The 115,343-nt window shown below is 43.3% G+C and carries 94 protein-coding genes and 1 pseudogene (1 of these 95 running past the window's edge); 44 read left to right on the top strand and 51 right to left on the bottom strand.

The window, feature by feature from the left end:
• Both EXT47_RS09560 and EXT47_RS09555 read left to right on the top strand, forming a co-directional pair.
• Positions 1 to 146 carry the final stretch of a DUF294 nucleotidyltransferase-like domain-containing protein gene (locus EXT47_RS09560; protein WP_130126482.1) on the top strand. Its footprint begins 1,750 nt before the window's first position, so the window shows 146 of its 1,896 coding nt (coding positions 1,751–1,896); its start codon lies off the left edge, out of view; it ends in the stop codon at positions 144 to 146.
• Between the two features lie 9 nt (positions 147 to 155).
• On the top strand, positions 156 to 857 hold the full coding sequence (locus EXT47_RS09555; protein ID WP_039497646.1) for a 3'-5' exonuclease: 702 nt from the start codon (positions 156 to 158) through the stop codon (positions 855 to 857).
• A gap of 61 nt (positions 858 to 918) precedes the next feature.
• Here EXT47_RS09555 and EXT47_RS09550 read toward each other — a convergent pair whose 3' ends face one another.
• The 9 genes from EXT47_RS09550 to EXT47_RS09510 all read right to left on the bottom strand — a co-directional run bounded on the left by EXT47_RS09550 (position 919) and on the right by EXT47_RS09510 (position 11,453).
• Positions 919 to 2,493: a BCCT family transporter gene (locus tag EXT47_RS09550; RefSeq protein WP_130126480.1), complete on the bottom strand. Its 1,575-nt coding sequence runs from the start codon at positions 2,491 to 2,493 to the stop codon at positions 919 to 921.
• 697 nt (positions 2,494 to 3,190) lie between these two features.
• Positions 3,191 to 3,856, bottom strand: a complete 666-nt coding sequence (locus EXT47_RS09545; RefSeq protein ID WP_010604942.1) for a CoA transferase subunit B — start codon at positions 3,854 to 3,856, stop codon at positions 3,191 to 3,193.
• Positions 3,857 to 3,865: 9 nt separating this feature from the next.
• The gene (locus tag EXT47_RS09540; RefSeq protein WP_045988113.1) at positions 3,866 to 4,564 is read right to left on the bottom strand and encodes a CoA transferase subunit A; all 699 of its coding nucleotides are present in this window, start codon (positions 4,562 to 4,564) and stop codon (positions 3,866 to 3,868) included.
• 27 nt (positions 4,565 to 4,591) lie between these two features.
• Entirely contained in the window at positions 4,592 to 5,500 is a 909-nt protein-coding gene (locus EXT47_RS09535) for a hydroxymethylglutaryl-CoA lyase (RefSeq protein WP_130126478.1), read from the bottom strand.
• The gene (locus EXT47_RS09530) at positions 5,500 to 7,443 is read right to left on the bottom strand and encodes an acetyl/propionyl/methylcrotonyl-CoA carboxylase subunit alpha (protein WP_130126476.1); all 1,944 of its coding nucleotides are present in this window, start codon (positions 7,441 to 7,443) and stop codon (positions 5,500 to 5,502) included. The genes EXT47_RS09535 and EXT47_RS09530 overlap by 1 nt, the downstream gene beginning before the upstream one ends.
• A gap of 8 nt (positions 7,444 to 7,451) precedes the next feature.
• The gene (locus tag EXT47_RS09525; protein WP_039497656.1) at positions 7,452 to 8,234 is read right to left on the bottom strand and encodes an enoyl-CoA hydratase-related protein; all 783 of its coding nucleotides are present in this window, start codon (positions 8,232 to 8,234) and stop codon (positions 7,452 to 7,454) included.
• Positions 8,235 to 8,243: 9 nt separating this feature from the next.
• A complete protein-coding gene (locus tag EXT47_RS09520) occupies positions 8,244 to 9,851 on the bottom strand; it encodes a carboxyl transferase domain-containing protein (protein ID WP_039497658.1) in 1,608 nt (535 codons plus the stop codon).
• Between the two features lie 9 nt (positions 9,852 to 9,860).
• Positions 9,861 to 11,036 (bottom strand): isovaleryl-CoA dehydrogenase, encoded by a 1,176-nt coding sequence (locus EXT47_RS09515; RefSeq protein WP_039497659.1) that lies wholly within the window; start codon positions 11,034 to 11,036, stop codon positions 9,861 to 9,863.
• A 24-nt stretch (positions 11,037 to 11,060) separates the two neighbouring features.
• Entirely contained in the window at positions 11,061 to 11,453 is a 393-nt protein-coding gene (locus tag EXT47_RS09510) for a MerR family DNA-binding transcriptional regulator (RefSeq protein ID WP_010378624.1), read from the bottom strand.
• Positions 11,454 to 11,768: 315 nt separating this feature from the next.
• Between EXT47_RS09510 and EXT47_RS09505 the strand changes: the two genes are divergently transcribed.
• The 14 genes from EXT47_RS09505 to EXT47_RS09440 all read left to right on the top strand — a co-directional run bounded on the left by EXT47_RS09505 (position 11,769) and on the right by EXT47_RS09440 (position 25,077).
• The gene (locus EXT47_RS09505) at positions 11,769 to 12,947 is read left to right on the top strand and encodes an acetyl-CoA C-acyltransferase (protein ID WP_010378626.1); all 1,179 of its coding nucleotides are present in this window, start codon (positions 11,769 to 11,771) and stop codon (positions 12,945 to 12,947) included.
• Between the two features lie 96 nt (positions 12,948 to 13,043).
• A complete protein-coding gene (locus tag EXT47_RS09500) occupies positions 13,044 to 14,534 on the top strand; it encodes a CoA-acylating methylmalonate-semialdehyde dehydrogenase (protein WP_010378628.1) in 1,491 nt (496 codons plus the stop codon).
• Between the two features lie 107 nt (positions 14,535 to 14,641).
• Positions 14,642 to 15,799 (top strand): acyl-CoA dehydrogenase family protein, encoded by a 1,158-nt coding sequence (locus tag EXT47_RS09495; protein WP_010604935.1) that lies wholly within the window; start codon positions 14,642 to 14,644, stop codon positions 15,797 to 15,799.
• Positions 15,800 to 15,809: 10 nt separating this feature from the next.
• Entirely contained in the window at positions 15,810 to 16,586 is a 777-nt protein-coding gene (locus EXT47_RS09490; RefSeq protein WP_130126474.1) for an enoyl-CoA hydratase, read from the top strand.
• The gene (locus EXT47_RS09485; protein ID WP_130126472.1) at positions 16,586 to 17,725 is read left to right on the top strand and encodes an enoyl-CoA hydratase/isomerase family protein; all 1,140 of its coding nucleotides are present in this window, start codon (positions 16,586 to 16,588) and stop codon (positions 17,723 to 17,725) included. Before EXT47_RS09490 ends, EXT47_RS09485 begins: the two co-directional genes overlap by 1 nt.
• Positions 17,726 to 17,737: 12 nt before the next feature.
• Positions 17,738 to 18,625 carry a 3-hydroxyisobutyrate dehydrogenase gene (gene mmsB, locus EXT47_RS09480; protein WP_010604932.1) on the top strand — a complete coding sequence of 296 codons (888 nt, stop codon included), beginning with the start codon at positions 17,738 to 17,740 and terminating at the stop codon, positions 18,623 to 18,625.
• 6 nt (positions 18,626 to 18,631) lie between these two features.
• Positions 18,632 to 19,393, top strand: coding sequence for an SDR family oxidoreductase (locus EXT47_RS09475; RefSeq protein ID WP_039497666.1), 762 nt, complete (start codon positions 18,632 to 18,634; stop codon positions 19,391 to 19,393).
• A gap of 118 nt (positions 19,394 to 19,511) precedes the next feature.
• Positions 19,512 to 19,901, top strand: a complete 390-nt coding sequence (locus EXT47_RS09470) for a VOC family protein (protein WP_039497668.1) — start codon at positions 19,512 to 19,514, stop codon at positions 19,899 to 19,901.
• 29 nt (positions 19,902 to 19,930) lie between these two features.
• Positions 19,931 to 20,227: a DUF1330 domain-containing protein gene (locus EXT47_RS09465; RefSeq protein WP_039497670.1), complete on the top strand. Its 297-nt coding sequence runs from the start codon at positions 19,931 to 19,933 to the stop codon at positions 20,225 to 20,227.
• A gap of 100 nt (positions 20,228 to 20,327) precedes the next feature.
• On the top strand, positions 20,328 to 21,725 hold the full coding sequence (locus EXT47_RS09460; protein ID WP_130126470.1) for a hypothetical protein: 1,398 nt from the start codon (positions 20,328 to 20,330) through the stop codon (positions 21,723 to 21,725).
• Positions 21,726 to 21,855: 130 nt separating this feature from the next.
• Positions 21,856 to 22,395, top strand: coding sequence for a heme NO-binding domain-containing protein (locus EXT47_RS09455; protein ID WP_039497675.1), 540 nt, complete (start codon positions 21,856 to 21,858; stop codon positions 22,393 to 22,395).
• 4 nt (positions 22,396 to 22,399) lie between these two features.
• The gene (locus EXT47_RS09450; protein WP_039497677.1) at positions 22,400 to 23,350 is read left to right on the top strand and encodes a sensor histidine kinase; all 951 of its coding nucleotides are present in this window, start codon (positions 22,400 to 22,402) and stop codon (positions 23,348 to 23,350) included.
• Positions 23,351 to 23,475: 125 nt separating this feature from the next.
• Positions 23,476 to 24,498, top strand: coding sequence for a biotin/lipoyl-containing protein (locus EXT47_RS09445; RefSeq protein ID WP_130126468.1), 1,023 nt, complete (start codon positions 23,476 to 23,478; stop codon positions 24,496 to 24,498).
• 63 nt (positions 24,499 to 24,561) lie between these two features.
• Positions 24,562 to 25,077 carry a hypothetical protein gene (locus tag EXT47_RS09440; RefSeq protein WP_039497682.1) on the top strand — a complete coding sequence of 172 codons (516 nt, stop codon included), beginning with the start codon at positions 24,562 to 24,564 and terminating at the stop codon, positions 25,075 to 25,077.
• A gap of 62 nt (positions 25,078 to 25,139) precedes the next feature.
• On the opposite strand, the gene EXT47_RS09435 is transcribed toward EXT47_RS09440, so the two are convergent.
• From EXT47_RS09435 to EXT47_RS09415, 5 genes are all read right to left on the bottom strand, one after another.
• A complete protein-coding gene (locus tag EXT47_RS09435; protein ID WP_039497685.1) occupies positions 25,140 to 26,492 on the bottom strand; it encodes a cell wall metabolism sensor histidine kinase WalK in 1,353 nt (450 codons plus the stop codon).
• On the bottom strand, positions 26,489 to 27,154 hold the full coding sequence (locus tag EXT47_RS09430) for a response regulator transcription factor (protein ID WP_039497687.1): 666 nt from the start codon (positions 27,152 to 27,154) through the stop codon (positions 26,489 to 26,491). The genes EXT47_RS09435 and EXT47_RS09430 overlap by 4 nt, the downstream gene beginning before the upstream one ends.
• Positions 27,155 to 27,158: 4 nt before the next feature.
• Entirely contained in the window at positions 27,159 to 30,224 is a 3,066-nt protein-coding gene (locus EXT47_RS09425) for an efflux RND transporter permease subunit (protein WP_130126466.1), read from the bottom strand.
• 104 nt (positions 30,225 to 30,328) lie between these two features.
• Complete coding sequence (locus EXT47_RS09420) at positions 30,329 to 31,402, bottom strand: efflux RND transporter periplasmic adaptor subunit (RefSeq protein WP_039497690.1); 1,074 nt, start codon at positions 31,400 to 31,402, stop codon at positions 30,329 to 30,331.
• Complete coding sequence (locus tag EXT47_RS09415) at positions 31,392 to 32,150, bottom strand: MipA/OmpV family protein (RefSeq protein ID WP_052258383.1); 759 nt, start codon at positions 32,148 to 32,150, stop codon at positions 31,392 to 31,394. The genes EXT47_RS09420 and EXT47_RS09415 overlap by 11 nt, the downstream gene beginning before the upstream one ends.
• Positions 32,151 to 32,439: 289 nt before the next feature.
• Between EXT47_RS09415 and EXT47_RS09410 the strand changes: the two genes are divergently transcribed.
• Positions 32,440 to 32,889, top strand: a complete 450-nt coding sequence (locus EXT47_RS09410) for a DUF4826 family protein (RefSeq protein ID WP_010604923.1) — start codon at positions 32,440 to 32,442, stop codon at positions 32,887 to 32,889.
• Here EXT47_RS09410 and EXT47_RS09405 read toward each other — a convergent pair.
• From EXT47_RS09405 to cspD, 8 genes are all read right to left on the bottom strand, one after another.
• On the bottom strand, positions 32,873 to 33,331 hold the full coding sequence (locus tag EXT47_RS09405; RefSeq protein ID WP_029215775.1) for a GNAT family N-acetyltransferase: 459 nt from the start codon (positions 33,329 to 33,331) through the stop codon (positions 32,873 to 32,875). The two genes, EXT47_RS09410 and EXT47_RS09405, sit on opposite strands and share 17 nt — an antisense overlap.
• 133 nt (positions 33,332 to 33,464) lie before the next feature.
• On the bottom strand, positions 33,465 to 34,652 hold the full coding sequence (locus EXT47_RS09400) for a cupin domain-containing protein (protein ID WP_039497691.1): 1,188 nt from the start codon (positions 34,650 to 34,652) through the stop codon (positions 33,465 to 33,467).
• An 87-nt stretch (positions 34,653 to 34,739) separates the two neighbouring features.
• Entirely contained in the window at positions 34,740 to 36,110 is a 1,371-nt protein-coding gene (purB, locus tag EXT47_RS09395; RefSeq protein ID WP_039497692.1) for an adenylosuccinate lyase, read from the bottom strand.
• A gap of 273 nt (positions 36,111 to 36,383) precedes the next feature.
• A complete protein-coding gene (gene hflD, locus EXT47_RS09390) occupies positions 36,384 to 36,986 on the bottom strand; it encodes a high frequency lysogenization protein HflD (RefSeq protein ID WP_010604919.1) in 603 nt (200 codons plus the stop codon).
• On the bottom strand, positions 36,986 to 38,086 hold the full coding sequence (gene mnmA, locus EXT47_RS09385) for a tRNA 2-thiouridine(34) synthase MnmA (RefSeq protein ID WP_010379287.1): 1,101 nt from the start codon (positions 38,084 to 38,086) through the stop codon (positions 36,986 to 36,988). Before mnmA ends, hflD begins: the two co-directional genes overlap by 1 nt.
• 114 nt (positions 38,087 to 38,200) lie before the next feature.
• A complete protein-coding gene (locus EXT47_RS09380; RefSeq protein ID WP_130126464.1) occupies positions 38,201 to 38,869 on the bottom strand; it encodes a pseudouridine synthase in 669 nt (222 codons plus the stop codon).
• A 111-nt stretch (positions 38,870 to 38,980) separates the two neighbouring features.
• Entirely contained in the window at positions 38,981 to 41,200 is a 2,220-nt protein-coding gene (locus EXT47_RS09375) for an NADP-dependent isocitrate dehydrogenase (RefSeq protein ID WP_039497695.1), read from the bottom strand.
• Between the two features lie 491 nt (positions 41,201 to 41,691).
• The gene (gene cspD, locus EXT47_RS09370) at positions 41,692 to 41,910 is read right to left on the bottom strand and encodes a cold shock domain-containing protein CspD (protein WP_010379294.1); all 219 of its coding nucleotides are present in this window, start codon (positions 41,908 to 41,910) and stop codon (positions 41,692 to 41,694) included.
• Positions 41,911 to 42,109: 199 nt separating this feature from the next.
• Between cspD and clpS the strand changes: the two genes are divergently transcribed.
• Positions 42,110 to 42,427: an ATP-dependent Clp protease adapter ClpS gene (gene clpS, locus EXT47_RS09365; protein ID WP_010379297.1), complete on the top strand. Its 318-nt coding sequence runs from the start codon at positions 42,110 to 42,112 to the stop codon at positions 42,425 to 42,427.
• A gap of 28 nt (positions 42,428 to 42,455) precedes the next feature.
• On the top strand, positions 42,456 to 44,720 hold the full coding sequence (clpA, locus tag EXT47_RS09360; RefSeq protein WP_017219467.1) for an ATP-dependent Clp protease ATP-binding subunit ClpA: 2,265 nt from the start codon (positions 42,456 to 42,458) through the stop codon (positions 44,718 to 44,720).
• 749 nt (positions 44,721 to 45,469) lie between these two features.
• On the opposite strand, the gene infA is transcribed toward clpA, so the two are convergent.
• From infA to trxB, 4 genes are all read right to left on the bottom strand, one after another.
• The gene (gene infA / locus EXT47_RS09355; RefSeq protein ID WP_002962494.1) at positions 45,470 to 45,688 is read right to left on the bottom strand and encodes a translation initiation factor IF-1; all 219 of its coding nucleotides are present in this window, start codon (positions 45,686 to 45,688) and stop codon (positions 45,470 to 45,472) included.
• A gap of 304 nt (positions 45,689 to 45,992) precedes the next feature.
• Positions 45,993 to 46,724, bottom strand: a complete 732-nt coding sequence (locus EXT47_RS09350; RefSeq protein WP_130126462.1) for an arginyltransferase — start codon at positions 46,722 to 46,724, stop codon at positions 45,993 to 45,995.
• Positions 46,717 to 47,433 carry a leucyl/phenylalanyl-tRNA--protein transferase gene (gene aat, locus EXT47_RS09345; RefSeq protein ID WP_130126461.1) on the bottom strand — a complete coding sequence of 239 codons (717 nt, stop codon included), beginning with the start codon at positions 47,431 to 47,433 and terminating at the stop codon, positions 46,717 to 46,719. The genes EXT47_RS09350 and aat overlap by 8 nt, the downstream gene beginning before the upstream one ends.
• An 89-nt stretch (positions 47,434 to 47,522) precedes the next feature.
• Positions 47,523 to 48,476 carry a thioredoxin-disulfide reductase gene (gene trxB / locus EXT47_RS09340; RefSeq protein ID WP_017217521.1) on the bottom strand — a complete coding sequence of 318 codons (954 nt, stop codon included), beginning with the start codon at positions 48,474 to 48,476 and terminating at the stop codon, positions 47,523 to 47,525.
• Positions 48,477 to 48,762: 286 nt separating this feature from the next.
• Here trxB and pssA point away from each other — a divergent pair, with 286 nt between their 5' ends.
• The gene (gene pssA / locus EXT47_RS09335) at positions 48,763 to 50,088 is read left to right on the top strand and encodes a CDP-diacylglycerol--serine O-phosphatidyltransferase (protein ID WP_045988084.1); all 1,326 of its coding nucleotides are present in this window, start codon (positions 48,763 to 48,765) and stop codon (positions 50,086 to 50,088) included.
• A gap of 51 nt (positions 50,089 to 50,139) precedes the next feature.
• Here pssA and asnB read toward each other — a convergent pair whose 3' ends face one another.
• The 8 genes from asnB to EXT47_RS09295 all read right to left on the bottom strand — a co-directional run bounded on the left by asnB (position 50,140) and on the right by EXT47_RS09295 (position 59,055).
• Positions 50,140 to 51,810: an asparagine synthase B gene (asnB, locus tag EXT47_RS09330; protein WP_130126459.1), complete on the bottom strand. Its 1,671-nt coding sequence runs from the start codon at positions 51,808 to 51,810 to the stop codon at positions 50,140 to 50,142.
• Between the two features lie 188 nt (positions 51,811 to 51,998).
• Positions 51,999 to 52,661, bottom strand: coding sequence for a pyroglutamyl-peptidase I (gene pcp, locus EXT47_RS09325; RefSeq protein WP_010372450.1), 663 nt, complete (start codon positions 52,659 to 52,661; stop codon positions 51,999 to 52,001).
• Positions 52,661 to 53,671, bottom strand: a complete 1,011-nt coding sequence (locus EXT47_RS09320; RefSeq protein ID WP_039497708.1) for a DUF979 domain-containing protein — start codon at positions 53,669 to 53,671, stop codon at positions 52,661 to 52,663. Before EXT47_RS09320 ends, pcp begins: the two co-directional genes overlap by 1 nt.
• On the bottom strand, positions 53,668 to 54,426 hold the full coding sequence (locus EXT47_RS09315) for a DUF969 domain-containing protein (protein WP_130126457.1): 759 nt from the start codon (positions 54,424 to 54,426) through the stop codon (positions 53,668 to 53,670). Before EXT47_RS09315 ends, EXT47_RS09320 begins: the two co-directional genes overlap by 4 nt.
• Complete coding sequence (locus tag EXT47_RS09310) at positions 54,419 to 55,357, bottom strand: biotin-dependent carboxyltransferase family protein (protein ID WP_039497712.1); 939 nt, start codon at positions 55,355 to 55,357, stop codon at positions 54,419 to 54,421. The genes EXT47_RS09315 and EXT47_RS09310 overlap by 8 nt, the downstream gene beginning before the upstream one ends.
• A complete protein-coding gene (gene pxpB / locus EXT47_RS09305) occupies positions 55,351 to 56,001 on the bottom strand; it encodes a 5-oxoprolinase subunit PxpB (RefSeq protein WP_130126455.1) in 651 nt (216 codons plus the stop codon). The genes EXT47_RS09310 and pxpB overlap by 7 nt, the downstream gene beginning before the upstream one ends.
• 142 nt (positions 56,002 to 56,143) lie before the next feature.
• Positions 56,144 to 57,658 carry a leucyl aminopeptidase gene (locus EXT47_RS09300; RefSeq protein ID WP_130126453.1) on the bottom strand — a complete coding sequence of 505 codons (1,515 nt, stop codon included), beginning with the start codon at positions 57,656 to 57,658 and terminating at the stop codon, positions 56,144 to 56,146.
• Between the two features lie 86 nt (positions 57,659 to 57,744).
• On the bottom strand, positions 57,745 to 59,055 hold the full coding sequence (locus EXT47_RS09295; RefSeq protein ID WP_039497721.1) for an MFS transporter: 1,311 nt from the start codon (positions 59,053 to 59,055) through the stop codon (positions 57,745 to 57,747).
• Positions 59,056 to 59,274: 219 nt separating this feature from the next.
• On the opposite strand from EXT47_RS09295, the gene msrA reads away from it, so the two are divergent.
• Complete coding sequence (gene msrA, locus EXT47_RS09290; RefSeq protein WP_039497723.1) at positions 59,275 to 60,528, top strand: peptide-methionine (S)-S-oxide reductase MsrA; 1,254 nt, start codon at positions 59,275 to 59,277, stop codon at positions 60,526 to 60,528.
• A 261-nt stretch (positions 60,529 to 60,789) separates the two neighbouring features.
• Positions 60,790 to 61,746: an MBL fold metallo-hydrolase gene (locus EXT47_RS09285; RefSeq protein WP_130126452.1), complete on the top strand. Its 957-nt coding sequence runs from the start codon at positions 60,790 to 60,792 to the stop codon at positions 61,744 to 61,746.
• 321 nt (positions 61,747 to 62,067) lie between these two features.
• Here the strand turns inward: EXT47_RS09285 and EXT47_RS09275 are convergent, their stop codons facing one another.
• Positions 62,068 to 62,676, bottom strand: coding sequence for a hypothetical protein (locus EXT47_RS09275; RefSeq protein ID WP_039497726.1), 609 nt, complete (start codon positions 62,674 to 62,676; stop codon positions 62,068 to 62,070).
• A gap of 161 nt (positions 62,677 to 62,837) precedes the next feature.
• Between EXT47_RS09275 and EXT47_RS09270 the strand changes: the two genes are divergently transcribed.
• On the top strand, positions 62,838 to 64,142 hold the full coding sequence (locus tag EXT47_RS09270; protein ID WP_010372478.1) for a hemolysin family protein: 1,305 nt from the start codon (positions 62,838 to 62,840) through the stop codon (positions 64,140 to 64,142).
• Here the strand turns inward: EXT47_RS09270 and EXT47_RS09265 are convergent.
• The 8 genes from EXT47_RS09265 to dapE form a co-directional block, all read right to left on the bottom strand.
• Positions 64,137 to 64,928, bottom strand: a complete 792-nt coding sequence (locus EXT47_RS09265) for a thioesterase II family protein (RefSeq protein WP_039497727.1) — start codon at positions 64,926 to 64,928, stop codon at positions 64,137 to 64,139. The two genes, EXT47_RS09270 and EXT47_RS09265, sit on opposite strands and share 6 nt — an antisense overlap.
• Positions 64,925 to 66,298, bottom strand: coding sequence for an MATE family efflux transporter (locus EXT47_RS09260; protein WP_240701603.1), 1,374 nt, complete (start codon positions 66,296 to 66,298; stop codon positions 64,925 to 64,927). Before EXT47_RS09260 ends, EXT47_RS09265 begins: the two co-directional genes overlap by 4 nt.
• A gap of 4 nt (positions 66,299 to 66,302) precedes the next feature.
• Positions 66,303 to 67,220: a sterol desaturase family protein gene (locus EXT47_RS09255; protein ID WP_223193617.1), complete on the bottom strand. Its 918-nt coding sequence runs from the start codon at positions 67,218 to 67,220 to the stop codon at positions 66,303 to 66,305.
• 31 nt (positions 67,221 to 67,251) lie between these two features.
• Entirely contained in the window at positions 67,252 to 68,916 is a 1,665-nt protein-coding gene (locus tag EXT47_RS09250) for an NAD(P)/FAD-dependent oxidoreductase (protein ID WP_130126448.1), read from the bottom strand.
• Positions 68,917 to 68,986: 70 nt separating this feature from the next.
• On the bottom strand, positions 68,987 to 69,523 hold the full coding sequence (gene fldB, locus EXT47_RS09245) for a flavodoxin FldB (protein WP_130126446.1): 537 nt from the start codon (positions 69,521 to 69,523) through the stop codon (positions 68,987 to 68,989).
• Between the two features lie 24 nt (positions 69,524 to 69,547).
• On the bottom strand, positions 69,548 to 71,203 hold the full coding sequence (locus EXT47_RS09240; protein WP_130126444.1) for an NAD(P)/FAD-dependent oxidoreductase: 1,656 nt from the start codon (positions 71,201 to 71,203) through the stop codon (positions 69,548 to 69,550).
• Between the two features lie 56 nt (positions 71,204 to 71,259).
• Positions 71,260 to 80,601: a hybrid non-ribosomal peptide synthetase/type I polyketide synthase gene (locus EXT47_RS09235; RefSeq protein WP_130126442.1), complete on the bottom strand. Its 9,342-nt coding sequence runs from the start codon at positions 80,599 to 80,601 to the stop codon at positions 71,260 to 71,262.
• Positions 80,602 to 80,635: 34 nt separating this feature from the next.
• Positions 80,636 to 81,940, bottom strand: a complete 1,305-nt coding sequence (gene dapE, locus EXT47_RS09230) for a succinyl-diaminopimelate desuccinylase (RefSeq protein ID WP_130126440.1) — start codon at positions 81,938 to 81,940, stop codon at positions 80,636 to 80,638.
• A 727-nt stretch (positions 81,941 to 82,667) separates the two neighbouring features.
• On the opposite strand from dapE, the gene EXT47_RS09225 reads away from it, so the two are divergent.
• Positions 82,668 to 82,982, top strand: a complete 315-nt coding sequence (locus EXT47_RS09225; RefSeq protein WP_039497753.1) for a hypothetical protein — start codon at positions 82,668 to 82,670, stop codon at positions 82,980 to 82,982.
• A 292-nt stretch (positions 82,983 to 83,274) separates the two neighbouring features.
• Here EXT47_RS09225 and EXT47_RS09220 read toward each other — a convergent pair whose 3' ends face one another.
• Positions 83,275 to 84,192: a DMT family transporter gene (locus tag EXT47_RS09220; RefSeq protein ID WP_130126437.1), complete on the bottom strand. Its 918-nt coding sequence runs from the start codon at positions 84,190 to 84,192 to the stop codon at positions 83,275 to 83,277.
• Between the two features lie 114 nt (positions 84,193 to 84,306).
• Between EXT47_RS09220 and EXT47_RS09215 the strand changes: the two genes are divergently transcribed.
• The 4 genes from EXT47_RS09215 (at position 84,307) to EXT47_RS09200 (ending at position 88,048) form a co-directional block, all read left to right on the top strand.
• On the top strand, positions 84,307 to 84,786 hold the full coding sequence (locus EXT47_RS09215; protein WP_069022524.1) for an Lrp/AsnC family transcriptional regulator: 480 nt from the start codon (positions 84,307 to 84,309) through the stop codon (positions 84,784 to 84,786).
• Positions 84,787 to 84,944: 158 nt separating this feature from the next.
• Positions 84,945 to 86,144 carry a lipoprotein-releasing ABC transporter permease subunit gene (locus EXT47_RS09210; protein WP_010604888.1) on the top strand — a complete coding sequence of 400 codons (1,200 nt, stop codon included), beginning with the start codon at positions 84,945 to 84,947 and terminating at the stop codon, positions 86,142 to 86,144.
• Positions 86,137 to 86,826 carry a lipoprotein-releasing ABC transporter ATP-binding protein LolD gene (gene lolD, locus EXT47_RS09205; protein ID WP_039497757.1) on the top strand — a complete coding sequence of 230 codons (690 nt, stop codon included), beginning with the start codon at positions 86,137 to 86,139 and terminating at the stop codon, positions 86,824 to 86,826. Before EXT47_RS09210 ends, lolD begins: the two co-directional genes overlap by 8 nt.
• Positions 86,819 to 88,048, top strand: coding sequence for a lipoprotein-releasing ABC transporter permease subunit (locus EXT47_RS09200; RefSeq protein WP_039497758.1), 1,230 nt, complete (start codon positions 86,819 to 86,821; stop codon positions 88,046 to 88,048). The genes lolD and EXT47_RS09200 overlap by 8 nt, the downstream gene beginning before the upstream one ends.
• 144 nt (positions 88,049 to 88,192) lie before the next feature.
• On the opposite strand, the gene sbcB is transcribed toward EXT47_RS09200, so the two are convergent.
• On the bottom strand, positions 88,193 to 89,662 hold the full coding sequence (gene sbcB / locus EXT47_RS09195; protein ID WP_130126435.1) for an exodeoxyribonuclease I: 1,470 nt from the start codon (positions 89,660 to 89,662) through the stop codon (positions 88,193 to 88,195).
• A 293-nt stretch (positions 89,663 to 89,955) separates the two neighbouring features.
• Positions 89,956 to 91,158 carry an MFS transporter gene (locus EXT47_RS09190; RefSeq protein ID WP_039497854.1) on the bottom strand — a complete coding sequence of 401 codons (1,203 nt, stop codon included), beginning with the start codon at positions 91,156 to 91,158 and terminating at the stop codon, positions 89,956 to 89,958.
• A 107-nt stretch (positions 91,159 to 91,265) separates the two neighbouring features.
• On the opposite strand from EXT47_RS09190, the gene EXT47_RS09185 reads away from it, so the two are divergent.
• The gene (locus EXT47_RS09185) at positions 91,266 to 92,156 is read left to right on the top strand and encodes a LysR family transcriptional regulator (RefSeq protein WP_130126433.1); all 891 of its coding nucleotides are present in this window, start codon (positions 91,266 to 91,268) and stop codon (positions 92,154 to 92,156) included.
• 19 nt (positions 92,157 to 92,175) lie between these two features.
• On the opposite strand, the gene EXT47_RS09180 is transcribed toward EXT47_RS09185, so the two are convergent.
• Positions 92,176 to 92,607 (bottom strand): MarR family winged helix-turn-helix transcriptional regulator, encoded by a 432-nt coding sequence (locus EXT47_RS09180; protein ID WP_130126431.1) that lies wholly within the window; start codon positions 92,605 to 92,607, stop codon positions 92,176 to 92,178.
• 188 nt (positions 92,608 to 92,795) lie between these two features.
• Between EXT47_RS09180 and EXT47_RS09175 the strand changes: the two genes are divergently transcribed.
• Positions 92,796 to 93,224: an organic hydroperoxide resistance protein gene (locus EXT47_RS09175; RefSeq protein ID WP_010604667.1), complete on the top strand. Its 429-nt coding sequence runs from the start codon at positions 92,796 to 92,798 to the stop codon at positions 93,222 to 93,224.
• 286 nt (positions 93,225 to 93,510) lie between these two features.
• On the opposite strand, the gene EXT47_RS09170 is transcribed toward EXT47_RS09175, so the two are convergent.
• From EXT47_RS09170 to EXT47_RS09160, 3 genes are all read right to left on the bottom strand, one after another.
• Positions 93,511 to 93,954: a hypothetical protein gene (locus tag EXT47_RS09170; RefSeq protein ID WP_130126429.1), complete on the bottom strand. Its 444-nt coding sequence runs from the start codon at positions 93,952 to 93,954 to the stop codon at positions 93,511 to 93,513.
• Positions 93,955 to 94,207: 253 nt separating this feature from the next.
• Positions 94,208 to 96,358, bottom strand: a complete 2,151-nt coding sequence (locus tag EXT47_RS09165; RefSeq protein WP_130126427.1) for an ATP-binding protein — start codon at positions 96,356 to 96,358, stop codon at positions 94,208 to 94,210.
• Positions 96,333 to 97,520 (bottom strand): extracellular solute-binding protein, encoded by a 1,188-nt coding sequence (locus EXT47_RS09160; RefSeq protein WP_010604670.1) that lies wholly within the window; start codon positions 97,518 to 97,520, stop codon positions 96,333 to 96,335. Before EXT47_RS09160 ends, EXT47_RS09165 begins: the two co-directional genes overlap by 26 nt.
• Before the next feature lie 237 nt (positions 97,521 to 97,757).
• Here EXT47_RS09160 and tmk point away from each other — a divergent pair, with 237 nt between their 5' ends.
• From tmk to EXT47_RS09100, 12 genes are all read left to right on the top strand, one after another.
• Positions 97,758 to 98,411 carry a dTMP kinase gene (gene tmk, locus EXT47_RS09155; RefSeq protein ID WP_039497867.1) on the top strand — a complete coding sequence of 218 codons (654 nt, stop codon included), beginning with the start codon at positions 97,758 to 97,760 and terminating at the stop codon, positions 98,409 to 98,411.
• Entirely contained in the window at positions 98,404 to 99,312 is a 909-nt protein-coding gene (gene holB / locus EXT47_RS09150) for a DNA polymerase III subunit delta' (protein ID WP_130126425.1), read from the top strand. Before tmk ends, holB begins: the two co-directional genes overlap by 8 nt.
• 11 nt (positions 99,313 to 99,323) lie before the next feature.
• On the top strand, positions 99,324 to 99,647 hold the full coding sequence (locus EXT47_RS09145) for a PilZ domain-containing protein (protein WP_039497871.1): 324 nt from the start codon (positions 99,324 to 99,326) through the stop codon (positions 99,645 to 99,647).
• A 7-nt stretch (positions 99,648 to 99,654) separates the two neighbouring features.
• A complete protein-coding gene (locus EXT47_RS09140; RefSeq protein ID WP_039497873.1) occupies positions 99,655 to 100,449 on the top strand; it encodes a TatD family hydrolase in 795 nt (264 codons plus the stop codon).
• On the top strand, positions 100,433 to 102,271 hold the full coding sequence (locus tag EXT47_RS09135) for an alkaline phosphatase D family protein (protein ID WP_130126423.1): 1,839 nt from the start codon (positions 100,433 to 100,435) through the stop codon (positions 102,269 to 102,271). The genes EXT47_RS09140 and EXT47_RS09135 overlap by 17 nt, the downstream gene beginning before the upstream one ends.
• Before the next feature lie 181 nt (positions 102,272 to 102,452).
• Positions 102,453 to 106,127: an ATP-binding protein gene (locus tag EXT47_RS09130; RefSeq protein WP_240701602.1), complete on the top strand. Its 3,675-nt coding sequence runs from the start codon at positions 102,453 to 102,455 to the stop codon at positions 106,125 to 106,127.
• Positions 106,128 to 106,185: 58 nt separating this feature from the next.
• Entirely contained in the window at positions 106,186 to 106,695 is a 510-nt protein-coding gene (locus EXT47_RS09125) for a YgjV family protein (RefSeq protein ID WP_039497880.1), read from the top strand.
• Between the two features lie 320 nt (positions 106,696 to 107,015).
• Positions 107,016 to 110,000, top strand: coding sequence for a TonB-dependent receptor (locus EXT47_RS09120; protein ID WP_039497882.1), 2,985 nt, complete (start codon positions 107,016 to 107,018; stop codon positions 109,998 to 110,000).
• A 95-nt stretch (positions 110,001 to 110,095) separates the two neighbouring features.
• Positions 110,096 to 111,094 carry a proline racemase family protein gene (locus tag EXT47_RS09115; protein ID WP_039497884.1) on the top strand — a complete coding sequence of 333 codons (999 nt, stop codon included), beginning with the start codon at positions 110,096 to 110,098 and terminating at the stop codon, positions 111,092 to 111,094.
• On the top strand, positions 111,091 to 112,179 hold the full coding sequence (locus EXT47_RS09110) for a Xaa-Pro peptidase family protein (RefSeq protein WP_130126421.1): 1,089 nt from the start codon (positions 111,091 to 111,093) through the stop codon (positions 112,177 to 112,179). Before EXT47_RS09115 ends, EXT47_RS09110 begins: the two co-directional genes overlap by 4 nt.
• A 9-nt stretch (positions 112,180 to 112,188) precedes the next feature.
• Positions 112,189 to 113,133, top strand: coding sequence for an ornithine cyclodeaminase family protein (locus EXT47_RS09105; protein WP_130126492.1), 945 nt, complete (start codon positions 112,189 to 112,191; stop codon positions 113,131 to 113,133).
• The gene (locus EXT47_RS09100) at positions 113,114 to 113,371 is read left to right on the top strand and encodes a hypothetical protein (protein ID WP_017217477.1); all 258 of its coding nucleotides are present in this window, start codon (positions 113,114 to 113,116) and stop codon (positions 113,369 to 113,371) included. The genes EXT47_RS09105 and EXT47_RS09100 overlap by 20 nt, the downstream gene beginning before the upstream one ends.
• A gap of 144 nt (positions 113,372 to 113,515) precedes the next feature.
• Here EXT47_RS09100 and EXT47_RS09095 read toward each other — a convergent pair.
• Positions 113,516 to 113,707: pseudogene (locus tag EXT47_RS09095) on the bottom strand (site-specific integrase); the annotation flags it as partial.
• Positions 113,708 to 114,018: 311 nt separating this feature from the next.
• Here EXT47_RS09095 and EXT47_RS09090 point away from each other — a divergent pair.
• Positions 114,019 to 114,453 (top strand): protein export chaperone SecB, encoded by a 435-nt coding sequence (locus EXT47_RS09090; protein ID WP_130126419.1) that lies wholly within the window; start codon positions 114,019 to 114,021, stop codon positions 114,451 to 114,453.
• 122 nt (positions 114,454 to 114,575) lie between these two features.
• The gene (locus EXT47_RS09085) at positions 114,576 to 115,298 is read left to right on the top strand and encodes a hypothetical protein (RefSeq protein WP_130126417.1); all 723 of its coding nucleotides are present in this window, start codon (positions 114,576 to 114,578) and stop codon (positions 115,296 to 115,298) included.
• Positions 115,299 to 115,343: the final 45 nt, after the last annotated feature.

Raw genomic sequence — 115,343 nt, 5'->3', positions numbered from 1 at the left:
AGCAGGGCGAAAAGCCTGATAACAGCTTGCCACCAGAAACACTCTCTGATTTTGAACAGCGTAACCTTAAAGAAGCTTTTGGCGTGTTAGACAAAGCACAGAGCTTTTTAAAGTTTCGCTACCAAAACAAATCCATGATGAAGTAGCGGTGTAATATGCAAGGCGAGATTATGTCATGGCCAAATCGCTTTCAGCATTTGGTAGAAACGTCGAAAGACCCGAGAATTCAAGCATTTTATCAGCAAGGCGTGGTAGATCCGTACCAGCAATTGAGCCAGTGCGAGTTTGTTGCCCTTGATTTTGAAACTACAGGGCTCGACCCAAACACCGATGACATTGTGAGCGTTGGCGTCGTGCCATTTAATTTACGACGGATCCGTTTGGCTCAAGCGAAGCATTGGTTAGTGAAGCCAACCAGTCCGCTGGCTGAAGAGTCTGTGGTACTGCACCGAATCACACACTCACAAGTTGAAAGCGCGCCAGATCTGCAGGATATTCTTGAGGAAGTGTTTGCTTCACTACATGGTAAAGTCATTGTGGTGCACTATCAGTTTGTCGAAAAGTCATTTTTCAATTCTGCGCTAAAAGCGAGATTGGGGGAGGGTATTGAGTTTCCAGTGATTGATACGATGGAAATTGAAAAGTCAGCGATAAACAACGCCAGAAGTTGGCTTGATAAGCTCAAACGTAAACCTATTCCTTCGGTACGTTTAGCTGACTGCAGAAAGCGCTATGGGCTTCCCTATTATCAGCCACATCATGCCTTGTCCGATGCGTTAGCAACGGCGGAGCTATTCCAAGCTCAGGCTCAATATTGTTTAGACCCATCAGACATGGTGAAACGCTGGTGGAGCTAAACCCAAATAGCAAAAAGGCGGAGCATACAGCAAGCTCCGCCTGTAATGAGATTAACGACCGTTAGCTTTTAGGCTCAGTTCTAAGCCCGAGGATCAAACTTACACACATCAGTAGTAGTACAAAAGTAAACGGTAAACCTGTTGAAATAGCACCAGCTTGCAGTGCTTCAATTGCTTCTTTACCGCCGATCCACAGTAGTGCTGCCGCAATTGCACCTTCAATACTCGCCCAGAATATACGTTGTGGTACTGGGGCATCTATTTTACCACCTGCGGTAATACTATCGATAACCAAAGAACCAGAATCCGACGAGGTGATGAAGAAAACCAGTACAAGTATGATCGCCGTGAACGAGAGTAAATTGCTCATCGGTAGGTTTTCAAACATTTGGAACATCGCCAGTGGCACTTCAGTCAAGCCATCAGTACCTAGAGCGCCAATGCCATTTTTTACTTGATCGATAGCAAGGCCACCATAGATTGACATCCAGATCACGGTTACCAATGTCGGGATTAATAATACTGCGGTAATAAACTCGCGTATGGTGCGACCCTCAGAAACGCGTGCGATAAACATACCGACAAACGGTGACCAAGAAATCCACCATGCCCAGTAAAATACGGTCCAACCTTGGAACCATGCTTCATCTTCACGACCATGCGGGTTACTCAGTGGAATGATGTTTTCAACATAGGCCATTAAAGTCGTCGGAATATTACCCATGGCAATCGCAAAACCTGCAATACCAACGAATACTAATAACACAAATGCAATTAACATATTAACGTTACTAAGTATCTTTACACCGCCATCAATACCGCGAACAACCGAAATAATCGCAAGGGCAGTAACGCCCACAATCACGGCAATTTCTAGACCGAGACCTGCTTCTATGCCAAATACATGTTGGATCCCAGCACCAGCTTGCTGTGCGCCCAGACCGAGTGATGTCGCAAGGCCAAACAAGGTAGCAAGAACGGCGAGAATATCGATGATATGGCCCGGCCAACCCCAAGCTCTGTCTCCTAAAATAGGATAAAAGATTGAGCGGATCGACAGCGGTAAGCCTTTATTGTAGGCAAAGAATGCTAAAGAGAGCGCGACAACGGCGTAAATAGCCCAAGGATGCAAACCCCAATGGTACATAGTCGCGCCCATTGCAAGTTCAGCCGCTTCAGGTGTGTTTGCAGCAACATTTAACGGTGTTTTGTACCAGCCAGTGTAGTAGGCGACAGGCTCCGCTACACCCCAAAACATCAGACCAATACCCATACCTGCTGCAAATAGCATCGCCAGCCATGACGCCCGAGTATAGCTTGGTTTGGCGTTTTCACCACCTAAACGAATTTTACCGTAAGGCGATAAAACGAGCACCAAACAAAATAGGACAAAGAAATTACCAGACCACATAAATAGGGCATCAAAGTTACCTATGATATCCCACTTTATGCCGTCTAAAGTGGTTTTAGCTGTATTTGCGTCAACTAATAATACGGCGACTAAAAACGCCAGTATTAATCCAGCACTTACACCAAATACAGGGTTATGTACGTCAAACCCCCACTTTTGAACATTGTCTTGTCCAACGGTGTAGTCTGTATTATCGATGCTGTACTTATCGTGGTGATTGCCCATGATATCCTCTTGTTGTTCTCATCGTGATACGACACCAAGCTGATATACTGAATTAATCGCTAGACAATGGTTGATAACAATTCGACATAAACTAACTATGCAACAAAGCAAAATGTAATCTGGCTATTAATGCTAATCATTAGCGGCTTAGAATGACTTTATCAGCCATACAATATGCTAGCCATAAGCCACAAAAATTACTCAGTCTAGTTTAGATTATTTAGCGTATTCATTCGATTTGTGCGTTTCAATCACATCAGCCGAATGACTATCTAAATATATGATGGGTTTATGTTAGTTACAGCGACAGTATACTGCCTCAATACTTGTAATTAAGATAAACCAACCGAACCGTTATGCTACTAAGCTATGGTATCAATATATTGTGTCAACTTGATATTCAGTCGATGCTTCAAAGCAGCAACTTTTTAGTTTTAAGTTGTACTGGCAGGTGAATATTCAATGCCAACCAAAACTATCTTTACTAGTTTAGGGGGTGAGATTGAAAAGTAAATGGCTACTGAATTTTTTATTTAAAAATCATCACATTCATCAACTAGACATAAAGAGTGATGTAAAGTAAAGAGTTTTCCTTTGATGGCATGTGAAAAAAAACCCCTCTTGCGAGGGGTTTTGGGTAACTCAGCGCCTTTGGCACTGGGAATGAGGTCGGTACATTTGTAAGTTAGGGTGTGTCTTACGACGCCTCGAACTGCATTTCAGGGATCTCACCGTCGACGATAAGCTTGCCTGCAGTTTTGCTGATTATTTCATCAACACTAACACCCGGTGCGCGTTCTAGCAAATGGAATGCGCCGTCTTTTACTTCTAACACAGCTAAATCTGTTACGATTTTCTTTACACAATTTACGCCGGTCAGTGGCAATGTGCATGATTCAAGCAATTTAGAATCGCCGTGTTTGCTAGCATGGGTCATGGTCACTATGATGTTGCGTGCACCAGCAACTAAGTCCATTGCACCACCCATGCCTTTGATTAATTTTTTCGGGATCATCCAAGACGCGATATTGCCTTGTTGATCAACTTCAAAAGCACCTAGTACCGTCAAGTCTACATGACCACCACGGATCATGGCAAAGCTTTCCGCACTATTAAAAATTGCTGCACCTGTCGCTGCTGTCACGGTTTCTTTACCCGCGTTGATCATATCGGCATCAACTTGGTCTTCAGTTGGGTAGGGACCCATACCCAACAAGCCATTTTCCGATTGCAGCATCACTTCAATGCCTTGTGGTACGTAGTTAGCCACTAAGGTTGGAATACCTATGCCTAAGTTAACGTAGTAACCGTCTTCAAGCTCTTGCGCCACGCGCATCGCAATTTGTTCACGATTTAAACCCATGATTGCCTCCTATTTGCGCGTTGTGACACGTTCAATACGTTTTTCAAAGTCACCTTTGATCACGCGATTGACATAAATACCTGGGGTGTGGATTTGGCTCGGCTCAAGTTCACCCGGTTCCACGATTTCTTCAACTTCCGCGACGGTGATTTTTCCGGCTGTCGCTGCCATTGGGTTAAAGTTCATTGCTGTGTGGCGGAACACCAAGTTGCCATAGCGATCTGCTTTCCAAGCCTTAACAATAGCAAACTCACCGGTAATTGATTCTTCCAAAATATATGGTCGGCCATCAAATTCTTTTACTTCTTTACCTTCAGCAATGGGAGTACCGTACCCTGTTGCCGTGTAAAAAGCTGGGATCCCAGCGCCACCAGCGCGCATCTTCTCTGCAAGCGTACCTTGTGGTGTTAATTCAACGTCAATAATGCCATCGAGAAGTTGCTGTTCAAACAGCGCATTTTCACCAACATAAGAGGCGATGATCTTCTTAATTTGACGATCTTTAAGCAAAATACCTAAACCAAAGTCGTCGACCCCACAGTTGTTTGAAACCACGGTAAGTTCTTTTGTTTGCAGGCGCTTAATTTCTGCAATTAAGCCTTCTGGAATACCACACAAACCAAAGCCACCTGCGATGATGGTATCGCCGTCTTTAAGACCCGCCATCGCTTCGCTGTAGCTTGATACGACTTTATCGAAACCGGCCATAAGCCCACTCCTAATAATGTTATTGTTTTAAGATTGACAAGTTTGTTTGAGTGCTAACGACACTTTACTGCTTGGTGTCTTGCCTAGCGCATCACAAATTGTCCATCCTGCTTTTGCTAGCCTTTCTAAATCAATTCCACACTCAATGCCAAGTCCTTGCAGCAAGTAAACTACATCCTCAGTGGCAACATTTCCTGACGCGCCTTTGGCGTAAGGGCAACCACCGAGACCTGCAACGGCGCTATCAACAGTTGCGATCCCCATTTGCAGGGCCGTGTGAATATTAGTTAATGCTTGTCCGTAGGTATCATGGAAATGCACTGCAAGCTTGTCAGCAGGGATATGTTGCAGTAACAAGGTGAGCAGCTGCTGGACTTTTTTAGGCGTACCAACACCTATGGTGTCGCCTAGGCTGATTTCATAACAACCAAGTGACAACAATTGTTTACATACCGCTAAAACTTGCTCTGGTTGTACTTCACCTTGATATGGGCAACCAACCACGCAGCTAACATAACCTCTTACTTTTATGTTGTTTTTTTGTGCAAGTTCAACAACGGGACGAAAGCGTTCAATACTTTGTTCAATCGTGCAGTTGATGTTTTTTTGCGTAAATGCCTCACTGGCGGCAGTAAAAATGGCAAATTCGTCGACCTGATTTTCTAGAGCAAGCTCTGCGCCTTTAAGGTTTGGCGTTAGGGCGCTTATTTCAACGCCTTCACTACGCTCAAAGCCTTGGATCACCGCTGCAGAATCGGCCATTTGTGGCACCCATTTGGGCGACACAAACGCGCCTGCTTCTATGTGCTTGAGGCCAGCGTCTTTTAATGCGTTAACCAGCGCGATTTTAGCTTCTGTGGCAACACTGACCTCATTTTGTAAGCCGTCACGTGCGCCGACTTCTACAATTTTGACGTTAGCCGGATACTGAGACATTAGTCTTGCTCCTCAACAATCGCCAGCATATCGCCATGACTGACCAGCTCGCCTTCTGCAAAGCAGTATGAAGTGAGCGTGCCATCAAATGGTGCATTGAGCGTATATTCCATCTTCATGGCTTCGATTATCACCACGGCATCGCCTTTATTAACTTGGGTACCGACGGCTAACAAATGTTTAACCACGGTGCCGTTCAATGGCGCTGCCAGCGGTGCGGCTTCGTGCTCATGATCGCTAATGTAATGCTTTGACTTGAGTTCAACGGTATGCTGATACGGGCCATACATAATGGTGATCGCGGCTTCGGTCACAATGGCACTGGCATGTACCCGTGCACCATCAATCACCACTGTCAACTGGTGTCCATTTAATTCACATTCAACTTGGTGGATTTGCTCGTTAAACGAGACCTTCCAACCCCCCTGAGATTGATAGGCACAGGCGGTATGACCTGCAAATGGTAAATCCACTTTCGCGGTTTGGTTAAGCCTAAAGCCTAAGTTTCCCCACACCGTGTTTTTACATGGTTGTTGGTGGCTAAGATAGGCCGCACTTGCTAATAACACCATTTTATCCAGCGGCGTATTCGATTGAGTTAATGCGTCAGTTTGCGTGTCGATAAAGTGGGTATCAGGCGCACCAGCTGTGAAAGTAGGGTGGCCTGCTAAGTGATGCAAAAATGCAATGTTGGATTTTAAACCACACAGATGTACTTGCTCTAAACTCGATTTTAGCTTTAGTAACGCTTGTTCACGATTTTTGCCATGAACAATAAGCTTTGCAATCATAGGGTCGTAAAATGGGCTGATCTCATCGCCTTGCTGCACGCCAGTGTCAATTCTTACGCCATCTTTGGCTTCTGGAAAGCTAAGGTGTGAAAGTACACCTGAAAACGGCATGAAGTTTTCTTCAGGGTCTTCTGCGTAAATACGCGCTTCAAAGCTATGACCAGATAACGAAACCTGCTCCTGGGTCAGCGGTAGCTGTTCACCCGCAGCAACCATCAGTTGCCACTCGACTAAATCGAGATCAGTTACCATTTCTGTCACTGGGTGCTCTACTTGCAGGCGAGTATTCATCTCCATAAAGAAGAACTCATCGCCACATAATAAGAATTCCACGGTACCTACGCCGCGATAGTTAATCGCTTGCGCACAGCGTACTGCCGCTTCACCCATAGCTTTGCGCATAGCATCACTCAAACCTGGCGCGGGCGCTTCTTCAATCACCTTTTGGTGACGACGCTGTAGTGAACAGTCTCTATCACCTAGGTAAACACAGTTACCGTGACTATCGGCAAAAACTTGTACTTCAACGTGACGAGGCTTATCAACAAAACGCTCAAGCAGTACTAAGTCATTGCCAAAACTCGCTGCAGCTTCACGTTTAGCACCATGTAGTGCCGACAAAAACTCGCTGCTTTCTCGTACCACGCGCATCCCTTTACCACCACCGCCGTAAGCGGCTTTGATAAGTACCGGAAAGCCGATTTTTTCTGCTTCTGCTTGCAAGAAATCATCTTCTTGTTTGTCGCCATAATACCCCGGGACTAAGGGCACATTAGCGTCATGCATGATTTCCTTGGCACGGGTCTTAGAACCCATCGCTTCAATAGAGCTTGCCAGCGGACCAATAAACGCAATGTTTGCCGCTTCACATGCTTTGGCGAATACTTCATTTTCAGACAAAAAACCATAACCTGGGTGGATGCAATCGACGCCCGCCGCTTTGGCGACTTCAAGAATTCGGTCCGCAACCAAATAAGACTCTTTACTTGGTGCCGGACCGATATGATAGGCTTCGTCAGCTGTTTTCACATGCATCGCATTGGCATCTGCATCAGAATAAACTGCCACTGTGGTTAGGCCCAATTTCTTTGCGGTGCGCATCACGCGGCAGGCAATTTCACCACGGTTCGCGACTAGAATTTTAGTTAGCATGTTGACTCCTATTCGCTTGCGGCGGTTTGCCAGCGTGGTGCTCGTTTATCGAAAAAGGCGCTAAGACCTTCTTGGCCTTCGTCACTTACTCTAATTTCAGCGATACGCTTTGCGGTATGGGCGATCAACGCTTCATTTATTTCTTTACCAGCAACTTCGCTGATCAGTGCTTTGGCGCTTTTCACAGCAGCAGGGCCATTGTTAAGTAAGGTATCGAGAAAATCCGCTTCGCTTTTTGCTAAATCATTGCTCAATTCGTGAATTAAACCCATTTCTAGCGCCTTTTCACCATCGAAGACTTCGGCTGTTAAAAAATAGCGTCGCGCTTGGCGCTCCCCAATGGCTTTAATGACATAAGGACTAATCACAGCCGGAATAAGACCAAGCTTGACTTCACTTAAACAAAATTTAGAGTTGTGCTCTGCAATGGCGATATCACAACAGGCGATTAACCCAAGCGCACCGCCAAAAGCAGCACCTTGCACCAAACACAGCGTTGGGTGAGGGCAAGTGGCCAGCACTTGCATTAATTTAGCAAGTTCTAAAGAATCAGCGACGTTTTCGTCATAGTCGTTGTCTGCCATGGATTTCATCCACGCCAGATCAGCCCCCGCTGAAAAGTGTTTACCTTCGGTTTTTAATACCAGCGCTCTGACATCGAGGCCGCTGGCATATTCGATATTCTTAATGAGTTCGGCAATCACCTCCGCATTGAAGGCATTATGTTTTTCTGGGCGACTTAGCTCTAAAATCGCCACTTTGCTTTTTGTTATATTTAAAGTGACAGGCATAAGTGCTCCTTACATTCTGAAGACGCCAAATTTAGACTCTTTTTGCGGCGCATTGCTCGCAGCTTCTAAAGCAAGACCAAGTACTGTGCGCGTATCCGCAGGGTCGATAACGCCATCGTCCCAAAGCCTTGCGCTGGCATAGTATGGGTGTCCTTGCTTCTCGTATTGCTCGATAATTGGCTTTTTAAATTCGCTCACTTCGGCATCGCTCATGCTAAGGCCTTTACGCGCTAAACCATCTTGTTTAACCTGCGTTAATACGCCCGCAGCTTGTTCACCACCCATTACGGAGATCCGTGCGTTTGGCCACATCCACATCATGGTTGGCTCGTAGGCTCTACCACACATGCCATAGTTACCAGCACCATATGAGCCACCAATCAATACAGTAAACTTAGGCACATCAGCACAGGAAACGGCAGTTACCATTTTCGCACCGTGCTTAGCAATACCTTCCGCTTCGTATTTTTGACCAACCATAAATCCAGTAATGTTCTGCAAAAACAGCAGCGGAATGTTGCGTTGTGCACAGAGTTGAATAAAGTGTGCGCCTTTTTGCGCGGATTCAGAAAAGAGAATACCGTTGTTTGCTACGATCCCTACAGGGTGACCATAAATCTCAGCAAAACCAGTCACGAGTGTTTCGCCGAAGTAGCGTTTAAATTCATCAAACTGAGAATCGTCCACGATACGGGCAATGACTTCGCGTACATCAAATGGTTTTTTCAGATCCGTACCAACAATGCCATACACCTCACTGATGTCATAACGTGGTGGTTTGGCATCTTGCAGGAACGGGCGAGTAGGGCGCTGATGGTTAAGGCGTGACACGCACTGTCTTGCGATAGAAAGCGCATGCTCGTCATTTTCTGCATAGTGATCGGCTACACCTGAGACTTTACAGTGAACATCTGCGCCGCCTAAGTCTTCTGCACTCACTTCTTCACCCGTGGCCGCTTTAACAAGTGGTGGCCCTGCCAAGAAAATGGTGCCTTGTTCTTTGACGATAATACTTTCATCAGCCATCGCTGGTACATACGCGCCGCCAGCGGTGCATAACCCCATGACCACTGCGATTTGCGGGATCCCCTTTGCAGACATACGGGCTTGATTGTAGAAAATCCGACCAAAATGCAATTTATCTGGGAATACTTCATCTTGCTCTGGCAAGTTCGCACCGCCAGAATCCACTAAATAAATACAAGGAAGATGGCAGCGCTCAGCGATTTCTTGCGCTCGTAGGTGTTTTTTTACAGTAATAGGGAAATAGGTTCCCCCTTTTACCGTCGCATCATTTGCCACAATCATGCATTCAACGCCTTTGACGCGTCCGATCCCGGCGACCACACCAGCACAAGGAATATCTTGCTCGTAAACGCCAAACGCGGCGAATTGGCCAATTTCTAAAAACGGCGAGCCCTCGTCAAGCAAGGTTTCAATTCGGTCACGGACAAATAATTTACCGCGACTTTGGTGACGGGCAATAAGCGCTTCACCACCGCCTTGGCTCAGTGTAGCGGCTTTATCTTTAAGATCAGCAACCAGCGATGCCATTGCATCGCTGTTTGCCTTAAACTGGGGATCATGCGGATTAACCGCAGAATTTAGTACCGTCATGTAGCACTCCTAGCGACTTTCGTTGAATAGCTCACGTCCGATAAGCATACGGCGGATCTCAGACGTACCAGCGCCAATTTCATAAAGCTTGGCATCGCGAAGTAGTCGGCCTGTAGGATATTCATTGATATAACCGTTTCCGCCTAGTAGCTGAATGGCATCAAGTGCAAGTTTGGTTGCAAGTTCTGCGGCATACAAAATCGCTCCAGCAGCATCTTTACGAGTGGTTTCACCACGGTCACAGGCTTTTGCCACGGTATAAACGTATGAACGTGCGGCGTTCATTTGCGTGTACATGTCAGCAACTTTGCCCTGCACCAGCTGGAATTCACCGATGGATTGGTTAAATTGTTTACGCTCGTGAATATAAGGTACTACCACATCCATACAAGCCTGCATAATACCAAGCGGACCGCCTGCCAATACCACACGCTCGTAGTCTAGGCCACTCATGAGTACCTTAACGCCTTCGTTGTATTCGCCAAGGATGTTTTCTGCAGGTACTTCGCAGTTTTCGAATACCAGCTCACAGGTGTTTGAACCACGCATTCCAAGTTTGTCTAACTTTTGTGCCGTTGAAAAACCAGGGAAGCTTTTTTCGACGATAAAGGCTGTGATCCCGCGAGGGCCTGCATTGGTATCCGTTTTTGCGTAAATCACAAAAACTTCGGCATCTGGACCATTGGTGATCCACATTTTATTACCGTTTAGGATGAACTTGTCACCTTGCTTTTCAGCACGCAGTTTCATTGAAACCACGTCAGAGCCAGCATTGGGCTCACTCATTGCTAGTGCACCGATGTGTTCACCGCTGATAAGTTTTGGTAGATACTTTTCTTTTTGGGCTTGGTTACCGTTACGGTTAATTTGGTTTACACATAGGTTTGAGTGTGCGCCGTAGCTTAAGCCAATTGATGCACTCGCACGGCTTATCTCTTCCATTGCGATAACGTGTTCAAGATAACCCATGTTTGAGCCGCCAAATTCTTCAGCGACGGTGATCCCAAGTAGGCCCATTTCGCCAAACTTTGGCCACATTTCGTTTGGAAATGCATTTTCTTGATCTGTTTTTTCAGCAAGTGGGGCAATTTCACTGGTCGCAAAGCTATTCACATGATCACGGATCATGTCTGCTGTTTCGCCTAGTCCAAAGTTTAATTCTTTATATAAAGATACTGTGCTCATCGGTATTCATCCTGTTGTGAGAGTTTATTTTTCGAGCTCGTGTAGGGTGTCGCGACAACGGCGCTCAGCCGTCACCAGTTCCATTAAGACAACTTTAATGTCGTCCATCTGTTGGCTTAAGTCGGCTTTTTTCTCTTCAATGAGTTGCAACATGGTTTTAAGTTGCTTTTCGCTCGATTTGTCGGCGTCGTAAAGCTCAAATAGTCGGCCAGTTTCAGCAAGTGTAAAACCAAGACGTTTTCCGCGAAGGATCAGTTTTAATCGAACTTTGTCACGTTTTGAGTAAATACGCGTTTGTCCTTGGCGCCTAGGAGAAAGGAGTCCTTGGTCTTCGTAAAAACGAATACTGCGAGTAGTAATATCAAATTCTTTAGCTAACTCGCTGATTGAATAGGTAGGTTCATTAATTTCTTGCATTTTTATTTACACTTACAACGTCACTGATTAGACCAATATAAGTGAAGTTTACGTAAAGGTAAAGTAAGAATAGCAGATCCTTCTTTAGTCTTATAAAAGGAATAATCTGTCCGTTCGAATTGTCATCAAATCTTCATTACAGCCAGAGAAAATAAGCCTTGGAAACAAATTTGTGCAAGTTAGCTTTACACTTTCACTGATCTCGTTTGGCTTGATTTTAGATTTACGTTGGCGTAAACGTAAATATTATGTATGCTCGAATACAGAGTTAATTTTTAACAAGCCCGAGATTGGCTTGTAAACAGGAGTTTTGCAATGAGTAACGAAGCTGTTGTCATCGTCGCTGCTAAGCGTACACCAATGGGTGGCTTTATGGGAAGCCTATCTGACGCAACCGCGACAGACTTAGGTGCGACTGCAATTAAAGCAGTAATGAATGAAACAGGTCTTAGTGACGCGAGTATAGACGAAGTTATCATGGGCTGTGTCTTACCAGCAGGCCTTGGTCAAGCGCCAGCGCGTCAAGCGATGCTACATGCGGGCCTCGCACGCTCGACGGGAGCGACGACAATTAACAAGGTGTGCGGCTCGGGTCTAAAAGCGGCGATGTTCGCGCATGATCTCATCCGCTCAGGTAGCATTAATTCTGCTATCGCTGGCGGCATGGAAAGCATGACTAACTCACCTTACTTTATTCCAAAAGCCCGTGGCGGAATGCGCATGGGTCATGGCGAAATCAAAGACCATATGATGGCTGATGGCTTAGAAGATGCTTATGACAATAAAGCGATGGGTTGTTTCGCACAAGCTACCGCTGATGAATATGGCATTACCCGCGAGCACATGGATGAATTTGCACTTGGCTCACTAAGTAAAGCAAACGCCGCAATCGAAAATGGCAGCTTTGGCAATGAAATTGCCCCTCATGTGATGAGTACGCGTAAGGGGGATGTTGAGGTTAATACTGACGAGCAACCAGGTAACGCGCGTCCAGACAAAATTCCATCACTTCGTCCAGCATTTAAAAAAGACGGCACTATCACTGCTGCCAACTCCTCGTCTATTTCTGACGGTGCAGCAGCGCTGATTTTAATGAGTGAATCAGAAGCGAAAAAGCACGGTTTGACACCTCTTTGTAAGATTGTTGCCCATGCAACTCATTCACAAGCTCCCGCTGAATTTACCGTGGCACCAGTCGGTGCGATGAATAAGCTGCTTGAAAAAGCAGGTTGGTCGACAGCAGACGTTGACCTTTGGGAAATCAACGAAGCGTTTGCCATGGTGACTATGTTGGCTATCAACGAAATGCAGTTAGATAGCAACAAAGTCAACGTCAACGGTGGTGCTTGTGCATTAGGTCACCCAATCGGTGCAAGCGGTGCACGCATCTTAGTTACACTTATCCATGCACTAAAAAACCGCGGCTTATCAAAAGGCGTAGCGTCACTATGTATCGGTGGTGGTGAAGCTGTAGCGCTCGCGGTAGAAGTGTAAGTTACTGCAATTTATTTCGTTCAAGGGGCGCTGCGTTTTCCATAATTCTAATCATTCACGCAGCGCATAAACTCGTTTTATGGGGAGGAGTGCTTCATGCACCAAGTACCTTTATACATCAACGGTGAATTTTCACAGTCTCAGTCTGACAAATGGTTAGACGTTGTTAATCCGGCTAATCAAGAAGTATTAGCAAAAGTACCTTGTGCTACTAACGAAGAAGTACAAGCTGCAATTCATTCAGCTCAAGAAGCATTTAAAACGTGGCGTAATGTTCCGGTAACTGAGCGTGCGCGAATTATGATGCGTTATGCAGCGCTTCTTAAAGAGCATCAAGAAGAAATCGCAACCATCATTTGCCATGAACTAGGCAAAACTTTTGAAGATGCGAAAGGTGATGTATGGCGTGGTATTGAAGTGGTTGAGCAAGCATGTAATGCCCCTTCAATGATGATGGGCGAGACGGTAGAAAACGTTGCCCGAAATATCGACACCTATTCATATACCCAACCGCTAGGCGTTTGTGCGGGTATTACGCCATTTAACTTCCCAGCAATGATCCCGCTGTGGATGTTCCCAATGGCAATTGTATGCGGCAACACCTTTGTACTTAAGCCATCAGAGCAAGATCCACTAACGCCAATGCGCTTGGTTGAATTGTTTGAAGAAGCCGGTGCACCAAAAGGCGTACTACAGGTAGTACACGGTAGTAAGGATCAGGTTGACCAAATCCTTGAAGCGCCGGAAATTCGCGCGATTTCTTTCGTGGGTTCTTGTGGTGTCGGTCAGTACATTTACAGCAAAGGTACGCAAAATCTCAAACGCGTTCAAGCGTGTGTTGGTGCGAAAAACCACATGGTTATCATGCCAGATGCGAAAAAAGAACAAGTGATCAATAACCTGGTTGGCTCTTCGGTCGGTGCGGGTGGTCAGCGTTGTATGGGGATCTCAGTTGCTGTGTTTGTTGGGCAATCACAACAGTGGGTAGAGGAACTAAAAGACGCAATGGCGAAGGTTCGTCCTGGCGTTTGGGATGACCCTGAAGCCGCTTATGGTCCGCAAACGACGCCGCAGGCTAAAGCGCGCATTCTGTCGCTGATCGACAGTGGTAAGCAGCAAGGCGCAACGTGTTTGCTAGACGGTTCTGATTTTACAGTTGAGGGTTATGAAAATGGTAACTGGGTAGGTCCAACCCTGTTTTCAAACGTCACAACTGAAATGGATATCTACAAAGAAGAAATCTTTGGCCCAGTCCTTTGTTGTGTATTTGTCGATAGTTTAGATGAAGCAATTACGCTTATTAATAACAACCCATACGGCAACGGCACCTCATTATTCACTGCAAGCGGTGGCGCAGCACGTAAGTTCCAGCGTGAAATCGAAGTGGGTCAGGTCGGCATTAATATTCCTATTCCTGTGCCATTGCCGTTCTTCTCATTTACCGGTTGGAAGAATTCATTCTACGGTGACCAACACACCTACGGTAAGCAAGGCGTGCGTTTCTATACAGAAACTAAAACGATTACCTCACGTTGGTTTGACGATGAGGCTGTCAGTGGTCCAAATATGAGTATCAACCTTAGATAACTCATATTGCATAGCGTGCTCTGCAGGGGGTGCACGCTATTTTTTACCAAAACGATAAGAATTACCGACGCATATTCAGGGTGTCAGAACAGCAAGAGAGGTCTAGCGTGGACTTTAACCTAAACGAAGATCAACAAGCATTTGCCGATATGGCGCACCAATTTGCAATGAGCGAGCTTGCTCCACATGCTGCAAAATGGGATCAAGAGCACATTTTTCCAAAAGACGTAATTCAAAAAGCAGGTGAGCTTGGTTTTTGCGGTCTATATACGCCAGAAGAGGCAGGTGGTCTGGGTTTATCTCGCCTTGACTCAAGTATTATTTTTGAGCAACTTTCTATGGGTTGTACAGCAACAACCGCCATGTTGACTATCCATAACATGGCAACGTGGATGATAGCGAGCTTTGCAACGGAAGAAACCAAAGCAAAATATATGGATCAGTTAGTAACAGGTGAGCTATTGGCTTCTTACTGTCTAACAGAGCCTGGTTCTGGTTCTGATGCCGCATCGCTAAAAACAAAAGCAATAAAAGAAGGTGACGAGTACGTTTTGTCTGGCTCTAAGATGTTTATCTCAGGTGCAGGTGAAACAGACGTATTGGTGGTAATGGCAAGAACCGGTGAGGCTGGTCCAAAAGGTATTTCGGCCTTTGTTGTACCTGCCGATGCTGATGGCGTTATTTATGGCAAAGCAGAAGAAAAAATGGGTTGGAACGCTCAACCTACGCGCCTTATCACGCTTGAAAATGTCCGGATCCCAGCTGCCAACCTACTAGGCCAAGAAGGCGAAGGCTTCAAATTTGCGATGCAAGGCCTTGATGGTGGTCGTATTAACATTGCAACTTGCTCGATTGGTACAGCCCAGCAGGCGCTCAATACCGCCAAGCAGTATATGCAAGAGCGTTCTCAGTTTGGTAAACCGTTAGCGGCGTTCCAAGCACTGCAATTTAAAATTGCAGATATGAATACAGAACTTGTGGCTGCGCGCCAAATGGTTCGACTTGCGGCATTTAAACTGGATAGCAATGACCCAGAAAAGACCACTTATTGCGCAATGGCGAAGCGTTTTGCCACTGATGTAGGTACTAAGGTGTGTGATGATGCACTGCAAATTCATGGTGGTTACGGGTATATAAAAGAATATCCACTTGAACGTCATTTACGTGACGTACGTGTTCATCAGATCCTTGAAGGTACAAACGAAATCATGCGTGTAATTATTGCACGTCGGATCTTAGCTGAAGGCGCGGCAAGCGTCCTATAAGGAGAGTATCATGACTGCACAATTAAAACTCGAAAAACAAGGCCATACTGCCGTTGTTACTATGTCAAATCCACCCGCGAATACGTGGACAAAAGACACATTAACTGCACTTAAAAATCTAGTAATCGAATTGAATGCAGATAAAGAAATCTATTCGTTAGTGATCACTGGCGAAGGTGAAAAGTTCTTTTCAGCCGGTGCGGATCTAAACGTATTTGCCGACGGTGACAAAGGAGTCGCTGCGGATATGTCTCGAGTATTTGGTGAAGCGCTTGAAACACTCAGCGACTTTAGAGGCGTATCTATTGCTGCTATCAATGGTTTTGCAATGGGGGGCGGTTTAGAAGTAGCACTAGCATGCGATATCCGCATTGCCGAAGTTCAAGCACAAATGGCACTCCCTGAGGCGAAAGTAGGGTTGTTACCTTGTGCTGGCGGCACACAAAACTTGTCTTGGCTTGTGGGTGAAGGCTGGGCAAAACGTATGATTTTATGCGGTGAGCGCTTAAAAGCTGATAAAGCACAGCAAATTGGCTTAGTTGAAGAAGTGGTCGAGCAGGGTAAAGCACTGGAAGCTGCGCTCGAACTTGCTAAGAAAGTAGAAGATCAAAGTCCAGTTGCGGTCACGGCTTGTAAGGCTCTCATTCAAAAAGGCCGCACTGGCACTATCAATAGCGCATTGCCACTTGAACGCGAACTTTTCGTAACACTATTCGATACGCAAGATCAAAAAGAAGGCGTAAACGCGTTTTTAGAGAAGCGTAAAGCGAATTGGGTAAATGGCTAATGATTGAATTTGAGCTAATAAATCACGAAGAGGCGCCGGTTATATTCGAACAGGCAACGTGCCATAACGGGATGAAAATAGCGCTGGCGACATTAAATGTACCAAAAGCGTTAAATGCCTTAAACCTCGATATGATCCGTTTGCTCGCGCCACAACTAGACGCTTGGGCAAACGACCCACAAATAGCAATGGTTATGCTAAAAGGTGCTGGAGAGAAGGCGTTTTGTGCCGGCGGCGATGTCGTGAGTTTATATCGCGAAATGTCGTCTGATACGAGTAACGCATTAATCGAAACCTTTTTCAGTGAAGAGTACCGGTTAGATTATCAAATCCATAACTATGATAAGCCAATCCTACTATGGGGTAATGGCATCATCATGGGTGGTGGATTGGGCTTAACGGCTGGCGCAAGCCATAAAGTGATGACCGAAACGTCGCGCATCGCGATGCCGGAAATCACCATTGGTTTATACCCTGATGTGGGTGGGAGCTATTTCCTCAATAAGATGCCAAAGGGCGTTGGACTATTCTTGGGTCTCACTGCTGCAAACATTAACGCTGCGGATGCCAAGCTGGTTGGGCTTGCCGACCATTTTATGGACTCAGAAAAGCTGAGCTTACTGTTACAAAACCTAGTTGAAGTAAACTGGGGCAAAACCAATGTATTAAATCATGAAAAGCTTACTCAGTTGCTGTTGTCACTAGATGAAGCGTCTCATGCGCCGCCAAAAAGCGAAATTAAACCGCTTATCAAAGTGTTCGAAGCGCTTGATGAGAAACGTGAGTTATCAGAGCAGGTTGAATTCATTTTGGCGTTGGATAGCACTGACAACAAATGGCTAAGCAAGGCACAGGCTGCATTAAAGCATGGTTCTCCATTAAGTGCAGCATTGGTTAAAGCGCAGCTCACTAGAAGTGCAGGCAAAACACTAAGAGACTGTTTTAAGCAGGAATTAGGAATGTCGGTAACGGCTGGCGAGTTTGGTGAGTTTCAAGAAGGTGTTCGTGCGCTGCTTATCGATAAAGATGGCAAGCCCAATTGGCGATTTAAATCTGTCGACGAGGTTACAGACGATGCGATAGAACGCTTTTTTGCACCCCGCTGGGATGAAAACGATTACCCATTGCGTGACTTATAAGGAGTGACTTAAATGGCACAAGTAGGATTTATCGGCTTAGGTAATATGGGTGGTCCAATGGCCATTAACCTATTAAAGGCTGGCCACCAAGTATGTGTATTCGATTTGAACCCTGAGGCCGTTGCGACGCTTGAAGCAAGTGGCGCGACGAAAGCGACGGTTGTGAGCGATGTATGTCGCGAAGCCGATTATGTTATCAGTATGCTGCCTGCAGGCAAACATGTTCGAGCAGTGTATACTGGCGATGACGGATTAATTAATTACCTTAGTAAAAATACACAAGTAATTGATTGCTCGACCATTGATGCTGAATCTGCTCAGTTTGTTGGCAACAAGTTGGCAGAATCGGGTATTTCATTTGTCGATGCGCCCGTGTCTGGCGGTGTGGCAGGTGCAGCGGCCGGTACCTTAACTTTTATTGTCGGCGGTAATAAAGCAGACTTTGAACGTGCGCATGTGGTACTGACCAATATGGGTAAGAATATCTTCCATGCTGGAGATATTGGTGCCGGACAAGTCGCTAAGATATGTAACAATATGCTGTTATCAATACTTATGGCGGGCACAAGTGAAGCGCTGCAAATGGGTGTAGATCATGGCTTAGATCCTAAAGTATTGAGCGAAATTATGCTAAACAGCTCTGGTCGTAACTGGACGCTAGAGCTATACAACCCATGTCCTGATGTACTAGAAAATGTGCCTTCTTCGAACGGTTATAAGCCGGGCTTTATGGTTGATTTAATGGCTAAAGATCTTGGCCTTGCGATGCAATCTGCGCAGCAAACGAATTCTGCGACGCCCATGGGGGCGCTGGCGAAGAATCTGTATAACTTGATGCAAAATCAAGGCAAAGGCAGTGAAGACTTTAGTGCGATTTTTAAGCTTTATTCAGAGAAATAGGACACTATGGATATTAATAATAAAACAGTCGTGATCACTGGTGGTGCGCAAGGCTTAGGTCTTGCCATGGCGACTGAAATGGCAAAGCATGGGGCAAAACTCGCCCTGATTGATATGCAAGAAGACGTTTTAGCAGAAGCGAAGCACGAACTTGCTCAATTCGGCACACAAGTTAACACGTATGTCGCTAATGTTAGTCAAGAATCAGACGTGGAAAGTGTGTTTAATGCCATCGTAAATGACTTCGGCGATATTTCGGTATTAATTAATAATGCGGGGATTTTGCGTGATGGTTTGCTGCTCAAAGCAAAAGACGGGCAAGTCATCGATAAAATGTCGCTTTCGCAATTTCAATCCGTTATTGATGTCAATCTTACAGGTGTTTTCCTGTGCGGCCGCGAAGCTGCTGTCAAAATGGTAGAAGCGGGTAACGGTGGCGTGATCATTAATATGTCTAGCGTTGCGCGCGCTGGTAATATCGGACAAACCAATTATTCAGCGGCAAAGTCTGGTGTCGTTGCGATGACTACCAGTTGGGCTAAAGAATTAGGTCGTTTTGGTATTCGCGTGGGCGCAATTGCACCAGGTGTGATCCGTACAAAAATGACCGATGCAATGAAGCCTGAAGCCAAAGAGCGGCTAGTGAAAATGAAGCCTGTAGGACGTCTTGGCGAAGCGCAAGAAATTGCCCACACAGCAAAATATATCATTGAAAACGATTTCTTTACGGGACGTGTCGTTGAGATTGACGGCGGCATTCGCCTGTAATGAAAAAATAGGCTTGGTTTTACAACGTGTAGTCCAAGTTCCTACTTGAGTGTGTGAAGCGGCAATGCAAATTGCCGCTTTTTTATTTAAAAGACCCTAAATGCTTGAGGAGAAGTGCTTGAAGTTATCTGGAATACATCACGTTGCCGTTATTTGTTCTGACTACCAAAGATCAAAGGTATTTTATACCGAAGTACTTGGGTTGCACGTACTCCGTGAGAACTATCGAAAAGATAGAGCGTCCTATAAATTAGATCTTGCACTGCCTGATGGGAGCCAGATTGAGTTGTTTTCGTTTCCAAATCCTCCAAAACGACCCTCACATCCAGAGGCGCAAGGACTGAGACATTTAGCATTTAGCGTATCGGATATTGATGCTTGTATTGCACACCTCGTGCAGAATCAAGTTGCTGTAGAGCCTGTTCGAATAGATGAATATACAGGCAAACGGTTTACCTTTTTCAGCGACCCTGATGGTTTGCCGCTGGAGCTTTATGAGCAATGTTAAGATGATAACTACTTTAAAAGGGCTAAATTATGTATGAGATGTTAGTGGCGATGGAAATTCATAACAGCGAGCGATATGCCAAATATCGTGAGGCGATGAAGCCAATCTTAAGACAATATGGTGGTGGATTTAGTAACGATTTTCATATTGCAGAAACCTTGCTAACAGAGGGACGGTGCCAAGCTAATCGACTTTTTACCATATATTTTCCTGATCAAGCTTCAATGGAGTCCTTCTTCAGTGATGCTGAATATGTAGAGATAAAGGCGCGATACTTTGAAGATAGCGTCAGTGGGTTTGATATTTTGGCGAGCTACATTAGGTAAGGCTAAAACAAGGAGCAAAATTGGGTAAAGTTTATTCTATGTGGGTCGATAACGTTTAATAACTCCGCGGTAAATTGAATTTGTAACAAGGATATAGGTTATGAATATAAGACCACCATATCAAATGAATAACGGCAATGTTGTAAACTCAACATCGTCAGAAAAATTACATGAAAAGGTCAGAGAAGTTGCGACAAATAGGGCCGACGATGAGCCCAATCAATTACCTAGTTCAGACAATGAATTAACTATTGATTTTTCTTACACACAATCACCAGTCACATACAGTAAAGAATTTTTTCTCAACCTAGACCTCAGCATGATTGGGCTTAAGCGCTATGGGATTCATCGAGAGCATATGGGGACGGATGAAAATGGCCATATTTATAAAGATACCTATGGTGATTTTGAAGGAAGAGAGAAAATTGACGAATTTCTAGCTATTTTCGATCGTTTGGACGAAGAACAAAAAATAAAGTTTTCCCACTTTAAACCAACTGAAGCACTTCTTGATGTTGCTAACAGATTAACTGATGAGGAGCTTGGACAGCTCACCGATTTTATTGTCGAGTCGTTGACTATCAACTTACTGGATCAAAAAAAGGATGATTATTCTACCAAGCTAATAAATAAGCTTAGTAATATGTCAGATGAGGTATTACAAGATACGGTGAAGACCATGTCTAAGCTGATGGAGCAAGCTGACAATAAAGTCTTCGCTGAACCAAATTTACCAGCTTATCTGCTTGATAAAGACGGCCATGCTGATTTCGATTTAAATGTAAGAGGTTTAGGCTTTTTTGAAGATGTAAACGCGTATGGTGACATGAACAACCAATTATTAAATGACTATGCAAAATTTGTCATTGATAACAAATTCTCAGACGGTGATCTTTTAGATCTGAACGCGCATTTAGCAAATTCTGATTTTGATACGAGTCGTGGCATGCTAGATATGGCAACCTTGGTTAAGGCAAATGACCGAACTACTTTTATAGAAATGTTAAACGAAGTGGATACGCGGGAGCCGAATAACCTGTTCGCAAGATTGAGCAAACTCAATTACGAAAATGAGAATACAGAATACTTTAGAACTGACAATCGAGAATACGTTAAATTTAAAGGTGCACCAGCTGACGATAACGAAAAAAGTAGGTTATACAATCAGCTGATAAAAGCCTATGAAAATCAGGGACTCGGTTGGATGAATGATGTAATGGAGCAGTCAGAAGGTATGCCTGTGCGAGCTGAGCTCAATATGTGGCTATCTATTTTAGAAAATGTTGAAGAAAACCCCGATGCGTTTAAACGCTCAGACTCTGTTGAAACTTGGATGGAGCGCAATTTATCTGGAATTGTAAATGACTACTATCAAGGCATAAAAGAAAAGGTATTTGCGCATAATGAGGAACTAGATAACTTTCTCAATATGTCTATGCTTGAAAGAATTGAACTCGATACAATTAAACTTGACGAACAAACTTCTACAGCTGAATAGAGAAAGATCTATTACATCCCAAATATTGTTCTACACTTAATTAAGAACGAAACAAGCTAGTTAATTCAAAGGCTTGTTTCGAGGTGAGTCTTGACTATATAACGCAGCAACTTTGTTAAGGGAGAGTTTAATGCGCGGCGTGATATTTAGAGGTTTAGAAGAATTAGTTGTAGAAGCGATTGGCATGCAAGCTTGGGATGAGTTACTCGAAGCACATGCACCTGAGGGAAGGGTTTATGTTTCCCCTACATCCTACCCAGATGCAGAGTTATTTGCGTTAGCACAAGGCGTTGCTGACAAATTGAATAAGCCATTGACAGATGTATTGGCCATTTTCGGACAGTCGTTATTTGGATTTTTGGCGGAAAAGCACAAAGGTATCTCGTCAAAATTTGCGTCGTTTGAAGAATTGGTTTTATCTATCGATAGCGTGATACACATGGAGGTAAAAAAGCTTTACGATGAGCCGAATCTCCCCTCAATTGCGGCGATAGTGAAAGATGACAAAACTATCGTATTAGAGTATTGCTCGAATCGTAAATTGTGTTTTTGTGCGGAAGGGCTACTTTATGGTGCCGCCCAATTTTACAGTCGCAAACTAAAAATTGAACATCCACAGTGCATGCACAGCGGCGCTAAACATTGCGTACTCATTCTGCATTTGGATTAATTCGATGTCTGAATATAACGACTATAAAAAGGCGTATCTAAGAGAGCGTCGTGCACGTGATGAAGTCGAGTCATTACTTGAAGAGAAGACGCGAGCGTTATATTCGGCTAACCAAACACTTGAACGTCAATTAGCGCAGCTTAAGAATCAACAAGCCGTATTAATAAACAACGAACGTATGGCGACGTTAGGGACACTATCAGCAGGCGTTGCACATGAATTAAATAACCCGTTGGCATATGTGGCAGGTAACCTTGAGTCACTTAATTACTATATCTCGCCAATCTTGCAGCTGCTTGAGACAGTAAAATTACTTGAGCAAAATGAATTGAGAGGAGAGCAATTAGAAGCTCGCCTTATTGATATATATTTAAGGCAACGTATTGACGAAATTACGAATGATTTGCCGGATCTCGTTCACGATACGCTGCACGGCTGCGAGCGAATTAAAACCATAGTAAATGATTTAATGAATTTCTCTCGCTCCAATAACGATAGTTTCGGTAGGGCGTCTCTAAAGTCTATTGTTGAAGACACACTTCGTTTACTTCATGGTCAACTCAAGGGATACGAGCTAACCGTCGCGGTCGAAGATGTGCCAAATATCTATTGCAAGGAAGGGGCGCTAAAGCAAGCTATCATCAATCTGTTGGTGAATGCTAAATATGCGGTAGACATGAGCCATAAATCGCATAAATCGATAGAAGTGTTACTCGCACCGGGTAACGATCAAGATATTATCTTAAGCGTTAGCGACAACGGAATTGGAATTGATGCTGATGTGCTTCCTAGATTGTTCGATCCTTTCTTTACGACTAAGCCTGTTGGCGAAGGTACGGGCATGGGACTTGCCGTTACTCATGCGATTGTAAAAGAGCACAAAGGGAAAATTGATGTTCAAAGTCAAGAAGGAGTGGGTAGTCAGTTTACTATTTCCTTTCCTCTGGAGCAGTGAGAAGCTTGCACCTGTCCCCACTTTGTAATACGTTAATCGACTAAATTAGACATATTATCAGTGATTTTCATCTGAGGTTTTGAGCCTCATCTTTTAATTGGATACTTAAACGTAATAGGGAAATTATGACGATTGAAATGAAAGTACCCGTGTTGCCTGAGTTAATAGATACTGCAAAAATTGCAACACTCTATGTGGCTGAAGGACATCAAGTTGCAAAAGATCAAGTCTTATGTGATATCGAAACGAGTAAGGTCGTATTGGAGCTACGAGCGCCAGAAGCCAGCCGTATCGGTAAAATCGTGGTGAACGAAGGCGATGTTTTGAAAGCTGATGCGCTTATTATGTCAATCACTCCGGATCCAGAATTAAACCACTTAGTTGCACTTGAATCGAAGAGAGTTCATCAGCTGCTCAGTAATGAAGACATCACTACTGAGCATGAGTTGAAAGGGAAAGGCAATATTGACGTGCAGATTGATGCATTACCCGACTTTGTAGATAGTGCGACAATTATTGAAATCTATGTTAAAGAAGGAGATATGGTTGCTTGTGGCGATAGGCTTTGCGATGTTTATACTGACAAGGCCATCCTTGAAGTTTGTGCTCCCAATGATGGCGTAGTGTGCGATTTTATCAAAAAGCTTGAGCAAGCAGTCGTTGCAAGTGAAACGATCGTCACTTTGTATCACCCCGAGTATATTGCGCCTGAGGCTACACTTCCTGAATCGGAAGAAGATAATACTGATACCTTAATAGCTCAAGTATTGTTAGATCCAGCTTTGGATAATGAACCTTCTACGCAGGTCGAGCTTAATAGGCCTTCTCATCAGGCTACATGTGATAGTTTAGAAGCGCATAAAGACATAGCGGCAGTCGAAGCAACCGATAGCACGGTTATTGACGCACAGCTTAAAAATGAATCTCCCTCTCTTAGTACTCAAACTGGCGATAGCTATGTTGATTTAACAAATGACCATGTTGGTCCAGCTTCAACGGTTTTACGATCGGAGTCTGCAGTGATTGCCCATGTAAGAGAAGATTGTAGCAAAGACAGTCAAGAAGGAGGTGCAAGCTCTGGCAAAGTGTTTACGTTTGTCGCCAGTGTAATCGTTATTGCGCTGGCAGGTTATTTTTTGCTGGTATAGCTTCGCGCTTGTAGCAGCTGCAAAGAAGTTAGCCAGCTATTTTACTCAAAAAGGAGATTTTTAATGAGTTATAATGTCATTGCATATCAAGTTGATGCAGAAAAAGTAAAAGCGGTGTGGGGAAGTAAAGATCAGCAATTTTTGGATAGGTTTTTATCCAAATATCGAGATGAAATTGCAGGGCAAGAAGAAGAGCTGGATGTTAAGGGATATGCCGCTTGCATGGCGAATATTATAAATGGAACGAGTATAGATGAGGACGACGAAGACAACTTTATTTACGGTTATCTATATGAAATGCTGTGCCAAGAATTTGGTGAGATGGTTCGCCATGATGACTTTCTAGACATAATGGAAGATGTGACGCCATCTAATCATAAAGCATTTATTCCTATCCCCAAAAATGATGATTGGCCTGAATTCTACAGTGTCCCTCTTGAAGAATTAGAGTCGGGTCGACAGGTTTTTCTTGGTAGTGACGAACCATATACGAAGGAAACTTCCTATATAGAAACGGTGAACTTCATTTTCGATACAGCAGTTCAAAACCACAAAGCTTTGGTTTTCTTTGGTTATTGATTTGAGGTCTCAATCTACCGACTAAAATTTTTGAAAATAAATACGGCGCTGTTTGGAGCTGGTCATTTAAATGTGACACAAAAGGTCGCACCACCCATATAATTTTGACAAGTAACATCTAATGTGGCGTGATGTAAATCGACTACCTCTTTTACAATAGCGAGACCAAGACCACTGCCAGTCATTGATGACTGCTCTTTGCGCCAAAAACGCTCGAAGATTTTTTCATAATTTTGGATATCGATCCCAGGGCCGCTATCCATAACTTCGATACATTTTCCAGAGGCCTTTACTTTAATCTGAGCTTGCTCAGTACTGTGGCGTAGGGCATTTTCGATGAGATTCTTTATCATGATATGAATGGAGGACCGATCGCCTGTAATTACTTCTTCAGTATCATCAATTTCCAGTTCTAGCTGTTTATCCATGGTGACAGATAATGGCGCCAGCATCATACAGGCTTCTTTCGCTAACGGTACAATACTGAGCGAATGCTTTTCGTAAGCGTTAAGGCTCTGCGCACGAGACAGGTCTAACAATTGCTGTACAACACGTGTCATATAACTTACATCCGCCAAAATACCAGAGTGGGTGTGTTTATCTAACTGGGCGAGTTCAACACGGGTATTGAGAATTGCAAGCGGGGTTTTTAACTCATGGGCTGCGTTAGCAACAAATCGCTTTTGTTCATCAAAACCTGTTTCGACTCTTGCCATCGCTTGATTCAACGAATGCACAATGGGAACGATTTCAACAGGGAGACCTTGCTCACTTAGCCTAAAATTAAGCTGTTCAGGTCTAATCCGTTGGAGTTGTTCTGCAACGCTTTTCACGGGTCGGACAATAGAGCGAATAGACAGATATCCAACAACCATAAATACTAAAAATGCTGCGCTAATGATAAAAATAGAGACTTGACTCAGAGCCGGCATAACCGCTTCGTTGGCAAGCTCACCAATCAGATCATTTCTGCCCAAATCGATATTGACAGAAGTATTATCGATGTTAGCGTGAAGACGGTAACGGTCTATGCCACTAAGATGCGAATATCCGACAGGGATGTCTTCAGTAGCAATCAATGCTTGCAAGGCTGCAGAGCTACTCTCATTGGCTGTGGACTGCAGCAAGACGGCACCAGTTTGGGCGTGTGTGACTCTAAATACTAGGTTGTTGTATAAAGCATCGTAACCCCATTTCTCAGCTACAACATCAGATTGATATATTAATTTATTGTTCTTATCAAAGTAGAGTTGCTCTTGAATATCTTCACTCATACCAACCATACTTTCTTCAACAGCCATATTGGCAAAATTGGTTGAAAAAAGGTACAAGGCAAACCCAATCAAGCTGAATACAGCAGATCCAATTATAAAAAAATGCAGAAATATCTTTTTCGCGAGAGAAAGTTGCTTCATGTCAAAATATATCCTATACCGCGCAGTGTATTGATAGTTGTTTGTGCATTGGACGATTCTAGTTTTTTGCGGATCCTGTGCACTGCAACTTGGATTGCATTATCCGTTACTTCGAAACCCATGGCATAGATAGCATCGTAAAGTGCATCTTTGCCCACGGTTAAACCTGCATTTCGGATCATATATTCTAAAATGGCAACTTCCGTTTTCCCCATCGCTAAATTTTCACAGCCAACGGTGACACGACGTGCCTTTGTATCAATAGCAAGATTGTTATGTGATAATAGGTTTCCGGTGTAGGTACTCGGGCGACGCAGCAATGCTCGAAGTCTTGCCTTAAGCTCGTCAATCGCGAAGGGTTTATTCAGGTAGTCATCTGCACCCAAATCAAGCCCTTTGATGCGATCATCGACACTGCCACGCGCGGTGAGGATCAAAATTGGTAATGCATTTTGTTGTTTTCGAATTGAGCGAATAACCTCTAAACCATCTTTATCTGGCAAGCCTAAATCTAGTATGAGGGCATCATACTGCCAGCTTTGCATTAACTGTTCATTTTGTGCAGCAGTTGCAGCAATATCAGCGGCGTGACCATCTTGAGTAATTGCTTGCTGTATAAATGTCGCAAGCTGCTGATTGTCTTCAGTGATTAGCACTCTCATTGAATTAATATTTCCTTATTTCCTTATTTTCTGTTTCTAGTTGTGGTTTTTGAAAACGTTTACTTGATAGTAAAAACTTCAGTATAAGCGGCAATATCAGCATCGTAAGCAAAGTTGAAGTCAGCAAACCTCCAATTACTGCAAAGGCTAATGGTGGCCACAAAGGGCTTGCACTGGAAGTTAGCGGCAACATGCCAACTATGGTTGTTAATGTAGTTACTATAACAGGACGAAGACGCGTTTGTACCGATAAACAAATTGCCTGCGATAGCTCTGTGCCTTGATTTAAATGCTCAAGAGTATGCTCAATCAGCAAAATTGCGCTGTTCACTACAATACCCATAAGCGCGAGCACACCTAATATTGACATAAAGCCAAAGGGTACTCCGACGATAGATGACATAGCTGGCGCTCCTACAACGCCGAGGGGAATAGTTAGCATCACCAATATTGCTAAACGATATGAATTAAACTGCAACATTAATGCCCCAAATAACAATGCGACTCCAAAAGGAAGTGTTTGTAGTAAAGCGCCATTAGCCTGTTCTGATTCTTCCAATTCCCCGCCAAACATTAACGTCACTTGATGTTGCTGCGCGATTTTTAGCAAGGTCGGATGTAACGCTTCGAGGATTTCTTCTTCGTCACTTCCCATAGCGACATCTGCTTTTATAGACATTACAAACTTGCCATCGCGCCTTTCAATAAATGGTGGTGTGCCAATAACCTCGGCATTCAAGACCGCAAATAGGGGGATGCTTAATTGGTTGGGTAGCATGATTTGAGTATTTAAAATATCAGTACTACTTTGATTAGAAGTAGTGTCAACAATCATCAAATCTATCGGTTCGAAATTATAATCAAGAGTTGTTACTTTTAGTCCAGAGCTACGCCATGCGATATATTCGGCAATATCGCTGCGTGCTAAACCCAAGGCTGATAAGGTAAGTTGCTGAGCTTCTAAGTTAATGGTAGGAGCGCCCAAACTATAATTACGATATGGGGAAGTGATTTTAGGGTGCTGTCTGAGGTGCATAAGCATAGCTTCAGCGCTTGCGAATAGAGCATTGTGGTCATTGCCACTCAACTTCAACTCAATCGGGCTCTCAATAGGAGGCCCTTGCCCGAGCTCACGGGCGTTGATTAAGATTTCAGGAAATTGCTTGTTTAAATTACTATCGATGAAGCGCGAAAATTCAGGCGGGTTAACATCATCCTGCAACGTTAGTACAACTCGAGCAATATGGGATTCATTTGGTTTTTGCGCAAGGTTATAGTAGAACCTTGGACCTGAAAAGCCGCTAAATACCATCGCTTCGCTGACTTCAGGATACTGAAGGGCATACTCGGCGATTTGATTTGCTGTCTTGGTTGTAGCTTCTATGTGGCTAGCTAACGGCAATTGAACGTCAATATAAACCTGATTGCGGTTAGCATTTGGGAAGAACTTGCCGTTGGCATTGGGTAGCGACAGTAAAGTGCATAGCATGGCAGTAGCGGCCACAATCGTGTATACGGGATGTTGTAATGTTTTATGAGCTAGCTGATAGCCAAATGTTGAAAGTTTCTGAGTAACGGTTTCCTGCCACCTTTCTAGCCAAGGGATGGAAATAGGGAAATAAACAAAAAGTACAGGAAGCAGTAGTAAAGCTGCAATATAGCTCAATGAGATGCAGATGATAACGAGCACTGGAATAGTAGCAATGAAATCAGCGACACTGCCTTTTGCCAACAGCATGGGAACGAAGGCTGCGATAGTAGTCATTGTTGCCGCGGCAAGCGGTTTTTTCAATTCGTTCACAGAGTGCGCCAAGGCAGATCTCATCGTAAACCCTTTGCTGCGTAAATAGCTCAGTCGCTCAGCTACGATAATGCAATTATCAACCATCAAGCCCAATGAGAGTACCAAGCCAGCAATGGTCATTTGGTGAATAACACCATCGAAAGTAGTAAATAACGCAAGTGACGAAAACACGATAGCGGGTACGGTTAAACTGATAACAATCGCACTTTGCACCGAGAGAAATAGTAATAAAACAACGCAAATAGCGATACAGCTTTGAATTAGAGAATTTACTAATCCTTCACGGCGTTTTTGAGACCAGTCGGGCTGGAAAATCTCAATTTTAATGGGAGCATCTGTAAATCGTGCATTAATGTCGGCAATAGCTTGTCTGATAGTATCCCCTGCGTTAGCGATATTATGCTGGTTGGGCGGTAGAGATAATGCAATACCGATGACTCGTTGACCATTTTGCCAAAATTGCTCGCTTGAAGTTGGGGCAGTCCGGTAGCCAATATCAGCGAGAGTGCTGAGTGGGATTTTTGACCCGTCAGGTGTTGTTATTTGTACGTCTTTTAACTGAGCATCGTTACGCAGGTGATTGACAGGCAATAGCGATAGCGCACTTAGATTTTGCGACAATACGCCAAGGCTATCTTGCTGATTGGCATCCCGTAGCTGTTTTGCAATCTCTGCTGGCGAGAGGCCAAAAGCGAGCATTCGCTCTTGAGAATAGGAAATAGCCAATTCAAGCCCGGGGTCGCCTACTAGCGAGGCACTTCTCACAACGTCGAGATACTCAAGCTCATCACGTACTTCGAGGGCGAGCTTTCTATCTGCTGTTAATCCTTTTCCCGAGCGCACGGTTAAGACTATCCCTTGAGTATCTTGTGCTCGATCTATTACATAGAATTGGCTATCAACTAAGCTTGCCCCCAATGGTGCTACATCATCTTTGATGCGTTGCCAAACTAAAGCGGTATTATACACTTGCTCTTTAAGCTCAATATCGATAACAGCACTTCCAGCTTTTATCCGTGCATGAATGGTATTAATCTCATCAATTTTTGCTAAACGTCGCTCAAGTGGCTTAACAACGACATCATTGAGTTGGGTGACGCTAGCACTTGGATTTACAATTTGAATAAAGCCATTTCGATAGGGAAAACTGGGGTCCTCCTGACTTTTTGCTTTAAACCAGCCTACAATACCTGTGAATACAAGCAGCAGAGTGAGCCCGAGTACTAGACGTGGAGTGAGATAATTAGATGGGAGAAGCTTATCCATAAACTTCCTCCTGTAACCTATTGATAGGTCTGCCAGTAATGCTTGTAAATAAGCGCTGCTGAAGTCGGTTAAATACAAAGTGCGAGAATAGGACTGCTAAGCTTCTACTTTTGTTCATGAGACTCACCTGCCAATAGCGCCAAGTTAAAATTCAACTTGGCCTCCGATGTGATGAGCACGTTTTTACCCATCAGTTTTGGTGCTGTGACTACGACTTGGTTATCATCATTGTCAAAAATAGTCACATCGCGTCTTTGGACCTTGGGTTCAGTAACCAGCACATAGGCTTGCCCCAAGGCATCATAGTGGATTGCGTTGCTTGGCACTTTAAAGAGTGGTGTATTGGTGATAGGGAGCTCAAGCCGACTGTGCAGGCCAACTAGTTCAGAGTCACTCACTTCCAAATCGACGATAAGTTTAAAAAGCTTACCAACGGCATTAGAGGGTAAACCTTTCTCTATAATTTTACCGCTTAGGCTTTTGCTTAGCGAAGGAATGGCTATGCGAACGGTTTGGTTAAGTTGTAAAGCAATAAACTCTTGTTCAGGGAGCTGAAATTCAGCCTTTAGCGTAGATAATGTCTGGAGTTGGAAAATTGGCTGTCCCGCAGAGACAACATCACCTGAACGAGCGCAAATATTGGTGACGATACCTTCCTTTCGAGCGAATATTTTGTTCTCATTCAGTGCATTTTTTGCCTCTTCAACCTGGGCTTGTGCTGCTTGGACTTGCTGGGTTGCAATATTAAACGCAAGCCTTGCGGACTCAAACGCAGAATTTGCTATAAGCTTCTCCGTAAAGAGCTTTTTAGCTCGGTCGAAATCAATCTGTGTCTTTTGCTCAGTACGTTTAGAACTGGCTAGTAACGCTTGTTTTTCACGCAGCTGGGCGCTAAGTCTTGGAGAATAGAGTGACGCTAGCACGTCTCCTTTTTTAACTAATTGACCTGAGTAGGCATATAAAGACTCTATTCTCCCTTGTGACAGGGAAGCAACATAGACAACATCACTGCCTGTAATTCGACTATAAAAATGCTTCGTCGGAATAGTTGTAGCTAACTCTACAGGTACTGAAATAAGCGTCGTTGAGCGTTTTTCTGCAGTAGTCTCTAGGTTTGAAGGATCACCGCAGCCCTGAAGCGTTAAGGTGATCGTTATTATTGCTAATCTAAAAAACATACACATACCCAAGCAAAACTTGTACGTTGCCAGAGGCATCGATAAGGGGAGAATCTTTTATTTCATCACCGTAACTGGTGTAACTAACATCAGCTTTAAGCATATGATGTTTACCAAAAAACCAATCGCTTTGAATACCGACTTCGAGTGCAGTGCTGGATTCACCAAGGTAATAGGGTCGAGAACTTAATGCTTCGTTTACTCTGACACCATAGTAATAATCAACAAGGTCTTCACTTTGAAAGTTCGCAGCGATATACGGGTAAACTCTGCCGTCAGCAAATCTAAATGGTACACCATAGCTTACGCTGGCTTCATAGCCTTCGTGTGTACTACTCACGTCATGCATAAACTCGAATCCAAATTCACCAAAGCTAGTATCATATTCTGCTTCAAATCCAGCATCGAAACTCATATCTCTGTCTTCCATGCCAGTAAAGAACTTGCTATCAGCTGCCTCGAATCCATCTAACCGTAATTGAGCACCCACACTGATTTCAAATTGTTCGGCTTGATATAGTTTATAGGTTGCTCTTGGCCCTAGTAGGTTGAAGTCGCCATATTGTATGGCGATGGCCGGTACAAACTCTGTTTCATTTCCAATATCTATATAACCTTGGTCCTGAGCAATAATAGCGCCGCCGATCCCCCATTTTAGCGCTTCTGATTGGGGCTGCTGTTCAGCAAACGCTGACGAACAACAAAAGAATGAAAGAGAAGTAGTGATCGTTAATAGTAATCTAGCCATAGTCAGTATTCCTTGAGTTTAAGTAATCATGTTGATGTGGCTAGAATAGAAAAAGAAACTTTCTCGAAACTTACAGCTCAGTAATTAATCATATAAACTCAAAATTCCTTCGTTCGTATTGCCGTTATGACTGCAAAAGCTTAGTATCAGGTAACTTCGCAAGCGTTTGAATGCTTGGTGTATAAGAATCAAAACCGATTTGCTGGATAATTTGCTATGAAACGCACCGCGTAAATAACGATAAAGTAAAATGCTATTCGGTAATCTAAAAAGAATAAAAGGGTGAACAATGAGTGAAGAACAAAACCAACCGCAGCAAGAGACGTTAACACCAGAACAACAACAGCAAAGATCAATACAATGGCAGCGTAGCTGCGTACAAGCTGCACAAAAACATCTCGCGGATAAAGGGGTGTTACCGCAAAGTATAATTGAAAAAGAATGTCGCTACATTGAACCATTGGTTGCGCTTTGGAAAATTAAAGGTCAAAACGGCAAAAAGTATTGGGTGATCACAGGTAATCTACCGACGGATCATATTGAGGCATCAGCAGCCGCTACAGCACGTGAAGCACTGCGCTATTTTTCATTCCATTGGCAGATGAAAGCGGAAGAAATTATGTCTGCGAAGCCAGTAGAAAAAACACAAGCCCAGTTTGCTAATCTACTGGTAAACCGAGCTCATGGTTTATATGACCTTTTCGCTAAAGATGAACTCTGGGCTAATGAAGCATCGTAAACGGTTCCATCTTGAGTGATTGAATAGGGCATTTCAAGCGCTGTCTTGGAATGCCCGCTTCCATAAATACGTGCCCATGCGTGGAAAACCCCGATTGTAAAAATTCGGGCACTTCATCCAAAATGCATTGGATAAAAACGTCTTCAAAGCCTTTGTCTTTTGCCAAGTCAACAAGCCCCCCGATCAACGAGGCGTAGGCATCTCGATTACGGTGAGATTTGAATATTGCGATACGGCTTAATAATCCGTCTTCACACAGTCGTCCTGTGCCAACTGGCCCATCGAATTCGTCAATAATGATTAGGTGCTCAGCAGTGATATCCTGCTGATCAAATTCGACTTCTTTAGGAATGTGAAGCTCATACACAAATACGCGTTCGCGTATTGCTTTGAGCTCCAATTTTTTGGTTTGCCAAGTTACTCTACTGATCCTATAACTCATACTGCCCCCATCTACAGATTGCACCTGCATTCCCTGTTTAGCGACAAGCTAGAGCTTGCGAAAACCTTGAAGATCAAGGGTTTCGCGGCATATTGTTGTTTTTGTGAACGCGGCTATCTTGTTCTAACAGGCTCTACTCCCAGCCCTCATCGAAGTCAGCATCGGCTGGATCACTGTCTTCAACGAAGTAGGTCCCATCATTAATCAGTTTAGTTAACGTTTGTTTAAATTCCAAACTATTTAATGCAGGAATTATTGCATTAAACTCAAACACAACATGATCGCTCAGCTGCTTTACGGCATCTAAACAATGATGGTCTAATTCATAGTTTTCACCATTAACACTGAACAAAATATGATCGTCACAGATTTGGTAAATAGCACGTACTCCACCAGCGCGATAAATCAATGGGTTATCTTTGGCGATCTCGAGAAGCTCCAGAGGATCAATTATGGGGTCTAATGGTGCGAGATCCATCTCATGTTTTGGCTCACTGAGTGTTTTTCCAAGCCATTGACTGTATAGTGCCTTATCTTCAATTAAAGCATTGAGCAGAGACTTTATCTGCTGTTGGTCGTCGCAGGTTACTTCGCCAATAGACGCTCTGCGTAGTAATTCTGGATCGCTAAAACGGCGTTTACCAGCTTCCATATCAATAACGTGATCAGCAAAGCTAGACAGCAAGTCTTTTTGATCAGGCGCTCTAAAGCCAACTGAGTAGTTTAAAGCATCCTCAACTGCGTAACCTTCGTGAGGACAAGCCGGTGGAATATATAAGATATCACCTGGTTCAAGGACTGCATCAATGACTGCTTCGAATTGCTCTACTTGTAATAGGCTCTTGTTGCGCGCAAATTGCTTTAGGCTGTTGTCCTGTTTGCCAACTCGCCAATGACGTTTACCTTGTCCTTGAATTATAAAAACATCATATTGATCTAAGTGTGGGCCAACGCCGCCACCAGGCGTCGAAAAGCTGATCATCAAATCGTCTATACGCCAATTTGGTATGAATCTAAACGCTTCTATTAATTGTGCGGCTTGTGGGTGCCAGTGATCAACGGCTTGGACCAATAGAGTGCTGTTGCTATCGGTGAGTAAGTCAAATTGTTCAAAAGGGCCGTGATGGGCTTCCCAGTTATCATTGTGATTAGTAACAATTCGAGATTCTATGCATTCTTCAGTTGCAAGGCCGGCAAGTTCTTCTGGCTCAATTGGGTCTTCAAAGTCTCGGAATCCTTGTTTGATGAGTAATGGCTTCTTTTGCCAATACTGGGCAAGAAATTGTTCGAAGGTAAGGTCATTAATTTGCAGTTGATACATAGGGAAATTCCAGTAATAAATAAGCGAAAGAGTGCACTCTTTCGCTTATTCTATACCAAGTAGTAAAAAGCTGGTGTCGCTTTATACTTAGTTTAGTTCGTCAATGAACGCTTCAGCACGACCGATATAGTTTGCTGGCGTCATTTCTTTCATTTGTGCTTTTACTTCATTTGGCAAGTCTAGGTTATCGATGAAGTCAGCCATGATTTCTTTGTTTACGCGTTTACCACGAGTAAGATCTTTTAGCTTTTCATATGGCTTTTCGATACCGTACTTGCGCATTACCGTTTGGATTGGCTCTGCAAGTAGTTCCCAGTTATCATCAAGCTCAGCAAGTAAACGCTCAGCATTAACTTCTAACTTGCTGACACCTTTAAGCGTTGCTTGATACGCGATAAGTGCATAACCCATACCAACACCTAAGTTACGTAAAACCGTTGAGTCAGTTAGGTCACGTTGCCAGCGTGAAACAGGTAGCTTTTGTGCAAGATGTGCAAAGATAGCGTTAGCAATGCCAAGATTACCTTCAGAGTTTTCAAAGTCGATAGGGTTAACTTTATGAGGCATTGTTGAAGAACCAATCTCACCAGCAATGGTTTTTTGCTTGAAGTGGTTTAGCGCGATATAACCCCAAACGTCACGGTCAAAGTCAATTAAGATAGTATTGAAGCGTGCAATCGCATCGAATAGCTCAGCGATATAGTCATGCGGTTCGATTTGCGTTGTGAATGGGTTCCAAGTCAAACCTAGACTTGATACAAAACGTTCACTGTGTGCATGCCAATCGTAATCTGGGTAAGCGCTTAGGTGAGCATTATAGTTACCAACGGCACCATTGATTTTACCAAGCATTTGTACGTTAGCAATTTGCTGGCGTTGACGTTGCAGACGAACATACACGTTTGCAAACTCTTTACCCATAGTTGATGGTGAAGCAGGTTGGCCGTGTGTACGAGTCATCATTGGAATTGACTTATACTCAACCGCTTTGTCTTTGATTGCGCTCAGTAGCTCATCACAGTATGGCAGTAATACCGTGTCACGCGCTTCAGTTAGCATTAGGCCATGAGAAAGGTTGTTGATGTCCTCAGAGGTACATGCAAAATGAATAAATTCATTGACGGCATTTAGCTCGGCATTGTCAGCTACTTTTTCTTTAAGAAGGTATTCTACAGCTTTAACGTCGTGGTTAGTGGTGCGCTCAATCTCTTTTACGCGTGCTGCGTCTGCTTCGCTGAAGTTTTCAACGATGCTATCAAGAAGTGCGTTGGCTTCATCGCTGAAAGCAGGTACTTCTTTAATGGCGTCGCTGCTCGCTAGCGCTTGTAGCCAACGAACTTCTACGATGACGCGGTATTTGATCAAGCCAAATTCACTGAAGATGCTTCTCAGTTCTTTGGTCTTGCTACCATAGCGACCATCCACAGGAGAGATAGCGGTTAACGCTGAAAGCTCCATAATAACTCCTAACTATTTGTTTTTGAACGATACTTAGATAGTGGTATTTGAACCACTACGAATTTTATACCAACTTGATTAATTAAGTGGTCTACTTTGAGGCGATAAAATCTAGTTGATAACACCGCTTCCGCATCCTGCTCACGCCAAGGTACCTACATCCATCTAGGCAAGGCAAAATTTTGCTATTTAGTGTTCTAAATAAAAAATTTTTAACGCTGTTAGCGTCAGACTTGCTCCTTCAAATTGAGCAAGTATTAAGACAAATTGGTATTACATATAACTTTTTGCAGCAGTAATGATTTTCTTTTTCGCAAAAAAGAAATGACGACGTTTACCGCCGAGTTGGCGCCACAGTACTGCACTACGGATCCCCGCGAGTAATAGCGCCCGAATTTTTTGTTGTGTTGCTGTTTGTTTTAATAACTCAGGCTTACCGAATACTTGGATCTTAGGACCAAGAGGGCTTATCACTTGTCCGTAAATGTCGGCAAGTGCGGCAACAACTTGGCTTTCACAGATATCAAAGTGTAATAACTGGCGCTCAACTTGCTGAATTTTTTGTGCTAACAAATCAAGAGATTTGCTATCGTTACTTAGCACTCGCTCTAATTGCATCATCGCGCCAACATATTTAACCATTTCAACGTCTTTTTCGCCGCCAGCCGAAAGCTGCTCAATTAGCGTTCGACAGCCTGTTTTGATGGCAAATTTGTCTGGGTAAACGTCCTCTGGGCGTTCAGGAGAAGTGTTAATAATGCTTTTTAAAAAGCCCTCAACTTCGTTTTCATTGAAGGTGCCGTAACGCGCACATTTTTGTACCAGTTTACTGATCTGACACATTGCCGCCAGAGGCATTACGTATTGGTTTTGCATTATTTAATCACCGACTCAATAATACCGCCGCCAAGGCACACGTCATTTGCGTAGAATACCGCAGATTGTCCAGGAGTTACGGCTTTTTGTGGCTCATCGAATAGCACACGTGCCATACCATCTTGGCCAACTAATAACGTACAAGGAATGTCGGTTTGGCGATAACGTGTTTTTACCGTACAGCGAGTGGTACCTTGCGGACCTACGCGGTCGACCCAATGTAGTTGATTTGCGTTTAAACCGTTGCTGAACAGGCGAGGGTGGTTTTTACCTTGACCAACAACCAGTACATTACGTTCGATATCTTTATCTACCACATACCAAGGTTCTCCGTTGCCTTCTTTAGAACCACCAATTAATAGACCCTTACGTTGACCTAGCGTGTGGTACATCAAGCCTTCATGCTCACCAACATGATTACCTTCACAATCTTCAATCACACCAGGCTGCGCGGGCAAAAATTTGGCAAGGAAGTCTTTAAATTTGCGCTCACCGATAAAACAGATCCCGGTTGAATCTTTTTTATCGTGCGTGATTAAGCCTTGATCTTCTGCAATTTTACGCACTTCTGGCTTTTCAATTTCACCGACAGGGAAGAGCGTTTGCGCAATATGTTCATGGCTTAATGTGTAAAGGAAGTAGCTTTGATCTTTGTTCTCGTCATCTCCACGAAGCATAACGAATTTACCGTCACGCTCCGCGCGACGAACATAGTGGCCAGTTGCGATATAGTCCGCGCCCAACGCTTCTGCTGCAAACTGTAAAAATGCTTTAAATTTGATTTCTTTGTTGCACATGATGTCTGGGTTTGGTGTACGGCCAGCCTTGTATTCTTCAAGGAAGTGTTCAAACACATTGTCCCAGTATTCAGCAGCAAAGTTCACTGTGTGTAGCTCAATACCTAACTTATCACACACTGCCTGAGCATCTTTTAGATCTTCAGCTGCTGCACAATACTCATCATTGTCATCTTCTTCCCAGTTCTTCATAAACAGGCCTTCAACTTGATAGCCTTGTTGTTTTAAAAGGTAGGCAGATACAGAAGAATCTACACCGCCGGACATTCCGACAATGACTTTAATGTGACTATTATCGCTCATAATTTCGCTATTAATCTTAATGCTCAGATAGAAAGCGCTTATTATACTCAAATCTCTTTAAATTGCACGTCCGTGAGGCGTTCAAGCGCAGGAGAAAAGTCCTAGTAGGAAATGCTAAAGCACTCGATATTCACCGTTTTTAAGATCGCCCAGACTATATTTGCCTATTTGTGCGCGAATAAGTCTAAGCGTGGGATGACCAATATGCGCCGTCATACGACGAACTTGTCTATTACGTCCTTCTTTGATGGAAATAGAAAGCCAGGTTGTCGGGATATTTTTGCGTTCTCTAATCGGCGGGTTACGTGGCCAAACATTGGGCTCAGTTATTACTTCTACTTTGGCAGGTAAAGTTGGACCATCTTTTAGTTCTACACCGTTTCTAAGCGCATTTAGGCTTTCGCTACTTGGCTCTCCTTCGACCTGAACCCAGTAGGTTTTATAGGTCGATTTTTTAGGAGAAGTCAGGGTGTTTTGTAATTTACCGCAGTTGGTCAGTAGCAATAGTCCCTCACTATCTCTATCCAAGCGACCTGCTGCATACACATCTTTGATATCAATAAAGTCAGCCAATGTTTGACGATTTTGATCATCAGTAAACTGACACAAAACATCAAAAGGTTTATTAAATAGAACGACTTTTACTTGCTCTGGCGGTAAGGCGGGTTTTGACTGCCGGTTAGTTATTGGCTTTTTCCGCGTTGTGGTGTGTCTAGAGAATGCGGGCTTGTTAGCATGTGATTTTCTTTTGTTATTTGTGCTGGCTCTACTACTTGTGTTCATCGCCACATTCCTAAGGTTCACGAAAAATGGCATTTTAGCGTAATTGCTCACGAGTGTCGCCTGAAAGCAAAAAAGCGACCCTCGGGCCGCTTTTTGACTGTTATCCGAAGATTACAGTGACGCTAATACGTCGTTAAATACCGCAGAAGGACGCATAGCTGCAAACGCTTTGTCATCTTCTGGCTGGTAATAACCACCAACATCCATTGCTTGACCTTGTGCTTCATTCAGGGCGGCAACAATATCAGCTTCTTTTGCTGTTAGTTCCGCAGCAACATTTTCAAACTTAGTTTTAAGCTCTGCATCTTTGTCTTGTGCAGCAAGCTCTTGAGCCCAGTACATTGCAAGGTAGAAATGGCTACCACGGTTATCAAGCTCTTTCACTTTACGTGAAGGTGACTTGTTTTCATCTAAGAATTTAGCCGTTGCTGCATCTAATGTATCTGCAAGTACTTGTGCCTTAGCATTACCCGTTGTTTGGCTCAAATGCTCAAAAGAAGCAGCAAGTGCAAGGAATTCGCCTAGCGAGTCCCAACGCAAGTGGTTTTCTTTTTCGAACTGTTGTACGTGTTTTGGCGCAGAACCACCCGCACCTGTTTCGAATAAGCCACCGCCATTCATTAGTGGAACGATAGATAGCATTTTTGCACTGGTACCGAGCTCTAAAATTGGGAATAGGTCAGTTAGATAGTCACGTAATACGTTACCCGTTACTGAAATAGTATCTTCGCCTTTTTTCATGCGCTCTAGTGAGTATAGCGTTGCATCTACTGGTGCTTTGATTAGGATTTCAAGGCCATCAGTGTCATGCTCAGGCAAATATGCGTTTACCTTTTTGATAAGTTCAGCGTCGTGAGCACGGGCTTCGTCTAACCAGAAAACGGCAGGTGTATTCGTTGCGCGAGCACGGTTAACCGCTAGTTTTACCCAGTCTTTGATCGGTGCATCTTTCACCTGACACATACGCCAGATGTCGCCCTCAGCAACGGTATGCTCAAGTAAAGTGTTGCCCGCAGCATCAACGACGCGGATTGTGCCAGCTGATGGAGCTTCAAACGTTTTGTCGTGTGAACCGTACTCTTCCGCTTTTTGTGCCATTAGACCGACGTTAGGAATTGTACCCATAGTACGTGGGTCAAATGCACCATTTTCTTTACAGAAATCGATAGTTGCGCCGTATACACCTGAGTAACAACGATCAGGGATCACAAAAGCCGTATCTTGTTGTTTACCTTCAGCATTCCACATCTGACCGCTTGAACGAATGGCTGCAGGCATTGATGCATCGATGATCACGTCACTAGGTACATGCAGGTTTGTAATACCACGGTCTGAGTCTACCATTGCGATATCAGGTGCTGTCTCGTAAACTGCTGCAAGGTCAGCTTCGATTTCTTTGCGCTTCGCGTCGTCCAACGACTCAATTTTTGAGTACACGTCGCCAACACCGTTGCTTGCATCAACACCGATTTCAGCAAATGTCGCCGCATGCTTTTCGAATACGTCTTTGTAGAATACTTTTACAGCATGACCAAAGATGATTGGATCTGACACCTTCATCATGGTTGCTTTCATGTGTAGCGAGAATAAAACGCCTTTATTTTTTGCTTCTTGTACTTGCGCTGCTAAGAATTCACGTAGTGCCTGTACACTCATACGAGAGGCGTCAATGATTTCACCTGCAAGTAGTGGCGTGCTTTGTTTAAGTACGGTGATGTCACCATTGCTCGCTACGTGTTCAATACGAACATCAGTCGCTTCAGCAACCGTTACCGATTGTTCAGAACCGAAGAAGTCACCGTCAGCCATTGATGCAACATAAGACTGTGAGTCTTTCGACCAAGCACCCATTGAATGCGGGTTTTTACGAGCGTAGCCTTTGACTGAAGTTGGAGCACGGCGGTCTGAGTTACCTTCACGAAGTACAGGGTTTACTGCACTGCCTTTGATTTTGTCATAACGTGCTTTAACGTCGGCTTCTTCGTCTGTTTTGGCTTCAGAAGGATACTCTGGAAGCGCGTAACCTTTAGCTTGCAATTCTTTAATCGCTGCACGAAGTTGTGGAATTGAAGCACTGATATTAGGTAACTTGATGATGTTAGCTTCAGGCGTTTTAGCAAGTGCACCTAGCTCAGCGAGTGCATCACCAATACGTTGTTCTTCTTTTAAGTACTCAGGGAAAGTCGCAATAATACGTCCTGCTAGTGAAATATCGCGAGTTTCAACTTCGATATTTGCAGGCTTAGTGAATGCTTGGATGATTGGCAATAGCGAGTATGTTGCGAGAGCCGGGGCTTCATCTGTTTTGGTATAGATAATTTTCGATGTCATCATCATTCCTAGATAGTTGTGGGCTGTTACGCCGTTCAACAATTGCTAATAGGACTAAGCAACGCAATTTTCACACTCAACAACGTGTTGTTGTAGCCGGTTTAAACTGGACCAGTTCACTAAGCGATTAGTGAAAGATGCAAAAAACCTCGACAATCCTCGTTAGGATCTATGTCTAGGTAGCGCAGCATTAGCAAGTTTGTTAGGTATTTATACTTTTGGCTTATCACAATAACTGGTATTCATTCAGCATTGAAATGCATCAAAGTAGCAATATCTAACCAACCTGAAATCGACTTTGCAAGCGTGCTTTAGTCTAACAGTGTTTGCATATGGGGGCTAATTATTAAATTTAAAGTGCAAAAGTGAAAAGTTATAACAAACTTGATAAAGGAAAGGCTGAAAATTTCTTTTAGATTTGGTGGAGCAATTCAAAGAGAGGAATAAGCGAGCACTCATGTAACCCGCTTTAGCCAAAAACTACTTAACACTTATACAACATCTTCCGTAATTGGAGCGATGTTGGTTGCGTGTAGACCCTTAGGTCCTTGTTGTAGCTCGAATGATACATCCTGACCAGCTTTAAGCGTCTTGTATCCATCCATTACAATCGTTGAGTAATGAGCAAAGATATCTTCGTCACTGCCGTCTTCTACGATGAAACCAAACCCTTTGGCGTTATTGAACCATTTGACTTTTCCGCAAGCCATACTTCTACATCCTTCTATAAGTTGACTAAATTAAAGTTAATCTACTCTTTTAATTTTGCTAAACTGCCCATAGATTAGACAGTCATGTAAGACTGTAGTTTATATGAGCAAGCAGTCAAGTTTTTTGCTCTTTTTTTTAACATTTTATTTATTTCTCAAATCTATTTGCTTGAGTATATAAGACAAGACTATATTTATTATGAGTGGGACAAAAGATTCTGGTGTATTGGACGCCGTTCGCGAGGAACAGAAGCAGCAGCTTCAACCGCCGCGAAAATATAAAGTGATTTTGAATAATGATGATTACACGCCCATGGATTTTGTTGTCGAGGTATTGACGACATTCTTCAATATGGATAGCGAGAGAGCAACTGAGGTGATGCTTGAAGTGCATCACAAGGGAAAAGCGGTATGTGGAGTATACCCTGCTGACATAGCCCATACTAAGGCTGAGCAGGTAAACCGATATGCTCGTGACAACGAGCACCCGCTGCTCTGTAGTTGTGAGCAGGAATGACCTATAAATTTCTTGTTGGGGGTTGCCAATGCTAAACAAAGACTTAGAACTTACTCTTAATGCCGCGTTTCGCGAGGCTCGTTCTCGCCGTCACGAATTTATGACGGTTGAGCATTTATTACTTGCATTGATCGATAACCCTTCTGCTAGTGAGGCGCTAGATGCCTGTGGTGTCGATATGGATACCTTGAAGCGCGAGTTATCAGAGTTTATTGATGAAACTACGCCTGTTATTCCTGATTTAGAGGAAGACAGAGAAACACAACCGACACTTGGTTTTCAACGTGTGCTACAACGCGCTGTATTCCATGTTCAATCCTCTGGTCGCTCAGAAGTGACTGGGGTAAATGTACTTGTTGCTATTTTTTCTGAGCAAGAAAGCCAGGCTGTTTATTTACTTAAAAAGGCTGACGTGAGCCGCTTGGATATCGTTAATTTCATTAGTCATGGTATCTCTAAGATTGAAGATGATCACGAGCAAGAAGATCATGAAGAAATGCAAGACGATAGCGGTGAAATGCAACAGGAAGAGAAAACCAAGCTGGAAAATTTCACTTCTAATCTAAATATTCAAGCGGAATCTGGACGCATTGATCCGCTGGTTGGTCGTGATGAGGAAGTTGAGCGTACGGTTCAGGTACTGTGCCGTCGTAAGAAAAATAACCCATTACTCGTTGGTGAAGCGGGGGTTGGTAAAACCGCGATTGCTGAAGGTTTAGCGTATCGCATAGTCAATAATCAGGTACCCGATGTAATTGCCGATGCAGTGGTTTACTCACTGGATATGGGGGCATTACTTGCGGGTACAAAATATCGCGGCGACTTTGAGAAGCGCTTTAAAGCGCTACTAAAAGAACTTCAATCGAAACCTCATGCGATATTATTTATTGATGAAATCCATACCATTATCGGCGCTGGCGCTGCTTCAGGTGGTGTGATGGATGCGTCTAATCTAATTAAGCCACTATTATCGAGTGGACAGCTTCGCTGTATGGGCTCAACAACATATTCTGAATTCAAGAATATTTTTGAGAAAGACAGAGCGTTAGTGCGCCGCTTCCAAAAAATTGATGTGGTTGAACCAAGCGTCGAAGATACCACTAAGATTTTACATGGTTTGAAAGAGCGTTATGAAGAGCACCACGGTATTCGTTACACGCAAAAAGCGTTAAAAGCGGCAGCTGAGCTGAGCGCTAAATATATCAATGAGCGCCATTTGCCTGACAAAGCAATCGATGTCATTGATGAAGCGGGCGCCAGTCAAAGGCTACAGCCAACTTCAAGACGTAAGAAAACGATTAATGTGTCGGACATTGAAGCGATTGTGTCTAAAATGGCGCGTATTCCACAGCAAAGCGTGTCATCTAGTGATAAAGAAACGCTCAAGAATCTTGATCGTAACTTGAAGATGTTGGTGTTTGGCCAAGATGAGTCGATTGACGCGTTAACATCAGCAATTCGCTTATCACGCTCTGGTCTTGCTAATGAAGACAAGCCTGTAGGTTCATTCTTGTTTGCAGGTCCTACAGGGGTCGGTAAAACCGAAGTAACCAAGCAACTTGCTAAGTGTATGGGCATAGAGTTTATTCGCTTCGATATGTCTGAGTACTCTGAGCGCCATGCTGTTAGCCGACTAATAGGTGCGCCTCCGGGATACGTTGGCTTTGAGCAAGGTGGACTGTTGACCGAGGCTGCAATCAAGCATCCTCATGCAGTGGTGTTGCTCGATGAAATAGAGAAAGCGCACCCAGACATCTACAACATTCTGTTGCAGGTTATGGATCATGGTACACTAACAGACAACAATGGTCGTAAGGCAGACTTTAGAAACATTGTGTTGGTGATGACAACAAATGCGGGTGTGCAAGAGACTGTTCGTCAATCGATTGGATTCCAGCAGCAAGACTACTCTCATGATGCCATGGTAGAAATCAATAAGGTGTTTACACCAGAGTTTAGAAACCGCTTGGATAACATCATTTGGTTCAACCACCTAGAGAAAGAAGTTATCTTGCAAGTTGTTGATAAATTCATTGTTGAATTGCAAGCGCAGCTTGATAAGAAATCGGTTAACCTGGAACTTACGGCACAAGCACGAGATTGGCTGGCAGATCTGGGTTACGACAAGGCAATGGGGGCTCGTCCAATGGCGAGGGTTATTCAGGACAACCTGAAAAAGCCACTTGCCAATGAAATCTTGTTTGGTCATTTGTCTGATGGTGGGACAGTGAAAGTTACAGTGAAAGACAACAAGTTGTCCTTTGATTACCAAACGGAAGCGGTGTCAGCATAAAACCTCTGAAGTATTTATAAAAGGCCCAGCGTTGCTGGGCTTTTTGTTATCACTCAGTTTGATGCGGCATCACCGTCTCTCAAACTCAGTGCTAGTCGTTCGTGTATACTAATTGCTTGAATGAACTTGGTATACCTAAGTAACATCAGTATGTTGAAGTCGCTTGGGTATCAACGAGTTTACGGCATCAACTTAGTATAAATCTACACACGCAGATTAACGAGCACGGAAGACGATGATGCTCCCTTTGAACGTTGGGGTTAAAATAAAAAGCTTCAAACGACAAAAAGCCCAGCGTCGCTGGGCTTTTTGTTATCACTCAGTTTGATGCGGCATAATCGTCTCTCAAACTCAGTGCTAGTCGTTCGTGTATACTAATTGCTTGAATGAACTTGGTATACCTAAGTAACATCAGCATTTTGAAGTCGCTTGGGTATCAACGAGTTTACGGCATCAACTTAGTATAAATCTACACACGCAGATTAACGAGCACGGAAGACGATGATGCTCCCTTTGAACGGGTGGGGTTAGAATAAAAAGTTTCACACGACAAAAAGCCCAGAATAGCTGGGCTTTTTGTTATCACTCAGTTTGATGCGGCATCACCGTCTCTCAAACTCAGTGCTAGTCGTTCGTGTATACTAATTGCTTGAATGAACTTGGTATACCTAAGTAACATCAGTATGTTGAAGTCGCTTGGGTATCAACGAGTTTACGGCATCAACTTAGTATAAATCTACACACGCAGATTAACGAGCACGGAAGACAATACGTCCCTTTGATAGGTCGTAAGGCGTCATTTCAACAGTAACTTTGTCACCAGTCAAAATACGGATGTAGTTTTTGCGCATTTTTCCAGAAATATGTGCAACAACCACGTGACCATTTTCTAGTTCAACACGGAACATTGTGTTTGGTAGCGTGTCAAGGACCGTGCCTTGCATTTCAATTACGTCTTCTTTCGCCATGTGTAGCGTATCACCTCTTGGTTAAATTAAACGATGCAGATTTTGCCCAAAAGCGGGGAATAAGTAAAGTTACAAGCTGATTTTTTGTTAATTTGGTCGTTTATTCAGCCAGTTTTACCAAAGTTTTTTGCTTCTATTCCTAACGCATCTCAAAATCTGGAGCCTTGTTGATAGGCAAGGGCGACATTCTAGCATAGGAAAGTCTGCTAGTAACGCATGTTTTTTGTCCATGCTATAGGATAGTTGTGGTGTAAAAGGAGGTGTATTCCTGCATTTAAGCAAACGTATGCAGGAAAGCTAGGTATTAAGCACAAGGTTGTGAGACATCCGGATCAATATCTTGCCAAATATCTTTAACTAGCTTTTGTGCTGGAACAAATTGGGTTTTGTAACGCATTTTCTTGCAGTCGTCGATTTGATAACCCAAGTACAAGTACGGTTTATTCTGTTTCGCTGCCTGTTCGAGCTGAGCCATGATCATGATAGTGCCGATACTTAGTGATTCATACTCAGGATCGAAAAAGGTATAAATAGCAGACAATGAATAAGGCATTGAATCAGTGACGGCTACTGCAATTAACTTATCTTTGTGCCATAGCTCGATAAAGACGATGTTCATCCAACGACAAAATAAGAAGCTTTCGTACTGGAGACGGTTAGGTGGGTACATAGAGCCATCGCTGTGACGTAGACTGATATATTTTTCGTATAGCGGATAGTATTCAGGACGCTCCTGGTGGCTAATAATTAGCTGATAATCTTGCTTTAATTTATTGCGTTTGCGTTTTTGAGATTTACTCGGTTTAAATTCTTGAGTTAATACTCTTACTGATTGACAAGCTGAGCATGCGGGACAGTGTGGACGATAAATCTGGTCTCCACTGCGGCGAAACCCTAATGCTAACAATTGTTCAAATCTATCTGGGCTGTAACAATTTGGGTCTAGAATAACCAGTAACTGTTCCTTCTGCTCAGGTAAATAACTACAACTAAATTGTTGGCTCAGTCCGATTTTAGAAGGAAAGTGTTCATTCATAGATAGCTTTCAACTCCTGAGGCTGCCACATTGATGATGGGATCTCAAATCGATCCGCCAATTTAAGTCTAGTCAAAAACTCGCTCCTTGGTACAACTTTTAATCCCAAACTTGTTAAATAAGGATTTTCGAGTTGGCAATCAATAAAATGTGCCTGATGGGCTTTGAGCCAATTTACCAGTGCCCACATCGCCATTTTGGACGTATTAGGTAAGGTGTGGAACATAGATTCACCACAAAATACACCAGACTGCATGATGCCATAGAGCCCGCCAACTAGGTTACCTTGATCCCATATCTCCACACTATGTGCTAACCCCTGAATGTGCGCTTGCTGATACGCAGCCAACATCGCATTTGTGATCCAAGTTCCTTCAGCGGCCATTCGTTGATTTCTACAAGCTTCAATCACTTGTGAAAAGGCGGTATTGATAGTGACGGTTGGACTGAGTTTACGTTGCGCTTTTCTTAGTGTTTTACCGCAGTGAAAATCTTGAAGCTCCAAAATCCCACGTTCGCTTGGGCTCCACCACATAATTGGCTCACCTTCATTAAACCAAGGAAAGATCCCATTGGCATAAGCGTTTTTCAGGCGTTTTACTTGTAAACAACCACCAATAGCAAGCAGTCCATCTGGTTCCGACAAGGCATAGTGATTTGGTGGAAAACGAAAGTCATCGCGGGCGAGGTGGAACAGTTGTTGGATCATTGAACAAACTACAAGATTGTTATTTATTTCAATATAGCAAATTAAGGCAAGGAGGGAAGAGGGTCAGTCAAGGCCGACCCATTTATCTATTATTTTTGGCTATCTAAGAAGCGCTCTGCGTCTAGTGCTGCCATACAGCCTGTACCTGCAGAAGTAATTGCTTGACGGTAAATGTGGTCAGACACATCACCTGCTGCAAATACACCTTCAACACTGGTCTGTGTTGCGTTACCATTTAGGCCCGACTGTACCACCAAATAACCATCTTTCATCTCTAGCTGGCCCTCAAACATATCTGTGTTTGGTTTGTGACCAATCGCGATGAAAACGCCAGCAAGATCAAGTTGCTCTGTCGCTTCGGAATCAGTATCTTTGATACGAATACCAGTAACACCCATATCATCACCTAGCACTTCATCAAGTGTGCGATTTAGGTGTAACACAACATTACCGTTCGCTGCTTTATCCATTAGGCGATCGGCAAGAATTTTCTCACTGCGGAAAGAATCGCGGCGGTGAATAACATGTACTTCTTCAGCGATGTTTGATAGGTAAAGTGCTTCTTCAACCGCGGTATTACCACCGCCAACAACCGCAACCTTTTGACCACGATAGAAAAATCCATCACAAGTCGCGCATGCAGATACACCACGGCCTTGGAACGCTGTTTCAGATTCAAGACCAAGGTATTTAGCAGATGCGCCTGTTGCGATGATTAACGCATCACAAGTATAAGTACCTTGATCGCCAGTGAGTGTGAAAGGGCGCTTCGTCACGTCAACTTTGTTGATGTGATCGAAAATGATTTCAGTTTCAAAGCGCTCTGCATGCTCTTTCATACGGTCCATAAGTGCTGGACCCGTTAAACCATGTGCATCACCAGGCCAGTTCTCGACTTCAGTTGTTGTAGTCAGCTGACCACCTTGCTGCATACCTGTGATTAATACTGGGTTTAAATTTGCTCGTGCTGCGTATACCGCGGCAGTGTAGCCTGCAGGACCCGAACCTAAAATCAACAGTTTGCAGTGTTTTGCATCGCTCATGTAATTTTCCTAACTAAATTCTAAAAAATGCTATTAAGCAAAAGTTTGTTCGATTCTATGTAATTCAATAGGGAAGTAAATAAAAAACCGTAATCCGATTTGGTATAAATTGGCAAGTTGTCAAAAAATTTGTACTGTTTTGTTTTAAATCGACTACAGATTGAGCAATCTTGTTCTGGACTAGCAAAAAACAGCAGTATTTCATGACCTCAGGTTTTTTTTTTGATATGTTTTAGAGAATTTTGTTTTGCTATCAAGAGTTGATAGCCTAATTGAAAAGGTACATATGGCATTTTGGCAGAATACCCCAGGCTTTGGGTTAAGTGCACAAGATTGTGAGGTGTTAACTGATGCTAAGCAATATCATCAGACGCTTTTACAACTGATCTCACAGGCAAAAACGCGTATTTATATCACCGCACTTTATCTTCAAGATGATGAGGCAGGTCGTGAGATATTGCACGCATTGCACGAGGCTGCACAGCAAAATCCAGACTTAACGGTAAAAGTGTTGGTTGATTTTCACCGTGCGCAACGTGGCCTCATTGGTGCTGAAAAGTCAGAAGGCAACGCCAAGCTATATTGTGATTTAAAAGAGCAGCTAGGCACTCAAGTTGAAGTGTATGGTGTGCCGGTAAAAGCAAAAGAGCTTTTTGGTGTGTTGCATTTAAAAGGCTTTGTTATTGACGACATCCTGCTTTATAGCGGTGCTAGTTTAAATAATGTCTATTTGCATCAAGATGAAAAATACCGCCTAGACCGCTATTTTGTGATTAAACAAGCACAGCTCGCGGATAGCTTTTGCCACTTTACCGATCATGTGCTGATAGCGTCTGACGCAGTACCTAGACTCGACATCCGCCCATTACCTACTTTACTCGACATTCGTACTGAGCAAAAACAGCTGATGAAACAGTTGAAAAAGGCCAGTTATGATATTTCCAAGGCGAACAGTCGGGAAGGTCTAACGGTTCGTCCATTTTTAGGTTTTGGTCGTAGAACTAATAAGCTAAACCGTCTTATTAAGGCGCTTTTCGATACCACAGAACAAGAGTTAGTACTTTACACTCCTTACTTCAATTTTCCGGCTCCTCTACTGCGCTCGCTACGTCGTTTACTGAAAACAGGTAAAAAGGTGACAATAGTGGTGGGGGATAAAACGGCAAATGATTTCTATATCAGTCCAGAGCAGCCATTTAGCCGAATTGGTGCGCTTCCTTATTTGTACGAAACCATTTTGTATAAATTTATCAAGTCGCAACGCCGCTTCATAACTGCCGGATTGCTGGATGTGTATCTGTGGCAAGATGGCAATAACTCGTTTCACTTGAAGGGAGTGAGCAAAGATGGCGATACGCATTTAATGAGTGGTCATAACCTCAACCCAAGGGCGTGGGGGTTAGATATTGAAAATGGCATTCTAATAGAAGATCCCGACAAAGTATTGTTGCCTCAAATTGAGTTAGAAAAGCAAGAGATCTTAAAACATTGCCGTCGCATCGAAAGCCACGATGATCTTGAGACACTAGCGGATTATCCAGCACCGGTGAAAAAACTCCTTGGTCAGGCCAAGCGTGTGAAAGTCGACTTTATCATCAAGCGTTTTATTTAACGCAAGAACTGATAATTTTAAAAAAGGGACGAGCGTCCCTTTTTTACTTTCTTATTTTTGATTATACGCTTCGTTGTGTGAGCTCGCTGCGCGACCTGATGGATCGGCATTGCGCTGGAAAGACTCGTCCCAAGCAAGCGCTTCAGGCGTTGAACACGCCACAGACTTGCCGTGAGGAACACACTTAGCTGCCGCTTCTCCTGGGAAATGTGACTCAAAAATGGTGCGATAATAATAGGCTTCTTTGCTATCAGGTGTATTGATTGGATAGCGGTAGTGAGCGTTTTCAAGATCCGAGTCGCTCACTTGCTGACTAACATACTCTTTTAGTGAATCGATCCAGCTATAGCCTACGCCATCAGAAAATTGCTCTTTTTGGCGCCACAATACGTCATCGGGTAAATAGCCATCAAACGCCTCACGGATAATGTGTTTTTCGATACGGCCATCTTTACACATTTTGTAGTCCGGGTTAGTACGCATGGCAATATCGACAAATTCTTTATCTAAGAAAGGAACACGTGCTTCAACCCCCCAAGCTGCCATCGACTTATTTGCACGTAAGCAATCAAACATATGCAGTTTTGAGACCTTTCGGTTTAGCTCGTTGTGAAACTCCTCAGCATTTGGTGCTTTGTGGAAATACAAATAGCCGCCAAATAGTTCATCGGCCCCTTCACCCGATAACACCATTTTAATGCCCATTGCTTTAATGTAGCGTGCCATAAGGTACATAGGAGTAGAAGCGCGAATGGTTGTGACATCGTAGGTCTCTAGGTGATAGACCACTTCTTTAAGGGCATCAATCCCTTGTTGCACGGTAAAGTGAATGGGATGATGAACTGTGCCGATTTTATCCGCTACTTTTTGTGCTGCAGCGAGATCGGGTGAACCTTCCAAGCCAATGGAAAATGAGTGAAGTTTTGGCCACCAAGCATCGGAAGCATCATCATCTTCGATACGCTTTGCAGCAAACTTTTGTGTGATAGCGGAAATCACAGAAGAGTCGAGACCACCAGACAGCAACACGCCATATGGCACATCGCACATCAATTGGCGTTTTACTGCGGCTTCTAGCCCATTTTTAACCGCTTCGGGGCTGGCCTCATTGTCCTTTACTGCACTAAATGCTTGCCAGTCGCGTTGGTAATACTCTCTTGGACCACCTTCTTTTGAATACCAATAATGGCCGGGAGGAAACTCTTCAATTTGTGTACAAATAGGTGTGAGCGCCTTCATTTCGCTGGCGACATAGAGGTTACCGCTTTGATCACGGCCAGTATAAAGTGGAATGATACCGATATGATCACGACCAATTAAAAAGGCATCTTCCGTTTCATCGTACAAACAAAATGCAAAAATTCCATTGAGAGCATCTAAAAACTCAGGGCCTTTTTGCTTGTATAGCGCCAAGATCACTTCACAGTCAGACTCTGTTTGAAATTCAAATGGAACGGTCAGTGCTTTTGCAAGCTCTTTATGATTATAAATTTCACCATTTACCGCCAAAATATGTGTTTTTTCAGGGTTAAATAATGGTTGTGCGCCGCTAGAAACGCCAACAATTGCCAAACGCTCATGAACTAGGATGGCTTTTTCACTTGAATATACCCCTGACCAGTCGGGGCCACGGTGTCTTAATTTTTTTGACATTTCGATCGCTTGCTCACGAAGTGCAAGGGGATCGGTCTTGATGTCAAGTACGCCGAAAATTGAACACATATTTCCTCATTCCTATTGATGTGTTGATAATATCAACAAATTATTATTGCTCACGGAAGCATAGCTACCATGAGATAGTTTAAGTTCTACCAAAAATAATTTGATAAGTCACACAATGAAATAGAGAAAATGTGAATTTTTTGTGATGTGCAATGGTGCAATTCTGCACCATTTTGGGGCATTACTTATTAGTGTGTCGTTCCAGCGACAAGTTTAATATCTTGCTTTTGTGTAATAGCACTGGTTAATAGGATTTTTATTCCTTTAACTAGGGTGTCAATGTCCATACTGGGCGCACCAGGGTGGTGCGCCGCTTGGGAGGGCAAGTATGGAATATGTACAAAGCCACCACGGCACGCTAAGTCATGTGTACTAAGATAGTGCAGTAATCCATACATCACATGGTTGCACACGTAAGTGCCCGCAGTATTAGAAATACTTGCAGGAACTCCCGCTTGAAGCGCACTACTTAGCATACTTTTTATTGGTAAAGAGGCAAAGTAAGCATCGGGTCCGTGTGTAACGACTGGTGTATCTATCGGCTGGTTTCCTGCGTTGTCGGCTATTCTGGCATCGTTAACGTTAATCGCGATACGTTCGATGGAGATATCACAGCGTCCACCAGCCTGGCCTAAACAGATCACGATGCTTGGGTGATACTTATCTATCGCTTGTGTTAAAGACTCAATACTTTTGTCAAATTCACAAGGTAACTCTTTTGTGTGGATCAGGTGACCTTCAATGGTCTCACCTTCTAATAGCTGAGCTAATTGCCATGAAGGGTTGATGGACTCACCACCAAATGGGGTGAACCCAGTCACGAGGACACAAGGTTTACTGTAACTGGACATTAAAAAACGACTCCGTACATAAGAAAAATATTAATCACCAATAACGTTATAGCGGTTGGTATTTGCACTTTAATGACTTGGTACTTATCTTTTAAATCTAACAGTGCCGCCGGCACTATGTTGAAGTTAGCAGCCATCGGCGTCATCAGTGTTCCACAATAACCCGAATACATGCCAATTGCGACGAGCGGTGCAGGATCAGCGCCATGCCCCTGGATCAAAAATGGCAGCGCAATACCCGCCGTCATTACCGGAAATGCGGCAAAAGCATTGCCCATAATCATGGTAAAGAGTGCCATGCCCACACAGTACAGTACAACGAGCATAAAACGGTTATCTGGCGAAATAAATAATGTCACTAAGTCTTGAATTGCGGTGCCTGTGTTGGCGACGATAAATACGCCGCCAAGCATTGCAAGCATCTGTGGCAATATTGCTGCCCAGCCTATTGAGTCGACCAAGCGACGAGACTCAGAAAGTGCTTGTAGTGGACTGCCTTTGGTTATTTTCCAGCTCACCAGTAATGCGATGGTGCAAGCGAGTGTCAGTGCTGAAAGCGTCACGTGATCCTGATCGAATAGATAAAAGTCGCCGAGCTGGATCTCACTTAAGATGATAGTACAGATCACGGTAACTATTGGAATAAGTACAGCAGGAACAAACAATTTATTACCAAACCGATTTGCGTCTTCTGTTTTGGCTCGTTCGCACGGCATGTCGTAATTTCCCATGGAAACCATATTCATACCTGCAAGCAGTGCGATGATCACCACGTTGATGCCAATCCATAAATATGTATTTCGCTCACCAATCAATGCGATAGAAGCATCGCCAAAGATAAAAACAGAGCCAAATAAAAACCAAAATAGTGCCGTAGTGAGACGCTTAGGATGGGCCTTATCTTGTAGCGTTTTTACCACCAGAAACATCACGATAAAACCAATCAATAAATAGATGTTGTCAATTGAAAGTAGGCTAGATTGCGCGTCAGAAGTGTTCATTAAGCTCATAATGACTCCTCCTTAAGCGCTGAATTTGTGTTGCTAGGTGTTTGCTCTTCTTCGCTTTGTTGCTGCTGACAGCGCGCAATTTCTGCCCGGATTCTTGCTTCAAATCGCGCTAAACGGAAGAGGTGAACAATGAGCGCGGCAATTGCAGTTGGTATTGCCCAAAGTCCGATATGTAGCGGTTCAATCTCGGCAATGCCGTTTTCTTTTAGAAATGCATCCATCAGTAGTACAGCACCAAAGGCGATAAAAATATCCTCGCCAAAGAACACGGCGATGTTATCGCAGGCCGCAGCATGTGCGCCTATCATGTCTTTTACATCTTGTGGCAGGTCGCCGTATTGGTTTGCCGCAGCGCCTATCGCCATCGGAGCGAGCAGTGGTCTAACGGTTTGCGCTTGGCCCGCTAAATTGATTAACCCCAGCGCAGCGGAGCACTCACGGACCACAAAATACATACTTAAAATTCGAGAAGTGGTCGCCCCTTTTATGCCCGCAACCCAAGCTTTAGCGCGTTGCTGTAAACCGTAACGCTCTAAAATTGCAATCACGGGTAAGATAAGTAAAAAGCTCGCAAGCTGGCGAGAGTTCATAAACTTTTCGCCAAAGGTGGCAATTAAGTCGACAAAGTCTATTCCAACGGCAAAACCAGTAACTAGACCTGCCGAGGTGACAACCAATAAGGGATTAAACCTCAGAGCAAAGCCAATAACAATCACGGCAATGCCCGAAAGGGGAAGGAGATTTAGCTCAGTCATTTTGTTGTTCTTTATTTTTAAGCGCTAACCTTAGCTGATTGAGATGCGCTTGTACTCGGTGAGACTCCTTTGCTGCATCTATAAGGGATGTTGATTTTAAATGAATACAATCACCCGCGCCCAATTGGCTCAAGTGGCGCATATCGGCTTGAATGATGGTACCAATAATTGGATAACCGCCTGTGGTTTGGCAGTCATTCAATAGGATAATGGGCTCGCCACTGGGGGGCAGCTGAATAACGCCTGGGTGGACGGCTTGGGTTGCAATATTATGTGTATGTATTAGGCTGCTATGGCCACTTAGGCGAATGCCCATACGATTACTGCTGGGGTTTACTTTCCAAATGGTGTCGTTTAATACACTCAGTGTCTGTTTGGAAATTAACTCGAGATGCGGGCCTGGGATAAAGTGAATGAGTTTTTCATAACCGGGCTGTAGACCACCAACGGCGCTTTTGGCAGTGCTTGGCGTGTAGCTTAGTTTGTCCCCTTGTTTAAGAGCTCGGCCGCTTACTCCTCCAAAGCCTGCCATGAGATCGGTTGAATAACTCCCAAGCAGCTTGTCTATGTTGGTAAATCCACCTTCAACCACCAAATAAGCGCGTAAACCATCGCGATTTTGTTTAAATGTCAGCTTATCTCCAGCTTTAGCACTGTAGCGCCAGCAAGGGTATATCGCTTCATCGTTTAAAGCTGCATTGAGATCTGCCCCCGCGATAACAAAGTTAGTGGGGGCGTGGAAGTGAAACTCGCATAAGCCAATGGTCACTTCAATAGCTGCACTATCGTCGTCATTTGACAAGAGTGTATTTGCAAGTTTAAGCGCAACAGGGTCGATGACACCTGCTTGACTTACTCCTAAGTGGCGAAGTCCTTGACGGCCAATGTCTTGAATAGTTGAAAGTGGCCCAGGTTTAATAACTTCTAGCATGATTTCTCCACAAAACGCACGATATCTCCTGGTTGTAGCAAGCTTGCTGACGCAGAATTTGGGTCAAATAGCGTAGTATTGGTTTGTCCAAGTAAATGCCAGCCACCGGGAGATTGGCTCGGGTAAATTGCACTGTAACTGTCTGCGATGGCAATGCTGCCTTTGGGGACCTTGGTAATTGGTGTGGATTTTCGGGGTAATTGAAGTGCGGTTGGTAACCCTGATAAGTAAGCAAAACCGGGTAAGAAGCCAATAAATTGTACTTGATAATCAACGCTTGAGTGCAGCTCGATAAGCTGTTTTGGTGTCAGTTGTAATTCGTCCGCTATGCGTTCAAAATCCTGTCCGAATTCTTTGCCATAAAACACCTCAATATGATGGTGTGTTGGCTTTACCTCTGCTACTTCTAGGTCTTGCCAATGTGCTTGGATTTTGTGTTGCCACGCATCGGCTTTACGGGGGTCTTTTAGATAGGCAGTAACGGAAGACTTAGCAGGCACCACATCAATAAAATCACCGCTATTATCAAGCCATTTCTTGAGGGCGAACAATTGTTGATTAATTGGACTTTTGCTATCAGGCAAACATGTTGCATTTACAACAATTGCTTGCTCACCTAATAGATAACAACTCACATCGGACATAGGCAATAACAGTTGGTTGCTTTGGTAAACGTTATAATTCTTATAACACACCTCGCAATTGAAACGAAGTTATTGCTATCAGTTGCCGTTTTGTTGCAGTTACAAAAAAGCCGTGCTTAAACACGGCTTAAAATCTGAGGATTTATTTAGCAGTTAATAGCCATTGACTTAGAAGGCGAACGCCATAGCCTGTACCACCAGTTGGTACTTCGTCTTTGGCTGAGCTTGAAAGTGCGTTACCGGCAATATCGATATGAACCCAACGGGTGTCACCAGCAAATTGTTGCAGGAAAGTCGCAGCAGTTGTTGCACCAGGACCACCTGAACCTACGTTTTGGAAATCGGCGATGTCTGATTTTAGCTTGTCTTTATAGCCAAGCGGTAGACGCCATACGTTTTCGTTCACAACTTTACCTGCGTTGGTAAATTCTGTAATTAAGCTATCATCTTCAGAGAAAATTGCTGAATACTCGTTACCAACAGCACCAATTTTAGAGCCTGTTAATGTCGCAACGTCAATCATGATCTCAGGGCTATAATGTTTACGTGCATACCACATCGCATCAGACAGCACCAAACGGCCTTCAGCATCTGTGTTGACAACTTCTACGCTAATGCCTTCTGCGGTGCGCAGTACATCCCCCGGTGCGATTGAATACTGAGACACCATATTTGCTGCCATCCCCATCACAGCGACCACGTTTACGTCTGCTTTGCTCAGTGCCATTGCTTTTACTGTACCAAGCACGGCAGCCGCGCCCGCCATGTCAGATTTCATGCGTGCAATCGAAGCGCCGGTTTTGATGCTATAACCACCAGAATCAAACGTAATACCTTTACCGATCAGAGCAATCGGTGTCTCGCTGTTGCCTTTATAGTGTGCTACAACTAAACGAGAGCCGTGCTCACTACCACGGCCAACGCCCTCAAGTGCGCCCATGCCAAGCTCTTTAAGTTCAGCTGGTGCTAATACTTTTACTTCAACGCCATATTGTTCAAGTTCCTTTGCTGCTTTTGCAAAGTCTACTGGGGTCATTTCTGTTGCGACTTCAGAGGTCAAGTCACGCGCTAAAAACACGCCAGCTTGAATGTGTTGTAGTGCTTTATACTGAGCCTGTGTTGCTTGCTTATCGGCAACGTCGAAGTGATAGCTTACGTTAAAAGTGTTTGGTTCTTTTTTATATACTTCGAAGGTGTGGTCACGAAGGTTTGCACCGTGTGCAAATTGTGCTGCTAGTTCTGCATTTGAGAGCGCTCCCTCAACGTCTTCGAATGCAACTGCAACACTCTCCAGCTTTTTACCTTCAAATTTAGCGTGTAAGTTACCGCCAAGTTTGGTCATTTTGCTCGCATTGAGTGCGCCTGTTTCACCTAAACCAACAATGAAGATACGCTTATAATCAGAGTCTACTGGCGCTAATACTTCAACTGTTTTGCCATATGCTCCTTTAAAGTCTTCAGCAGCAATTGCGCGCTCCAATTGTTTGCGAGTGTCTTTATCAAGGAACTTTAGGTTACTTTGGCTTTCACCAGCTTGAAAAATTACCAGTGCATCAGCGTCTGCAAGCTTGGTATTGAACTCAAAGTCAGCGGCATTTGCAGAAGTCATGCTGGCAACCGCCAGCGCTAAAGCAGAAAAACGCGTAGTCAATGACATAATCTTATCCTCAGATAACTAAAATTGCGGCGTTTTTACCTTAATCAGAGAAATTTAGACACAATTTGTCGGTGAAGTAACAGGTTTTACCGTTCAGTGACATTAGGTAAGCGGCTTGTCAGCACAATGCCTAATATCGTGATCATAATGTAGAGTGCAAGTAACACTGTAATTGAAAATGCCGAGGCAATGACACCAAGTGCACTTGTTAATAAAAGCACAATACCGATAATTGTGTTACTGAGCGTGACGTAACTGGTGCGTTTGTTTCCTTCAGCCATATCGACCACGTAGGTTTTGCGGCCCACGCGCACGCCTTGATGGGCGATAGCAATAACAAAATAGCAAAGTGGAATGAACCAGATTCTTTCTAGCAGTGAAGAATAAAATAAAGAAGTTGCCAGTAGTATTGCAGTGATAGCAACGGTGATTGTAGCGCCATACATCATCACGCGTTTACTTGATTGGTCGGCAAGACGGCCCCAAAAAGCCCCACTGACTAAACTGGCAAGCCCAGACACCGCTAACAAAGCTGCCAACACCCATGCTCCGTTGCCGATATTCTGCTGCGCCAGCACGGTGAAATAGGGCGGAATAAGCGCGGAACTTAACAAAAGCCCACGCGCAAAAATAAATTTTTTCAGTGTTGGGTCTGTTTTTAACAGCGCGAAATCTTGCTTTATTTTGTCTAATCCGTTTTCACCGCCTTCGGTGGCGCCTCCATATTCTTTGATTTGTGAGAACGTTAGCGCACCAATCAACCAAAAGGTTGCAGCTAGTACCAGTGTGATCACAAAATTGAGGTTGTTTACTTGAGTGGCAGCGATAAAAAGCCCAACACCAAATGTAACGGTTATGAGTCCACTTATAGAGGCGGCTTGGCCGCTAAGCTGGCCGCGCTTTTGTTTAGGGATAGTTTTACCTATGACATCTTTTGACGACACGGAACTTAAGCTGCGGGCGATGCTAAAAATCGCCAGTAATCCAAGTACCAACCAAGCGTATAATTGATTTTCAGTTTGTTGCCATGCAAGTAGCGCCATAAGCAGTACACAAATAGCTTGAGTGAGTGCGCCGAGAGACCAAAGGTGCTTTCGTTTAGCATGCTTACGCACCCATTGACCAATAAACAATTGTGGGATCAGTGAACCAGACTCGCGAATGGGGACTAGAGCCGATATCAAATAAGCAGGAGCACCGAGTGATTGCATCAGCCAAGGTAGCGTGATCTTTGGGTTGAGTAGGGCATCTCCCAATTTACTAAATAGTTGACTCAATAAAATAAGCACGTAGTTACCGGGAACTTCTTTACACGCCTTATCGTCAATTGCCTTACAGGCACGCGCTTCGTCATCATTGGTTAGCTTTTGATAGAGATTCTCACTTATTTTACTCACACCTATTCCTTTATTTTGCAGTTTTGCAGACAGTACTACTTCACTATCATGAACGACTTTAGATGAAATGATAATTAACCTTAGACGGTCTCATTTAATACGCAGTAAATCATATTAAGTTCAATAAGTATGAAGTGATAATCATACTTAGTTGTGACGTACAGCATTGAGAGGGTAGTGATGAGAACATTACAGGTAGCCGCATCGATAGGATTTAGCATGATGTTAGGTGTAGGCGTATCGGCACTCGCGGGGACAGATATGCCCAAGCCTAAAGTTGATGGTGCAAGTAACCATATTAAAACGTTAGTGTTAGGCTCCGGTTGTTTCTGGGGTCCCGAAAAACGCTACGAGAAAATGACGGGCGTGATAGATGCTGAGTCTGGCTATGCCGACGGTAAAGGGTTTAAGCCAAGTTATAGAGAAATTATTAAATCGAGCCGACGCTTTGATGAAGACAACTATGCGGAAGTGGTAAAGGTAACTTACAACGCAAATCTTATCACCACCGATGCGCTGCTAAAGTACTACTTTGAAAGTCATGATCCAACCCAAAAAAACCGTCAGGGTAATGACGTTGGAACGCAGTATCGCTCGATCATTCTATACACAGATGAGCAGCAAAGTGACAAGGCCCACACATTAAAAGCGCAGTATCAACATTTATTATCTGAGCAAGGCTATGGCGACATTCAAACCAAGATCAAGCCACTTAGAAAATTCTATCCAGCGGAAGAGTATCATCAAAACTACTTAACCAAGAACCCTAAGGGATACTGCCCAGATCACAGCACGGGAGTGACCTTTGAAAAGGTGGCGAAAGATAAAGCTGATAACACTATGCTAGCCCAAGGTAAGCATATTGTGATTGTTGATGCTAAAAGCTATTGCCCTTATTGTGAAAAGCTAAAAAAAGAGGTGTTAAACGACTATCAAGGTGATATCCCACTTCATTTTCGCTATGCAGATCAACTCGAGGGGCTAATGATAAAAACCGCGACTTGGGCGACGCCAACGATCTTATTTATTGAAAATGGTGTTGAGTCCCTTGGCTTTCAAGGTTTTATGGCGAGAGAAGAGTTTTATAAGGCACTCGGTGCTTTTAAGCTGGGTCGTTCAGAAGCTTTTGACATTGCCTTTCAAAAAGGCACAGAAAGACCATTTTGCAAGCAGTATGATATCTTTAAAAACACACCAGATGGCGTATTTATCGATAAATTAAGCGGCAAGATTCTTTTTGACACCCGAGATAGATTTAACTCAGGCACTGGGTGGCTGTCGTTTACTCACCCAGTAAAAGACAGCGTGACCTATCACAAAGATTTAAGCCACGGAATGGTAAGAACCGAAATACGCTCAAAAAGCAGCGGCATTCATTTAGGCCATGTATTTAAAAATGAAGGGCCAAAGGGTCAAGACCGCTATTGTATCAATGCCCAAGTGCTTGAGTTTAAAGCGAGAGAGGCGCTTTAGGTATTACTCCTAAAGTCACTTTTTGCTAAGGAGGCAGACATAAACCAAAGTCGAAGTTACTTTTGTGTATTAAGAGAACAGATTTACTTGTTAACTTTTCAAAGTGGTGCTTTGGTTGCTTCCTCCTAAAATTCGATCTGCCGTTCATGTGGCCATTTATACTAATTTGGCTCTAGACTAATATGGTAACAGGTTGATTTTTATTAAATATCCAGTTAGCTTCGGCAATACTTATATATAAAATACGCAAAAGGAATTCTTATGCACCGTATACATATTCTGTGTCTAATTTGTTTGTGGTGGTTCATTACGTCACTGACAGCGGCTGCCAATGAAACTCCTCACCAAGTCAAAGCACTCAAAATCACTACGCTGTCGACCATGCTTGCGGATAGTGGCATTGGCGAGTGGGGATATGCAGCACTAGTTGAAGTGGACGGCCGAAAAATTCTTTTTGATACTGGTAATCGGCCGCAAACAGTACTGCAAAATGCGCGAGACTTGCGGATCGATTTGTCTGATGTAGAAGATGTAATTTTAAGCCATAATCATGGCGACCACACCGGTGGACTAGAAACATTAAGGACCGAGCTGAGTAAAAAGAATGCAAAAGCGATGTCTCGCGTTCATGTTGGTCACGGTATTTTCGCAAAACGTGCAGGTAGAGAAAACCGCATGCACACGATGAAGCTCGCGCTTGAAAAACAAGGTGTGATTTTCAAACAATACAGTGAGGCGCAAGAAATTTACCCAGGTGTTTGGTTAACAGGCAATGTTGAGCGCGTTCACCCCGAACATAACTGGAGTGGAAATAGCAAAATTGAAGGTAAGCACGGCTATATAGAAGATAACATTCCAGAAGATATGTCACTGGTGATAAATACCAAAGATGGCTTTGTATTAATAGCTGGTTGCGGGCACGCGGGTATCATCAACACGATGGAACACACAGTAAAAACGATCCACCCCGCAGATATTACGACGGCGATAGGCGGATTCCATTTAATGAATGCGGATGATAAACACTTGGCATGGACAGCAGGTAAATTACAGCAGTTTGGCTTAAAGAATATGATGGGTGCACATTGTACCGGTATTAACTCGCTATACGTGCTGCGTGAATTGATGAAGTCAAACCGTAAGCAAATGGTGGTGGGCTCTGTGGGGGACAGCTTTACTTTAAGTGAGGGCGTAAAGGCTGGCTATATCGCCCGTTGAGCCATTTGGATTTATTCCGCTATTTGGCTTTTTCAGCTACTGGCGTTGGTGATTTTGGTTATCACTTTCGTTAAACATAGGAAAGTTAAGTACACGGACAAGTGAAGCGAATTTAGTCCAATCAGTAATGTAATCACTGACATTGCGGGATTACACCGACAGAGATAGATGAGCTTGACCTGAATTATTATCATGGAAATATCTTTCAGAGTGGTTTTTTATCGCACTACATTTTTGTACTTTGTCAAAGATATTGATGATTTAGTTAGGGTATTCAGCGAAAAGATAATGTGAAGGCTGAATTTAGCCTTCGTAAAGTGTTTAGTGTAGGCACCTTTTTTCACCCATGCATAATATTGCAATGACAGGGACTGCTAATAAGAAAATAGCGCCTTCTGCGATATCTCTTAGTGGTGTCGTAATCGCTGCTGATGCCTTTTCTGAAAAACTTTGTGCAACGCTAAAGTGGATTACGAGTGGGTGCTCAAATTGTTTGAAGTGATCAAAGTTCAGGTCCCGATTATCATATCTATCACCAACAAGTTTGACAGAAACACGACCAGACTTAAAACCATAGTCTTGGGCTTTTGCTTCTATCTCGTTCGGTGTATTAGGACTTAATAGAATATCAACCTTTCCTTCTACGCTTCGCATTGAACTGATGTGAAAGTCATTTCTTTCAAGAGAGATAAATGCTAAAAGCGGGCTATCGAGTAGCTTGGCTAAGGTGGGATCAGTACGCAGTATGTAATGATGCTCTTTTCCAACAAAGATGACATGTTTACCGTCTTCAGTTTTTAAAAAGGTCGAGATTTCATCTTGATAAGACGTGGTTTTAGTGATCTCATGATAGGTTGAACATGCCGTTGAAAAGCAGAACAATATCGTTGTGAGTAGAGCTAATTTGAGGGTGTGTATCAGTTTTGTCATTTTCCTTCCTTGACGTACTTTTTTATTCGTCGCGAACAGTACGATAATCGGTACGAGATTGGCAACAAAAATTTAATTATTTGACGCGAATTACATTGCTAAAGTCATAAAATAGGCGTATACATCGCGTCGAATTCTCGCTTTCTTTTTTAGGTGTATCTGTGGACTTTTTTTGGGTGTTGTTACTCATTAGCTTGAGTGCAGTTTTCGCGCTGTGTGAAATATCATTGGCAGCGGCACGCAAAGTTAAATTACAAACCTTATTTGACCTTGGTGATGTTAGAGCCAAGAAAGTATTGTATTTGCAGGCCAATGCGCATCAGTTTTTTGCTGCGGTACAGGTGGTACTCAATGCCTTGGCAATTGTTGCGGGTATGATAGGCGAGTCGGTGTTTACCCCTTATGTATTGCAACTACTAAACTGGGTTGCAAGTTTTATGTTTGCCGATGTTGCGGCACATGCCTCGATGTTATTGCAAATATCCACTGTGGTGTCGTTTTTACTGATCACATCGTTATTTGTATTGTTTGCTGATCTATTGCCAAAACGAATAGCCATGGTTATCCCTGAAACTATCGCGATGCGATTTATCCATCTAATGCTCGCCAGTGTATGGATTTTTAAGCCTATTATCTGGCTATTTAACGTGTTCGCTGATTGGATAATAAAGCTATTCAATTTACCAAATGAACGTGACGAACAGGTAACCCGTGATGATATTTATGCGGTGGTTGATCAAAGTGCTGAGCAGGGTGAGCTGTGCGAGCATGAGTACAATATCATTGGCAATGTGCTCGACCTTAACCAGACTAATATTACCCAAGCGATGATCAATCGCGATGCAATCGTGTGGTTAGACATTCAAGAATCAGAAGAAAACCTGAGCACGTTAATTCAAGCGCACAGTTTTCAACAATATTTGCTGTGTGACGGCTCGCTCGACAAAGTGATAGCTGCACCTGAAGCCAAACAACTGCTTAGTAATATTTTGGCTAAAAAGCCGTTATTGGATGGTCAACAACAAGAATTTCATAAGCCGGTCATTTTACTAGATACACTAAGTCTTTCTGACGCGCTAGATGGGCTGAAAAGTCATGAAAGCAACTGTGCGGTGGTGATCAATGAATTCTCAACAGTGGTTGGGATGGTAACGTTATCCAGTATCTTGAATTTAATTGCACTGAAAGACGACCAAGCAATAGAAGCCCAATTTCGGCAAAAGGATAACACCCGATGGCTAGTACAGGGTGATATGTCGATTAAGGACTTTCAAGCTTCGGTGATTGAGTACGAGTTTGAACCGATTGAAGCCATAGAAACCTTAGCCGGTTTTGTGATCCACAGGCTAAAGCATTTTCCTGCCGAAGGAGAGTCGTTAGAAGTTGATGGCTTTAAGTTTAAAGTCATAGAAATTCAAGGATTAGCCATTAGGCAAATTGAAGTAACTAAAGAGCCCCAACTATAAGGGGCTCAGTGTTTCTAACACCGCGTTAATTTCTTTTAGCACCAAAGCCGAGGAATCCTGCATAAAAAAGTGCCGACCAGGTATCGCTTTAGGCGTGATACCTTGTGTAAAGCAACTTTCCCAATGGTGCATATCCGTCCCCGTAGCTGCTTTATCCCGTGTACCATATAACACGGTTGCAGGCACGTCGAGTTTACAAGCCGAGTCGTATTGATAGGTCTCTCCCAGCTTAAAGTCCGCTTTTAACGTTGGCAGCATCAGTTGTTGCAGTTCGATATCATTGAGCAAAGCCGGTGGTAAACCGCCCATTAAATTTACCGCCGCAATGAACTTCTTATCGTCAAGAGTATGGTAGGGGGATTTTCTTATCGCATATTGTGGTGCCTTCCTTGCTGCAATAAACAGGTGTTTAACGATATTGCAGCTGCTATGTTGAAGTGCTAAGGCAAGCTCATACGCAATATAAGCGCCATTGCTATGACCGTAAAAAACGCTGGGTAATGGCGTTGCTTTGCTCAAAATAGATGCTATTGCTGCGACCAAGGTATGAATATTATCAATGGCAGCTTCATGACTTCGCTCCTTTCTCCCGGGTGCTTGGAGAGCATATAAAGCGACATCTTCAGGCAGTTTTCCTGCCCAGTTTTGATAAACAGCTGCATCTGCGCCAGCAAAAGGAAAGCAAATGAGTTGTTTGCGAATGGTGTTAGGCTTATTGAGTAAGGAAAACCATTTGGAAGTAGAAAGCTGGTGGTTTATGCGCTCTTCTATTTTATTGGTAATCACGATACCTCCTTCACGGAGTAATCGGTAGCACTTATTTTGCTAGCAATGAGCCCTAAATGATTTCTAGCTAAATACAAGCTTAAAGCAGCTTGAATAAGCACAGTTATCACAGACAGATGCCATAGTAACTCTACGGAAACTCGTTGTGTAAGTACGAGCCAGATAACAGGTAAAACAAAAGTGAATAGTCTGGAAGCATTGCTTATAAGAGAGGGGAAAGTATTACCTGTAGCCTGAAATATTCCCGAGCAACTATAAACGATACCAGTGGCGATGAAGTTAAATGCAACAATCTCCAAAAAGTACTGCGTTTGATCGATGACATTTGCATCATTTGAGAAAGGAGTGGCAAGCAGGGAGCCGCAGTTTATTGCGATAACAGACATGAGCAACATAATGATTGAAACACAGCACATTACCCAAAAAAAAGCATATTTAAATCGTGCTAAGTTATTTGCACCGAAGTTTTGCCCTGCAACTGCAGGAAGCGAAAAGACAACAGCCATCATGGGTAGAGAAAGTCCTTGAATTATCTTTGAACCGATACTGAGTGCTGCTTGGACATCCATTGTGAGATCTTTGATTGCCCAAAACGTCAGTGAAATGTAGCAAAAGGTTAGCGTTAACTCGAGCCCAACGGGTCCGCCTATAACGAGTAGTTTTTTGATGGTAGAACGATCAATTTTCCATGCTTTTAGATCAATTCTTAGATAACCATCTGCTTTTCTGAAATATAAAAGGGTAACGACAATAGCTAATATCATGGAAATTGAACTTGCAAGTCCAGCCCCCGAGATCCCCATGGAAGGGATGAAACCCCAACCGGTTATAAGTAAAGGGGATAGCAAGATATTGAGAAAGAGAGATCCGAGCTGAGCAAACATCATAGGTTTAACTATTCCTATACCTCGCATCGCTGCTCCCAAAGTAATAAATAAAAATTGCATTGCGAGACAAGGAATAAACCACTTAGTGTAAATCATAGCCGCTTCTCGAACTGCCAAGTCTGTAGTGGTATGTTGAAGGTAAAATTGGATCACAAATAGCCCAAAAGATAGCACCACCAATCCTAATATGCAGGACAATAAAATCGCTTGATTGAAGATTGAGTTTGATTCAGCTTGGTTTTTCTTGCCCACGGAGTTCGCAATTAACGTAGCGGTTCCAACGTTTAAAATCTGGCTAATCGCAAAAATAAAAAAGAGTACATTGCCAACTAAGCTGAGAGCCGTCGTTTCTGCATCACCTAGCTGAGATACAAAATAGAGGTCGGTAAACATATAAAGTGTATGGACAAGCATACCGATAGCCAGTGGCAAGGCCATAGATATGATATGTTTTGGAATTGAGCCTTGAGTTAAATCTTTCACACTATCATCCAATATCATGGGTTGTTGATGGCACTTTTTTCGGCCTATTTGCCGTGCGTTTAGCAATATTGCTGTAATTTGGACGTTTGCCTTTTGAACTTATAAACCACTTAAAAGGGTGCAAAATACCAAGTCCAATGGCTGAAGGGGCAGGGAACAAATGTGGTTTAGTAACACCAATTTCCTGAGGTGAGCGCTCGGGGTGGTACTGGAAACTGTTAAAGGCTTTATCCCAAATGCTTAGTTCAGAGCCGTAGTTTCCAGCTTCTTGTAAGTTGGTGCTGTGGTGAAACCGGTGCAACTCGGGGGTTGCAATAAGATGATTTAGCCATCCCATTTTGACATTGATATTGGCGTGTATGAAGTACCCTTGCAATACCGTAAATTGACCGGCAATAAATACGCTTTCGGCAGAAAAGCCTAAGAGTAGAAAGATAAGTTGAATAGTAACTGCGCTTATAATTACTTCAAATAGATGTACAACAACATTATTACTTGTTGTGACCTTGTTCGGAGTATGGTGAATACCATGAAAGCTCCACAAAGATAGGTACTTGTGTTGCAATCTATGAAGCCAATATCCCGTAAATGAACTAACGAGAATTGCTAGTAACACATTTTGTGACAGTGTTAGTGCATTTTCTTGAGGTGCCAAATAAATGGAGATGGTGCGAATGATGCCCGCGCCAATCGCGCCATAAATCATCACTAAAATGAAATAACGTCCATCTCTTTGCCATTCCTTTTTGCTTGGATGCCAGCTATGTCGAAAAGGATTTATTCTTTCCATCACAACGAAGTAAAAAATAACGAATAAAACGGTGAAAAAAGTAGTGATACCAAGTTCAAGTTTTTCTGTAATCGCAAGTAAACTAATTGCACTAACTATTAAGAAAATGATTGGGTAGCAGAGTATACTCATAGCTTGAGTGACCCTATTTTTTGTCGCTAAGTTATGCATATTGCTCATTCTCTTTTGGTTGCGTTGCAGTGTTGGCATGGCTTAACAAGGGCGTGACTCGAAACCTTTTGCTATCTTGTAGACAAAGATATTGGGCTATATGTCTGCCGCTGGCCACGGCCTGAGCTACACCATTTGATGTTCCCCAGTGACCGGAAAAATAGAAATTATCTAAGTGAGGTAAAGTGGGCCCATGTCTGTTGATGTATTTTTCAAACTCTTCAGAGTAAGGAGAGAATGGGTCCCAACCTAATACTGTGCCATTGTAGTTTTTGGTATATCGTTCACAAGTAAGCGGTGTGACAACATCTATAAACTCAACGTTGTTCTCTAATTCCTCAAAGTGCTGAGAAAGAAATTGTAGTATCTTGGAGCCAACGTCTTTCTTGGCGACTTTATATTCTACAGAGCGTCTTCGACGGGTGTGACTATTTCGTCCAATACTGATATGTTCGGATTGAACACTGTTTGCGTTTAAATTTTGCCATGGTTGACTGTCAGTAAGGTAAGTAATGTAGAGCACTGACTTACCTTCAGGAGCCTGCTTTGGTAATAGAGTGCTTCTAACTTGTACAGCTATTCCGCCGTGGCTAATACCTATCAACTCTGATTTCAGTTTATCGTCTATTAGATAGGTTGAATAAGGATCATGATCAGTGTAATCCTTATTAACGGCAATAAATACGGCAACTAAGCTAGGAAAAATGATGCCCTTTGGATCGTTATGCAATTGGCTATACATTTTATCCATTACAGGGTGAGGGTAAGCACTCTTTAATAAGTGTTGTGTTGTGTTGTAACTATCGCTTGCGCTGATCACGTAATCTGCAAAGTGTTCTTGTCCGTTGCTTAGTCGTACCCCAATAGCTTTATTGTTTTCAACCAAAATTTGGTCGACTTTCGCTTTATAGTGGATTTTTCCACCTAGTTTTTCCACTCTGCTAGCCAACTTTTTAGCCAATCCTAATGAGCCGACATCCGGAACTCCTATCGTTTTATCAGCGGCATTAGCAATATTAAAAGCGAAGGGCATAACTGGAAAGTTCCCAAGTCTGTCATAAATTATCCAGTTAAGAGATTCAGCTAAAATAGGATTATTAAAGCGTTTTGAGTAGTCTTCTATACTGATAGACATTGTGTTCATCAATGTTTTCATGTAGGGAAGCAACTTCCACATCATTTTAGCTTTTTCCCACCATGTCATGAGTCCAGTATTTTTTAGAAATGGAAAGTGGGGACTACAACCAGCTAGTTTTCTAATATAGCCGCAAAACTCTTTAATATGCTTGGTATCTTCAGGAAATTGTTCGATTAAACTTAACTCGAGCTTATCGGGATCTGCGTGGAAGGTAACTTTTTGTCCATCTGGAAAAATTACGGTGTTGAATGTTTTAATATGGTAGATTGAAACGTCATCGAGGCAACCAAGTTCATTCCAAATTAATGACATCTCATCTTTGTGACCTGTACCTTTTAACCAACTCAAGCACCAATCAAAAGTAAAGTCCTTTCGCTGCCAAGAAGTACAGCATCCTCCGGGAGTTTCATGTAGCTCAAATATTGTCGTTTCGTAACCATTCATCTGGCTGTATGCTGCGGTGCTTAGACCTGACATGCCAGCTCCGATAATAATGACTGATTTTGTATTTTTTGACATTGTTATTCCTTGTCATATTCGGCGTGCATGTAATACAACTAAGCATCGCCGAATAGTTATCTTGATGGCCTTAAGCTGTTTCGCAGGTAAGTTCTTGAAGCACGGCTGCAATCTCTTGGCACCAGTCGTTGATGCGCTGCTCGGTGAGTTCTGGTTGGTTATCATCATCAAGCGACAAGCCGAGAAACTCACTGCCGTCTTCATTTAGCCCTTTAGACTTGGTGAAGTGATAACCTGAATTTGGCCAGTAACCAATTGCTGTGGCGCCTTGTTCGGTTAGTTTATCGTGTAAGATACCGATACCGTCTTGAAACCACTCGTCATAACCAACTTGATCGCCCTGACCGAAGATAGCCACGATTTTTCCGCTGAAATCCTGTTGTGCTAGGCTTTCCCAACGTGATTCCCAATCATCCTGTAAACCACCGTATTCCCACGTTGAAATACCAAAAATCAAAAATTCATAGTTCTCGGTTAAGGTTAATTCGGTGTCTGCTATATCAAAGAGATCGATGGTAAACTGGTTTAGGTGTGCTTTTATTAATTCTGCTGCGGCTTCAGTGTTACCTGTTGTGCTGCCATAAAATAGGCCAATACGAGTACTCATAATATTTCCTTTTAATTCTCTTGGTTAAGCAACATGCTGCTTTTGTTCGCTATAAGATTGAGGTTGGTGTAGTGGGTTTTCACCGATCCAAGCCTGAAACGGCTTGTCATCATCACGGCATACAAAGTGCAGAACATGTCTGCCTGTAGCTGCAGCGCGGATCAACCCGCCGGTTGTCACCCAGTGACCAGCCATATAAAAGTTACTAAGGCCGGGTAGTCCCGTTGTCCCGTTGGCATTTATTTCGTCTTCTAGACTTTCACCACTTTCCAAAAAAGGCTGCCACGCCAACACCGTTCCTTTGCTGTTGCGGGTATAGCGAACTTGGGTCAAAGGGGTTGCGATGTCGATATATTCGATATGCTCTTTTAGTCCCTCAAAATGAGTGGAGAGCTTATCGATTATAAATTCACCTAAGGTCTTTTTAGCGAGGCGATATTGAACGCTACGCTTGACCCTAGTGTGATGGCGTTTAGTCGCCGTTGTTTCTTGGAAATTATTTAATTCAGCCCATGGCTCATAAGTTGAGAAGTAAGTGATATAAAGCACGGATTTGCCCTCTGGGGCGATATGCGGGTAGTGTACATTGCGCACCTGCACATTGATCCCCGGGTGCGTCATACCAGGGCAGTGGACAAGATCTTGTTGGTCTAACAAGTGGGTGCGGCAATGGGGATGATGGGTATAGTCTTTGTTTACCCCCAAAAATACAGAGACGTATCCTGGGAACATTTGACCATCGGTCTCCCTTAACTCGTCGTATAGCTTGTCTAACACAGGGCTGGAATACTGGCCATCAAGCATGTTTTTTACCACATCCGTACCGTCACATGCTGAGATCACGATATCAGCATACATTTTTTGGCCGTCGCTGAGTTCAACACCGATGGCTTTGTTGTCTTCGACCAAGATCTTGTGTACTCGGGTGTTGTATATGATGTCACCCCCCAACTTTTTATATCTTGCTTCCATCGATTGTGCGAGACCTAACGAGCCACCTTCGGGCACACCTGCATTTTTTTTCGCCGCGCAGGCCAAATTAAAATAGAAAGGTAATAGCGGGAAACTGGGATGTTGCTCATAAAAGATAACGTTAAATGCCTTTTGCAGCAGCGGATGTGAAAACTTAGCGGCAAAGTCCGACATCAATGTCGCCATGGATTTGCGGATTAAATTAAATTTTTTGATGAACGGCCACATCATCTTTAGCTTTTGCCAGCGTGACATAATGCCAACTGGCACCAGAAAGGGATAAGCGTCTATCATTTTGACGAATTCACGAATGCCATCGCAAAATTGTGTGATGAGCTTTTTGTCTGCGGGAGAAATACTTAAGAGGTGGGCTTCGAGTTTATCTGGATCTGCGTAGAAATGTACTTCTCCTAATTCCTCATCAATAACTGAATTGAAGATTTCAAAGTCTCTAATTTCTTTATCATCCAGCGCACCTAACTCTTGCCAGATTTGATTCATGCCGTTGCCTGTGCCACTACCCAGTAGCCAGCTAATACACCAATCAAAAATATAATCTCTGCGTTCCCACGATGTGCAGCAGCCGCCGGGAATATCGTGCAGTTCTAAGATCACGCTCTTGTAGCCGTTCATTTGTGCATAGCTACCGGTTGAGAGTCCACCCATGCCGGCACCTATGATGATCATAGATTGTCTTTGTGTGGTCATAATTCTGTCCTTAAAGTCGTTAGAAAGCCCCAAAGCGAAGGCTTTGGGGCAAGCTGTTACTCCACGTTTGTTGCTATTACCGCTTGGCTTTGGGTATCCTGCAGAATACTATGCATAATTGCGCCGTTGCCTGCCTGCATCATATCTGGCATCAACATTTCCTCGTGCTTACCAACACCTTGATAGGTAATGACTTCGACGTCTGATGCAGCATCCCAACTGGTTAGACGAGCAGCTTCTGCATGTGCATTTTGTTCGACGATAAAGTGCAGTTTTGCGTGAACCTGACCTAGGTTTTTCACTTCATAACACCAATTGATATAGTCTCTCGCTTGTGCCAGTGTATGCTGGTGTACCGTGTTTGAGCCAGTATGGCGGGCGAAATGTGCTTTTAACTCTTGCTCAAAGTGCGCGAAGTCTTGCTCCCGCATTTTGATTGTTTCAGTGATCCTGAATGAGTCTAAGATCACCACATCCCCGACACGTTGACCTCGGTCTTCCAGCTCCTTAGCAATCTCAAAGGCTAAATTACCGCCAAGGGAGTATCCAAATAGGGTATAGGGACCATGAGGTTGAATTTGCATAATTTGGTCGGCATAGTCGCTAACCTTAGTGTCACTTTCGAGGTAGTTAAAAGAGATCACTTCAGTGTTAGGCAATGCGTCGGCAAATGCCTTGTAAACGATGCTGTAACCACCCGCTGGTGGTAGCGCAAATAAACGAGTAGATTGGCCTGCATTGAAGATAAGGTAAGGGGACGCGCCCGTTTCTTTTCCTGTTACTACATCTTCAATTGCACTTGCCATGCCATGTAAGGTTGTAAATCTAAATAGCTGATTAACTTCCATTTTAATGCTGAAGGCTGATTGGATCCTGACCATTAGCTCAATCAAATATAAAGAGTTACCGCCAAGGGCAAAAAAGTCATCATGAAGACTAATGGATTTTTGCCCTAGCATATTGGACCAAATCTCAGCGAGCTGCTGTTCAAATAGGGTGGCAGGCGCTACGAATGCTCTTACCAACTCGGCGAGTTCAACCTGTGGTAATGCCGCTGCATCGATTTTACCGTTACTCAGTAATGGAAATTGATCAATAGCAACCAGCTTACTAGGTACCATATAGCTTGGTAACTGGTTCTCTAACTGCTCGAGGACAAACTCAGTACCGACCGCAAGCTCCGACTCAAAGTAGGCAATTAATTGGGTTTGCCCATGTACTTCTATCCCTTTTACATAGCTTCGCTTAATTCCTGGGATCTGGTTGATGCTAGACTCAATTTCTCCAAGCTCAACGCGGTGACCTCGTATTTTTACTTGATTGTCGATGCGTTGCAGAATATGTAGGTTGCCGTGTTTGTCCCACTTACCTAAATCACCCGTTTTATATACCCGTAGGGTGCAATTTTCTGACACGGGAAGTTGGATAAATTGGCTGGCATTTTTCTCTGGATTATTGAGATAGCCAAGACTTACGCCTTGCCCCGCAATTGCAATTTCGCCGACTGCGTTACTCGATACTAACTGGTTTTGCTTATCGAGCAAGATAAGTTGCGTTGCATTGAAAGGCTTGCCGATAGGCACCGTTGCACTGGTTTCTAAGTACTGCTCTGATTCCTCAAAGAAGCTACTGTCTATGGTTGCTTCAGATGTGCCGTAGGAGCTAAATAGTCGAGCATCTTCTTGTAGCAATCCTTTGAGTGCGCGGTATTCAGCGATTTGCCATTGCTCAGAGCCAACAATCACTCTACGTAAGCTGGTAAATCCAACCTGACTTTGCTTTGCGAATAAGATGAGATTACGAACCACAGAGGGCACAAACTCAACCGTATCAATCTGCTGTGTCTCAATGAGGTCATACAACACCGGCATGTTCAGCATCATATTTTTAGGACACAACACTAAGTGCTTCGCATTGTAAAATGCGCGCGCGAGATCGCCACAAAACACATCAAAGGTTGGGCTGGCCAATTGTAAATGATGAGAGGTGGGTGCTAAATCAAATTGGGCTAACCAGTCCACAGCGATCGTAGCCCAGTTTTGATGGCTGACCTGGACAGCTTTTGGCGTACCCGTAGAGCCAGAAGTAAAGACAATATACGCGATGTCATTTGGCTGATGATTTAACGCCAAATTGTGCTCGCTGATTTCATCTCGTTGGCTTTGGAAGCTTTCCCAAAGTAGTGTCGGGTGATCTGATGTTAGCGCTTCTTCGCAAAGTAGTAACGCGCAGCGACTTTGCTCAAGCAACAGTTGCTTGCGTTCATTGGGTTGCTGCGGGTCAATTACCACAAAATGATGACCTGCTTTTAACGTAGCGATACAAGCAACAACTAATGCGATAGATTTTTCAAAATGTAAGGCAATCGTTTGACTAGGTTGGTTATCTAGCTGCGAATTAATTAGTCGCGCCAACTGATTTGCCTGACCGTTCAGTTCGCAATAGCTCAAAGTAGCAGCCAATTCTCCGGCATTTGTTCCACAGGCAATGCTGAGGGCAGGAAGCTCAGGACTATGTTGCGCCGCACTTTCTATTTGGCTGACCAAAGTCGGTAATGCAGGTGCTTTTTGTTGACTTTCAGCAAATGTCGCCAAGGCATCTATTGCGTCTGGACTTGTTAAGGCAAGCTCCGAAAGAGGCCTATTTGGACTATCAATGACCATTCGTGTCAGTGCGATATAGTCCCGAGCCAGCTGCGCTATCGTTTCGGTTTCGAATAGATCGGTATTATATTTTAATGTGCCTTTGAACACGCCATTTTCTTCATAGGTCGAAAGCGTAATGTCAAATTGACCTTCTTCTTCAGGCAGTTCCATGAATTGCATAGGAAAGCCCTTATAGTACGCGACATTATTTTCATCCATATGTGATTGCTCAACGCGGTGATTGAGCATCACAAACATGACCTGAAATACCGTAGAGCGGCTGGCATCATGTTCAATACCAAGCTTATCCACTAACAGCGCAAACGGATATTCTTGGTGATCTAGTGCGTTGAGGGTAATGTCTTTCACCTGCGCTAAAAGCGAAGCAAAGTGCGTTTCAGGAGCAAATCTTGCGCATAGCGGTAGGGGATTCACAAAGTAACCATAGACATTTGAAAACTCGGGATTTGTACGACCGGCCACGGGGCTGCCTATAATGATTTCATCTTGCTGAGTATATTTATGCATGACTGCATAATAGATGCTAAGCAGCGCCATAAACATGGTGGAACCTTGTGCCTTTGCAAGGGCATTTAACGAGGACGTAAGGGCTTTATCCAACTCAAAATGATATGAATCACCAACGTTGGTGAGTACCGCAGGCCTAGGTTTGTCGGTTGCAAGGTCTAATACGGGGATCTCAGCAGGTAAGTGATTCTGCCAAAACTTATAGTTTGCCGCGCCGCGTGGAGAGTGAACAAAGCGTGTTTCCCAATCGACAAATTTTTCATAGCTTGACGTTATCTCGCTGAGTGTTAATGGTTCACTTTTTGCAAAATACGCATACAGTGACTGCATTTCATCGATAAACATGTAATTTGACCATGCATCTGAGATGATGTGATAAATCGTCACTGCAAAGTAGTAGCTTTGATCATTTTGCTTGTATAAATACAGTCTAAACAGCGGATCGTGTTCAAGGTCGAAAGGCTGTTCATTGTCTGCAATCATCATTGGTTGAATATCTTCCCAAGACTTGCCATGTACATCAATGACTTGCAGTGCATCCTCGCGATGAGTCCAGACTCTTTGATAGGGTTCGCCATCTCTAAAGAAGAAGTTTGTTCTTAACATTGGGTGGCGAGCTACTACAGCACTAAGGGCTTTTTTCAGCGCGTCAATATTCAGAGTACTAGGAATGTGCATCGCGCCGCCGATATTGTAGGAAGCGCTAGTTGGGTTGAGTTGATTGATAAACCAAATCGCTTTTTGTCCATAGGAAAGTGGGAACTCAGCTTCCACATTGGCATCAGATAAGATAATAGAGTTAACCTTGGTTTCGGAAACTGGCTGAACCTGTGATGTTTCTGTGGTTATGACTTCAAAGCCAAGCGACTCAACGAGTTTGTCATTAAGCTCTATACTTAATTCGTTGATAGATGCACCACTTAGAAGACGCACAATCGTTAGGTTTTCGCCAAAATGGGTGGTGATCTTATTTCTCAGCTCTGTCGCCATAATAGAGTCAATACCGAGATTACCGAGTGATAGATCTAATTCCACTTGCTCTCGTTTACAGCGTAATACATGGCTGACAGCATTGGCGAGATGATCGGCAACAAGCGGTAATCGAAGCGCGCTGTCTGTTTGCTGGTATAAAGGAGCAAATTCTTGCTCTTGGTGGCTTTGCTTATCGTTTTCTTGGGTAGCCAAGTGACTAAATAAACTCGGCTTTCCTGCATACCAATTGGTTACTTTGGACCAATCGGCGTCACACACTAAGAGTTGAGGTTGCTCTTGGTCTAGAATACGTTCAAGCACGGCCATCCCCGCACTTGGTGAAATGCAGTTCATACCCCTTTGGTTCTTGTAATGTTCGGCAAGACCAAGCTCTTCAATCATACCAATAGCCCAAGGGCCCCAGTTGATGCTTAGCGCCGGAAGACCTTGATTGCGACGGTAGTGGGCGAGGGCATCTAAGAAAGCATTGCCAGAAGCATAGTTTGTTTGCCCTGCGGTAGTGACTTGAGCCGCGACAGAGGAGAAGAGTACAAAATGTTCAAGGTCAACTTTACTGAGTGCTTTGTGAAGCATCAACGCACCAATCGCTTTGGTGTCAAACACACCGTCAAATGCTCTGGTATCCATATTGCCAAGTAAGGTGTCATTGACGATACCAGCACAGAAAAATAATCCGTTGATCGGTGCTTGTGCACTTAGATGATAAGACTCAAGGGCCGCGTTAAGTTCACGCTCTCGAGTTAAGTCTGTCTGCCATAACGAGACATTAACGCCCTGACTCTCAAGGTGTTGAATAAACCGAACGCGATCATAGTTACGGTCGCTTAAGGTAAGTTCTGACCAACTCTTACGCTCAGGTAATTGACTCCTACCAAGCAAAATGAGGTTTCGTGCACCTCTATCAACGAGTAGCTGACAAACTAACTGTCCGATTGAACCAAATGCCCCCGTGATCAACTGTGCTTTATGGCTTTGCACGCGAGTTGGGAAGGCGGGTTGGAGTGACGTTGCCAGCTCTAAACGAGCAATATAAGCCTGATTTTCCCTAAAGGCAACTTCCCCTTCTTGGCGGTCACTTAATAATCTGGCTGTGATATGTTCGGCATCATTTTGACCATCAATATCGATGAGGCCACCCCAATTATCAACCAGTTCTTGCTGTGCGAGCACTCGGCTAAATCCAGTTAACGAAGCGGACATCACCGCGGTAAGTTGCTCGCTATTAACGAGGCTAGCGTTGCGTGTTACCACGTAAAGCGGGAATTTACAGTCTTGTTCAATTACGGTTTTGGACAGGTTCAACAATGAATGCAGCGACTGACGTTTTTCTCTTTGCAGCTGAGCAAGGGTTAGCAATTCTATCGCGCTGTTATCTAGACTAAAGCAATGTACAACGCCACGAATTTCTTGTTTGCCCAAAGTCTCGATAAGTTGTGACAGGTGATCCCGTGAATCGGGAACCAGCCATGCATGACAATGGTCTCTGTCGATATCAAAATATTCTCCAGATTTAACGATACAGCTAGAGTGGCCAAGCTGAGCTAAACGGTCGGCTACCTGTTCAGCTGTTCCTGATTGATCTGCGAGAAGCACCCAACGTCCTGATGTGTCAGTTTTTTGTATTTCCTGCTCAGGCTCTGCAAGCCAATTGACTTGGTAAAGCCAGCTATCTATGGTTCTGGTGGTGATCCCACTTGCAGCTGAGTCAACGCTTTGTGCAATAAAGTTTTTGATAACACCAAAGACTTGACCAGACTCATCACAGAGGTATAAATCACCGACCGTTTTTTCGTCGTCACGATGAGTGATTTGGGTATAACACCAAAAATCAGTATTGTTCTGCTCGCAAAGCAAGATCTGCTCAAGCATCACAGGTAAGCGGATAGAAAATTGCTGAGCATTAGCACATGCAAGTTCCGTAAATACTAACGTCTGGAAGCACGCATCTAATAGACTTGGGTGTAGGGTAAATTGTGCTGTTCGCTCAAGTTGAGTAGGCCAAGAGATCTTGGCAAGCACGCCGTTGTCTGTTGCCCAGATCTGCTCAATAGCTCTAAAACATGGACCATATTCGTAACCAAACTCTTTTAGGTGTGCATAAAACTCATCGTGCTGCTGCGCGCTAGTAGCGGCACTACGAATAGCATTGAGATCAATAGGCTCAGCAAGATTGGCGCTTTGTACTCGGCGGATTGTCCCTTGAACATGGCGGGTCGTTTTGCCATCTTCAAGGCTTACCACTTTAAAATTCGGTTCATCATGGTGCAAAATGAATTGCACATTGGGTGCATGTTCATTATTCAAAAATAACGCTTTATCGATGACAAACCGGTCGAGTGCATAGCTGCCATTGCCCCAAGTCTCTTTGGCTGCAGCATACGCCATTTCGATAAAGCCAGCAGCTGGGAAGAGGGTATTGCCTTGGATTTGGTGACAGCTTAAAAAACTATCGCGATTAGTGTCGGTAACAGCGTTCCAAACATGCTCAGCTTCACTGCGTTTACGGCCCAAGAATGCATGGTTACTTTGCCCTAAACGCACTTGATTAAAGTACTCAGGCTCGGTCCAAAAGCGTTCTTGCAAGAACGGGTAAGTTGGCAACGTAGTGAACTTACCTCGACCATTTATGGCTGACCAATTCAATTCAAAGCCTAAACCAAACAGTTGAGCTACAGCTTGGTAATAGGTGTGTTGTTCGTCGGATTTACGGCGCATACTCGAGACGACAACACTTGAGCAACTTTGTTCTTCTGCGGTTTCCGCAATCGATGCGCCAAGCACAGGGTGTGGACCCAGTTCCAAAAATGCTTGATAACCTTGTTGTAATATTGCGCGGGTGGCATCAACAAAGCGCACGGCTTGACGGACGTTGAGCCACCAATAGTTAGCATCAAGTTCAGGCCCCTCAGCAAGTGTTCCTGTTACCGTTGAATACAATGGAGTATGTGCGGTGTTAGCTTGAATACCAGCTAAACACTCGAGCAATTCGGCCTTTATCGGTTCCATAAACTGGCTGTGATAGGGCACTTCAACGCGGAGAAACTTGCAAAACACACCAGCTTCGCTCAGTTGTGTTTCAATACTGTGTAACGCGTTTTCTTCACCAGCTAGGGTGACAGAGTTTGGACTATTTACCGCTGCGATTTCAACTTGGTCGTTGAGATAAGGCGTGACATCACTGTCAGAGAGTCCTACCGCCATCATTTTACCTGTGTTGCGGCATTGATGTTGTAAACGGCTACGATGGACTACGATGGTGCAAGCATCTTTTAATGAGTAGACCCCGGCTTCATAAAATGCTGCTGCTTCACCGGTACTGTGGCCAACAATGACATCAGGCGAAATGCCGTGTTGACGCCACATTGCTGCAAGTGCAACTTGCACGGCAAAGTTTGCCGTTTGAGCAAGCCAAGTATATTGCATGTTTGACGCTGATTCATCGGCAAGCATTTCATCAACCAATGACCAATCTGTAAGCGCTGACATATAGCTATCGCACTCATCGATCATCGTTTTAAAAGTTGGCTCCGATTGGTACAGCTCACGGCCCATTGCCCACCATTGTGGCCCCATACCGGTGAAGACCCAGACGAGTTTTTGCTCATCTTTTTTCAGTGTGCGCAATGTGTTGGCCACAGCAAATTCAGCATCATGACTTAATGTTTGTAGTTGTTGTTGCAGATCCTCTGCATTATTAAAACAAATTGCATGACGATATTGGTGATGTTCACGGCGCTCACCCAGTGTATAAATAATATCACTGAGTGATGCATCGCTATCTTGCAAAAATTCATTATGCGCTTTGGCAAAGCGATGGATCCCGTGTTGATCTCTTGCACTCAGTGGATAAAGTTTTAAGCCATTCTCATTTGCTGGAGGTATTGATGGCACTTCTGGCGCAACGTATTCTTGAATAACCGCGTGGGAATTGGTTCCACCGAAACCAAAGGAGTTTACCCCCGCAACGGCTAAACCTTCATGCTTAGGCCAAGGTGTAAGTTTTGTGGGGATCTCATACGGCGCATTGGCGTAATCAATCTTAGGATTAATTGATTTTAAGTGTAAATGCGGTGGGATCTGTTTGTTTTGAATGGCTTTGACCGCTTTGAACAAACCAGCCATACCAGCGGCTGCCTCGGTATGGCCAATATTGGTTTTTACCGAGCCAATGTAGCATTTATCGTCTTGATCACGGTTGATCCCAAGGAGTGTTCCAACTGACTTTGCTTCAATAGGGTCGCCAACTGGTGTGCCTGTGCCGTGCATTTCAATGTATTGCACTTTACCGGGGTCAATATTCGCTTTGGCATAGGTTTCTTTCATCAAGCGCAATTGGGCATCGCCGTTTGGCACCGTGATCCCTTGTGTTTTACCGTCTTGGTTTACACCGGTGGCTAAGATCACCGCATGAATTGGGTCGCCATCCTTAATTGCATCATCTAAGCGCTTGAGCACAACGACGCCAGCGCCTTCAGCGCGGACATAGCCGTTTGCGGAGTCGTCAAAAGCATGAGAAAAACCAGTCGGAGATAAGAAACCGCCTTTAGACTCGGATACTGTATATTGTGGTGCCAAATGTAATAGCACACCACCTGCAAGTGCTATATTACTTGCCCCGGTCTGTAGACTTTTACAGGCCATATCTAATGCGACAATAGAGGAGCTACAAGCAGTATCGATGGACATGCTGGGGCCATTAAAATCAAAAGTATGAGAGATGCGATTAGAAAGCATCGTCATCATGACACCCGTCGCAGTGTGGGCATCAATGTTGTCAAAATCAGGGTTAGTGAATTGCATGATTTTATAATCAAGCGTAAACCCACCCATAAAAACACCGACCGACTCTCCTGCGAGTTCAGATGGCTTTTGCCCACCATCTTCCAAGGCTTCCCAAGTTACCTCCAGCAATTTACGTTGTTGAGGGTCCATAAACTCGGCTTCACGAGGCGTGATCCCAAAAAATGCTGGATCAAACTTATCGATACCATCGATATAGCCACCCCATTTTGAGCTCAATTTGCCTTTATTCGCCCTTACAGACGAATAATGAGTATCGATATTCCATCTCGATTCTGGGGTTTCTATGATGCAATCGACACCATGTTTAATATTTTCCCAAAACAATTCAGGACTATTCGCGTGACCTGGGAAACGACAACCCATGCCAATAATTGCTATCGGTAGTGTGTTGTTTACGGGGCGAACAGAGCGTTCATTTTCGATTGCCATAATGCATTCCTTGAAGTTATCTATTTTCTATTAATTAGCGAAGTTGCAGCAGTTCATCTTGAGCGGTTGAGTGAACATGAAGCGTAGGGTAGAGCAGGCGTTTATAGATGCCGTAGTAAAGTTGTTGAAGCTGGATTAAGTCGGATGTTGTTGTGTGTTCATCTATTTGATGAATGGTTTTGTTCACCAATCCAAGTTCTAATACTGAGGTTGATATTTCAGCAATAAAGCGGCCATCCGATGTTCCCCCTGCGGTCGATAGTTTTGGTGTGAAATGACATTGACTGTTGATTTCATCGCAGACGATAGCGAGGGATGGAGAAGGGATCTCATCATTATTTACGCAGTAATAGGGTTTACAGGAGTTATTGGTCGTTAATGCATAATTGAGTGTATGTTTTTCGATGGTTTCTCTGACCAGCTGGACCAATTCATATTCGTTGTATGCGGGTGTATAACGGATATTAAAATTTAGCTGACATTGGCTTGGAATGATGTTGTCAACAAAATCGCCAGAATTTACATGAGTGAATTGTAGTGTGGTCGAGTCAAAGTTATCACAGTGCTTAGGCCAATCTACTGACAATAATACTTGCATAATATTTTGTGCTAGATGGATGGCATTGGTCGCTTTTTGAGGGTAAGCCACATGTCCACTTTTACCATGTAAATTAATGGTAAAAGACAAAGCACCACGGCGACCGACTTTCAGTGTATCTGCTACTTGCGCTTCAGAGCTTGGCTCTCCGACCAAGGTAAAATCAAATGTGATACGCTGCTGTTTTAAAAACTGAGTGATCCGCTTGGTTCCGTGTTCCGCTTCGCCTTCCTCGTCGCTAGTGAGTAGCAACCAAAGCTCTTTTTCCGGTATTCCAAAGTCTGTCACTAGAGCCTCAATTGCACAGAAAAAGGCGGCAATAGCGCCTTTCATATCAACAATACCTCTGGCGAAGAGACAGCCATTGTGTTCTGTCAGCTTAAAAGGGTTAAACTGCCAATCTTGTGTACTTCCGGCTGGTACTACATCGGTATGACCAAGAAAAGCAAACCTAGCGTCACTATTGTTACCTATGCTCGCTATTAAGTTACTCACATCACGAACAGGCAAGTGCTTGATTGAAAAACCCAAAGTCCGCAGCTCTTGTGCTAACCACAGTTGGCACCCAACATCATCCGGCGTGATTGATTTGAATGCGACTAACTGCCGTGCAATGTCAACAACGCGGTGGCTGGCATGTTCATCCTCTTCAACACCTTGAAACTCCTCATGTAGAGCCTCGATATCCTCTAGCGCTTCAGAGACAAGTTCGTAACAAGTGTTTGAAGAAAAGCCATTCATCTCAAAAAACCTTAATGCAGAAGTATGATAAATAGGCAATTAAAAGTGATGCTGTACACATTTTAATTACACCCCGTTCACAAGTTGCGTATTCAAACATTGAAATTATTTTGATGCTAATGATTTTATTTTGACTAAATTAACCTAAATAATTTCATTGTTGTTTTTTATGAAGTAATAAAGTTTGTTATTTTTAATGCTGTTTGTCTAATTTTGATATTTGAGTTTTATTGAATTAATTTTGGTGTAAATGCTCTATGTACTAATATTCTAAATGTATGAAAAATAATTTCTCTTAATAATCAGTGTTGGATTTTTATTGTTTGAGTTATGTCTTGTGTTATTCGGAATTAAGAAAATCATGGTGTTTAGGTTAATGGAATTGTGAATTTTTAAACTGTGCGAGTTTGTTGTGTAAAGTGCGCTATTAAGATAAATGGAATTAATTTCACTTATTTCTTTTTGTTATTTAATTCGCGTCTAATATGTTTATTTAATCTAAATGAGAAGAGAGCCAAAGTATGTGCCTTGACGTATTAAGGTGAGTTTTCTTGATGAGGCTTTAATGTTGAAATTGTTTTTGTAAATTTAATAAATTTATTCTTGAGTTGTCATATTTAATGAATAAAATAGCAAGCGCTATAGAGTTTTTATTCAATATTTTGATTTCTGTTACAGTATTTTGCTGTTTTTTATCTATAGCGCTGACTTAAATTAAGGATGAAAAATGAAAAAGCTAATCACCGCACTCGTTGCATTCACTGTATTGTCTGTATCTGCTCAAGAAGTAGAAGAGGCGAAAGCACTCGTTACTCAACAAAACATTAAAATTGTTGCTATTGGCCAAAGCGGCTGGGATCCAATTTGGAGAGAGCCTACCTGTAGCATTCAAAAAACGGATGAAGATGCTGTAGGTAATGCTTACATGATCAGTCATTATGACATGTGTTTATGCCAAAACAGTAAAAAAGCGAGCTATCTGATTGAAGATACACAAAGCAACCCTAAGCAAGCAGCGGTTATTTGTTACCTAGAGCAGTAAGCTAGTCAACAGCAGCAGAGCAAAGTACTTGCACTTTACTCTGCTTTTATCACTGGTGTTTCCTTTAAGTTCAAATTAGCTAAATTAACTGATTTTTTGCTTTGGTGTGCTAAATAACCTGAGCTGCGGATAATTAATGCCTTTCTAGCAGCCAGTTTTAGCGCTAACTGCGTTGAATTCACTTCCAATAGCCAGCTATTGGTGCGTAAATTCGCCTTGTTTTCCCTAAAACTCTCTGGCTAGACAAGGAAAAACTAAGTTGTGCTTTAGCAACAATGAGTTGGAACACTCCTTATCCAAACCTCAGGTTAATTAGCTTGCCTAACTTCCAATCGAACTTTACAGCGCTGACGGCTGTTAAGATTAAAACAATCCCAAGCGTTTGTAGCATCAAAATCGTGTGCTCGAATGCAATAAAATCTACTAACAGCGCCACGACCGGATAAATAAAAGAAAGAATAGCAATTAATGTGGTGCTTAAGCGTTGAAACGCATCATACATGATCACATACATAAACCCTGTGTTGACGACGCCTAAGAATAAGATATTACCCCAGCTCGATGAAGTCACTGGGAAGTGTGAAAAATCAACCCAAGGCAACAAAAATAAGCCACCAAAAAAGATTTGGATCACAGCAACTACACCGGATGGCACTTGGCTTACCTTTTTCGTCATCAGCGTTGTAATGGTATACAGAAATGCAGCTCCAAGTGCTAGTAGCAGACCAAAAACGGCTTGGTTACTCTCTTGTGCAAAAATCACCGCGACTATTTCTTGATACGGGATCCCCACAACCAACCATAATCCCACCACGGCGATGGCCAACCATAAAAGGATTGCCTTACTTGGATACTGACGATAAAACACCGCGCTTAATAATACCAACATCAAAGGTTGTAGATGGTATGCGATGATTGAAATTGAAAAAGGAATATAGTCAAACGAGGCGAATAATAGCACCCAGTTTCCGACCAGCGCGATACCGCCGAGCAAGATGGTCATAAAAACGGGACCTTTAAACACCTCTTTTGTCAGTTGCTTTGTTACGAGCACGTATCCAAGAAGGCACAATGCGCCAATAACACAACGTAAAAATACCACATTCCAATAGGATTGTTCTGCACTGACGACAAAGTATCCTATGGTGCCGGACAGCACCATAGCTATTATCATCTCTATTGAACCTTTTTCTTTATCTGAGCCAAACATTGTTCACACCTTGTCATATTCAATTCTATACTTGCATATTATTTAGGGTTTGCCGTATTACTAATAGACAATAAAAGGCTAATTTTTCTAATTTCCTAAAAATGAAAGGCAAAAATGCGAAAACTAATTAATAATGAAAAATGGTCGCTTGATGCGATAGATAGCAAGCTTATAAAGCTGTTAGAAAACAACAGCCGAGTGTCCGTTGCTGAAATGGCCCGGGCAGTGAATATGTCTTCACCGAGTGTGAATGAGCGCATGAAACGTATGGAAGAGTATGGGGTAATTAGTAAATACAGTATTGAATTAGACCCAGAAAGCTTTGATTACCCGCTGACAGCGATTGTGCGTATTCGTCAGCATCCCGGTAAACTAAAACAACTTGAAGCGATGATCCAAAACATTCCTGAAGTGATTGAATGTGACAAAGTGACGGGAGAGGATTGTTTTTATGTGAGGTTGTGTTTTGAGAGTATGCCTAAGCTAGACGAAATTTTGGATAAGGTCTCGACGCTAGGTGATACCCACACATCGGTGGTGAAATCAACAATAGTCAAACGTAGAAACGTGCCATATCAGATCCGCAAAAGGTAATCGCTAAGTATGGCGAGTAGTAACGTTTTGACGGGATCAGCAATGCACAGCTAAACGTCAACAAATTTATAGTTTGTCACACTTTTTATAGCAATCCTACCATCAATCTGGTTTTGAGTATGTTAGTATCCGTGCAGCAGTTTTTTACGAGATAGATTATGTTTCAACCAGTTAGCCTCTTTGTTGGGTTAAGATATAGCCGTGCTGCGAAAGGCAATGCATTTATATCGTTTATCTCATTTTTCTCAATTGCGGGTATCGCCCTTGGCTTGATGAGTTTGATCACCGTCAGCTCAGTGATGAATGGCTTTGAGCAAACCTTAAAAGCCGCCATGCTTGATTTGATCCCGCATGTGCAAATTAAGGAAAATGAGCAACTTGATCAAAATAAATTACAAGCCATTGAAAATCATCCTTTGGTTAAGCAAGTTTCGCCATATGTTGCAAGTGACGTAATTCTACAAACCAATCAAGATTTGGTGGGTGTGCAACTTCAAGGACTATTTCAAGGGTATGAAACAGCGTTAGATGACGCCGTACGCGCAGGTAGCTTAACTCGATTGTATGAGCAAAAATACCAAGTGGCGCTGAGTCGCTATTTAGCCAATAAACTTGGCGTAAGCGTTGGTCAGCAACTCCGCGTGATCATGCCTGAATTCACCACATACACACCGCTTGGCCGCACACCGACGCAGCGCTTATTCACCGTAGCTGCCATATATGATGGCCAAAGCGAAGCTGACACTTATTTGGCATTTGCCGACGGGAAGAGTTTACAGCGGTTAATGCGCAAGAAGCCAGAGCAATACGACCTTAACATTCATTTATATGATGCCTTTAGTCTGCCTGATTTTTATCAGCAAGCGGACAGCTTGTTACAAGGGCTCGAGATACAGGATTGGCAAACTCAGCAAGGCACATTGTTTGCGGCGGTTGCAATGGAAAAGCGCATTATGTCGCTATTACTTGGCCTTATTGTGATAGTGGCTGTATTTAATATCATTTCAGCGCTATCTATGATGGTGAGTGAAAAGCAAGGGGAAGTGGCTATTTTGCAAACGCTTGGCTTTACACCACAAATGATAGCTAAAGTGTTTATGGCGCAAGGGATGTATAACGGCATTTTTGGCACACTCATTGGTGTTGCTGGTGGATTATTGCTGTCGAACAATATTAATGAGGTGCTCCACCTCGCAGGCCTTCAGTTGCTTGGTGGCGCTGAACTTCCGGTCAAAATAGAACTAACAGATTTAACGATTATGGCAGTGGGCAGCATATTGCTAAGCTTTTTAGCAACCTTGTATCCAGCTAAACGCGCGTCGAGTGTGCTGCCAGCAGAGGTATTAAGATATGAGTGATTTAGTCATTGACTGCCAGGACTTGGTCAAAAGCTACCAAGATGGTAAAGCCGAAGTAACGGTATTAAAAGGCGTTGATTTATCTGTAACCCAAGGTGAAATGCTTGCGATTGTGGGTAGCTCGGGCTCAGGTAAAAGTACTTTACTGCATATTCTCGGTACCTTGGATAAAGCATCCACTGGCAGTGTAAAGATCAAAGGTGTGGAAGTTGGCAAGCTGTCACGTAAAAAGCAGGCGAAATTTAGAAATAAGCATTTGGGTTTTATCTATCAGTTTCATCATCTGTTGATGGAGTTTAGCGCGGTTGAAAATGTGGCGATGCCGTTATTAATTGCCGGTAATAAAGCAAAACAAGCCCGAGAAAAAGCGTTACACATGCTCGATAAAGTTGGCTTGAGTCATCGTGCTGATCATAAGCCTTCAGAGCTTTCTGGGGGGGAGAGACAGCGTGTTGCGATAGCAAGAGCGTTAGTAACAGAACCTGATTTGGTGCTAGCTGATGAACCAACCGGCAATCTTGATAAGCATAATGCACTGCGAATTTATGACTTGCTGGCTGAACTCAATCAGCAGCTAAAAACCAGCTTTGTTGTTGTAACACACGACTTAGAGTTGGCAGATAAGCTTGGTCGTGCAGTGCAACTGGACGATGGCAAAGTAGGTGTGTATCAGCATGCTTAGTTATTTTTTAAGCAAACGCTTTAGAGAGTCTAAACGTCAGCTTGGTTTTATTGGTTTTTTAACCCGTGCTTCTACGCTTGGTGTAATGCTGGGTATGGCAGTATTGATAGTCGCACTTTCTGTGATTAATGGTTTTGAAGAACAATTAGAGCAGCGGCTGTTGTCGGTGATGCCGCAAGTGAGTTATCAAGCACCTTACGACCCTATTCAAGCGTGGCAGCAAAAAGTAGAGATCTTGGAGAGTCAGCGTGGCATCGTAAGCGCGACGGCTGAAATTAACTTAACAGCCATGCTGCAATACAAAGGCACCTTAAAAGCGGCGCAGTTAAAAGGGATCGCACCGGATAGGCATCATACGGTGTCGAGCATAAGTGATTTTATAAAAGGTGCGGAACTAAAAGCATTAAAACCGGGTGAAGTGATCATCGGTAAAGGGATAGCTGACAAGCTTGGTGTCGTGGCTGGCGATAATATTCAACTCTTGGTTGCTAACAAACATTCGGATAATCCACTCGCTGCGCCAAAGCGATTAACGGCGACGGTGGTGGGACTTATCGATATGGGCGGGCCACTTGACCAAACATTAGCGTTAGTGCCGCTTAATGCACTGCAAGAAGCGATGGACTTTAGAGAAGATCAAGTAACGGACTTGCGTGCCAAGGTGAGTGATGTGTTTCAGGCACAGCAAATTGCGACATCAGCGGGTAGGGCATTACCCGATTTAGTGTACGTATCGTCTTGGTTTCGAACGCAAGGCGGACTGTATCAAGATATTCAGATGGTGCGCACTATCGTCTATCTCGTGGTATTTCTGATCATCGCTGTCGCGAGCTTTAATATCGTTTCTTCTATGGTAATGGAAGTAAAAGAAAAGCGGGCGGATATCGCCATTTTGAAAACCATGGGCGCACAGGACAGTACGATTTTTTCGACTTTTGCGCTACAAGGTGTGACGTATGCAGGGATTGGTGCACTGCTGGGCACTGGGATCGGCATTTTTATTGCTATTAACATTCCCGATATTTTTAAAGCTTGGATCAATATGAGTGATAGCAATCCGCTTGAAGGCGTCTACTTTATTGAATACTTACCGAGCAAAATTATTTGGACAGACATTTATATCAGTTTAGTCACGACTTTTGTTATGGCAGTCGTCGCAAGCTTATATCCCGCTTGGCAAGCCACCAAAACGGATCCTGCCAAAGTACTGGGAAATGGGTAACATCTAAAACCGTAGGTCGGCCTTTAGGCCGACATCTATGGGCCGATACGGCCATTTATCATTGCATGGTCTTATCTCATTTTCCATGACACACACCGTAGGTCGGCCTTTAGGCCGATCTCCAATGGGCCGAAAGCCCGCGAATTACAAACTTTGAGCGTAATGGTAAAGCGCTTTTAAGATCTGCATATTGCGCTCATTACCTTCATTCTCTGCGACTAAGTTTTCAAGCTCCAGCATAAAATCTTCGGCTGAAATTGAAGGGTTATCTTCATTATGCATCAACTTGTTTTGGCAATATTTACGCCATTTATCAAGTTCTACAGGTGAGAGCGACTGCGGCCAATTTCTTGCCCGATAGCGAAACAGCAAAGTGTTAAATTTACTGTCTTCAAAATCCAGCTCAATGGTTGCCAACTCTTCGGGCGATGCATTGCGAATGATTGCAAATTTGGCTTTATCGGCCTTGCTGGTGAAACCATCGTAGAGTTGATAATCCGGATTACTTGGTTTCTCGAATCCCTTTTCATCGCTAAAGACTTCTGCAACCTTATCCCTTAGCTCTGGACGTGCTTTAAGATACTTTAAGTTTTCAAGGCATTGTTCGCGGTCAATTCCAAGCCTTGCTGCGTTTTCGGGCAAGAGGGTCTTAGCTGGTGCTACCAGCGGGCATTTATTGATATGTACTAGTTTTAATCCAACCGGTAGCTCATCATCACCCAGTTCACTGCGTTTTGTATAAAGCCGTTGTTTGAGTGCCTCAACGTCAAGGTCATTCAATACCTCCGGTGCCTGTGTTAAATCAAAGCAGATCACGGCATTGCTATTGATCGGGTGAAAACTCATCGGGGCAATCCAAGTGGTGCAACCTTGTTGTGCTGGAAACATAGAAGAAACGTGTACTAAAGGCTGCATATTGAAAACGTCGATTAGGCTCGACACCGCTTTTTTATGTCTGTGATTAAAGTAGAACTCATACAGTTTTGGCTGTTTGGTTTTAATCAGTTTTGCCAGCGCAATCGTTGCGGTAACATCACTCAATGCATCGTGCGCGGCGCCGTGCTCAATGCCATTGGCGACGGTTAAGTGTTCCAGTTTAAAACTAGGGTTACCATCTTCACGGGTTGGCCATTCAATCCCTTCAGGGCGAAGCGCATAGCAGGCTCTAACTAGATCTATGATATCCCAGCGGCTATTGCCATTTTGCCATTCACGTTCATAGGGGTCATAAAAATTACGATAAAGGCTATAACGGGTTAGCTCATCATCAAACCGAATACTGTTATATCCGGCAACGCAGGTTTGCGGTTTGGCAAATTCAGCGTGGATCTTTGCCATAAACTCGGCCTCAGTCAGGCCTTTTTTTAGTGCTAACTGTGGTGTGATCCCAGTGACCAAACAGGCTTGAGGATGCGGGAGATAATCAGGCGCTGGTTGACAATACTCAATCAGTGGCTCACCAATAATATTGAGATCCAGATCCGTTCTGATCCCAGCAAACTGGCTTGGCCTGTCTTTTTGCGGCGTCGCACCCCAACTCTCGTAGTCGTGCCAATAGATAGTCGGGACGTTCTGGGCATTATTTGGTGTATCTGATTGGTTTGTATTTGTCATAAAATCAAAAAGTTATTCTACTGTTTTTGTTTGTTTTGGTTAATCATATTTGTCGTGATGGCATGACAACTGTGTATATTAATGTGTATATCAGTTCACACCAGTGTGTATACCGTGATAACTAAGCTGTTTGCCGCTATGCGGATACATATGACTAACGATAGATTGGCATTATCGCATAGAGGCGCGCTTAGAGTAAGGCGTAACCATGGCGGATTGTGTTATTAAAGCAGAGCAAAGCGATAATTGGGGCAAGCTGCCCAATTATCTATTGATCAATCACTAAATCGCGATTAAAAGCGCTTACTTTGAAAGTTTTTCCACATAACAACCGTTATAACTACCAATAGGGTTGAGACAACAATCAAGACATTAAAATTAAGTGTGTGGTTTTCGCGGGGCATGACTAGCAAACTTGCAATGGTGCCGCCAGAGGCTATCGCAAAGTGCTGTATCGCATTTTGCAGACTAATAAAGGTACTGCGCTCTTCTGCGTGAAGTGAGGTTATGAGTTCTGTCACTAAGATCATAGAACGGGTAGCGCTTGCAATCACAAACAGGGTAAACAGTCCGGCTGCAAAGACAACTGAGCTTATCGTAAAGCCAAACAAGGCTGCTAATATCATCAAGCCACTAAGAAAGTAAATTAAGTATGAGGTTGTGTGATTGTTTAGCTTACGTCGAGCGTATAGCTGAATTGCAATAAACGAACACACACCACTTAACAAATAGCATGCGCTTAGCATTGGGCTTGAGATGCTTAAGTTGGTAATTAGCATCACCGGAAATTGAGTTGAAATTGCAAATGTACTTAGCACCACAAAAAATGCGATGAACAGAGCGTATTTAAGGGTTTTGGTCGGGTTAAATGTGTTGCTTGGCATTGGGTTGCTAGCGCTGCTTTGCGAAGCTTGCTTTATGTTTGAGAGGAATATAAATGTAAATAATAGCGCTGTAATGGCTAAGCCACTTCCTAGTATCATGAACCCCAACTGCCAGCCTTGATTTGCCGTGATAAATAATAGAGCAGGGATCCCAATTGCCAAGGCGAGTGGAAAAGCACTCAGCAGTATCGCGGTGTCTTTTTTCTTGTCGTTTTCATGGCTTAGCTGGATCACCAAGTTGAGATTAAGTACTACCAGTGCGCCGCCACAAATGCCAGTCAATGCACGTACGAAAAGCAGGATATAAAAACTCTCGAGCGCTGAAGTAAGCAAGGTTAACAATGTGGTTGCTGACAGAAAAATAAAGACCTTGTATTTCTCCTTTGAAAGGTTGCCGGTACCACGCACCCATAAACAAGTGAAAGCTGCGGCAATTGCATAAGCTGAAACGAGTAGTCCTGAATTTGATGGGCTGGTACCTGAACTTAGCGCCATTTCTGCACTAAAGGGCACGATAATTAACGCATCTAATGCGATTAAAAAGTGGATGACAAAACATAACCCAAATTTAGCTTTTGGGCTTGCTAAGGTGGTCATTGAAGCTGAAAACATAGACATCCTTAATTGATGTAAACAAAGAAGTCTTGATTGTATTAGCCTTGATTAGGTAATAAAGTGTCTATTATTGAATTGATAAACCCACATTTTGGGCTAATAAAATGATTGATCAGATTGACCCTCAGTGGCTTAACAGTTTCCACTGTGTTTATGAATGCTTAAGCTTCAAACAAGCGGCAGAGTTTCTGGATATCCCGACCTCCAACGTAAGTCGTCACATCGCACTACTTGAAGAAAAGCTTGATGCAAGATTGTTGGAACGAACGACAAGACGGATCTCAGTGACAGAGGCGGGTGAGCAGCTTTATGTGAGTACCAAGCCGTTAATCGATTCGCTGTCGGATGCGTTGCAAGAAGTCAATAAACATGCCTCTACGCCAATAGGTCATTTGCGTATAGTGATGCCCGATATCCCCATTCTCGGTCAAGCAGTGGTAACCTTTTGCGCTGCGCATCCATTAATTTCAACAAGCTGTGACACTAGCCTGAGTCCGAGAGAAAACCTCTTAGATGGCTTTGATGTCGTGCTCTACTTTCATCGCGGCAAGCTTGAGGATAGCAATTGGGTGGTTAAAGAACTGGCTCGATTACCAAGCGTTGTGGTGGCAGCTCCCAGCTTGCTAGAAAAGCATACTTCGCCGTATAGATTAGCAGATTTACAGTCTCTTCCTTGTATTTCAACCCTTACCGCCGTAAACGGTACGCCTTGGATATTTACCACCAAGGAAGGAAGATTAACGACGGTGAATGTTAAATCGAACTTCAGAGTTAACAGTGGGTTTATAGCCAAGTCTGCCGCGCTATCTGGGGTTGGGTTTGCCATCTTGCCACTGAACTCCTGTAAAGCAGAAATCGAGTCAGGCGCGCTGATACCAATCGAGTTAGAGCAGCAACCGGAAGACCTTGTGCTTTATGCGTTCTATGCTGGCCGTAAACATCTGGCCAAAAAAATATCAGCATTTCTGGCACATTTAGAACGCGCGCTACAATGACCCTCTAATGATTTCTACTTTAAGCCAAATCACCGTTGATCGAATCTAGTAATTCAATAAGTGCTTGCGCTTTTTGCTCGTCGATACTTGGAAACTTACAACGGATCTGCTCGGGAATTGTGGCAGCTTGGTGTTGCAGATCATGACCCTTACTTTGTAGTTTTACCACTCGTTTGCGCTTATCTTTTTCGTCTTTAACGATAGAGAGCAGGGCTTTGTCAGTCATTTTCTTTAATATTTGTGTCATAGCACCGCCATCGATGGCGGTTTTCTCTAGTAACTCAGCAATGCTGATTTCATCTTTCTCCCAAAGTGCCATCATCACCACATATTGAGGGTAGGTTAAGTCGAGTTTTTGTAAAGATGCTCGGTAAGCACGGGCAATACCATTGGAAGCCATGTAGAGGCGGTGGCAGATTTGAGCGTCTAGTTTTAATTGTGGGTAGTTCATCACATATTCCTACAAAGTAGCTAAGCTACATTTTAATTTGCACACAAAGTATTTGCAATTCTAAAAAATTGAATCTATTATTTTGCATACAAAATAAATGTTTAATTGATTTTACTTCATCTAGAGTAAAGCCTCGCTGCGTTAGGGTGTAGGTGAGTACTCTACAAGCACAAACTTAGGAGAACGAAATGAAAGAACTACAAAGTATTGCATATACGGCGAAAGCCACTGCCACAGGTGGCCGAGAAGGTGTGGCAAAGTCTGACGATGGTCGTCTTGATGTTGCGCTTTCGACACCAAAAGGCTTAGGTGGTGATGACGGGCAAGGAACTAATCCGGAGCAATTGTTTGCAGCAGGTTATGCGGCGTGTTTTATTGGCGCATTAAAATTGGTGGCAGGCAAAGCAAAAGTCAAGTTGCCAGAAGACACACATATTAACTCTGAAGTGTCTATAGGGCCAATTGAAGGTGGCTTCGGGATAGCGGTGAAATTGGCGGTATCAGTTGGTGACTTAGACAAAGACACGGCGCAGTCACTCGTTGAGAAAGCTCACGAAGTTTGTCCATATTCAAATGCTACTCGTGGCAATATCGCGGTTGAGCTTTCAGTTATTTAACTAACCTGAGGTTTGGATAAGGAATGAACTAACTAACTGTTTTTAATCACCTTAAACTATCTTCTTACCTAGCCAGAGAGTTTTGAGGATAACACCGCTTCCGCGTCCTGCTCTCGCTAAGGTACCTACTTCCTGTAGGCAAGGCGAATTTACGTATCAATAGCTGGCTATTGGAAGTGAATTCAACGCAGTTAGCGTTAAAACTGGCTGCTAGAAAGGCATTAATTATCCGAAGCTCAGGTTAACTAACTTAAGTGAGTTAGAGCCAGCGTATTTTGACACTGGCTTATGTGTTTTCAAACGGGTCGGTGACATTAAAGCAATGAATCTCACCGCCCGTTCTATAATCAACACGTTTAACTTGCTCAACGATTTCCACCGTATTATAGCCATTGAGTAAACCAAACATTGCCGCTTGTTGGCCTGAGCCGATGGCATAAGATTGCGCTAAGGGTTCAGATTTACAGGTGCCCCTTTTTACACAACCATACCAAACGCCTTTTTTGGGGTGATATTTAATGAATTCCAAACTCTCAATCGTATCAAACTGATTATTTGAAAAATTGTGCTGCAAATTGTATATATCGCATGTCTGGCCAGTGCAAAACACTCTCCAGCCGTGATAATCAAACCACTTTTGAGCGTTATCGGTAACGATGATCTTGTCGGTAGTGGTTCTACTATCACAGGCTATTTCTGCTGTTTTTGCGTTATAGACGATGGTTGTCATTCCTTTTGACTCCTATGAAATTACAATTCTATGAAACCATGCAATAGTGCAGGTAAAAATGCTGATGGTATAAAGACTTGAATGCTAATTGAATGTTGCACTAGAAGAAGTTTACCTGAAGTGAATGTCTGCGCTTTCTAATTTCAGACAAGGATTATAAGAATTTTACGATGTTATTCAATTGTAACTTAAGTGAACTTTCTTCAATTTAGCTTATTACATTTAGCCAACTAAAATGGGGCGAAATTGACCGTTAACTCACAATCGTATTTATCACTTCATAAAGTTTTTTCATATCGATCGGTTTTGCGACGCAATTATCAAATCCAAGTTGCTGATAATTTTCTAAATCTCCCGACATCACGTTGGCTGTGACGGCAACCAGCGGGGTTGTTTTATCTTGTTCTCTGACTTCTGAACATACTTTTAGGCCATCTTTTTTTGGCATCTGAATATCGACAAAAAAGATATCAGGTTTCAATTCGTGATAAAGCTCAATCGCTTCTTCACCATCCTGAGCTATGACAAGATTCGCTTCAGTTGGTTTAATCATGGCACTAAATATTTTTTGATTAAGTGGATTATCTTCAGCAAGTAGCAGGTTTTTATCCTTCAAGGCGGGTATAGCTTGCAAGTCTTGCATGATAGATTGTTCTGGTGCGTCGCAAATATCGAGTACGAGTTCAACTGTGAACTCACTACCAATACCTTCTTTACTTGTCACCGTAACGCGGCCGTCCATTAACTCGGCGAGTTGTTTTACAATTGCAAGTCCAAGACCGGTTCCTCCATACTTTCTGGTGGTAGATGAGTCTGCCTGTTGAAAACGATTAAATAGCTTCTTTAGCGCGACTTCGGAAATACCGGCGCCCGTATCTATTACACGGATGGAGAGATGTTTACCGCCATCTTGGAGTATAACGGTTACAGAGCCGTCACTGGTAAATTTAACGGCATTGGATATTAAATTCCTTAGTATCTGCTTCAAACGTAGCGAATCACCAAGTCGATAGGGGTTAGCGAGTTCCTCAGTATGAATAATCAGGTCGATTTGCTTAGCACTGGCAGTATGGACAAACTCTTGTTTTACTTCAGTGACAATACTTTTGACATCCACCGTCGCTGATTCCATCTTTAATTCACCAGCTTCAATTTTAGAGAAATCAAGTAACTCATTGAGTAAGCTAAGTAATGTTTCTGTGGACGTCATGCCTTGCGCAATGAGTTCTTTGGAGTCTGCTGCATTTCTATGGTGCTTCATTAACTGAAATACGCCATAAATTCCGTTAAGTGGCGTTCTTAATTCGTGGCTCATGTTCGCCAAAAAGTGACTTTTTGCCCGCTCTGAACTTTGTGCTTTTACTTTTTCACTTTCAAGAGAGCTGATCTGCTCTTTGATTTGCTTCGCAAGTTGGTTAAGAGTCACTTGGAGTGTTCTTAATTCTCTAAATTCAAAATCGCTTTTTGCAGAAACGTAATGTCCTCGTTTCAGTCGTTCACAATGGCGTTCAAGTGCTTGCATCGGATTGGTCAAGCGTTTTGCTAATCGGCGTAAATACCAGGTAAGTAATACCACTAGCATCAACCCGATAAGCACTATGTATAACACTGCGCGTAAAATGTCGTTACTGTATACTTCGGCTTCTCGTTGTAGCTGTAAATCAAGTGCTACAAAATCGTCTTTTAGTGAATAAATAGGACTACGGTAGACACCTTCAGTGGCATCAGAGGACTGTGTTCCCTCAAGCACAAGCTCTTGACTGGTGAGCCAGATAGAGCCTTTTTCCTGATTGGAACCTAAAAATGGTTCAAGATCGACTTCAAGGAAAAGCACCCCCGTATATTTATAAGGACGCATTAACGATGATAGTTTTTGTCTAAGGGGAATGGCGAGAAACAACTTGGCCTGATCAGACGGTTTTTTTTCAATGCTTTCAACTGGGACAACCAGTTTGTCGATTTTCAAAGTGCGTCGCTGTTGCGAGAGGACCTTGTTAGCATGCTCGCTAAATACGGAGTTGTTCCAACGTAGGGTATCAAAAGGATATCCTTCTACGGTAAACACGGAGCCATCGTTGATAAACGCAGACTTCACCATGTCGGTATTGTCGACTAAGTTAGTTAGCGCCTTAACTGCGTATTGAGTAAACAGTAGATCGCTCGGTAAGGTAGATAAAATATGGTCTTCACTTAATGGTGCAACTTGATAGATAAGCTCATTGACTTGCGCTTTAAAATCGCTGATAAGACTTGCACCAGTGCGTTTAACGTCTTCTTGCTCTAAGGTTGCCTTTTGTTGCATCAGAGAAAAACCAACCATCGCAACCAGTACAACCAGGAAGAGAGAGAATAATGCCGTAATTTTTCTTTTTATTTCATCAACGATGCTGCGATTTGCTTTCATTCTGTCCCGACTTTGTGACGATAAATTGCATATATTGCGTCGTTTCTTCGACACTATACACACCACCTAAATAGCGTGTTAGTCCCTTTAACATGGCTTCCCAAATATAGGCCATAATAGGTTCATTCGGTTGTGGATAGGTTTCATGCAGAGATGCAATCAGTTGAGACAGTGCTTTGTCGTCGCGTTTTATAAGTTCAGCTAAGCTGTCACCGTTTGCAGGCAGCGCATTGAGCTCATCCCATAGTTTATCTTGTACCTTCTGGCTTTGCATAAAGTCAACAAGCTGCTTTAGATGCGGACTTTTTTTAGATTCTATGCCATTGGCAGGAAAAGCCAGTACATGAGACGATGCGAGAGACATCAGCTGATAATTACCCCATCTCGGTAAAGGCGCGATGGCTAGGTCGTCTTTAAGCTTGTCTTTAAGTTGACGATATGCCCAAATTCCATTCACAAAATAATCGAGCTTGCCGGTCTTAAAACGATTCATTAAGCATTGGTAAACACAATCAGCGTCTATGATGCCGCTGTTGAGAAGTGATTGATAATTGGAAATTGCGAGGCGCATAGCTTTGGTGTCAAGCTGTGGCACGCCTGCCTGAATGAGATTAGGCTGAAGGGCGTTCGCAAACGTCACAAACCAATACATTTCATAAAAATTCCAGCCGAGCGTAGGTTTGTCTGCAACAGTTTGCTGTGCGTAGGTTTGTAAGTCGGTAATAGGGTGTGGCACAAGTGCACGGTTGTAATAGAGTACAAGATGGTTGCCATACATAATTGGTACGCCCTTAAGCTCACCATTGACCTTACTATTCTCAATGACTTTTTGTGTGAGCTTTTTGCTTAACCAAGACTCTGGCACCTGAGAAAATTGCAGTTCTGACAACCCCATATAATCGCTGGGAATAATCACGGCATCCGGTAACTGTAGGGCATCTGCATACAACAATAACTCGCTTTTCAACTGATTGTTGTTAAAAGCAAGAATATTAACTTTAATACCCGTTTTTGCACTAAACTCTTCAAATAATGGCTGAAAATCAAAGTTTTCAAGTCCTACCGCGACATCTATCTCTGGCGGTTCACTTGCACGGGCATTTACTGGGTTATAAACCAAAAGAAGTAACATGAACACCAAATAGAGCATTTTACGCGGCATATCAATACGCTTCCTTTACGGGCCTAAAAGGCATGTTAATGTTGCTCAGCATTGGGCGTTTCTTATATAAAATTATTCGGATGTGCTTGTTATTGTAGACCAAATTTTTCTGTTTTAAATTATTTTCAGAATGACAAATTCAATTTATTAGACAATTCAATTCTATTTCAGTCGTGAATAATTCACTAAAACACGATAAAATAACAGCCAAATAAGAATGATGAGTACGTCCTTGCTATGAAAAAAGGGTTTATGCTGGTCTGCGATGGCAGCAATGGCGCTGGAAAAACAACGGTTATTACCGGATTGGAAGCGCATTTAAAACAACGCGGTATTGAAGTTGTGATGACTCGTGAACCCGGTGGAACAGAGATCTCAGAGAAGATAAGAGAAATCATTCTAGATCCCTCAACCCCCGAAATGGCAGACATGACGGAGCTTATGTTGTTTGGGGCTGCGCGTGCTCAGCACGTTCGTGAAAAAATTATGCCAGCACTTGAGCAAGGCAAAGTCGTTATTTCTGATCGATTTGACGCTGCAACATTTAGTTTTCAACATTATGCAAGAGGGCTAGATCTTGCCACCATCACAACCATTAATCAGCTTGCGCTCGGCGGCTTTCGTCCAGACATGAATTTGATTTTGGACTTGGATCCTGAAGAGGGCTTAAAGCGAGTCAAATCGCGAGGTGAGGGGCTAGATAGACTCGAGGATGAAAAGCAACAATTTTTGCAGCGCGCACGTGAGGGTTATCTCGTTCAAGCGAAAAATGACCCTGAACGATTTACTGTGATTGATGCCAGTCAAAGTAAAGCACAAGTACTTGAGCAAAGTATTGAACTGCTTGATAGCTTGATAGCCACACACCTTACAGTGGATGGCAATGAATAATTTGCTTCCAAGTTGGCACAGCAGCGCTTTGAGTTATCTTGCTCGGGCACAGCAAAATGGTCGTTTGCACCATGCTCAGTTGTTATCGGGTAAAAAAGGCGTGGGAAAGTCTCTGCTTGCGGCGCACTTGGCAGATGCACTTTTATGCTTACATCCACAAAATCTCACTGCCTGTGGGCAATGTAAGCCATGTAACTTGAACTTAGCTGGTAATCACCCTGATAGACTGAGTGTAGTGCCTGAGGGAAAATCAATCGGGGTGGATGAAATTCGAGAGATTACGCATTTCTTGAACCATTCAGCGCAGCAAGGTGGCAATAAAGTCGCGTTAATTGAACACGCGCATTTGATGACCCATTCAGCGGCAAATGCGCTGTTAAAAACACTTGAAGAGCCAAATGCTAATCGTTATTTGGTCGTTACCAGCGATGATGACAGTAAGTTACCTGCCACCATTTTGAGCCGTTGTAATAAAGTGGCGATTCACTCGCCCAATCAGGCAGAGGCCGCGCAGTGGCTGGCTGCTAAAAATGTCGCTTGTGATTTCCCTTGGTTTGATGAATTTTCTCTACAGCCATTTATTATCGAAGCGTGGCAACAAGAAGGTGTGCTTGACGATGTGACTGCGCTTTATCACGCGGCGAATCAATTAACAGTAGAGAGTGCGCGAACGGTTGAAAAAATTTTGTTAAAGCACAGCGCAATGAGTGATGTATTCGCCCGTTTTTTGCTCAACCGTTTAAAAGGGGCGATGACACAAGGGAGTGGTTTGAGTTTTACCCAGTATCAAGACTTAGTGAGCTTGATACATCGGTTTATGTACGAACAGAAAAATGTGTTAGGGTTAAATCAAAACCTTAGTATTTCTAATTTACTTTTTGCCTTACAAAAACAGCTATAAAGAGGTGGTGCATGCAAGAGTTACTTGCGGATTTTGAAGATTTAGATGAGCTATATCGTTGTTATATGCCATTTCTGAAATCCGGTGGCATATTTATCAAGTCCAATGCCCATTTTGATATGGGGCAAGAATTAAAGCTCAGAGTAACCTTGCCTGACGCCTTAGAAGCGGACGAAGTTGACGTGGTTGTTGCTTGGTTAACACCGCAAGGCGCGCAAAATTCTAATCCATCTGGGGTTGGCGTTGCGTTTGTTGACGCGCCAGCTCTGAACGATAAAATAAATAAGCTTTTGGGTGCGACTTTGCATTCAGATAAACCAACTTACACCATGTAGAGCCAGTATGATTGTAGACTCTCACTGTCATTTAGATAGACTCGATTTTGAAAAGTTAGGCCTAAGCCTTGAAGAAGTACTCAGCAACGCGAGACAAAAACAAGTAGAACACTTTTTATGCGTTAGCGTGACGCTAGACCAATTTCCATCCATGTTAGAAAAAATAGCTCATTTTGATGATGTTTCTGCATCTTGTGGGGTACATCCACTGGATCAAAAAGATAAACTGGATATTGAAAGGCTAATACAACTGGCAAGTAATGATAAAGTCGTTGCTATTGGTGAAACTGGATTAGATTATTATTATTCAAAAGATACGCATCAGGTACAGCAAGAAAGCTTTGCTGGACACATAGATGTGGCTAATCAGCTACAAAAACCACTGATCATTCATACTCGCGATGCAAAAGCGGACACGATAGACATCATGCGTGCCCACAATGCGCAAAATTGCGGTGGCGTGTTGCACTGTTTCACCGAAGATTGGCCGATGGCAAAACAGGCACTAGACCTTGGTTTTTACATTTCAATCTCAGGTATTGTGACGTTTAAAAATGCGACGGCGCTTCAAGAAGTCGTTAAGCAAATCCCTATGGACCGATTGCTGATTGAAACCGATTCACCTTATCTTGCACCTGTCCCGCATCGTGGCAAAACTAACCAGCCTGCTTACGTACAAGACGTTGCGTATTATATTGCTGACTTAAAAGGAATGAGCTATAAAGCGCTTGCAGAGCAAACCACGAATAACTTTTACTCTTTATTTAATTTGGTGAAACGCCAAGATGGTAGCACAACTTAATCAGCTACCTCAGGTGTTGATGGGCCCGCTGGTTCGCCGAGCTGAGCAGAATAAAATTTGTATTCAGGTTGTTACTTGTGAAGCCGTGGACATCTCGGCTTCGCTATTGGCCCATCAAAGTCAATGTGAGGTTGAGACATTTCAGCTCGGTGCAGCCTGCTTTTTGCATTTTTTGATGATATGCAGCGAGAAGGCTCTGCCAACTGCTCAGCTGCTCGAGTATCAAGTGCTTATTAACGGTGCCGTGTATAAGCCAGATTATCTACGTTACGGAGAAGAGCTCAGCTTTGCGATACCTGCTGTGCTCAATCAAATATTACATGGCTCATGCCGTAACCCGCATCACCACGCAAAAGACAGTCTAAATACCGCGGATCAGTGGCAGGAGCAGCAGCGCGAGCTTGGTGAATTAGGTGCTGACTTGTGTATTTTTTCTGGCGATCAGATCTATGCAGATGATGTTGCCGGCGCCATGTTGTTGGCTATTCATCAACTTATAGCAAGGCTAGGTTTGTTTAAAGAAACCAAATTGCCAATGCACTTACCTGCTGATCAACAAGCTCAGCTTTACCATCGCCACTTATATCTACCGAAGACGCCATGGCAGGAGCGCTCAAAGTTTTCACTGGGCTACTGGTTTCAAAAGGATGAACCGCACTTTTCTAGTGTTAAGGCTTTTAATCACCTAATTTTCTTCGAAGAGTTTGTCGCCTGTTACCTGTTAAACTTCTCTCATCTTGCTTGGCAGTTGGTTAACTTTGATTCGCTTCATTATGACGGTGGCAACGACAAAGTTAGGCGAATATTTGAATCCGAACTTGACGCCTTAAAAGGCTTTGTTGAAACGTTGCCTAGCGCCGAGCGGCTGTGTGCGAACGTGCCCGTTCTGATGATGTTTGATGACCATGATGTGACCGATGATTGGAATTTGACGGCTAAATGGGAACAGGCAATTGCGAACCATAAAGTGAGTCGACGCATTATCAGTAATGGCATCATTAGCTATTGGCTGTTTCAAGGCATTGGAAATGATGCGTTTGAGTATAGCGGGGCGCTGACATCAGGTTTTAATTCAAGCCTGATTGACAACGAATGGCACTTTTCGGCGTTTGACAAACAAGTTCGCCGATTCACACATTGGCATTATTGTTTAGATACTTTTCCTAAAGTGGTGGTGCTAGATACTCGTACACATCGCTGGCGTAATGAACAAGATTTCAATGAACCGAGTGGTTTACTCGACTGGGAAATGTTGATGGAGTTGCAAGACACGCTTATCGATCACAGTGCAGTATTGATGGTCAGTCCTGCGCCAGTATTTGGGGTAAAGGCAATCGAAACCATACAAGCCATATTTAACACCTGTGGTGAGCCGTTAATGGTGGATGTGGAAAATTGGATGGCACATGAAGGGGCTGCGAAGAAGCTCATAGAAATTTTTAAGCGTCCAGATACACCTAAAGAAACCATTATACTCTCAGGCGATGTACATTATTCGTTTTGCTTTTCGGTTCAGGCTCGTTTTGGTCGTCATGATAACCGCATTTGGCAGCTAACCGCATCAGGGATAAAAAACGAATTTCCAAAGCCGCTTATCAATATTTTAGATAAGATGGACACGATTTTGTATGCCAAATATAGTCCTCTGAATCTCTTTACGAAACGCTGGCAGCTATCGGTAAGTAAGCACCCTTCATCGCTAAAAAAACATGGCTATTTGGTGTCAGACTCTGCGATTAGTTTAGTAACGCTTGAAAACGGCTTGCTAGAGAAGTATGAGCTACTGCACGGCACGGGGATCCACAGTCATTTTGAGTTATAAGCCTTGGTAATAGATTTTAGAATTGAATAAACCTATTTTAGCTATTTGTAGCTTAGCTTGGCTGTACGAGTGAGCTTGCGTGATGCGCTAAACCCATCAAAAAATACATGCTCTTTTTCGCTTTTGCTATAGTTAATATAACGCGGGCTAACATCTCGACTATATGACTCTAATCAAGCGCATGTCTCTGTTCGTTGTACCATACAGCACACTGAAATGGTTTTGTGTGTTGCTGTTGTTGTTATTACCGAGTTTTCCTTGTGCCGCCAGTTTTCCAGAATTTAGCGATACGGCGCAGGTTATGCGACGCTATGACTATAATTCTGGCCTCAGTCAGGTCACTATCACTGCCATTACGCAAGATCAACTCGGGTACATTTGGGTTGGCACACAGTCAGGTCTAAATCGTTTTGATGGTCATGATTTTGTTCAATTTGAAGTAAAGCAGAACTCCAAACATCATCTCTCCGGTGGCTTTATTACCTCACTATGCCACAGTGGCAAATATATCTGGGTTGGAACAAGTACTGGGCTTAGCATTTACGATACTGAAGCGGGGACCTTTCGCTCTATCTTGGCGGCGCAGAATGAGGCGGTGAGCTCCGATAGAGTGAAAAAAGTGGCCTGTTATGGTGAATCAGTCACTGTATCAACAGAAGAAGGCGACGCTTACCGGGTTAACTATCAAACCTTAACGCCTGAAAAGCTTTATTTAACCGGTAAATTTGTTCGTGAAGTCCAAGAAACAAGGGATGCGTTTGTTTACCTCAATGCGGATGGTCTAGTCAGTCAGCCAAAAGACAAAGTCGGAGCCAATGTTCTGTTGGAAGGTGAGTTTAAAACACTGTCGCTTTCCCACGGACGGATATTCGTGGTTGACGCGGATGATAAAATCATTAGTTTCGACACTCAGTTCAATAAAGTGCAATGGCAAAAGTCGGTCAGCGCGAAAGTAAATCTTAGTATTCATCAAATTAAAGTCAGGGCGAATGAAATACTCGTCGCTTCCAATACGGGTGTGTTTATTTTAGACCTGCAAGGTAATATCAAACGTCATTGGTATCGTCGTGCAGAGCAATATGACGGACTGCAAGACAACAATGTTCTGAGTGTTCAACGAGATAGAAATGGTGATTTGTGGATTGGTACGGAATCACAGGGGCTACACTTTTTTAGTCAGCTGAGCGAGTCGTTTGGCCATGTTGGTGAACAAAACTTTCCGCACGCCCCTTTGGGGCATCCTGATGTTAGGAATTTCGCATTAGACAGTAGTGAGCGTTTTTGGATAGGTACGTCATCCGGTTTATATATTTATCAAAAATCGAGCTTTATCGAAGCGCATCGAATTTTCCCGAGTTTGTCTGCAATCAAAGGAAGCTTTATCACCCAAGTAAAGATTTATGATGACACCTTGTGGGTAACAACAAGGGGAGATGGCGTTGTTAGATACGCCTTAACTCAAGGGGAATATAGCCATTTGATGCCTGACTCTGATAATGGCCCAGAACTCAGTTTTAATGATGTCATTGAGTACCAATCTCAGATCTTAGTGAGTTCAAGGACGCTAGGTCTCATGAGGTACGACGAAGAGTCGAAAACCTTAGTGCAGTTTTTTGAAAATCGTTCAGATGCGCCTTCACATGTGTCGTCGTTTAAAGTGGTCGGGCAAGACCTATGGTTTGGTTCTATCGGTGAGGGTTTGTTTAGATTTAATAAAGGTCAGCTTCATAACCTCACCACACAGGATGGCTTAAAGTCGAATTTGGTCTTTATGATCGATGAAGATCCATGGCAACGTATCTGGGTTGCAAGTGAAGCGGGTATTAGTTTAGTTGATAAACAAATGAAAGTTGTTCGTACTATTGGTGAGCAAGAAGGACTAGGAAACCAAGCCGTGTGGGGGCTGGTTTACGATGACTACGAATACATGTGGCTTGGCACCAGTGGTGGGCTGTCGCGCGTCAATGTGATGGATTTTGCTATTGACAACTTTCTACCCATTGACGGAGTGCAAGCCCATGAGTTTAACTACAATGCCGCGTGGAAAGCCCCTGATGGCCGAATTTTTATGGGTGGAGCCAAAGGCTTTAATCAATTTTTTCCTCAGAATGTATCAATTTCAAATACCGCGCGACCTATTTTGGTCTCCACAATCGAATTATTAGGCGAGCCGTTAAAGCCAAGTCTTGATGGGATCCTCACGGTCGCGCCAGAGCTTGCGGGGTCATTGCGGCTACGCTATGACCAAAATATTATATCGCTACAATATTCAAGCTTAGATTTTGGTTCTGAGAAGCTGAACTTTTATTACCGTATTAAAGGGTTAAGCGACAAATGGTTAAAACTTGCAAATGGAGCACGGCAAATAAACTTACTCCAGCTTGAACCCGGCACCTATCGAGTAGAAACCTATACCGTAAATCGCTTTAATATGCAGTCGCCCGTTCATGAATTTAGTATTTATATTGCCGCGCCAATTTGGTGGAATGCTTACTCGAAAACCCTTTACACCTTAGTCATTGTGTTGATCATCGCGGCATTTGTTCGAGCGAGACAGCGGCGCTATCAACAAGTACTGCGGGATAATCAGAAAATGTCTGCGCTACAAGAGCGGTTGGAGTTGTCGTTGTGGGCGAGTGGTGATGAACTTTGGGACTGGCATGTTGAGTCGGGTAAAATTTATCGCTACAGCGTGAATCCAAGGATCGACTTTAGTGAACTCCAAGATAAACTTATTCTCAATGAGCTTGACCAGTTTGTACACCCTAAAGATTGTGTGTTACTTGAGGAGCGTCTGCAATCCTGTGTCGACGGACGTGAAGACGTGTATGAACTGTCTATTCGAGTCAAAGATCAACAAGGAACATGGATCTGGGTATTAGACAGAGGAAAGGTGGTGGCCCGAGATGACAATGGTAGAGCAACGCGGATAGCGGGGGCACTGAAAGATATTGCTGATTTAAAGGCACATCAACAAGCCTTGCAGTCGTTAAACGAGCAACTTGAGATAAAAGTCGCGATGCGCACCGATGAGCTATATAAAAAGAATCAGAAACTTGAGCAAGCAATGTTTGAGTTAAAGCAAACGCAAGAAGACTTGATTGAAAGTGAAAAAATGGCTTCTTTGGGTGTTGTGGTTGCGGGTGTTGCGCATGAAATCAACACCCCGTTAGGTATAGCTATCACCGCACTTTCGCATAATGAAGATTGTTTATCTGAGCTGGTAGAAAAGCTTGAGAATAAAACCCTTAAGCAAAAAGATTTGGTCACCTCTATCGATGCACAGCAAGAAGGCTATCTGCTGATCAGTCGCAATCTGCAAAGAGCAGAAAGCCTTATTAGCAACTTTAAGCAAGTTGCAGTCGATCAATCCAGTGAGACGGAGCGTGATATTAACCTGCTTGAATATATCAACGATGTATTCGATTCACTCAAACCATTGGCTAAAAATAAAGAAGTATATTTGTCTATAGATGGGAATGCTGATGTAAATCTCTCCACCTATCCAGGCGCAGTTTATCAAATAATGGCAAACCTATTTAACAATTCCGTTATCCATGGTTTTGAGGGGAGTGCCTCTGGCACAGTCAGCGTGTTAGTCGAGGCGACAGATAGCCACTGGACTATTGTATACCGCGATAATGGTGTCGGCATGGACGAAGCGATGCAAAAGACCTTGTTTGAGCCATTTGTAACCACAAAACGTAATCAAGGCGGATGCGGATTAGGCATGCATATTGTTTATAATTTGGTTACGCAACTTTTAAAAGGCGAGATCCGCTGTAAAACGGCGAAATTACAAGGTGTCGAAATTACAATAAAAGTACCGTTTAAGAAAATAACGGTTGAAAATTAACTTAGGTGAATTACAGCAAGCTAACGGCCTGTGACAATGCTTCTTTTAGGAGTTTGTCATGTTCTTATTATCTCAAGTTTTGGTTACCGTTGCTGTTTTACTCGATCTCGCCTCATTTCAATTTATGAAACGTCAGCAGGTGTTATTGGCACTAAGCTTGTCGACTGCACTCACTGCAATTCACTTCTATCTACTTGATGCTATGGCTGGTGCTTTGCTTATGGCGGTTGCGAGTCTCAGATATCTGGTGTTTATCAAGTCGCAGTCAAAGCGCTTGCTTATCGGGTTTCTACTACTCAATACAGTGCCACCTTTAGTACAATTAAATGCAAATTACGAACTTTATGCTGTTTTTGGTAGTGTTTTATTGACATTAGGGGCATTTATTCGTGAGCAGGTGGCATTTCGGTGTGTGATGATGTTAGGTACTGTGTGCTGGCTGATACATAATTGCTATGTCGGCTCACCCATGGCAATTGTGCTAGAAAGTACTTTTTTGGTGAGTAATTTGATTGGACTAGGGCGAATTTATATGAAACGTAAAACGAGTAAGTTGAAGGTTGAGTAAAACGCTCAGGCTAGCAGACGAGTTGAAATGGGTCCAATTTTACTGCTATCGACACCAATTAGATTAAATTTGAATATATCAAATAATTCAATGAATTAGGTTGTTCCATGTCTGCTTTCTAAGCTGTTTGTAATGAGTTCAAGCGGTATCAAAAACGAGCTGAAATAAAAAATTAATAAATAATTCCTATCCAAATCAGTGTGTTATTATCTTTGCATGTAATTATTGCATAATTAATATTGTATACAATATATCTATTGTGTATTGTTTGTTCGTTACCAAAAAAACACTCAAATCAATGGGAACAAAAGGAAAACAATATGCGTAATAACAAAAAAACAGCGCAAACACTGTGTAAATCACTCACAGCATCAGCACTTGCTCTAGCATTGGGGACTACTACTGCATTTGCTGCAGATGGCAATAGCACTGTGAAAGGGAGCATCGTTAATGGTCAAGGTCTTGAGTTATCGCAGGCTCAATTGACCTTTACACATAAAACTAAGGGGCTGAAGTTTGCTGTACAAACTAATGGCAAGGGCGAATACATTTTACGTAATCTGCCTGTTGGTCGTTACAGCGTGTCAATTAATAAAGCAGGATTTGAAACCGTTATTGAAGAGGATGTTGAGCTTAATATTGGACAGGCGCTGATCTTAGACGCTCAACTATTACAACAAGGACAGGATATAGAGCGGATAGCGGTGACTGGTACGGCTATCCGACGTGTTGATATGGCCTCGTCAACGGCTGGCGTAACCTTTACAGACGCAGAGCTTAAAGTTATGCCAGTAAACACCGGCTTTGAAAGTATCGCGTTACTCGCACCGGGTACCGCTGAACCTGGTGGTAGTTCATTTCGTGGTGCATCAAGCTTTGGCGGTTCTTCGTCAGCAGAAAATGGCTATTACTTTAATGGCCTAAATGTCACGAGTATTCAAACGGGTTTAGGCTCAATTCGCTTGCCTTGGGAAGCCATTTCACAAACCCAAATTAAAACGGGAGGAATTAGCCCTGAATTTGGTGGTGCACTTGGCGGTATCGTTAATGCAATCTCTAAATCTGGTGATAACGAATTTAACTTAGGAGCGGAAGTGAGGGTCGATCCTTCATCAAGTCATAGTTATCACGACTCTAATTATTTAGATAATGGCACCATCAATATAAATACCGAGCAAGATTATGACTCGTTCAAAGAGCTGCAAATCTGGGCGAGTGGCGCACTCATTGAAGACAGCTTATTTTACTATGGTCTGTATGCGCCTCGACGAGAGGTTAATCGCTGGGCTGGGCAAACGACCTTCAATGACAGAAGCCGAGATGAAGATCGCTGGTTTGCAAAACTAGATTGGTTCATCAATGAAGACCACTCAATCGGCTTTTCAGCCATGAATAACAAAAGAGAATGGACGAGACAAACCTATGCCTATGATTGGGAAAGCGATGCGATTGGTGATAAACAAGGTGTAGCGGCTCCCGGTGAAGATGGTGGTAAGGTTTACAGCATCAACTATAATGGCTACTTTTCAGACTTCTTCTCGGTGTCTGCGGTAGTTGGTCGAGTCACTGAAAATGTAGAAAATATTGTCGCATCAACCGTACCGGGAGTTTGGGATGAAAGAGAAGGGACGGTAACGTTATCAAGCCACACGGCAAGCGGTGTTTCTGAGCAAGAATTTATCCGTGACCAAGCGAGAATAGATTTTAATATAGATTTGGATTACCACTCCATTCTGTTTGGTGTCGATTATACCAAAGTGACAGTAGATTATTTTGAAGGTCAAAATGGTCTTGGTGATGCAGAAGGCTGGTGGACAATTAAAACCGCTGGTGAAGGGAGTATTTCCGGTGCTGCACTTGGTCAAGATTATATAGAACGCCGAGTGAGGACTAGGACGGTTGATTCTGAGGTTAACTCGCTTGCTTTCTATGTCAATGATTCTTGGCAAGTCACCGATCAGCTCGTGTTAAATCTAGGCCTGCGTTATAGTCAGTTTGAAAATACCGTCACTGACGGCAGAGCATTTGTTGATATGGATAACCAACTTGCGCCTAGATTTCAAGCGATTTACGACCTAAATGGTGATGGCGAATCCAAAGTTTTCTTTACTTACGGGCGATACTTTCAACCTGTGTCTGCCAACATGAACATCACTCAAGGCTCGGCTTCAGTAGAGTGGTTTGAGTATTTCGACCTAGATCAAGTCGACAGTGATGGCTATCCCGTTTTATTAAGTGATGGCTCGCCAAGTCGAGGGGAGATGCTTCGAGATAGACGCTGGCGCCAACGCGGAATTACAGAGCCCGGTTTGATTGCTTCCTCCACCCTTAAGCCGATGTATTCTGATGAGTTGACCTTAGGGTACCAGACCACCGTTTTTGACGATATGGCATTTGGGGTTAGAGCGATTTATCGAGATCTTGGACGCAGTGTTGAAGATACGGATGTCGGTCCTGTGCTTGCGAAGAAATTGGCCGAACTCGGTATCCAAGACAATGTCGGTCAGGGTTCTTACTATGTGCTAAATAACCCGGGTGAAGCGATCACCATGAGCTATGACTTTGATGGCGATGGACAAGTCGATGAAGTGACACTCAGTGCACAAGAGCTTGCCCTGCAACAAGCTGTGCGTAAATATCTGGCACTTGAATTTACCTTAGAAGGAAATATTACCGACAAGTTACGGATTAATTCTTCTTATACTTGGTCACACAGCTATGGTAATACAGAAGGTTTAGTGAAAACCGATAACGATCAGGCAGATCCAGGTTGGACAACTTCTTATGATTACGCGGATCTGATGGATCACGGCTATGGTAATTTGCCGAACGACCATCGCCATTCAATAAAAGTATCAGGTTCTTACGATATCACAGATGAGTTAACTCTGGGGTTGGTTGCAAGAACGTCATCAGGTCGCCCGACTAACTATTTCTCAAAACACCCTGTCGGTGTAGATAGCTGTGCGCCAGGTAACCCTTGGGATGCTTGCGTGAGTAAATATTACGGCCATGTTTCGCATTATGACGAAAACGGTAACCCAGCCCCTCGTGGTAGTGTAAGTAATCTTCCTTGGGCAACCACGGTAGACTTATCACTCAGTTACTCTACCGATATCATGGGACATGACTTGTTACTCAAGGGCACCGTTTATAACCTACTAAACAGTGATAAAGCGCTTGGGATCAATGAACAGCGATCTTTAGATGGTGCAAATGGCTTAATCGTTAACCCTGACTACGGCATTACAACGTTACGACAAACTGAGCGTTACGCGTCGTTGGTTGCAAGGTTTACATTCTAGTTTCCCTGGTGATAGCCAAGACTGGGTGCTATGCACCTAGTTCTTGGTTTAAGCCAAGCCAAGTGTTTGGCTTATTTCACATAACGGAGAGTATGATGACGTTAACAATAGATTTTGAGCAGATATTGAGCCACGCGAGAGTAATAGAGACGGTTGATATGCATACCGCCGGAGAGCCTTTGCGTATGATTGTCGGTGGCTTCCCTGAACCTCAAGGCAACACTATTTTAGATAAACGGCAATACTGCGTAGAAAATCTTGATCACTATCGCACCACGCTGATGTATGAGCCTAGGGGTCATGCTGATATGTATGGTGCGCTTATCGTTGAAAAGCAGTTACCAGAAAGCGATTTTGGCGTGTTATTTCTTCATAATGAAGGGTACTCAACAATGTGTGGTCATGCGATTATTGCTTTAGCCACACTATTTTTACAACACAATCCTGCAAAGAAGCAGTTATTGATAGATACGCCAGCTGGGCTAATTACCGCATGGCTAAGAGACGGCCAAGCTGAATTTGCCAATGTACCAGCAGAGGTAGTGACACTTGATAAGCAAGTCAAGACATCTGAATTTGGTTTAATCTCAGTGGATATCGCATTTGGTGGTGCGTTTTATGCCTATATTGACGCTGATAAAATCGATTTAGCTCTTACGTCAGCAAATGCAGCTTACATTCAGCAGTTAGGTTTAACGCTTAAACAAGAAATTGCAACACAGATTAGCTTAGTGTGTGACGATGCGCGCCTTGCGTTTTTATATGGTGTGATTTTTTATTCCAATTCTCAAAAATCGGACTCCGCTCACAGTAAGCATGTGTGCATTTTTGCCGATGGCGAATTAGATCGCAGTCCAACAGGGACTGGGGTCAGTGGTCGAGCTGCAATTCTTGCCGCCAGAGATGAGCTTGCCGCAAACCAACGTATCTTTATTGAAGGTATATTAGGATTGGGCTTAGATATTTGTTATCAACTTAGTGATGACAGTAAATCGTTGATCCCAATAGTTTCGGGCACGGCCTATATTACAGGCCGACACCAATTTATTTTAGACGACCACGATCCATTAGTAAGAGGATTTTTACTACGATGAATGTAGATTACGCAGCCAGACAGCAACGCTTAGTCAATAAATTACAACAACATCAAAGTGACGCTATCATTATTTATGGCTACGAGAATATTGTATATTTAACTGGCTTCACCGGCCATGCTGCAACATTGTTGATGTCTTCAAATGGGCGACACCGACTCATTACCGATTATCGTTACTTTGAGCGTGCTTGCAATGAAGCGGTGGGAGTCGAAGTCATTTTAAGAAATCGTGATAAAGAAACGCTACCTGATTGTATTTTTAGATTACTGGATGAGCCGCGACAGCTTGCATTTGAAGCGCATCAAATCAGTCACGCAGATTATGTCTCATTAAACATCAGTGCAAAAAACACAACGCTTGTTGCCGCGCCGCTTTGGGTGGAATCACTAAGACAAGTTAAAGATAGCTATGAAATTAACTGTATTAAACGCGCCGCCGAGATAGCTGACTCGGCGCTTGCCCTTACACTGCCTTTGTTAAAAGTAGGGATCACTGAACGAGAAGCGGCAATTGAGCTTGAGTATCAGATGCAAAAGCTAGGCTCCGAAGGACTCTCTTTTGACACAATCCTATTATTTGGCGCACGTTCTTCCTTACCGCATGGAAACCCAGGACAGACAAAGCTCAATCAAGGGGACTTGGTACTTATCGACTTTGGTGCGGTGATAAGCGGCTACCGCTCTGATATGACGCGAAGTTACGTGTTAGGGGAGCCGACGAAGCAACAACAATCCATTTATGACACGGTCCAACATGCGCAGCGAGCTGCATTGGCGCTAATAAAAGCGGGCGTTAACTGTGTAGATTTAAATAACGCATCACACGATGTGTTGAGTCATAGTGACTTTTCACAATACGCAGGTGAGGGACTTGGCCACGGTGTGGGGCTATTTCTACACGAGCAGCCGTTTATTAAACCTGGGGTCGATCACCAATTAGAAGCTGGCAATATCATAACCATAGAGCCTGGTATTTACATTCCAAATTATGGTGGTGTGCGCTTGGAAGAGGATGTATTGGTGACTGAAAATGGTTTTGAATGCTTAACCCACGCGCCACAAGTATTTCAGCTTACGAACTAAGGAATGATGATGCAAATTATTACTCGCCAAGAAGTCGCGGATAGCCTCAACTACCCAAGCTTAATTCAGGCGCTTAAACAGGGTTTTGCGCAACCAGCAGGTACACCAACACGGCAAGTTTTTGAGCTAGATAATAGTCACAGCAATCATGACGCTTTTGCTGTTTTACCTGCTTGGAATGCCGATGTGATTGGCGTAAAGGCGTTTACCTATTTCCCAGATAACAACCAGCACGATAAAGCCAGCCTTTACTCAAAAATCATGCTGTTCTCCAGACAGTTCGGCGAGCCGCTCGCGCTTGTGGACGGCACCGAAGTAACGTTGTGGAGAACCTCTGCTGTGTCAGCATTAGCCGCGGAGTATTTAGCGCCTAAGCATGCCAAACATTTGGTTTTCTTTGGCTCAGGTAATTTAGCTAGTTACATGATTAATGCGCATTTAAGTGTTAGAAGTTATAGTAAAATTTCAATAATTGCACGTAACCCTGAAAAAGGACGCCTGTTGCTGGATCTATTGTCCTCGCAGCATCCGGGAATGGAATTTTCATTGCATCAAGAGGCAACTGCGTCTGTTATTGCTTCGGCAGATGTGATCAGCTGTGCAACAGGCAGTCATACGCCTTTGTTCAATGGAGAGTGGTTGAGCGATGGTACGCATATAGATTGCATTGGCAATCATCATAAAGATTGTCGAGAAATTGATACCACAACGGTAACTAAGAGCCGCGTTTTTGTAGATAGTCGCGCCAATGTATTGAACGAGGCGGGCGAATTGTTGTTACCAATCAGTGAAGGTAAATTTAGCCCCGATAAGGTGGTTGCAGAGCTTAGCGAAATGACTAAAAATAACCTAGGTCGAAGTAACGAGAACGAAATTACTTTATTTAAGTCTGTAGGAACAGCATTAAGTGATTTAATTGGAGCGAAATTAGTGTATGACTTGGTTCAAAAATAAAGAGCACGGTAAAGTGTATGAAGTAACCGCAGTAGTCAAAGCTGCTGATAAGCGCTTGGTGAATCCGCTTATTTGTCACGAATGTCACATGTTGGTTAGTTATCAAGGAGTTGGTGGCGAAACGAAAAGTGAAAAGCTCCTATATGACGAGGTGTTTTACAAAGCGTTTCAAAACCACGATAGCTGTTACGTCATGGTGGATGACAATGGTATTCGCCATTATCATCCAAGTGAGTAAAGTGACTTATTTAATTAAGTGAACACAATTAGGTGAATAAGTGCTAATTTTTGACCTGACAGAGTACAAATATAGAATGCTATGAATTCTGACATTTCAGCTATTGGTCAAATGCGGACAGCGGTACTAACATGTTTCTGTCCAATTTCGTTGGTTGGCAAGGAAGGTTAAAAATTGTGTAACCTCTTCCGTTCCCATTGTTTCAGGGTGGCGCTTGTGGTGAAAGTTAATGAATGCCTTAATCCAATATAGGTAGGTTTTTTCTGTTCTAATGCTGTAACCACGCATACGCATTTCCTCCTGAAGACCTTTCAGAAATGGGCTTTTTAGACTCATGATAACTCCTTATCTTATGTTTCTGTATATGTATACAGCATTATTTGGAATTCTCGGATATCAAGGGAAATAATGAAAAAATTTTTGCGCGTTTACGCATGAATAGATTAAAAATGTTATTGTTTATCAAGAGATTATTTATCTGCGATTTGAGATGATAGGTTTGGGAAACGCGCATGCGCATTTTTCCAGATGGTATATTTAGCAGAATGCTGATAAGTTCTTTGCATACTGATAGTTAACTGTGCGCGTTTTCACTGGTCCAATGAGGTAAACGCGCATGCGCACGAATAAAATGTTATACGTTTCTCATGGATAGATGGAATAATCTAAAATCGCACTTCGAACAAGATGGCTCACTGAGAGACATCATTGTAACTTCAAATGATAAAATCACTTGGAGCTTATTTTTTACTGCTTTAAAGTCAGCTGAGTACTCACATGTTTTCACTCATGGTGGCGTTGTTCGTGCTTTACCTGATTCAATTGATTCAATTGATTCAATTTGGAATTTACAAAGTAGTGAGCCAACGTTACTTTCTGTCCAAGTTGGTGACATGCTCATTAACTGTCACTTTTTTAAAAGCTATGAAATCGAATTTGATTTAGATCCCAAAGATATAAAGTCAAAAAGTGACTTTAGTTTGTTACTTAACTTCTTATCGTGGTTAAATAAATCAATTAAAAGTAGCGTGTTAGTCACTCATGAAAACTCAAGAGATGAAGTTATTTTGAGTATTGAGTAAAAACGTATAACAAGCCAATGCAGGCAGGGACTTTTAACAGTTGGCTTCCCTCACTGCGTTCGTTATTTTAGCCAACTATTAAAAGCCCCTGATTGGGGCGTTAGCTGTATTAAGGAAGCCTAGTGCCAACTACACCTCTATCTCAGCAAGAATACGAAGATAAATTTCTTAAGGATGATGCTATTAGGCGAAATGCCCATCAACTAGCGTTAGACGTAAGAAAGTTTGAGATTGAACTATATTGGAAAAGAGCTACGTATTTTTGGACGTTCATTGCTGCCGCACTTGCTGGTTTTGCCGCTATTCAAGTCTCGACTGCTGAAGCTAAGACAGACCTTTCAGTAGTTTTGAGTTGCCTTGGCCTAGTGTTTTCCGTTGGGTGGTTGTGTGTAAATCGAGGAAGTAAGCATTGGCAAGAAAATTGGGAAAACCACGTTGACCTTTTAGAAGATAAGGAGTGTGGCCCAATTTACAAAGTAATAGTTAAACGCCGAACGCCTCAAAGTAAAATGGAGTTGTTTGAGCATTTGCTTAATGGGCCATCAGAGTTTTCAGTTTCAAAAATAAACCAGCTGATAAGTTTATACGTCAGTATATTGTGGGTTCTATTGGTTTTTTATTCGCTTCCAGAATTTTACTTGCCAAATACATTGGGCGAGATCTGCTCTTCTATTAATTGGTTTTATGTAATAATTATATTTTTCACCATTGCTATATGCGCTTCATTTTTCTTTAAATTTGGAGCTACGTACGAAGGCGGGTATTGGCATCGCGCAACTATTAGAACTTCCAGAATCAACAATGACAACTCAGCTAACACATATGAACCTTATCCGGTCAAGTAAGCATAACGATTCTTTTTAGCTGCTTTTAAGCAGCTAATTTGTATT

This window comes from Pseudoalteromonas sp. CO342X (assembly GCF_004208915.1).
Taxonomy (GTDB): Bacteria; Pseudomonadota; Gammaproteobacteria; order Enterobacterales; family Alteromonadaceae; genus Pseudoalteromonas; species Pseudoalteromonas maricaloris.
Note: the sequence above shows the minus strand (reverse complement) of the source record. Positions and strands in the feature narration are given on the sequence as shown.

Coding starts and splice junctions, on each gene's coding strand:
- EXT47_RS09555 (WP_039497646.1), top strand. CDS start 156: ATGCAAGGCGAGATTATGTCATGGCCAAATCGCTTTCAGCATTTGGTA.
- EXT47_RS09550 (WP_130126480.1), bottom strand. CDS start 2,493: ATGGGCAATCACCACGATAAGTACAGCATCGATAATACAGACTACACC.
- EXT47_RS09545 (WP_010604942.1), bottom strand. CDS start 3,856: ATGGGTTTAAATCGTGAACAAATTGCGATGCGCGTGGCGCAAGAGCTT.
- EXT47_RS09540 (WP_045988113.1), bottom strand. CDS start 4,564: ATGGCCGGTTTCGATAAAGTCGTATCAAGCTACAGCGAAGCGATGGCG.
- EXT47_RS09535 (WP_130126478.1), bottom strand. CDS start 5,500: ATGTCTCAGTATCCGGCTAACGTCAAAATTGTAGAAGTCGGCGCACGT.
- EXT47_RS09530 (WP_130126476.1), bottom strand. CDS start 7,443: ATGCTAACTAAAATTCTAGTCGCGAACCGTGGTGAAATTGCCTGCCGC.
- EXT47_RS09525 (WP_039497656.1), bottom strand. CDS start 8,234: ATGCCTGTCACTTTAAATATAACAAAAAGCAAAGTGGCGATTTTAGAG.
- EXT47_RS09520 (WP_039497658.1), bottom strand. CDS start 9,851: ATGACGGTACTAAATTCTGCGGTTAATCCGCATGATCCCCAGTTTAAG.
- EXT47_RS09515 (WP_039497659.1), bottom strand. CDS start 11,036: ATGAGCACAGTATCTTTATATAAAGAATTAAACTTTGGACTAGGCGAA.
- EXT47_RS09510 (WP_010378624.1), bottom strand. CDS start 11,453: ATGCAAGAAATTAATGAACCTACCTATTCAATCAGCGAGTTAGCTAAA.
- EXT47_RS09505 (WP_010378626.1), top strand. CDS start 11,769: ATGAGTAACGAAGCTGTTGTCATCGTCGCTGCTAAGCGTACACCAATG.
- EXT47_RS09500 (WP_010378628.1), top strand. CDS start 13,044: ATGCACCAAGTACCTTTATACATCAACGGTGAATTTTCACAGTCTCAG.
- EXT47_RS09490 (WP_130126474.1), top strand. CDS start 15,810: ATGACTGCACAATTAAAACTCGAAAAACAAGGCCATACTGCCGTTGTT.
- EXT47_RS09485 (WP_130126472.1), top strand. CDS start 16,586: ATGATTGAATTTGAGCTAATAAATCACGAAGAGGCGCCGGTTATATTC.
- mmsB (WP_010604932.1), top strand. CDS start 17,738: ATGGCACAAGTAGGATTTATCGGCTTAGGTAATATGGGTGGTCCAATG.
- EXT47_RS09475 (WP_039497666.1), top strand. CDS start 18,632: ATGGATATTAATAATAAAACAGTCGTGATCACTGGTGGTGCGCAAGGC.
- EXT47_RS09465 (WP_039497670.1), top strand. CDS start 19,931: ATGTATGAGATGTTAGTGGCGATGGAAATTCATAACAGCGAGCGATAT.
- EXT47_RS09460 (WP_130126470.1), top strand. CDS start 20,328: ATGAATATAAGACCACCATATCAAATGAATAACGGCAATGTTGTAAAC.
- EXT47_RS09455 (WP_039497675.1), top strand. CDS start 21,856: ATGCGCGGCGTGATATTTAGAGGTTTAGAAGAATTAGTTGTAGAAGCG.
- EXT47_RS09450 (WP_039497677.1), top strand. CDS start 22,400: ATGTCTGAATATAACGACTATAAAAAGGCGTATCTAAGAGAGCGTCGT.
- EXT47_RS09445 (WP_130126468.1), top strand. CDS start 23,476: ATGACGATTGAAATGAAAGTACCCGTGTTGCCTGAGTTAATAGATACT.
- EXT47_RS09440 (WP_039497682.1), top strand. CDS start 24,562: ATGAGTTATAATGTCATTGCATATCAAGTTGATGCAGAAAAAGTAAAA.
- EXT47_RS09435 (WP_039497685.1), bottom strand. CDS start 26,492: ATGAAGCAACTTTCTCTCGCGAAAAAGATATTTCTGCATTTTTTTATA.
- EXT47_RS09430 (WP_039497687.1), bottom strand. CDS start 27,154: ATGAGAGTGCTAATCACTGAAGACAATCAGCAGCTTGCGACATTTATA.
- EXT47_RS09425 (WP_130126466.1), bottom strand. CDS start 30,224: ATGGATAAGCTTCTCCCATCTAATTATCTCACTCCACGTCTAGTACTC.
- EXT47_RS09420 (WP_039497690.1), bottom strand. CDS start 31,402: ATGTTTTTTAGATTAGCAATAATAACGATCACCTTAACGCTTCAGGGC.
- EXT47_RS09415 (WP_052258383.1), bottom strand. CDS start 32,150: ATGGCTAGATTACTATTAACGATCACTACTTCTCTTTCATTCTTTTGT.
- EXT47_RS09410 (WP_010604923.1), top strand. CDS start 32,440: ATGAGTGAAGAACAAAACCAACCGCAGCAAGAGACGTTAACACCAGAA.
- EXT47_RS09405 (WP_029215775.1), bottom strand. CDS start 33,331: ATGAGTTATAGGATCAGTAGAGTAACTTGGCAAACCAAAAAATTGGAG.
- EXT47_RS09400 (WP_039497691.1), bottom strand. CDS start 34,652: ATGTATCAACTGCAAATTAATGACCTTACCTTCGAACAATTTCTTGCC.
- purB (WP_039497692.1), bottom strand. CDS start 36,110: ATGGAGCTTTCAGCGTTAACCGCTATCTCTCCTGTGGATGGTCGCTAT.
- hflD (WP_010604919.1), bottom strand. CDS start 36,986: ATGCAAAACCAATACGTAATGCCTCTGGCGGCAATGTGTCAGATCAGT.
- mnmA (WP_010379287.1), bottom strand. CDS start 38,086: ATGAGCGATAATAGTCACATTAAAGTCATTGTCGGAATGTCCGGCGGT.
- EXT47_RS09380 (WP_130126464.1), bottom strand. CDS start 38,869: ATGAACACAAGTAGTAGAGCCAGCACAAATAACAAAAGAAAATCACAT.
- EXT47_RS09375 (WP_039497695.1), bottom strand. CDS start 41,200: ATGACATCGAAAATTATCTATACCAAAACAGATGAAGCCCCGGCTCTC.
- cspD (WP_010379294.1), bottom strand. CDS start 41,910: ATGGCTTGCGGAAAAGTCAAATGGTTCAATAACGCCAAAGGGTTTGGT.
- clpS (WP_010379297.1), top strand. CDS start 42,110: ATGAGTGGGACAAAAGATTCTGGTGTATTGGACGCCGTTCGCGAGGAA.
- clpA (WP_017219467.1), top strand. CDS start 42,456: ATGCTAAACAAAGACTTAGAACTTACTCTTAATGCCGCGTTTCGCGAG.
- infA (WP_002962494.1), bottom strand. CDS start 45,688: ATGGCGAAAGAAGACGTAATTGAAATGCAAGGCACGGTCCTTGACACG.
- EXT47_RS09350 (WP_130126462.1), bottom strand. CDS start 46,724: ATGAATGAACACTTTCCTTCTAAAATCGGACTGAGCCAACAATTTAGT.
- aat (WP_130126461.1), bottom strand. CDS start 47,433: ATGATCCAACAACTGTTCCACCTCGCCCGCGATGACTTTCGTTTTCCA.
- trxB (WP_017217521.1), bottom strand. CDS start 48,476: ATGAGCGATGCAAAACACTGCAAACTGTTGATTTTAGGTTCGGGTCCT.
- pssA (WP_045988084.1), top strand. CDS start 48,763: ATGGCATTTTGGCAGAATACCCCAGGCTTTGGGTTAAGTGCACAAGAT.
- asnB (WP_130126459.1), bottom strand. CDS start 51,810: ATGTGTTCAATTTTCGGCGTACTTGACATCAAGACCGATCCCCTTGCA.
- pcp (WP_010372450.1), bottom strand. CDS start 52,661: ATGTCCAGTTACAGTAAACCTTGTGTCCTCGTGACTGGGTTCACCCCA.
- EXT47_RS09320 (WP_039497708.1), bottom strand. CDS start 53,671: ATGAGCTTAATGAACACTTCTGACGCGCAATCTAGCCTACTTTCAATT.
- EXT47_RS09315 (WP_130126457.1), bottom strand. CDS start 54,426: ATGACTGAGCTAAATCTCCTTCCCCTTTCGGGCATTGCCGTGATTGTT.
- EXT47_RS09310 (WP_039497712.1), bottom strand. CDS start 55,357: ATGCTAGAAGTTATTAAACCTGGGCCACTTTCAACTATTCAAGACATT.
- pxpB (WP_130126455.1), bottom strand. CDS start 56,001: ATGTCCGATGTGAGTTGTTATCTATTAGGTGAGCAAGCAATTGTTGTA.
- EXT47_RS09300 (WP_130126453.1), bottom strand. CDS start 57,658: ATGTCATTGACTACGCGTTTTTCTGCTTTAGCGCTGGCGGTTGCCAGC.
- msrA (WP_039497723.1), top strand. CDS start 59,275: ATGATGTTAGGTGTAGGCGTATCGGCACTCGCGGGGACAGATATGCCC.
- EXT47_RS09285 (WP_130126452.1), top strand. CDS start 60,790: ATGCACCGTATACATATTCTGTGTCTAATTTGTTTGTGGTGGTTCATT.
- EXT47_RS09275 (WP_039497726.1), bottom strand. CDS start 62,676: ATGACAAAACTGATACACACCCTCAAATTAGCTCTACTCACAACGATA.
- EXT47_RS09255 (WP_223193617.1), bottom strand. CDS start 67,220: ATGAGTATACTCTGCTACCCAATCATTTTCTTAATAGTTAGTGCAATT.
- EXT47_RS09250 (WP_130126448.1), bottom strand. CDS start 68,916: ATGTCAAAAAATACAAAATCAGTCATTATTATCGGAGCTGGCATGTCA.
- fldB (WP_130126446.1), bottom strand. CDS start 69,523: ATGAGTACTCGTATTGGCCTATTTTATGGCAGCACAACAGGTAACACT.
- EXT47_RS09240 (WP_130126444.1), bottom strand. CDS start 71,203: ATGACCACACAAAGACAATCTATGATCATCATAGGTGCCGGCATGGGT.
- EXT47_RS09235 (WP_130126442.1), bottom strand. CDS start 80,601: ATGGCAATCGAAAATGAACGCTCTGTTCGCCCCGTAAACAACACACTA.
- dapE (WP_130126440.1), bottom strand. CDS start 81,940: ATGAATGGCTTTTCTTCAAACACTTGTTACGAACTTGTCTCTGAAGCG.
- EXT47_RS09225 (WP_039497753.1), top strand. CDS start 82,668: ATGAAAAAGCTAATCACCGCACTCGTTGCATTCACTGTATTGTCTGTA.
- EXT47_RS09220 (WP_130126437.1), bottom strand. CDS start 84,192: ATGTTTGGCTCAGATAAAGAAAAAGGTTCAATAGAGATGATAATAGCT.
- EXT47_RS09215 (WP_069022524.1), top strand. CDS start 84,307: ATGCGAAAACTAATTAATAATGAAAAATGGTCGCTTGATGCGATAGAT.
- EXT47_RS09210 (WP_010604888.1), top strand. CDS start 84,945: ATGTTTCAACCAGTTAGCCTCTTTGTTGGGTTAAGATATAGCCGTGCT.
- lolD (WP_039497757.1), top strand. CDS start 86,137: ATGAGTGATTTAGTCATTGACTGCCAGGACTTGGTCAAAAGCTACCAA.
- EXT47_RS09200 (WP_039497758.1), top strand. CDS start 86,819: ATGCTTAGTTATTTTTTAAGCAAACGCTTTAGAGAGTCTAAACGTCAG.
- sbcB (WP_130126435.1), bottom strand. CDS start 89,662: ATGACAAATACAAACCAATCAGATACACCAAATAATGCCCAGAACGTC.
- EXT47_RS09190 (WP_039497854.1), bottom strand. CDS start 91,158: ATGTTTTCAGCTTCAATGACCACCTTAGCAAGCCCAAAAGCTAAATTT.
- EXT47_RS09185 (WP_130126433.1), top strand. CDS start 91,266: ATGATTGATCAGATTGACCCTCAGTGGCTTAACAGTTTCCACTGTGTT.
- EXT47_RS09180 (WP_130126431.1), bottom strand. CDS start 92,607: ATGAACTACCCACAATTAAAACTAGACGCTCAAATCTGCCACCGCCTC.
- EXT47_RS09175 (WP_010604667.1), top strand. CDS start 92,796: ATGAAAGAACTACAAAGTATTGCATATACGGCGAAAGCCACTGCCACA.
- EXT47_RS09170 (WP_130126429.1), bottom strand. CDS start 93,954: ATGACAACCATCGTCTATAACGCAAAAACAGCAGAAATAGCCTGTGAT.
- EXT47_RS09165 (WP_130126427.1), bottom strand. CDS start 96,358: ATGAAAGCAAATCGCAGCATCGTTGATGAAATAAAAAGAAAAATTACG.
- EXT47_RS09160 (WP_010604670.1), bottom strand. CDS start 97,520: ATGCCGCGTAAAATGCTCTATTTGGTGTTCATGTTACTTCTTTTGGTT.
- tmk (WP_039497867.1), top strand. CDS start 97,758: ATGAAAAAAGGGTTTATGCTGGTCTGCGATGGCAGCAATGGCGCTGGA.
- holB (WP_130126425.1), top strand. CDS start 98,404: ATGAATAATTTGCTTCCAAGTTGGCACAGCAGCGCTTTGAGTTATCTT.
- EXT47_RS09145 (WP_039497871.1), top strand. CDS start 99,324: ATGCAAGAGTTACTTGCGGATTTTGAAGATTTAGATGAGCTATATCGT.
- EXT47_RS09140 (WP_039497873.1), top strand. CDS start 99,655: ATGATTGTAGACTCTCACTGTCATTTAGATAGACTCGATTTTGAAAAG.
- EXT47_RS09135 (WP_130126423.1), top strand. CDS start 100,433: ATGGTAGCACAACTTAATCAGCTACCTCAGGTGTTGATGGGCCCGCTG.
- EXT47_RS09130 (WP_240701602.1), top strand. CDS start 102,453: ATGTCTCTGTTCGTTGTACCATACAGCACACTGAAATGGTTTTGTGTG.
- EXT47_RS09125 (WP_039497880.1), top strand. CDS start 106,186: ATGTTCTTATTATCTCAAGTTTTGGTTACCGTTGCTGTTTTACTCGAT.
- EXT47_RS09120 (WP_039497882.1), top strand. CDS start 107,016: ATGCGTAATAACAAAAAAACAGCGCAAACACTGTGTAAATCACTCACA.
- EXT47_RS09115 (WP_039497884.1), top strand. CDS start 110,096: ATGACGTTAACAATAGATTTTGAGCAGATATTGAGCCACGCGAGAGTA.
- EXT47_RS09110 (WP_130126421.1), top strand. CDS start 111,091: ATGAATGTAGATTACGCAGCCAGACAGCAACGCTTAGTCAATAAATTA.
- EXT47_RS09105 (WP_130126492.1), top strand. CDS start 112,189: ATGCAAATTATTACTCGCCAAGAAGTCGCGGATAGCCTCAACTACCCA.
- EXT47_RS09100 (WP_017217477.1), top strand. CDS start 113,114: ATGACTTGGTTCAAAAATAAAGAGCACGGTAAAGTGTATGAAGTAACC.
- EXT47_RS09090 (WP_130126419.1), top strand. CDS start 114,019: ATGGATAGATGGAATAATCTAAAATCGCACTTCGAACAAGATGGCTCA.